The organism is Nitratireductor arenosus (genome assembly GCF_009742725.1).
Classification (GTDB): Bacteria; Pseudomonadota; Alphaproteobacteria; order Rhizobiales; family Rhizobiaceae; genus Mangrovimarina; species Mangrovimarina arenosa.
In genome coordinates this window covers 973,056-1,085,652 of sequence record NZ_WPHG01000001.1, presented here as the reverse complement: position 1 = coordinate 1,085,652, position 112,597 = coordinate 973,056, and the positions used below count along the sequence as shown (strand labels likewise).

Sequence of the window (112,597 nt, the reverse complement as noted above, 5' to 3'; positions counted from 1 at the left end):
GCCTTGACGGCCGAGCGCAGATTGCCGGAGCCGTAATCGATGATGGCGACGCGCATTGTCAGCCTCGCGCGGGATAGTCGAGCAGGCCGAGCGCGGGTTCGCCGGAAACGCCCGGCCTCACCGTGCGGGACGGCTCGGCGCGCTGGACGATCCGCTCGGGTTCCGCCGCGTCGCCACGTTCGGCGAAATAGCGCGCCTCGGCGTCCTCGAGCGTGTCGGCCTCCACGACGCCCCACGCGCGCCAGCCGCGGCGGGTCGCCGCCCACACCTGCAGCGTCGCGCCCTCGACGCCGACATAAAGCGCCAGAATGAGCGACAGGAACGGCGCGACGACGCCCAGACCGCCGAATTCGACCAGCATCGCCAGGCCGATCGAGGCGGCCAGGAAAAGCAACGCCTCGATCCACAGCCGGTGCCACAAAAGCCAGAAGAAGGGTAGCAGAAGACCGAGCCAGGCGAATCCGTCCCGGACGAAGGCGATGTCGGCGGCGGGACGGTCACCGGAAGGCTCCAGGACAACGAAACTGGCCATAAGCGGGTTCCTAGCCAAGCGTGCCTTTGGTCGAGGGCACGGCATCGCGTTGACGCGGATCGGCCTCGAGCGCGTCGCGCAGGACCCGCGCGACGGCCTTGAAGCAGGTCTCGGCGACATGATGGTTGTTGGCGCCGTAAAGCGTCGTCACATGCAGCGTGATGCCGGCATTCTGGGCGAGCGCCTGGAAGAACTCGCGCACCAGTTCGGTATCGAACGTGCCGATCTTCGGCGCCGAGAAAGACACGTTCCAGACCAGGAACGGCCGGCCGGATATGTCGATGGCGGCCCGTGTCAGCGTTTCGTCCATGGCGAGATCGAGCGAGGCGTAGCGGGTGATGCCGCGCCGCTCGCCGAGCGCGCGGGCGATCGCCTGCCCGATCGCTATCCCGGTATCCTCGACCGTGTGATGGTCGTCGATGTGCAGGTCGCCCTTTGTCCTGACCGTCATGTCGATCAGCGAATGGCGCGACAGCTGCTCAAGCATATGGTCGAAGAAACCGACGCCGGTTACGATGTCGTGTTTGCCGCCGCCGTCGAGATCGACCGTCACCTCGATGGCGGTCTCGTTGGTTTTGCGGCTGATCGTTGCGGTGCGACCGGTGCTGGCGTCCATCTCGCTTTTCCTGAAAGTAGCGTGGCGCTGCCTTCTAACAGCGGCGCGCGGGGAATGCCAGTTCGCCGGAGCATGCCGGCCATTGTCCGATGCAAATTTGCAATCCGGCCCGCGCTGCATAAATAAGGCGCTGTTGAAACGCCGCGCCTCGGTCACGTGTCATTGGAGCCTTTGATGTCAGAAACTCCCGCAATGCATGCGACAACCATCGTCACCGTGCGCAAAGGCGACACCGTGGTGATCGCCGGCGATGGCCAGGTTTCGATGGGGCAGACGGTGATGAAGGGCAATGCCCGCAAGGTCCGCCGTCTCGGCAAGGGCAATGTGATCGCCGGCTTCGCCGGCGCGACCGCCGACGCCTTTACCCTGCTTGAGCGGCTCGAGACCAAGCTCGAACAATATCCGGACCAGTTGACCCGTGCCTGCGTGGAACTTGCCAAGGACTGGCGCACCGACCGGTATCTGCGCCGGCTCGAGGCGATGATGCTGGTCGCCGACAAATCCGTCACGCTGGCCCTGACCGGCACCGGCGACGTGCTGGAACCCGAACACGGGGTGATGGCGATCGGCTCCGGCGGCAATTACGCCCTTGCCGCCGCGCGCGCTCTGATCGATACGGACAGGTCCGCCGAGGAGATCGCCCGCGCCGCGATGGGGATCGCGGCCGACATCTGCGTCTACACGAACCACAACATCGTGATCGAAACGCTCGATGCCGATTGAAAACCGGGACATCTCCTTCCGACCGGTCACGCCGGCCGATTACGCCATGCTGCGGGCTTGGTTCGAAAGCCCGCATATGCGCCGGTGGTGGGGTGAGCCGGAGGTGGAACTCGGCTACATCCGCGACATGGTGGAAGGCCGCGACACGACACACCCTTTCATCATCCTGCTCGATGGCGCGCCGGTCGGCTATATCCAGTATTGGCATATCGGCCACCACCAGAACGAGGGCTGGATCGCGGACCACCCCTGGCTGGCGGAATTCCTCCCCGAAACGGTCGGGGTGGATATTTCCATCGGCGAGGGAAACATGCTGTCAAAAGGGATCGGCTCGGCAGCGGTCGGCGCATTCACCAGGATGCTGCGCGAACAAGGCCACACCACGATCATCATCGATCCCGACCCGAATAATCGCCGCGCCATACGCGCCTATGAAAAAGCGGGCTATCGGCCGATCCCGCATCTTGCGGGGCGCACCGGCGACTGCCTTTTGATGCAGCACGGCCAAAACACAAACGAGACCCCGTCATGACCACATTTTCCCCCCGCGAGATCGTTTCCGAACTCGACCGCTACATCATCGGCCAGAAGGACGCCAAGCGTGCCGTGGCGATCGCGCTGCGCAACCGCTGGCGGCGCCAGCAACTCGATGGCCAGATGCGCGAGGAGGTGATGCCGAAAAACATCCTGATGATCGGCCCGACCGGCGTCGGCAAGACCGAGATATCGCGTCGGCTGGCGCGGCTCGCGGGCGCGCCCTTCATCAAGGTGGAAGCGACGAAATTCACCGAGGTCGGTTATGTCGGCCGCGACGTCGAACAGATCATCCGCGACCTGGTCGAAGTGGCGATGGGCCTGGTACGCGACAAGATGCGCGAGGACGTCAAGGCGCGCGCGCATATCAATGCCGAGGAGCGGGTGCTGGAGGCGCTGGTGGGCAAGAATGCCAGCCCGGCGACCCGCGACAGTTTTCGCAAGAAGCTGAGAAGCGGCGAGCTCGACGACAAGGAGATCGAGGTCGAGGTCGCCGACACGTCCGGCCCGTCCCTGGAGATCCCGGGCATGCCGGGCGCCAATATCGGCGTGCTCAACATCAACGACATGCTGTCGAAGGCGATGGGCGGACGCACCAAGACACGCAAGACGACGGTCAAGGATTCCTACGCCCACCTCATCAACGACGAATCCGACAAGCTGCTCGACCAGGACGAGGTGGTGAGCCGGGCACTGTCGATCACGGAGAATGACGGGATCGTCTTCCTCGACGAAATCGACAAGATCGCCACGCGCGACAGCGGTGTGGGGGCGGGGGTTTCGCGCGAGGGCGTGCAGCGTGACCTGCTGCCGCTGGTCGAGGGCACCACGGTCGCCACCAAATACGGTCCGGTCAAGACCGACCATATCCTGTTCATCGCCTCGGGCGCCTTCCACGTCTCGAAACCGTCCGATCTTTTGCCCGAACTCCAGGGCCGGCTGCCGATCCGGGTCGAACTGCGGGCGCTTGAGAAGGAGGATTTCCGGCGCATCCTGACAGAAACCGAGGCGAGCCTCATCAAGCAGTATGTCGCGCTCATGCTGACCGAGGGGGTGACGCTCGATTTCACCGACGACGCCATCGATTCGCTGGCCGGCATCGCCGTCGACCTCAACGCCTCGGTGGAAAATATCGGCGCGCGCCGGCTGCAAACGGTGATGGAACGGGTGCTCGACGACATCTCCTTCGAGGCGCCCGACCGTTCGGGATCGTCGCTGACGGTCGATGCCGATTATGTTGCCAAGAATGTCGGCGATCTGGCCAAAAACACAGATTTGTCCCGATTCATTCTTTAGGAAGTGGCAAGGATGTCGAAGCGGCATTTCCGTTTCGACGGTCCAAAGGGGACCAAGTCGCCATTGGCGCTATCGACTCGGGGCCGCGCTTTTCCTACCGTGCCGGTTCAAAAACGAACGGCTCCAGAGCCGTTCTTCTTTAAATGGGAGCGGTTTGATGGAATGGATTTTTCGGTCCGGCAAGGAGAAGCCCGCAGCGCGATATGACTATCGGGCAAGGGCTTCGACACCGGCCGGGGCGGGAAAGCCGTCCAAGCCGTTGGGCGTTACACTATTGATATCGCTCAAGAAACCGCAATCGCGCGATCTCGGTCTTTCGTGTGCTGGACGACGTCGCGCCCGGCTCACGGTGCCTGCACCGCATCGCCGTACGCTCCTGGCCAGACCGTGAAATCCCGGCGGTCAAACGATTCCATTTAAAGAAGAATGGCTCTAGGACATATGGCAAGGCAGTTTTTTTGGATCCTGATCCTGGCGGCGAGCCTGGTTGCGGCCCCCGCCCTGGCTGCCACGCCGGTGCCCGGCGGCAACCGACATGTCGAACAACCCGATATCCCGTTCGGCTCCGGATCGCGCGCGCGCGCGCTCAAGACCACCTTCGAGGCCAAATACCGCAAGGTCTACGCTTTGCTGAAACGCGACGACAAGCTGCGGGCCAAGATCGTCGAGGCTGCTTCCGCCTACCGCATCGACCCGATGCACATCGTCGGCGCCATCGTCGGCGAGCATACCTACAATGTCGATGCGTATGACCGGCTGCAGACCTATTACGTCAAGGCGGTATCCTACCTGACGACGCGGTTTTCCTTTGCCTATGACGGCGAGGATGTCGACGTCTTCATCAAGCGGCCGCAATTCGCCGCCTGCGATGCCGAAACCGGCAGTTACGCGGTGTGGACTTGTCGCGAAAGGGTCTGGAACACCCAGTTCCGCGGCCGCGTCGTCGACGGCAAGGGATTTCCGAACAACCGCTTCAGCGCGGTGTTCTTCCAGCCCTTCTATGCGGGCCAGACGTTCGGGATCGGCCAGCTCAACCCGCTGACCGCCCTTCAGATGAGCGAGACGGTGCACCGGGTCTCCGGGCTGCCCGTTCTCGATCACCGCTATCCGCAACAGGTCTACCGGACCATCATGGATCCGGACCTTACCCTGCCCTATGTCGCGGCGACGCTGAAAACCGCGATCGAGGCCTATGCGGAGATCGCCGGTTTCGACATTTCCAGCAATCCCGGCATCACCGCGACGCTTTACAATGTCGGCAATCCGCGCGAGCGGGCTCAGGCGCTGCGGCGTGAAAACGCCGAACGCGCGGCGAAGGGTGAAGAGCCGCGGCTGCCGGAGGAAAACTATTATGGCTGGCTGGTCAACGACAAGCTGACCGAACTCAAGGCACTGTTTGCGGCCAATTGATCGCGGCGCTGGCAAGAATCGCATTGCCGGGGTCGACGCAAGAAAATCCCGCCTGGCCCGTCAGTCGAAGCGCTTCGAACGCCGTCCCACCGTCCGGATCCGCCCAATCAACGCGGCGATGTCGTCCTCGTCGAGCAGGGCGATGTCGGTGGCGAGCAGATTGGCGAGATGGGTTGCGGCGGGCGAAAGCCCGGACGTGTCGATCACCACCCTGGGCCGCGATTGCTCGGCGATCCGGCGCAATTCCTCCGCGTCGTCCCAAATGATGTTGAAATAGCCGAGCACCTTTTGCAGAAACGTCCAGCTCGGCACGCCGCGATGGCCGCGCTCGAGCGCCGACAGATAGGCCGGGCTGACCCCGAGCGCTTGCGCCATCTCCTTCTGGGTCACGCCCTTGTCGCGGCGCATGGCGCGCATTTTTTCACCAAACGGCGTCATAAGCGCCTCGCATCGCCGGCCCGCCGCAGGCGGATATAAAGCGCGCCATTGCCGCCGTGGTGGCGCGCTGCGGCTTCGAACCCGCCGACAATGGCCCTAAAGGACGGGGTCGCCAGCCAGCCGGGAACCGCCTGGCGCAGCACACCCTCGCTGCCGAACGACACGCCCTTGCCGGTGATGACCAAAACATGGCGGAGACCGGCCGCGTGCGCGCGCATCAGAAAGGACAGAAGCAAGCCATGCGCCTGGCTCTGCGTCATACCGTGCAGATCGACGCTGGCTTCGAGCGCGACGCGGCCCTTGGCCAGTTTCTGCCGGGTCGGCCGGTCGATGCCACCGCCCGTCTCGCGCTTGCGCTCCGCGTGCGGCCGTGGCGCGGCGGCGACCGGCGCCGAGCGCGCATCCGCCCGGTCTTTTTGCGCCGCCGCGGAGGGCGGTGCGACTTCCCCCAGGGATTGCTCCCGCCGGCCCTTGAGCGGCGTTGTGGTGCGGGCCACCTGCTCCCACAAAATTCGGTCCTGCTCGGTCAGCCCCGATGTCGCCCGCTTTCTCATTTGCCGGCTCCGTCGGCCAGACCGCGCGGGACGAGGACGAAAAAATCGGCCTCGTGGCGGACCACCCCGGCGATTTCGCCGGCCGCGGCGCCGGAGCCGGCGAACAGATCGCCACGGGCGGAGCCGGTTATGGCGGAGCCGGTGTCCTGGGCGATCATCAGACGCGCAAACGGCGCCCCGCCGAACGTAGCAAGATCAGGCGCATGAACGAAGATCGGCGTGCCGAACGTGTGCAGCAGACGGTCGACCGCGATCGAGCGACCGGCCGTTAGCGGCACCTTCGCCGCCGCAACTGGACCGAGCGCGGGATCGTCGACCGGTGCTTCCTGAAAAAAGATAAATGAACGATTTTGCCACAATATCTCGTTTATGCGCCGCGAATTATCACGAAACCAGGCACGGATCGTTTGCATTGTGACGTTTTCGCGCGCCAATTCGCCGATTTCGGCCAGAATTCCGCCGGGGCCCGTGAACCGGTGCCCGCTCTTGGCGGCATAGGTCACACGCTTGACCGCGCCGTCGGGCATACGCAGCCGCGCCGCGCCCTGGACATGGACGAAAAAGACGTCGACCGGGTCGGCGAGCCAGGCAATCTCCAGCCCCCGGCCCGACAGCGCCCCGCTCTCGATCGCGGCACGGTCGAAATATTCGCCGATCCGACCATCCGGATATTGGCGGGCGAAGGCGAAATACGGATCGAGACCGGGGGGCCGGTTGCTGTCGTCGACCGCAACCAGATCGGCCGGGCGCGCCAAAAGCGGATATTTGAAAACGGGCGAGGCCTGCGGCGCGGCGTCGACTTCGGGTTCGTAGTACCCGGTGACGAAACCGCGCGCGCGGTCGTTTGGAACGACGTGGAAGGCAACAAAATGGGTTTCGAAGAAGGTTCGTGCCGCCCGACGGTCGTCTCGCCGCGCGGCACACGCGGCGGCATGGGCGGGCGCGAAGGCGGCTGCGCTTATATTGAGGCTGCCGGTCCGATAGGTCCGTGTTGCCGCCTTCTTAGCGCTGCGCCGATAAGCCGCGAAGGCAGCCCCGCTATCGTCCGCCTCCCAGCCGGGCAGTTCGCCGAAACCGACGCGCCGCAGAAGAGGAGACAAAGACACCGGGCGCCCACGCCGGGGATCAGTCTTCGGCTTCCGTCGCGACGAGCTTCCAGTTCGGGTCGCGCGACCGGGTGTCGCGGGCGAAGGTCCAAACATCCTTGACCTCGGCAACCGTCTCGGGATCGCCGTCGATTACCTCGCCGGCGCTGTCGCGCGTCGCCGAAATAAGCTCGCTGACGATACGCAGGGTGAGATGCGCCTCCGACCCTTTCATTTCGGCCGAAACGATATCGACCTTGTCGATGCCGACGAAGGAGGACTGGATTTTTTCCGACCGCTTCTCGCGCTCGGAAATCGCGGCGACAAAACCGTCATAGACTTCGCGCGACAGGAGGTTCTTCAAGGTTTTGCGATCGCCATCGGCATAAGCCATCACGATCATCTCGTAAGCAAGCTTGGCGCCCTCGGTGAAACCGCGCGGGTCGAAAGAGGGATCGTCGTCGCGGATGGCGCGCAACCCCTTGTTCAGCTCCGTACCCGGCGCGGCGTATTTGTCGATCGCCGCATAGGGCGATTCCTGCTCGCCGTCGCCGGCCGATTTGCGCCGCGGCAGCGACACGACATTGTCCTGCGGCTTGTCGTTATCGCCCTCGCGGGTGCGATTGGCCGTATAGGGATCGAAAGGCGGTTTTTCGCTGCCGGTCCGGCGCCCCAGAACATTTCGCAACTGGAGAAAAATCACCACCGCGGCGACAACGAAAAACAGTGTGCCGATATCCAGAAATTCCATCGTGTCCGCCGAACTGCCTCGAGAATCGTCGCCGTTGTTGTTAGCTATCGGTTCTGGCCCCGCGAAGCCAGGTTCTGACGATTGCATATAGAACGCGACGGTCAATCATTCAAATCCGACCGTAGCATGACTATGTTGGGATCGTGCAGTTTGCATCATCGGTTTGCGAACCATTTTTATCACAACCGTCCGATCTTCGGACAAGCGAAGTGCCAATCGTGAGATTTTCAGCCCTTTTTGCGGTGTTTCTGGTCGTTCCGCTGCTCGAAATCGCGGCTTTCGTCGCCATTGGCGGACGTATCGGCGTTTTCGCAACCCTGGCGATCGTCGTTCTGACCGCTTTGATCGGCTCCGTTCTGCTGCGCGTCCAGGGTTTTGGGCTGCTGCGCCGCATCCAGGCCGAAACCGATGCGGGGCGCGTGCCCAAGCGCGAACTGATCCACGGCGCGATGATCCTGTTCGCCGGACTGTTGCTGCTGCTGCCGGGTTTCGTCACCGACGCATGCGGCTTCGCGCTGTTCGTGCCGGCGTTGCGCGACGCCGTCTGGTCGCTGGTGAAGTCACGACTGAAAGTGCATTTCAATGTCGGAGGAAGGCCCGAACCGGACTTCACCCCCCGCGACGAAACGGTCATCGACCTCGACGAGAAGGATTTTTCCCGCTCGGGGCCGGCGGACTCGCCCTGGAAGGGGCCGAATCGCGACGAATGAGGCGATCGGCGACGCCGGAAACCGGCGATTGCGCTTGCGCGCTTGTCTCACACAGCCGCCCATGATAGCGAACGCGCAAATTTTCGGGCCGCGGCGCGGCCTCCACGCAAGGGCATGAACGAATGGCTGACGAGAAGACGAAGGAAAAGGAAGCGGCCGGCGCCGCCGCGACAACCGGCAACGGCAACGGCGCGCAGCCGTCGCTCAACGTTCTGGCACAATATGTCAAGGACCTGTCCTTCGAGAGCCCCGGCGCACCGAATTCGCTGCGCGGGCGCGACCAGGCCCCAAACATCAATATCAACGTCAATGTCAACGCCAACTCGATTTCGGAAAACGAGTACGACGTCAATTTGATGCTGACGGCCAAGGCCAGCCACCAGGACTCAGTGCTGTTTAACGTCGAACTCGCCTATGGCGGCGTGTTCCGGGTCGCCGGGTTCCCCAAGGAACACGTGCTGCCGGTGCTGTTCATCGAATGCCCGCGGCTGCTTTTCCCGTTCGCGCGCCAGATCATCGCGGACGCGACCCGCAATGGCGGCTTCCCGCCGCTGATGCTCGACCCGATCGATTTCGCGCAGATCTTCCAGAAGAAGGTCGCCGAAGATCAGGCCAAGGCCAAAGCCCAGGCGAGCTGACCGTCAAGTCCCGGGCGTCGGCGCAGCCTGGTTCAATCCATCCGCGAAGACCGAGCCGCTCAGTCGGACGTCTGTTTGTCTTGCGCGATGTCGATCCGGGGCCAGATTGCATTTTCGCCGAGCGTTTCGACCATTTTCGCATGGGCGGCGCGCGTCGACGCCGTCAGGCGCGACGGCAAGTGCCGCGCACGCGGCTTGATCGCGATCATGTCGATTTCGCGCCCGGTTTCCTCGGTGTCGGAGCCACGCATTTCCAGCCCGAGCGCCGCCTGCTTTCCGCCCACCAGCTCGATATAGACTTCGGCCAGCAATTCCGAATCGAGCAGGGCGCCGTGCTTGGTGCGGCGGCTGTTGTCGATACCGTAGCGCCGGCACAGCGCATCGAGCGAGTTCGGCCCCATGGGATGCTTGCGCCGCGCGATCGCCAGCGTATCGATCACCCGGTCCGGATCCACCGCATCGATTTTCAAGCGGGCCAGCTCGTGATTGATGAAGCCCATGTCGAAGCCGGCATTGTGGGCCACCAGCTTGCCGTCGCCCACAAAAGCCAGAAACTCCTCGGCGATCTCGGAGAAAACCGGCTTTCCCTCCAGATCGGCAAGGCTGATGCCGTGCACGGCCTGCGCTTCGGGATGAATGGCCCGGTTTTCGGGATGGATATAGACGTGAAAGACCCGGCCGGAGGGGAACCGGTTGACCAGCTCGACCGCTCCGATCTCGATCACCCGGTCCTCGCGGGCGTCAAGTCCGGTGGTTTCGGTATCAAAGATGATCTCGCGCATCGCCGCCTCAAATCCCGATTCGATGGCCAGACTAGACCATGATGGCCTGCGGCTGAATCACCTTTGCTCCACGGCGGCGGTTTCACCACAGGCTCCGACGCCATACCGGCACGCTGGCGGCGTCACTCTCGCCGTTCGTCCGGTTTGCCGGTCAGTTCATCGATGATCTCCGCGACCCGGCGCCGCGCGTGATCCATGCCGAGCCCGGTATCGAGCACGAAATCGGCGCGGCGGCGCTTTTCGGCATCCGGCACCTGCGTGTCGAGGATGTTTTGCAGGCGCTCAGGCGTCATGCCGGGCCGGGCGAGCACCCGCTCGCGCTGCACCTCTTCGGGCGCGGTTACGACCAGGACGCGATCGACCCGTTTTTCACCGCCGGTCTCGTAAAGAAGCGGAATGTCGAGCACGACCAGCGGCGTGCCCTTTTCCCGGTGCGCGGCGAGGAATTCGAGCTCGGCGGCGCGCACCAGCGGATGGACGATCGCCTCCAGCGCCTTGAGCGCCTCGGGCTTGCCCAGGACCTGCTCGGCCAGCCGCGCGCGATCGACCCTGCCGGCAACGATCGCGTCGGGAAACCGTTCGCCGACCAGCGGAACCGCCTTGCCTTCGTAAAGCGCGTGAACCGCGGCGTCTGCGTCGTGGACCGGCACGCCATAGTCTCTGAAGAACCGCGCCGTGGTTGATTTGCCCATGCCGATCGAGCCGGTGAGGCCGAGAACGATCATTTGTTTCGCTCCATATCGGCGATGACAAGCGCGCGCAGCGCGTCCGTCACCTGTGGCCGCACCCCGAACCAGGCCTCGAAGCCGGGCACGGCCTGATGCAAAAGCATGCCGAGCCCGTCGACCGTCACGCAGCCGCGTGCCGCAGCCTGCGCGAGCAACGGCGTGACCAACGGCACATAAACGATGTCGGTCACTATCGTGCGGTCGCCGAGCCCGGCAAGATCGAAGTCGTGGCCGGGCGCACCCTCCATGCCGAGCGAAGTCGTGTTGACCAGGAGGTCGCAATCCGCAAGCAGGCCGCCCAGGCCCTTCCAGGGCGCGGTGCCGACACCATCACCGAAACGCGCGGCGAGGGCTTGCGCCCTTTCAACCGTGCGGTTGACGATGGCGATTTGCCTATAGCCGGCGACCTGCAGAGCATGAATCACCGCCCGTGCCGCGCCGCCGGCGCCAAGCACGACCGCTCGCTCGCGGTCACGCCAGCCCGGTGCGCCCTGATCGAGATTGGCGGCAAACCCCGACCAGTCGGTGTTGGCCGCGTGCAGCCTGCCGTTTTCGAACCACAACGTGTTGGCAGCACCGATCCTCTCGGCGGCGGCCTCGCGACGCTCGGCCAGCGCGACGGCACGCTCCTTGTGCGGAATGGTCACGTTGCCGCCGGCCCATCCCGCCTCTCGCAGGCCACCGACGAAATCGTCGAAACCGGCCGGATCGACCGCCACGGCGTCATAGCTGCCATTTATCCTGTGTTCGGCCAGCCAGTAACGGTGGATCAGCGGCGAGCGCGAATGCGTGATCGGCCAGCCGCAGACAAAGGCGCGCGGCGCGTGCTCAGCCATCGAAGGCATCCAGATCGCGCAGCGCGGCCAGGAGCGGCAACAAGGGTAGGCCGATAATGGCGAAGAAATCGCCGTCGATGCGCTCGAAAAGCTGAATGCCTTCGCCCTCGACCTGATAGGCGCCGACGCTGGCCAGCACCTTGTCGCCGACACGGGCGAGATGCCGGCCGACAAAATCGGGCGTCAGCGTGCGCATCGTCATCTGCGCGACGGACACGTGACGCCACAGGGTTTCGCCGCCCCGTGCCAGAACGACGGCGCTGTTTAGTTGATGCGTCTTGCCCGACAGGAGCAGAAGCCGGCGCCGCGCCTCGGCCATGTCGGCCGGCTTGTGCAGCAACTCGCCGTCGAGCGCCAACGTCTGGTCGGCGCCGATGACCAGCGCCTCCGGTCTTTTTTCACTGACGGAACCGGCCTTGGCTTCGGCGAGCACCATGGCGACATCCTCGGCGCTGGCGCCGCTGCCGAGCAGGGGCGCCTCAGCGGCGCGTTCGTCGATCTCGGCGGCAAGCGCCTCGACCGCCACTCCGGCATCGGCGAGCATTTTGCGCCTGAACGGGCTGCGCGAGGCAAGGACGAGCGGCGGTCTTGTCTGGGTCATGGCCGGCTCGCTAGCGGCTTCTGCCGCGCAGCGCAAGGATGGCGGCGGCGGTCTCCTCGATCGAACGCCGGCTGACGTCGATCATCGGCCAGCCATTGCGGGTGCAGATCTGGCGGGCATAGGTCAGCTCCTGAACGATATGGGCACGGTCGGTGTATGCGCCGGCGTCAAAATCAGCCGTGGCTCCCAGGATACGATGGTGGCGGACCTGCGAGATGCGTTCGGCCGAGGCGACCAGCCCGACGATCAGCGGCTTTTTCGCCTGCGACAGGGCTTCGGGCACCGGCACGCCCGGCACGATCGGCACATTGGCGGTCTTGATGCCGCGATTGGCCAGATAGATGCTGGTCGGTGTCTTGGAGGTGCGCGAGATGCCGACCAGAACAATGTCGGCCTCCTCGATGTCGGCGGGAAGCTGTCCGTCGTCGTGATCCATGGTGAAATTCAGCGCGTCGATGCGCCGGAAATAGTCGGCGTCGAGCGCGTGCTGGGCGCCGACGCGCCGGCCGGCGGGGGCGCCGAGATAAGACTGGAACACGGTCAGGACCGGTTCGAGCACGGATACGCAAGGCAGGCCCATCGCCGCGCAGCGTTCGTCGAGCGTCCGCGCAAGCGTCTCGTCGACGACGGTATAGAGAACGATGCCCGGTTCGGCGTCGATCTCGTCCAACACCGCCTGCAACTGCCGCTCGGTGCGGATCAACGGATAGATGTGCTCGACGGCGCGCGCGTCCTTGTATTGCGCGGACGCAGCCCGGCCGGCCGCGAGCAGGGTTTCGCCGGTCGCGTCGGATATCAAATGGAGATGGAAGAAACTCTGAGGTCTGTTCACAGGGGCTCGGCGGTCCTGTTGGGAAATGTGGATAAGCCCGAGCCGGGGACCGGCCTGGCGAAGCCGACTGTATCAGATGCCGAGTCTTCCACAATCCAGGGCTGTCGGGACAAGATCGCAAGGGTGTTGAGAACTCGGTGGGCTGGCCGCAGCTTCCACTGTGCCCTGATTTCAGGAGGATTTTTTCTCTTTTTCAACATACTGAAAAACAAGCGATATTTTCGACATTCCCCATAATCACCAGACTGGAGCGTGCCGCCGTGTCGACACCGCGCGGCACCTGGGCGCCGCGACAATCTGGGGACTGGTGCCAATCCCCGTTTTCGACAGAGTCATAGAAGAACAAAAAGTTTCCTTCTCGAATCTCTTTCTTTAATTGAGTCCGTAACTGGAAGGATTTCGCATGGGCAATGACCGGCGGCTGATCCGCGTCTTAAAAGGCGAAAGCCTCAATCCGCCGCCGCTCTGGATGATGCGGCAGGCCGGACGCTACCTGCCGGAATACAGACAGGTGCGGAAAAAAGCCGGGAGCTTTCTCGATCTGTGCTACGATCCCGATCTGGCGGTCGAGGTGACGATGCAACCGATCCGTCGTTTCGGTTTTGACGCGTCGATCCTGTTTTCCGACATTCTGGTGGTTCCGCATGCGCTCGGCCGCGATTTGCGCTTCGAGGAAGGCAAGGGGCCACTGATGACGCCGATCAGAGCGGAGGAGATTGCAGAACTCGATTACTCCGAGTTTCACCAAAGGCTGGCGCCGGTCTATGAAACCGTGTCGCGATTGCGGCGAACCCTACCGTCTGAAACCACGCTGATCGGCTTTTGCGGCGCGCCGTGGACGGTCGCGACCTACATGATCGCGGGACACGGCACGCCCGACCAGGCGCCGGCCCGACTGTTTGCCTATAAAGAACCGGAGGCTATGGACCGGTTGATCGGGCTTTTGGCCGACATTTCGGCCGACTATCTGTCGCGCCAGATCGAGGCCGGCGCCGATACGGTGCAGATCTTCGATTCGTGGGCCGGGGTGCTTGGCGAGGAGGAATTCGAGCGGTTCTGCGTGAAACCGGTGGCGCGGATGGTGGCGACGATCAGGGAGCGGCATCCGGATATCGCGGTGATCGGTTTTCCGAAGGGTGCGGGAAGCCGTTTCGACGGTTATCGCGCGGCGACCGGCGTCGATGGGCTGGGACTGGACTGGACCGTGCCGCTGTCACAGGCGCGCCGCCTGCAAGGCGACGGTGCCGTGCAGGGTAATCTCGACCCGCTGCGGCTGGTCGCGGGCGGGGAGTCGCTTCGTACGGGGGTCGACCGCATTCTCGGGGAGCTGTCGGAAGGGCCGCTGATCTTCAACCTCGGACATGGGATCACGCCGCACACGCCGATCGCGCATGTCGAGGAGATGGTCGCGCTGGTTCGGGGCCGGGCATGAGCGAACCGACAAAATCGTCCGCAAAGGTGGCGCCGCTGAGCAGGGCCGTTGTCGCGCTGGTCGTTCTGGCTCTCGCGGTTCTGGCGCTTTTTTCGGTCGACCTGTCGGCCTACTATCTCTGGATCAAGGCCTTCCACGTCATTGCGGTGATATCCTGGATGGCTGGGATGCTCTATTTGCCGCGCCTGTTCGTCTACCATTGCGACGCGGCGCCGGGCTCGGCCCAATCGGAAACCTTCAAGGTGATGGAACGCCGGCTTTTGCGGGCGATCATCAACCCGGCAATGATGGCGAGCTGGGCGTTGGGCCTATGGCTCGCCTGGCAGGGATTCGGGTTTTCGGGAGGCTGGTTGCACGCAAAGATTGCGCTGGTTCTTGCGATGTCGGGCGCGCATGGCTATTTTTCGGCGGCCGTGCGCCGTTTCGCCGAAGATCGCAATCAGCGGCCGGCGCGGTTTTGGCGATTGATGAATGAAGTTCCCACGGTTCTGATGATCGCGATCGTCATCCTGGTCATCGTCAAGCCGTTCTGATCCAAAACCGTTCTTGCGCTTTCGATCGGGAAGGACTAAGGGTTTCTTCCCTCCCCTACAGCGCAGCCGCATAGCATTCGTACTCTGCCGCGGGCATTCGCCTTCCCAGCTGTTTTCCCCTCCGCCTTCGAGCACATCATGCAAGAAATGAAACTCCAAGACCTCAAGAGCAAGAAACCCACCGATCTGATCGCCTTCGCGGAGTCGCTCGAGGTCGAAAACGCCAGCGTCATGCGCAAACAGGAGCTGATGTTTGCGATCCTGAAGAAGCTGGCGGCGCAGGATATCGAGATCATCGGCGAAGGCGTGGTGGAGGTTCTGCAGGACGGGTTCGGCTTCCTGCGTTCGGCCAACGCCAATTACCTGCCCGGGCCGGACGATATCTATATCTCACCGTCGCAGATCCGGCGCTTTTCGCTGAAGACCGGGGATACGGTCGAGGGGCCGATCCGCAGCCCCAAGGAAGGCGAGCGGTATTTCGCGCTGCTCAAGGTCAGCACAATCAATTTCGAGGATCCGGAGAAGATCCGGCACAAGATTCATTTCGACAATCTGACGCCACTCTACCCCAATGAGCGGCTACGCATGGAAATCGACAATCCGACGACCAAGGATAGTTCGTCGCGGGTGATCGATCTGGTGGCACCGCTCGGCAAGGGGCAGCGCGGGCTGATCGTGGCCCAGCCGCGCACCGGCAAGACGGTGCTTTTGCAAAACATCGCCCATTCGATCACCACCAACCATCCCGAATGTTTCCTGATCGTGCTTCTGATCGACGAGCGGCCGGAAGAAGTGACCGACATGCAGCGCTCGGTGAAGGGCGAGGTGGTGTCCTCCACCTTCGACGAACCGGCGGTGCGCCATGTCCAGGTCGCCGAGATCGTGATCGAAAAGGCCAAGCGGCTGGTCGAACACGGCCGCGACGTGGTGATCCTGCTCGATTCGATCACCCGGCTCGGACGGGCCTACAACACCGTCGTGCCCTCCTCGGGCAAGGTCCTGACCGGTGGTGTCGACGCCAACGCCCTGCAGCGGCCGAAGCGGTTTTTCGGCGCGGCCCGCAATATCGAGGAAGGTGGTTCGCTGACCATCATCGCCACGGCGCTGATCGATACCGGCAGCCGCATGGACGAGGTCATCTTCGAGGAGTTCAAGGGTACGGGCAATTCCGAAATTGTGCTCGACCGCAAAGTGGCCGACAAACGCATCTTCCCGGCGATCGACATCTTGAAATCGGGGACGCGCAAGGAGGATCTGCTGATTCCGCGCCAAGATCTGCAGAAGATTTTCGTGCTGCGTCGCATCCTGTCGCCGATGGGGACCACGGATGCGATCGAATTCCTGATCGACAAGCTCAAACAGACCAAGAGCAATGCCGATTTCTTCGATTCGATGAATACGTGAGGGGCCTGCGCCGCCGCGAGCGATCGGACGCCGGATTTACCGCTAAATTATTGTTTTAAATAATTATTTTGCGACGCTGCCTCTCTCGGCGGACAGCCGGACAAATCACCGGCGAGCGGGGGCTCGAATTAGTGGATGGCTCGAACGGATGCCGGCCACGACGTCCTTGTCGCGATCGGGATTACGGTCAGTTATTCGGCGGCGCGCCGCACCGTTTCGGCAAGCCGGGCGGCGAGTTCGCCGGCGGCTTTGATTGGCGGCAAGCAGGTCTGTCCGTGACACAGATAGGCGGCCGGCCCGTCGGCGACGGCTGTGCCCGCCGGCAGAGCAAGGCCGAGGTCGGCGGAAGCGGGCGCGATCACGTCGACACGACGCGGATCCGGGTATCGATTCGTAGCCGAAAGGAATTCGGACGCCGATCCACCCTCGATAACCAGCTTTCGCGGATCAAACGCCGTGGCGGCAGCGACGATGATACCGGCCTGGCCAAAACGCTGCTGGGTGACGCGACCCAAGGCGGCCCGCGCCACGGCGATCGATTTCAGTGTCAAATCCATATCCGCGGTTGCCGCCGCAAGCCGCGACAGGGCCTCGATGATCTGCGACGTCGCGGAAGCGACGGCGTCGTCGGCATCACCCCGGATGCGAAAGGGTACGTCGCTGCTGTCGCTCGCCGTCAGGTAATGGCCGGAGGCGCCGTCGCCGTACCAGTCTTCAAGCCTGGCTGCCCAGTCGAGCGCCTGATCAATGGTTTGCCGCTCGCCGGAGGCTTCGGTAAGGGCGATCGCGGCATTGATCATCGCGGCATAGTCGCTCGACATGCCGGGGAATAGCCGGTCCGAGCCAAGAATACTGTGTGGCAGGCGATCGCCTTCGATCGATTCGACAACGAAACGATAGGCGCCAGCTGCCATCTCGACCCAGTTGGGTCGACCGAAATACCGACCGGCTTCGGCCAGCGCGCGGATCATGAGGCCGTTCCAGTCGACAAGAACCTTGTCGTCGCGTCCGGGCGGTGGACGTTCCGCACGCGTCGCGCGCAGCTTCGCCAGCAGCTCCGACAGCCGTTCGGGGTCGTCGTCCGCATCCGCTTCGGGAGGGGTCGGTGCGAACAGGACCGGATCGCCGTCCCAGTGTTGCGCAGTGCCGAGCTTGAGATGCCGGAAAAAGAAATCCGAATCGTTTCCGAGAACAGTTTCGATCCGATCCCGTGTCCATGTGTAGAACACTCCTTCTTCGCCGGCGCTGTCGGCGTCGAGGCTGGAGGCGAAGCCGCCGCTCTCGAGGCGCATCTCGCGCGCCAGCCATTCGACCGTGGTTTCGATTCGGTCCCGGAATATATCGTCCGCGGTTTCGGCATGCGCCCACAGGCAGTGGCGGATCATCTGGGCGTTGTCGTAAAGCATCTTTTCGAAATGCGGCACGAGCCAGTCGCCATCGGTCGAGTAGCGACACAGGCCGCCACCGACATGGTCGTAAATGCCGCCGTTCAGCATGCCGCGCAGGCTGGTGAGGAAGGCCTCGCGATAGCGGCTCTCGCCGTCGTCCAGCCAGCCGTGCCAGAGTGCGGTCATGAACGGGGCGTTGGGGAATTTCGGCGCCCCGCGCAGGCCGCCGCGTGCCGGATCGGTCATGTCGGCGATCGATGCGGCCAGGCTGGCAAGTGGGGCCGAATCGTCTTGGCTGGCGTCGACAACGGGTGCGAGGCCGCGCGCGACGTGAGCGTTGAGGGTTTCGGCGTTCTGTTCGATCGCCGCCTTGTTGTCGGTCCAGGCGGCATGCACCGCCTTCAGCACTGCGGTAAACCCCGGTCGGCCGTATTGGTTCTCTTTCGGAAAATAGGTTCCGCCCCAGAACGGCCGGGCGTCGGGTGTCAGAAACATGGTCAGCGGCCATCCGCCCTGCTCGCCGGTCGCAGTCAGCGCGGCCATGAAGATCTGGTCGATATCGGGCCGCTCCTCGCGATCGACCTTGATGTTTACGTAGAGCCGGTTCATGACGGCGGCGGTTTCGGCGTCTTCGAAGGATTCATGCGCCATGACGTGGCACCAATGGCAGGCCGCATAACCGATTGAGAGAAGGATCGGCCGGTTGAGCGCCCGTGCCTCGGCGAGAGCCGCGCTCGACCAGGCTCTCCAATGGACTGGATTGTCGGCGTGCTGGCGCAGATAGGGGCTGGTCTCCCTGGACAGAAGGTTTTCGGCCGGCAGTGTCATGTCGGATGTCCTCATTATACAGGCAAAGGGTAGGGCTGTCGGGTTGAAGGGGCAAACGCTTTTCCGGGATACGATCTTCGCATTGTCGAGCGGCGGATTGCCGAGCGGCGTTGCCGTGGTGCGGCTGTCGGGACCGCAGTCGCGCGACGCGGTGCACAGGCTGGCCGGCACGCTTCCACCCCCGCGCGAGTTGCGTCACGCACGCCTGCGCGACGCCGCCGGCGAGGCTGTTGATACCGGGCTTGTGGTGTTTTTTCCGGGGCCGGCAAGCTTCACCGGAGAGGATTGCGCGGAGTTTCATATCCATGGGGGCAGAGCGGTCGTCGGCAGGCTGCTTTCGGTGCTGTCCGCATCACCGGGCCTGAGGCAGGCCGAGGCGGGGGAATTCACCCGAAGGGCGCTTGCCTATGGCAAGATCGACCTGCCCGGCGCGGAAGCGCTCGCCGACCTGATTGAAGCCGATACGGAGGCGCAACGTCGTTTTGCGCTGGCGAATGCAAACGGCCGGCATCAGCACCTTTACGAAGGCTGGCGAGAGCGGATTCTGGCGGCGCGGGCGCTGATCGAAGCGGAACTCGATTTTGCCGACGAAGACGACGTGCCGGGTGCCATGTCGGATACGGTCTGGCCCGATATGACCGCGCTGGCGGAGGAGATCGAGGCACATGTGGCGGGTTATCGCCAGGCCGAGATCATTCGCGAGGGTTTTCGTGTCGCTATTATCGGAGCGCCGAATTCGGGTAAGTCGAGCCTGCTCAACGCTTTGGCGAGACGCGATGTGGCGATCGTGTCGGACGAGCCGGGCACAACGCGCGACCTCGTGACCGTCGAACTCGATCTCGACGGGATGAAAGTGATCGTGACCGACACGGCCGGCATCCGCGAGGGCGCGGGTGCGGTCGAGCGCGAGGGAATTAGACGCAGCCGCGCGGCGGCGCGCGACGCGGATTGCGTGATTGTGCTGGTCGAGGCTGGATCGACGATGTCGGTTCCCGCCGACGTGCCAGTCGACGCTTGGTGGATCGCGAGCAAGGCGGATCTGGTCGAACCCGGCGATCGCAAAAAGTCGGGCGCCGGCCTATGGCTTTCGGTGCGGTCGGGCGAGGGTGTCGCCTTGCTGCTCGACCGTTTGGGTGCGGCGGCGAGGGCAAGCGCGGGACCGCGCGGCGCGCTTGTACCGTTCACGGTTCGTCAGGTCGAGGAACTCGCACGCGGCGCGGCGGCGCTTCGTATGGCGGCGACCGGGACGGCCGGACTGGAAATCCGGGCGGAGGAATTGCGGGTCGCCGGGCACGCGCTCGGGCGAACGCTCGGGACGATGGATGTCGAGGAGATTTTGGGCGCGATTTTCTCGCGGTTTTGTATTGGGAAGTGATTCACGTGAAACATCGTAATTCCGAACCGCGGTGTCGGAGCGGGTGATTCACGTGAAACACCAGGTCGCTCCCGCCTCCGACCGTTTCACGTGAAACATCGTACGGGTGTTTTCTTGACAAGACGGGCGCCTCGGCGCATCTGTCGCCTCCGATTTCGGAGACAGTGATGGGATCGACATACGACGTAGTGGTGATCGGCGGCGGTCACGCCGGCTGCGAGGCCGCGGCGGCGGCGGCGCGCGCCGGCGCGCAGACAGCATTGTTGACGCTTGCCCGGGACAAAATCGGCGTAATGTCGTGCAACCCGGCAATCGGCGGGCTCGGAAAAGGCCATCTCGTGCGCGAAATCGATGCGTTGGACGGGCTCATGGGCCGCGTGGCGGACAAGGCCGGAATTCAGTTCCGCCTGCTCAACCGCCGCAAGGGGCCGGCTGTGCGCGGCCCGCGCGCGCAGGCAGACCGTAAGCTCTATCGTCTGGCGATGCAGAATGCGCTTGCGGTGCAGGCCGGGCTCGACATCGTGGAGGGCGAGGCGGTCGGATTTGACCGGGCGGACGACCGAATCAACGGTATCGTATTGGCCTCGGGTGAAAAACTCCTATGCCGGGCAGTGGTGCTGACCACAGGCACGTTTCTCGGCGGTCTGATCCATATCGGCGAGCGCCGCATACCGGCCGGGCGGATGAACGAGAAGGCCAGCTACGGTCTTTCGGAGGCCTTGCAACAGGCTGGGCTGCAACTCGGGCGGCTCAAGACCGGGACGCCGCCGCGCCTCGATGGCCGTACGATCGACTGGGCCCGGCTGGAAATGCAGCCAGGCGACGACGAGCCGGTGCCGTTTTCCTTCCTTACCGCGGCGATCGCGCAACCGCAGATCGAATGCGGGGTTACCCGCACGACGGACGAGACCCATGCCGTCATTCGCGCGAACCTGCATCGTTCGGCGATGTATTCCGGCCGGATCGATAGTGTCGGCCCGCGCTATTGTCCGTCGATCGAGGACAAAATCGTCAAATTCGGCGATCGCGACGGTCATCAGATTTTTCTCGAACCGGAAGGTCTTGACGATCCGACGGTCTATCCGAACGGGATTTCGACCTCGCTGCCGGAAGATGCGCAGCATGCCTTGGTGCGGACGATCCCCGGGCTGGAGCATGCCGCGATCGTGCAGCCGGGCTATGCGATCGAATACGACCATGTCGATCCGCGCGAATTGCGGGCGTCGTTGGAAACCCGCAAAATGCCGGGGCTTTTCCTCGCCGGCCAGATCAACGGAACGACGGGTTATGAGGAGGCGGCGGCTCAGGGCCTGGTTGCCGGGCTGAATGCCGCCCGTCTCGTTGCCGGCCTGCCGGCGGCCGAATTCGGCCGCGGCGAATGCTATATCGGCGTGATGATCGACGATCTGACGCTGCGCGGCGTGATGGAACCCTATCGTATGTTCACCTCGCGGGCGGAGTTCCGTCTGACGTTGAGGGCCGACAATGCCGATCAGCGTCTGACCCCGAAAGCAATCGCACTCGGCATTGCCGGGTCCGAGCGCGCGGCAGCGTTTACAGCCAAATCGGAAGCGCTCGATCGGGCACGGGCGGCGTGTCAGGGTGTTTCCCTGACGCCGCCGCAGGCTGCACGCGCCGGGATCGCCATCAATCAGGATGGGGTACGCCGTTCCGCTTACGATCTTCTCGCCTACCCGAACCAGTCCGTTCAGGCTTTGTCGCGGATCTGGCCCGAATTGGACAGCATCGGTACCGGGATTGCCGAGATCCTGGAAACCGAGGCCCGTTATGCCGTCTATCTCGAACGTCAATCCGCGGACATCGCATTGATGAAGCGCGAGTCGCAGCTCGCGATTCCGGAAGGGCTGGATTATGCGGGCATTGCGGGACTATCCAACGAATTGCGGCAGAAGCTGGAACGGAGCCGGCCCGAATCGGTGGCCGAGGCCTATCGGGTCGAGGGCATGACGCCGGCCGCGATCGCGCTGATCATCGCGCAGCTGCGGGCCAGCGCGCCGCGCCGGGGGCGTTCGGCGGCGTGAGCGAGGACGATTACCAGGCCTTGTGCCGCGTGGCCGGGCCCGTTTCACGTGAAACATTCGAACGGCTACGGCGGTTCGAAACGGTATTTTGCAAATGGGCGCGCCGGATCAATCTGGTTGCGCCATCGACCCTGGATAGGTTGTGGCGGCGGCACATACTCGACAGCGCGCAGCTCCTCAGCATCGCGCCCCAGGCCCGGCGATGGGCCGATCTCGGGTCCGGTGGCGGCTTTCCAGGCGCCGTGATTGCCATTCTTGCACACGACCGCGCCGACGTGGCGGTGAAACTGGTCGAAAGCAACCGGAAAAAGGCGGCTTTCCTGCAAAATGCCCTGTCGGACCTCGCGCCACGGGCGGACATCGTGGCACGTCGGATCGAAGACGTCGTCGAATCGTCGGTGTCTCCGGACATCGTCACCGCGCGCGCGTTGGCGCCGCTGCCGCGCCTTTTGACGCTCACCGAGCCGTGGCTTGTGGCCGGCACGCGGGCGCTGTTCCACAAAGGCCGCGATAGCGGTGAAGAAATCAAACTAGCGCATGACACTTGGAATCTCGATCTGATACAACATCGAAGCTCTGTCGATGACGACAGTGTGGTCCTCGAGATCATCAAAGCCACACGGAAATAGACCCATGTGGCACAGGGATTGCGGACAGGCATGAACAGCGCGACACGCATCATCACCATCGCCAACCAGAAGGGCGGCGTGGGCAAGACGACCACCGCGATCAATCTGGCGACTGCCCTGGCGGCGATCGGCGAGAGGGTGCTGATCATCGACCTGGATCCGCAAGGCAATGCCAGCACGGGCCTCGGCATCGATCGCCGCGACAGGACGTTGTCCTCCTATGACGTGCTCGTGGGTGAGGCGTCGATCGCGGAGGCGGCCATGCAGACCGCGGTGCCGCACCTGTCAATCGTTCCCTCGACGCTGGACCTGCTCGGTGTGGAGATGGAAATTTCCGGCTTACCGGATCGCGCCCTGCGTCTGCGCAACGCGCTGCGGACCGCCCCGGAGGGCGAGGGCCGGTTTTCCTACGTGCTGGTGGACTGTCCGCCGTCGCTCAATCTCTTGACGATCAATGCGATGGCGGCGGCCGATTCGGTGCTCGTGCCGCTTCAATGCGAGTTTTTCGCGCTCGAAGGATTGAGCCAGCTCTTGGAGACGGTCGAACAGGTGCGCGCCGGGATCAATCCGGGCCTGACGATTCAGGGGATCGTGCTGACGATGTTCGACGGACGCAACAATCTGGCCAATCAGGTGGTCGACGATGTGCGGGCGCATATGGGCGAGGCTGTCTACCAGACGGTCATTCCGCGCAATGTTCGGGTGTCGGAGGCGCCCTCGCACGGCAAGCCGGCGATTCTTTACGATCTCAAATGCACGGGCAGCCAGGCCTATCTGCAGCTTGCGTCGGAGGTGATCCGGCGTGAGCGGCGCCTACGGGCTGCGTAAACCGATTCACATGCGAAACGATGTCGGGACGAGACTGAGATGACCGAGGAACAATCGCGGCGCCGACTCGGGCGCGGCCTGGCGGCGCTGATCGGCGACATGGACAAGCCGACCGCGGCGCAGGACGCGCCGACGGCGGACCGCGAATTGCCGATCGAATTCCTGCTCGCCAATCCGCGCAATCCGCGCCGGCAATTCCTCGAAGAGGAGCTCGGCGATCTGTCGCAGTCGATCCGCGAACACGGCATTGTGCAGCCGATCGTCGTGCGTCCGGCCGCGGACGGCCGTTACGAAATCATCGCCGGCGAGCGTCGCTGGCGCGCGGCCCAGCGCGCCGGCCTGGCCAAGGTCCCGGTGATGATCCGCGACGTGGACGACCGGGTCGCGCTGGAACTCGCGATCATCGAGAATGTTCAGCGCGCCGATCTCAACCCGGTCGAGGAGGCGGCGGGTTACCAGCAACTGGTCGACGAGCATCAATACACGCAAGCCGATCTGGCGCGGATCATCGGCAAGAGCCGCAGCCATGTCGCCAACACGCTGCGGCTCTTGAAATTGCCGGAAGTGATTCGCGACATGCTGGTCGAGGGGTCGCTTTCGGCGGGACATGGCCGCACGCTCGTGACCGCCGATGATCCGACCGGACTGGCCAAGAAGATCGTCGAGGAAGGCCTGTCCGTGCGCCAGGCGGAACTGCTTGCCCAGGCGCCGCGGGCGCCGGAAACCAAGAGCGCCAAACCTTATCGCGCGGCACCGCAAAAGGACGCCGACACCGAGGCGCTCGAAAAGCTGTTGTCGGATGTAACCGGGCTTACGGTGTCGATCCACCATCGCGACAATGGCGGCCAGATCAAGATCGACTACAAGACGCTTGAACAGCTCGACGAGGTTTGCCGACGGCTGCAAAGCCATTAGCAGACAGCCCACCGGGATTTGGCGGTGTCAGGCAATAGGTTGTTTTCGCTTCATTCTTTCAGATGCTGGGCAGCCGTATGTCGGCGTATCGGACCCGTCCCTGATGCATTGAGCCGGGATTCATTAGCCGGCAACTTTTCCGCTCCGCAGCCTGTAAGTGGTCGACGCGCCCATCGTGACCGGTGTTAACGGCCGCGGATGCGCGCCTGGGCATAGACGCTGAGCGCCAGCAGCGCCTGGCTGGTCAGATCGTCGGCGAGCTCGGCGCGCCTACGGGTCTGGAGCACGGTTGCCTGCAGCCGATCGAGCGCCTGGCCGATAGCGGGCGAACTCCACTGTGCGAGCGCGTTTTCCACCAGCGCGCGGCGGGAAAAAAACACCGGCGGCCGAGCCCGCGCGACTGCGGCGGACGCACTCTGGCCATTAACGTCCATCTCGTGTTTGAGCACTGACAGGACCTGGAACTGGCGCATCGCGGACGACAGAAGGAGGAAGGGCGGAGAGCCGCCGGCAAGATAGCGGCGGATACGGGCGTCCAGCGCGGTCACCTTGCCTGAGATCGCGCAATCGACGATGTCGTCGGCAGAAAGCGCCGAGACGTCGCCGGTCGACGCCAGCACGTCGGCGAGCGTGACATTGACGGCACCCTGGCAATACAGGATCAGCTTTTCGAGCTCGCCGCGACTGGCCAACCGATCGCCTCCGAGCGCGGCCCGCAGAGCGGACTTGGCATCGGCATCGATCGCGAGACCGGCCCGGCTCAATTCGGCGTCGATCAGGACGTCGATCGAACGGCCCTCGTCGGGATAACATGGCAGTGCCATCGCCCGATCCGTCGTTTCGACCAATTTGCGCAGCGGCGCCGTCTTCTTCAACTCGCCGGCTTCGATCAGGATCGTCAAATCGTCGGGGGGTGCCGCCAGCACCTCCTTGAGCGCGTCGGAGACGAATTTCTGCGCTCCGGCATTGCGGATCCACAATAGCCTGTGGCCGCCGAACAGCGGCAGGGCCCCGAGCTCATCGAACAGGCGGCCGGAATCGGTGTCTTTGTCGGCGAGATCGAATTTGACCACCGCGAACGGGTCGGCCATCGGCAGTCCGGTCTTTTCGGCGAAGCCACGTGCCCGTTCCGAGACCATGCCCCGATCCGGTCCGTAAATCAGAACGACCCTTGTGAGCGGATCGGGCCTGGACAGCCAGCCGCCGACCTCATGTGCCTTCTTCTGCGCCATGGCTTGCGGCTAGCACAAAGCCGCCGGGCTCGCCATCGGCAAATCCGAGCCGCGCGGTGCCTCGATGGACTCCCGGCCGCAAGGATCACCAACGGCCCGAAGCGAACCGACCCATGAACTGAGTTCAGTTATGAACGAGGATGCTCGGGAAAACAGGGCGCTCGCGATCAGATCGAGTTGCCGGCCTAGGTAAAACTCCCCCGCGCGCTCCCCGGTGGCCAGACAGCAAAAAGGCCCGGATATACCGAGCCCCAAGCCATTCAGATCTTAGGAAATTGGAGCGGGTGAAGCGATTCGAACGCTCGACCCCAACCTTGGCAAGGTTGTGCTCTACCCCTGAGCTACACCCGCTCGCGCGGCATGGCGCCGCAAGCCGCGCCTATATGGCGGAAACGCCATGCGAATGCAACAGGGAAATTCGGGCCGTCGCGGATGTCGTTCGGGAGGCCTGCCGGGTACGGATCGGACGACGATGCTGGCGCGAATCCGACGGGTTTGGCGGTGTTTTGCGCGGCAGATCCGCAAAACCCGCCGATCGCCCTGTCGGAGCCGGCCTGCTGGATATGCCGGGGTCTATCCCGGCGGCGGGCTTGTCCCATCGGCCCGGTTTGTCCTAGTCATGGCCGCACACGACCGGAAGCGAAGTGAAATCATGGCCGCAAAAACCCGCGCCGAGCTGTTGGCGTTTCTCGACCAGCTCGCCCTTGAGGCGACGACCATCGACCACCCGCCACTCTATACGGTGGCGCAGTCGCAGGCGCTGCGCGGCACGATCGACGGCGGGCACACCAAGAACCTTTTTCTCAAGGACAAGAAGGGCAGTTATTTTCTGGTGACGGTCGAGGAGGACGCGACAGTCGATCTCAAATCGATCCACCGCACGATCGGGGCCTCGGGCCGGGTATCGTTCGGCAGCGCGGAGGCGCTGATGCGGCTCCTTGGTGTGGAACCCGGATCGGTGACGGTCTTCGGGCTGATCAACGATGTCGACAACCAGGTCACGCTGGTGCTCGACGCCGGGCTGATGCGTCACGAGCTTGTCAATTGTCACCCGCTGACCAATGATGCCACGACGCAGATCGCGAAAGAGGACCTTTTGCGCTTTCTCGATGCGATCGGCCATGAACCGGCGATCTTGAACGTGGCCGGCCAATAGCCACATGTCCGGCAACTGAAGCGAACCGAAAGACACGAGGATGAGCGTGAAGGACAACCCGTTTGCCGCATCGCAGGGCGACTACGCCCCCGAGATTTCGTTCGGCGCGCCGAATGCGGGCGCGAGCCCGGCCGGCGAGCTGATCCGCGATACGAGCACGGCCGAGTTCACGAAGGACGTCATCCAGGAATCGCGCAACCAGCCGGTGCTGGTGGATTTCTGGGCGCCCTGGTGCGGTCCGTGCAAGCAGTTGACGCCGATCCTGGAACAGGCGGTCCGCGCTGCCGGCGGCGCCGTGAAGCTGGTCAAGATGAATATTGACGAGCATCCGGCGATCGCCGGCCAGCTCGGCGTGCAGTCGATTCCGGCGGTGATCGCGTTTCGCGACGGCCAGCCGGTCGACGGTTTCATGGGTGCGGTGCCCGAGAGCCAGGTGCAGGACTTCATTCAGCGCCTGGGCGGCGATCCGAAACAGTCGGCGTTGGAGGCGGCGCTGGAGCAGGCCAGTGCCGCGAAAGAGGCGGGCGACCAGGAACTGGCGGCGCAAATCTACAGCGCCGTGCTGGCGCAGGAGGCCGGACATCCGACCGCGATCGCCGGCCTGGCCGGGCTCAGCCTCGATCGCGGCGATCTCGACGGGGCGCGGGCGCTGCTGGAACAGGTTTCCCGGGACACCGACAATGCCGAGATAGCTGGCGTGCGCGCGCGCCTTACGCTGGCGGAGGAAACCAGCCAGCTCGGCGACCCGCAGGAGCTGCAGCGCCGGCTCGAAGCCGATCCCGACGACCACGAGGCGCGTTTCGACCTTGCCCTTATCCAGAACGCATCCGGTGCGCGCGACGCGGCGGCCGACAGTCTGCTTCATATCGTGCGCCGCAATCGCGAATGGCGCGACGATGGCGCGCGCGCGCAATTGCTGACGTTTTTCGAGGCCTGGGGGCCGACGGACGAGGCGACCCTTTCGGCGCGCCGCAAGCTTTCCTCGCTGTTGTTTTCGTAAACGAACCCGTTCCGACCCGTGGCAAGACGCTCGGCCGGCGCCGGTGTCTGCGTCCCGGGTCGCCGAGGCAGAAGCGGCAGGCATTGCCCACCGTGAAGCGTCATGGCGCGTCGGGTCCCCTCCGAGGCATGGCGGCACGGGTTTTTTGCCCTATGTTAGATCGCGTCGGAATGTCAGGGAGAGGACGGATTGCAGGCGGGAAACGCGCATTATCTCAAACTTGAGGATCTGCCGACGACGGTGGCGGTGTTTCCGCTGACCGCCGCGCTGCTGCTGCCGGGCGGGCGGTTGCCGCTGAACATCTTCGAGCCGCGCTACCTGCAGATGGTGGACGATGTGCTGGCGGGCGGGCGCGTGATCGGGATGATCCAGCCACGGCTGGACGGGGCGGTGCGGCACGACGGCGAGCCCGAATTGTGCCAGGTGGGCTGTCTCGGTCGGATCACCTCGTTTGCGGAGACCGGCGACGGGCGCTATCTGGTGTCGCTGCAGGGCGTGGCGCGCTTTCGCGTCCTGCAGGAGGTTGCCGGCCATGCGCCGTTCCGCAAATGCCGTATCGCGCCCTTCGGCGGCGATCTCGACGAGGCTTCGGGAACCGAGGAGGTCGACCGCAAGGTGTTGCTGAAAACCTTCAAGGCCTATCTCGACGCCAACGGGCTGGAGGCGGACTGGGACAGCGTCAGCAGGGCCGAAAACGCGACGCTGGTGAATGCGCTGTCGATGATGTCGCCTTATGGCGCGAGCGAAAAACAGGCGCTTCTGGAAGCGCCCGACCTGAAGACGCGAGCGGAAACCCTGGTCGCAATCACCGAAATGCTTCTGGCCCGTAATGACGATGATGCCGGCACGGGACTGCAATGACGATGGCGGGCGAGGACGGAAAGCGGATCGAATCGCGGCAATCATCTGTGGCCATCGACCGCAAGCTTCTCGAACTCCTGGCCTGCCCCCTGACGAAGGGACCGCTGACCTTCGACGCGGAGCGGTGCGAACTGGTCTCCAAGGCGGCCGAACTCGCCTATCCGGTGCGTGACGGCATTCCGATCATGCTGCCGTCGGAAGCGCGCCGGATCGACGATGACGGCGCGCGGCCGATGCCGCCCTTGCGGCGAAAATAGGATACGGCGACGGTCGCGCGAAACCACCTGCGACGGTGCGGCTCAGGTTAAGTCATGAGCCAGCTCTAATGAAAATTGCGGCCCTTCGGCATCACTCTACCGGTCTGTTCGGCCAGCTCGCTGTCATCATGACCGGAGACGGGTCGGAATCGGGCACCATCGCTCCCTAGCGCCGTGGCGGTGATGGGACCGGTTTTGCCGGCCAGCGTCTCGTCCTCCATGAGCGCGCCCAGCCACGGCGTCAGGTCTTCCAGGGTTTCGGCCACGACGTGGATGACGCCTGATGCCGATTGCAGCCGTCCGCGCACCCGCATCAACCGGGCGCCGAGCACCACCGGGCGGTAGCGTTCGAAGACCTTTGGCCAGACGATGATATTGGCGATCGCGCCCTCGTCCTCCAGAGTGATGAAGATGACGTTGCCCTTGCCCGGGCGCTGGCGCACCAAGGCAAGGCCGGCCACATTCACCCGCCGTCCGTTCGCCACGGCGGAGAGGTGAATGGCGGGCAGGCCGCCCTCGGCTTCCAGGCGCGCGCGCAGGAACTGAACCGGATGCCCCTTCAGTGAAAGCGCCAGCGTGCGATAGTCGTGGACGATGTGCTGGCCGGGCGGCATCGGCGGCAGCGCGACATCGGGTTCCCGGTCGCGCAGCTGCGCATCGGGGCGCTCGAACAACGGCAGGCGCTCGGCCGCGCTCTTGTCGTCGAGCGCCTTGGCCGCCCATAGCGCGTCGCGGCGGTTAAGACCGAGCGAGCCGAAGGCGTCGGCCTCGGCCAGCCGGGCGACGACGCCGGCGGGCAGACCGGAGCGCAGCCAGAGATCGCGCACGGAATCGTAACCGGCGCCACGTCTTTCCACGAGCAGCTTGATCGCGTCCTGCGCCAATCCCTTGATGCGGCGAAAGCCGAGACGGACCGCATAACGACTCCTGATAATGTCGGCCATCTCCGCGTGCCGGTCGGCGAGGCGCGCGGGATCGAAGGGCGCTTCCTCCAGCGTGGAGTCCCAGTCGGAGGCGTTGATATCGACGGGCCGGACCTCGACGCCGTGCTCGCGCGCGTCGCGCACGAGTTGAGCCGGGGCGTAAAACCCCATCGGCTGCGAATTCAGGATCGCGGCGCAAAAGACGTCCGGGTAGAAGGTCTTGAACCAGCACGAGGCATAGACGAGCAGCGCGAAGGAGGCGGCGTGGCTTTCGGGAAAACCGTAATCGCCGAAGCCCTCGATCTGTTTGAAGCAACGTTCGGCAAAATCCTGCCGGTATCCCCGGCTGACCATGCCCGAAATCAGCTTGTCCCGGTAATCGTGGATGGTGCCGTTGCGCCGGAAGGTGGCCATGGCGCGGCGCAGCTGATCGGCCTCGCTGGGCGAAAAGCCGCCGGCGTCGATGGCGATCTTCATCGCCTGTTCCTGAAACAGCGGCACGCCGAGCGTTCTTTCCAGGATGCGGCGCATTTGCGGGCTCGGATAGTCGACCGGCTCCTTGCCTTCGCGGCGGCGCAGATAAGGATGCACCATGTCGCCCTGGATCGGGCCCGGACGCACGATCGCGACTTCGATCACCAGGTCGTAAAAACAACGCGGCTTGAGTCGCGGCAGCATCGACATCTGGGCGCGGCTTTCGATCTGGAAAACGCCGAGCGTGTCGGCCCGGCAGATCATGTCGTAGACGCGCGTATCCTCCTTTGGCAGCGTCGCCAGCGTCAGCCTGCGGCCGAACCGGTCGCGTTCGCGATAATGGTCTTCGAGCAGGTCGAAGGCGCGCCGCAGGCACGACAGCATGCCGAGCGCCAGAACGTCGACCTTGATCAATCCGACGGCGTCGAGGTCGTCCTTGTCCCATTCGACCATCTTGCGTTCCTCCATAGCCGTCTTGACGATCGGCACGATCTCGTCGAGCCGGTCGCGGGTGATGACGAACCCGCCGACATGCTGGGAGAGATGGCGCGGGAACCCGATGATCTCATTGGCGCGCTGCATGACGTGACTCGACACCGGATCGCTTTCGGCGAGCCCGCCCGCCCTGGCCTCCCGCACGCCGAGTTCGGATGACGACCAGCCCCAGATCGAGCCGGAAAGGGCTGACTGAACATCGTCGGAAAGGCCCATCGCCTTGGCTACTTCGCGCATCGCCGAACGGCCGCGATAGGTCACGACCGAGGCGGCGAGCGCGGTGCGCGTGTGGCTGTATTTCCGGTAGATATAGGCGATGACCTCGTCGCGGCGCTCATGCTCGAAATCGACGTCGATGTCGGGTGGCTCATCCCGCTCGGTGGAGATGAAACGCTCGAAAAGACCTTCCATCATCAAAACCGGGTCGACCTCGGTGATGCCCAGGCAGAAACAGATGACGGAATTGGCCGCCGAGCCCCGCCCCTGGCATAAAATACCCTTTTCGGCGCGGGCGTGCGCGACGATGTCGCGCACGGTGAGGAAGTAGCGCGCGTAATCCTTCTGCGCGACGATTTCCAATTCATGGCGGATCTTGTCCGCCACCCCGTCGGGAAGGCCCTGCGGGTAGCGGTCTCGCGCGCCCTGCCAGGTTAGGCTCGCCAGCTCGGCCTGGGGGTCGCGGCCGGGTGTGGTGGTCTCGTCGGGATAGTTGTGACTCAATTCGCCGAGCGAGAAGGCGAGGCTTTCGGCGAAATCGACGGTTTCGGCGAGCGCTTCGGGAAAATCGCGGAACAGCCGCGCCATTTCCGCCGCCGGCTTCAAATGGCGTTCGGCATGGGCGGCGAGCGCGAAGCCGGCTTCGGCGACGGTCGTGTTGAGGCGGATCGCCGTCAGCACGTCCTGGAGCGGCCGCCGGTCGGGGACATGATAAAGCACGTCATTGATCGCCATCAGTGGCACGCCGGCCGCGGCGGCTAGCGCCGCCGCCTGCTCGATGCGGAACCGGTCATTGCCGCCATAGGCCGGCGCGACCGCGAGCCGGACGGCGGTGCCGAACCGGTCGCGCAGACAGCGCAGCAGCTCCAACTCGTCCGTTTCGCCGCCGGCCAGCCGCGGTATCGGGGCGAGCGAGATCCGCTCGCCCCAGCCAAGCAAATCGTCGCGATAGATGCGCGGCGCACCCTTTTCGCTTTCGGCGCGCATGTTGGCCTCGCTCAGCAGGCGGCACAGATGGCCCCAGCCGCGGCGGTCCTGCGGATAGGCGAGCACGTCCGGCGTCGTGTCGGCGAACACCAGCCGGCACCCGGGATGATAGGCAAGCTTACCCGGCGCGGCCGTTTCCGACAGCCTGATATGTTTCGACTGGCTCCAGGCGCGCACGACGCCAGCCACGGTATTGCGGTCGGCAAGCCCGATGGCGGCATGGCCGAGATGCTTCGCCGTCACCACCAGCTCCTCCGGCTTCGAGGCGCCGCGCAGGAAGGAAAAATTCGACTGCACGGCGAATTCGACATAGGCGGGCGCGGTGGATTTCATGCGAAAACCCCGTGCATGAACCAGCGCGGCATGGTTTCGGCGGTGCCGTAAAAACCCTGTCGGAAAAGCCAGTAGCGGCGCCCGTCATCGTCCTCGACACGAAAATAGTCGCGCGTCGGCATATCTTGCGGGTCGCGCCACCATTCGGCGGCGATCCGCTCGGGCCCTTCGGCCCGGGCGACACGGTGGACGGCGCGGCGCCAGCGGAACCGCAGCGGCGGCCCTTCGGGCACCTCGGCGGCGACCACATCGACCGGCTCGGGGTGCGAAAAAAGGCGGATCGGCCGTTCCGTCATCCCGGCTGGACCGGGGCCGGGTTTGTCGGATCGTGGACGACCGATCGAACCGACGGGCACGCGCGCGGCAGGCGCGAATGTGGCGGCGCGTTCGGGACGGTGGCTTTCGACGAGAACCGGCCGCAACAATGCCGTTTCGCCGAGCCGGGCCCGGACCCGATCGGAAAAAAGCGCCAGATCTTCCTCGACAGCCATGCTCGAACCGGCAAGATCGGTCTGTTCGATCGCAAAAGGAGAGGCCTTGAGAACCGAAAGCCGGACGAGCTCGAAGCCGTAGCCGGCATCAATCCGGTCCTTGAACGCGGCGAGCCTTTCCTGAAACAGGCGTCCGATCAGCACGGGATCGCGCAGCGGCCGCGAGGCGCCGACGGCGAGACGCCGCATCGCGCCGTCGACCCGGAACAGGGCAAGCTGCAGGACATGCGCGCCCTCCCCGCGTCGTTCGAGCTCGGCGCGCAGCGACAGGGCGAGCATGCCGACGAGCCGCTGGATGTCGTCGGCCAGCATGACCGGTTCGGCCAGTTGCCGCTCGACCGACAGCGGCGGTACGGGCAGGCGCGGCGTGATCGCTTCCTCGACCCGACCCAGCGCCTGGTCGAGCCGGGTCAGAAGCGCGGCGCCGAAACGGCGCGTCAGCGGCGCGCGCGGCGCCGCCATGATCGCGCCCGCCGTCTTCAACCCGACGCTTTCCAGGCCGGCGCGGACGGCCGGCGCGATGCGCAGCGCGGCGAGCGGCAACGGCGCCAGGGTTTCGGCCTCCTCACCCGGCGGGACGATCGCCGGGCTCAGGAACCGCGCCGCCGCCCAGGCGATGCCGGGGCTCGGGCCGAGCCCGGCGCGGGCGTCGAAACCCTGATGGAAAAGCCGGGACAGGATATCGTCCATCATGCGCTTTTCATTGCCGAAAAGATGGGCGCAGCCGGTGATGTCGAGAAACAGCCCGTCGCTTCCCTCCAGGGCGACGAGCGGCGTGTAGCGGTCGCACCAGTCGGCAAGGCTTTCCAGCAGACGGCGGTCGGCTTGCGGCAGGGCGTCGACGATCTGGATACCGGGGTGCATGGCGCGCGCGTCGGCGATGCCGATGCCGGGTTTCAGGCCAAGCGCCTCAGCGCGCTCGTCGAGCGCGACGATGCGTTGGGTGTTGTTTTCGCGATGGCTGACCAGGAGCGGCGGCCGCCGTGCCGGCGGGCCGCAACGCCACGACCGTCCCTCCCGCTGCCGGAATATCCGGTCGGTGGCCAGATGCGGGAACCAGAGCGCCAGAATTCTCTGGCCGGATTTCGCGGAAGCTGGATTCATCGGGGTTCCACTCCAGAACGAGCCGCCCGGCCGGGGCGGCGCGGCTTTTGGTGATGGTGACGGCGAAGGCCGGATGTCCGATCGAAGCCGCCATAGGACCGGATACGGTCGAGCGCAGGGCGGCGGGGGCGGGCGAGACCGCGATCCTGACCGGGGCAGCCGTCGGCTCGGCGGTTCCGGCCTCGCGGATCAGGAAAACCGGACGCCCCGCCTCCTGCGCCCGGCGATGCAGGCGCCGGGTGGCGGTCAGGTCGAGGCGGGCCGGGTTGCCGCGCAGCTCCAGCACGATCGCGGCAAAGGCGTGCTGACGGGCGGCCTCCTCGGCAACCCACAACGCGTCCCTGGTCTCGTTCGGCGCGCACAGGAAGAGATCGCCGGCCGGCAGGCCGTAAAACCGGTGCAAGCCGGGCGCGTAGGGAAAGCCAGCCTCGCGGAAAATCTCCGCCGTGCCGATCCAGCACAAAGCGTTTTCCCGCTCCGCCAGCCCGGTCTTGCGCAACAGTCCGACAAGACACAGGGCAAATCCCGCCACCGCGCCGGCGTCACGGGTCTGACCGCCATGAATCTCAACCAGGGCGGCGCGCGGCAGGCCGCTGCCCAGGGCGGTATCGAAGCTTGAGGCGCCGGTCGGCAAAAAGGCGGACCCGAAACGGGTTTCCCGTCTGGCGGCGGGGCCGTGACGCAGCACGAGGCCATCGTCGTCGCCGGACCCTGCCAGCCTTTCGGGCAGGCCCCCTTCGATCCTCGCGATTTGCCGACGCAAAGCGACAACAGTCTCCCGCGCCACGGCGGGCTTGGCCATGACAGTCGCTCCAAAACCACCTTGTTCCTGTTATGTTCTTATGGATTCCAGAGCCCGCCCCAAGAGTCAAGCAGGGCCGATAAGAATTTATTCCGCCTCGGGACGCGCACCATGAAAATCCGCATCGGCGAATCCTTCACCACTGCGCCTCTCGCAAGGCCGGAAACAAAAGGCTATATGGCGGCCAAAGGACAAAAGCATGGCCCGCATCTACCAGACCCGCGCCTGGCACGATCAGCTCTCTCCGTCGGTCGACGAGATGGAGATCCTGGCGCTGGAAGCCTATGCGCATCTGCCGGAGGATTTCCGCACGCTGACTGGCGAGATCGTCATTCAGATCGCCGAGTTTCCGACCGAGGAGATCATGGACGATCTGTCGCTGGAAACCCCGTTCGATCTGCTCGGCCTGTTCGAGGGCCGCGGCATCGCCGAGCGCTGGAACCCGGCCACCGGCGAAGGCCCGAATCGCATCACGCTCTATCGGCGCGCCATTCTCGACTATTGGGCCGAGAACGAGGAAACGCTGGGCGATATCGTCACCCATGTGCTGATCCACGAGCTCGGCCATCATTTCGGCCTGTCCGACGAGGACATGGAAAAGATCGAGGAAAGCGTGGCGTGACGCGGTCTATGGCCCACGGGCGCCCGTTCAATACTCCCCGAGCTTGATGCCGGGCTCGTAGTCGAGGCCGTCGACCTCCTTCACCACCGCCTGGCCGCAGCGCATCGTTCCGCTGGCGGCGTCGAAGGCGTAAGCCGGCGAGCCGTGCAGCCGCCAGCCCTTGTTCAGCGCCGCCGTCACCTTGTGGCAGAAGGCGGCGTCGTCCGGCCCGGTGAGATAGCGATAGAGTTTCATGCGGTTTCCTCTCCGGTCCGCCGGCCCGCCTTGGCCAGCAGCCGATTGGCCTGGTCGAGATGCAGCCGCTCGGTCATGCGGCCGTCGACCGACAGCACGCCTTTGTTTTCGTTGCCAGGTGCGGCAAAGGCGGCGACGATCCGTTCGGCCTGGGCGACTTCTTCCGCCGAAGGCGAAAAGGCGAGATCGGCCGGTCCGATCTGGGCCGGATGGATCAGCGTCTTGCCATCGAAGCCCATCGCCGCGCCCTGACGGCATTCGCGCGCCAGGGCGTCGAGATCGCGAAAATCGTTGCTGACCCCGTCCAGCGCAACAAGACCGCCCGCGCGCGCGGCGAGCACGATCTGCTGCAGCCAGGCAAGCAGCCATTGCCGGTCGGCGGTCATGGCGACGCCGGTTTCCTTGACGAGGTCGTTGGTGCCGGCGACCAGACAGGCGAGCCGGGCGCCGCGGTTGCGGCCGAGTTCGGCGATGGGGCCGAGGTTGAGGATCGCGCGCGGCGTTTCCACCATCGCCCACAGCGCGAGGCCGGGCGCGGCCTCCGCCCCGTCGAGACGGTCATTGGCCTCCAGCACGTCGCGCGGCGTCTCGACCTTCGGCAGCAGGATCGCGTCCGGCCGGCAGGCGTGCGCCGCCTCCAGGTCGTCGGCGCCCCACTCGCTGGCGAGCGCGTTGATCCGCACCGCGACCGGGCGACCGTCGCGCTCGCGGTCGGCGAAAAACCGCACCATGCGTTCGCGCGCGGTCGTCTTTTCTTCCGGCGCGACGGCGTCTTCGAGGTCGACGATCACCGCGTCGCAGGCAAGCCCGGCGACCTTGGCGAGCGCCTTGTCGTTGGCGGCCGGCACGTAGAGGACGGAACGGAGGGGGTGTGGGCTGGTGGTCTGCATGGCTCCTTCATGACGCCGGGACGGCCGGCTTGCAAGTGGCGCGGGATCTGTCTGATGCGGGACGGCGCACCATCAGGCGGCGCACCGGGTGCAAGCCGGGGAGGACAGGGTAAAGACCTACGCATCGTCATCGTCGTCGTCGCGATCGTCGGCAGCTCGGTCGCCTGGTATCTGCGCGAGGAGGGGTTTTCGGGCTCGATCGCGCTTATCGAACGCGATCCGCAATTCGCCACCGCCGCGACCACGCTGTGCTGCGCCTCGATCCGCCAGCAATTCTCGAGCCCCGAAAACATCCGCCTGTCGCGCTTCACCCTCGACGTGGTCTGCCGGCTGACGGCGGTGTTCGGGCCGCAGGCCGATATCGGCCTGCGCGAAAAAGGCTATCTGATCCTGGCCTCGGAGGCCGGTCGGCCGATCCTTGCCGCCAAACCATGCGGTGCAGCGTGCCGAGGGCGGCGACATCCTGCTCGAGGACGCGGCCGCCCTGAAGGGGCGGTTCGCCTGGCTGTCGACCGAGGGCATCGCGGCTGGCGCCTACGGGCAAACGGGCGAGGGCTGGTTCGACGCGGGCGTCGCCATCAACGCGGCCGGGCCCAATGCCGGCGCGGTCGCGACCATGGCCGGTCTGGCCGATTTCGATCCCGACCGGGGCCTGTTCGCCAACAGCTTTTCCGGCCTTTCCCGGCTTGCGTCGCTACACATATTGACGTGGCAGGCCCGCATCCCTATCTGAGCGGATCACAAGGGCCGGAAGCCCCTGCCGCCCGCGGCGCAAGCCATGGTGAAGCTTCCGACGTTTCCATCGTTTCCCTGTCGACTTGGCGGCCGAAACGGCAATGCGGGCTCCCGTGAGCAAAATGCCGCTCGCAAAGCGATAGGAGCGAACGGTGATGACACCATCCACCGACTACAAGACGCATGCCAGGCGTTTGCGCGAGGCGCTGGCAGCGGACGGCATCGCCGTCTCGCACGGCAAGGCGCTCGAGCTCGTCGCCCGCCAGAACGGCGCGCGCGACTGGAACACGCTTGCCGCCGCCGCATCCACGCCGGCCAGCGCCGAAACCAAGGCTGGCGCGCCCTTTGCCGTTGGCGACCGGGTCGAAGGCCATTTCAATGGCAAGCCTGCGCAGGGGCGCGTCTTCGGACTTTCGGAAACCATCAAGCCGGACCTGTGGCGCGCCACCATCGCCTTCGACCCGCCGGTCGACGTGGTGACATCGGAGCTGTTCTCCTCGGAGCGGCGCCGCATCACCATGATCGTCGGCGAGGATGGACGCTCGCGCCGGCTGACCGGCACGGAGACCGGCGTCATGGCGCTGCAACGCGCGGCGCAGGCGTAACCAGCGGACGAACGGGGCGGCGGGACCGCGAAATCCGGCGATTTCGAACCCGCCGCTTTTCGAAGAGGTGAACTGGCCGGCGCTGGCGACGTGCATTCCCGCCTTTGAGGCGATCAAGATGACACGCGCTTGGGCCGGCCGCTACGACAACAACGTTCGATCAGAACGCTGTTGTCGGGTCGCATCCGGAGGTCGGCGGTTTTTCTTCGCAAACGGCTTTTCCGGCCACGGGCTGCAGCAGGCGCCGGCGCACCGTTCCGCGACCTCAGCGTCATCTGAGCTCGACGGCTCAGCCGACCGCCGACTCCGTGGCTGGGGCGCCGCCGCCTGATCGGCGCTGTCGGCGGTCCAGCCAGGTGCCGGAGACGATGGCGGCGACCAGCACCACGAACGTGCAGATCGCGGCTGCCATGTGGAAAGCGGCCACATAGGCGGCACGCGCCGCGGCGGTCAGTTCCGCCCGCATCGGCTCTGCCAGGTTTTCTGCGTGGGCCAACGCCGCTGCCAGCGTGTCGCCGGCAGACGCGAGCGTTGCGTCGGCCAAACCGCTGCCGCCCATCTGCGCACGATAAACCGCCGTGGCTACGGCGCCGAGAACGGCGATGCCCAGCGCGCCGCCGAATTCGCTCGATGTTTCCGACAGGCCCGAAGCAGCACCTGCCTTGGCCGGCGGCACGATGCCGAGGATCACGTCCGTGGCGAGCGTGAACACAGGCGCCAGACCAAGCGACATCAGGCATCCCGCTGTTACCAGGACCGGCAATGTCACCGGCATCATCACGCCGGACAGAATGACGAATGACGCGGCCGCGACCACGAGGCCGAGCGCCATGACCCGGCCGGGCCGGATACGCTCGGCGAGCGGTGGGGTGATCGTCGAGCCGACGATGAAGGCGGCGGCCTGTGGAACCGACCAAAGGCCAGCGGCCATCGGGCTCAGACCGAGCACAAGCTGCAGATATTGCGCGATCAGCAAGAATGAGCCGAAAGCGACAAAAAAGCCTAGAACGTTGACCGAAAGTGCGGCGCCGAAAGCTGACTGCCTGAACAGCGTGAGGTCGATCAGCGGGTTGGTGAGCCGGCGCTGCCGGACCAGGAATATGACGCCTATGACGATGCCGGCGGCGAGCGCCAGCACAGTCTCGGCCGAGATGCCGCTCTCGGCAAATTTCTTGAGGGCGAATATGGCGGACAGCACGGCAATAATGGACAGGGCCGCGCTCACGAGGTCGATGCGGCCCGCGTCCTCGTCGCGATATTCGGGCAGGAGAAGCGGCCCGAGCACGAGCAGAAGCACCATGACCGGCACCGCGACGAGAAAGACCGAACCCCACCAGAACCATGTCAGCAGCACGCCGCCGACCACGGGGCCGATGGCCGCGCCGGCCGAGAAGCTCGCGATCCAGACGCCAATCGCCACCCGCCGCTGCTTTTCATCACGGAACATGTTGCTGATCAAAGACAGGGTGGACGGCGCCAGGGTAGCGGCTGCCAGGCCGAGCAGCGCACGGGCGAAAATCAGCATAGCGGCCGTGGATGCGAATGCCGCCACGACCGACGCCAGGCCGAACGCCACGGCGCCGATCATCAACAATCGCCGCCGACCGATCCTGTCGCCAAGCGTGCCCATGGTAACGAGCGCGCCGGCGACCATGAAACCGTAGATGTCGACGATCCACAAAAGCTGCAGCGCGGATGGCTTGAGGTCGGCGGTGATATGCGGCACCGCGAGGTTGAGGACCGTGAGGTCCATGGAATAGAGCAGGCAGGGCAGGGCGATGACAGCCAGGCCGGCCCACTCGCGCCGCGTTGCCTTGCCGTGTTCCTTGACGTTGGGCATTGAACTCTCCAAAAATCCGAAGCGCGGTTCTACAACGGGTATGCTGACAGCCTTTTGTCAGCAGGGTGCACGCGCCTGCCGTATGACAGTCACCCATCTTATAGACGTGCGGGCGCAGCCATTTTCGACATCCGCCGGCCGATGCTTGAAATCCGGCCCTGTTGCTGTAAAGCGGGTGCAAATTCGACGCTTGAAGAAAAGGGACGTGCCTTGGACAAGTTCACGATACTCACCGGCGTTGCAGCCCCCCTGCCGATCATCAATGTCGATACCGACATGATCATCCCCAAGGACTATCTCAAGACGATCAAGCGCACCGGACTCGGCACCGGCCTGTTCGCGGAGATGCGCTACAATGAGGACGGGTCGGAAAATCCGGATTTCGTGCTCAACAAGCCGGCCTATCGCAAGGCGCAGATCCTCGTGGCGGGCGACAATTTCGGCTGCGGATCGAGCCGCGAGCACGCGCCCTGGGCGCTGCTGGATTTCGGCATTCGTTGCGTGATCTCGACCTCGTTCGCCGATATTTTCTACAATAACTGCTTCAAGAACGGCATCTTGCCGATCAAGGTCAGCCAGGACGATCTCGACAAGCTGATGGACGACGCCAGCCGTGGCGCCAACGCGACCGTCACCGTCGACCTCGAGGCCAGGGAGATCCGTGGCCCCGACGGCGGCGCGATCGCCTTCGACCTCGACGAATTCCGGCGACATTGCCTGCTCAACGGCCTCGACGATATCGGCCTGACCATGGAAAAGGCACCGGCGATCGCCACCTACGAGGAAAAAGCCGCCGCCGCCCGGCCCTGGGCCTGATCGGCGCTGCCGGGTTCGTCATGCGCCCCTTCGTGCCCCGGCGGCTGGAGCCGCTTGTCTTCGGCCTGCTGTTGTCGGGGTTGATGTCGTTCATCGTGTCGGGCCTGTCGACTGCGATCGCGCGCGGCGTCGACGCGTCGTTCCTGCTTTACTGGCTTTCGGCCTGGCTGCCGTCCTGGGCGCTGGCCTTTCCCGCGGTGCTGGTGGTGGCCCCGATCGTACGCCGCGTCGTCGGGCGCATCGTGATCTGACCGGTCGCGCCCGGCCGGCGCTGAAAAACGCTTGTTCCAGGCGTCCTTGTGGTTTTGCGCCATCCGGTTTTGCCGTTACTCTCCGTAGCAGTCTGGCCGACCGCGCTTTCCATCCGCGCTCCGGCCCAAGCGCTTCGGAGCAACCATGTCGATTTTTTCACGCATTCCGGTTTTCGTCCTCGTCGTCCTCCTCGCCGGCAGTGTGGCGCGGGCCGAGGACGAAGAGGTCCAGCGTTATTCCTTCCAGGACGGAGAGCTGACGATCACCCGCCAGGATTACGAGCGGGTGGCGGCCTATGACGGGCGCGAGCTGCATCGCGACTATTTCGTGGCTTTCGACCGTATCGTCACCGTGCGCGATGTCGAGATCGCGCTTTTATCGGCCGGCAATGGCGGCAATGCGTGCGGGCCCTACACAATCATGCTGTGGAAGCCTGAGAACGGCGACGTTAAGACCGAGATCGTCGGCGAGGAATGCGGCGCGCCGCCGCCGGCGGTGACGGACGAATATATCTATTTCGTCCCCTATCTGAGGCCCGGCGAACAGGCCGTGATCCGTTCATGGGCTCCCGACAGCGGGTTCGAAACAACGGGCGTGCTTTCCTACGCGCCACAGCAGGACACCGACTGGTCGAATTTCGATCCCGCGACGGTGAGCCATCCGATCGAGCTTTTCCGCAATGCCGGCCTCTACGACGCGGCGCTGGCCCTGCTCGGGGACGAGCTGTTTTCCGTGGCCGCGGGGCTTGGAACCTCGAGCGAACCCGAAATCACCGATGACGGTGTTTTGACGGCGCGCGGCTGTGTGCCGCATGCCTGCGGGGCCCAGGACACGTTCGTGGTCGTCGATGTCGAAAACCGCACCTTGTATTTCGCCCAGCAACAGGCTGGACCGGCGCCGCGCTTCTGGCCGGAACGCGACGAGTGGCCGGCCGCGATCGCCGGTCTGGTGCCGGACGATCTGTGAGTGTCTATTGCGCGTGATGCCCGGCGGGGCGGCATACGGCCGGTGGGGACGCGGCGGAGGAGCGCGTGACGGGCATGGACGATCATTTCTGTCCCGGTTGCGGGAAGGCCCAGCGGGCCTTCCCGCGTTATCCCTGGTATTTCTGCCGGGACTGCCTGACGACGGCCGAGGACGGAACCGGCCGGCGTCTCGTCTTCGGCAATGCATCTTTGTCCGGCGGCCTGGTCTGGGGATTCGCCGACGATCTGTCCCGTTACGACGACCGTGCGATCCTGGTGATCTGTCTTATCCGCAAACGTCGGGTCGTGGTGCACGAAGCGCGTTTCGGCGGCGTGGTGGCCGAACCCTTCAACAGCGCCGTGCTGCCGCCCCGCGATGAGAAATATCATGTCGATCTTTCCAGATCGCAGCCCGACCCGGCGGTGCTGGAGCGGCTGAAGGAAACAGGACGCAAGACATGACAAGACGTCTGATCTCCACCGGTTCTCCCTTCGAGAAAACCGCCGGCTATTCGCGGGCGGTCGTCCAGGGCGACTGGTGTTTCGTGTCCGGTACGACCGGTTACGATTACGCCACCATGACGATGCCGGAGCCGATCGAGGCGCAGACGCGCAACTGCCTCGCCACGATCGCCGCCGCACTCGCCGAAGCTGGCTTCGACCTCGCCGACGTGGTGCGGGCGCATTATTACGTCACCGACCGCGCGTTCGTGCCGACGGTGTTTCCGATCCTTGGGGAAATTTTCGGCGCAATAAGGCCGGCGGCGACCATGATCGTGTGTCAGCTCAACGAGCCGGAAATGAAAATCGAGATCGAGGTGACGGCCCTGCGGCGCGGTGCGGCGGGCTGACCCGCCGGCCGCTCAGGCTCGACCTCCAGCCTTGGCGGGCGCCCGCCCGGGTGCGACTTGCGCAAACGGCGTCTGGCGTCTAGCTAGTGTCCCGAATTCGAAATCGACCTCGTTTCCACCACACATGGCGGCGGATCTCCGCCTTTTCGAAAGGGCTTTCCATGGTGACGCGCACCCTCCTGCTTCTTCCCGGCGACGGTATCGGCCCCGAGGCGATGGCGGAGGTACGCAAGCTGATTGCGGTGCTGAACGACACGCAGTCGGCCGGTTTCACGGTCCAGGAGGGGCTGGTCGGCGGCGCGGCCTACGACGCACACGGCCAGGCGATCTCGGATGAGGACATGGAAAAGGCCCTGGCCGCCGATGCGGTGCTGTTCGGCGCGGTCGGCGGACCGAAATGGGACGGCGTGGCCTATGAGGTGCGGCCGGAGGCCGGCCTGCTGCGGCTCAGGAAGGAGATGGAGTTGTTTGCCAATCTGCGCCCGGCGATCTGCTATCCGGCGCTGGCGGCCTCGTCCTCGCTCAAGCAGGAGGTTGTCGAGGGGCTCGACATCCTGATCGTGCGCGAGCTGACCGGCGGCGTTTATTTCGGCGAACCCAAGGAGATCATCGATCTCGGCAACGGCCAGAAACGCGGTATCGACACCCAAGTCTACGACACGTTCGAGATCGAGCGCATTTCGGGCGTCGCCTTCGAACTGGCACGCACGCGCGCCAACAAGGTGTGTTCGATGGAAAAGCACAATGTGATGAAGTCAGGCGTGCTGTGGAAGGAGGTCGTGGCGGCAACCCACAAGGCGAATTACGCCGATGTCGAGCTGACCCATATGCTGGCCGATGCCGGCGGCATGCAACTGGTGCGCTGGCCCAAGCAGTTCGACGTGATCGTCACCGACAATCTGTTTGGCGACATGCTGTCCGACGTCGCGGCGATGTTGACGGGATCGCTCGGCATGCTGCCGTCGGCCTCGCTCGGCGCGCCCGATCCCATGTCCGGCGCCCGCAAGGCGCTGTACGAACCGGTGCACGGCTCCGCACCCGACATTGCCGGCAAGGGGCTCGCCAACCCGATCGCGATGATCGCCTCGTTCGCGATGTGCCTGCGCTATTCCTTCAACATGGTCGCGGAGGCGGACCGGCTCGAGGCGGCGATCGCCGGCGTGCTCGACGACGGGATGCGCACCGCCGACATCATGTCGGACGGCATGACCCAACTCTCGACTGCGGAGATGGGCGATGCGATCACGGCGAAATATCTCACTCTGTCGGCCTGATCTCTATCGGGGCGCCGGCCCCCATTTGTTTTCGGATTTCTGCGACGGGATCAGTGCGAAGACGAGGATGATCAGATTGCCCACCGTGGGCACGAAACCGAGCAGGATGAACCAGCCTGACAGGCCAATGTCGTGCAGCCGGCGGATCGTGACCGCGATCGAGGGCAGCGCCAGCGCCAGGACCAGAATGCCGGTCAGGCCGAGCGCGAGCACCGGTTCCTCGCGATCGAGATTGCCGACCATACCGTCGGCAATCAGGCCGGCAAAAAGCGCGGCGGCCATCACGATGAAAGCGAACAGGAAAAAGCCCCAGAATTCCCGGCGCGGGGCGCGGCCGCCCAGCTTGACGTAGGAGACCGTCACACAATCAAGGAAATGCCCGAAAAGAGAGCGCCGGCCCGTCGCCGCGATGTCGGCAAGCCGCGACGGTGACGTGGCGGGAGGTTCTTCCCCGGCCTGCCGCGTTTTTTCGGCCGGCCCGCCAAGAGCGGTCACGTCGCGGGCGCGGTTGCCTTCGGTCAGGAACTCGACCTTGGCGCCCTTGCCCGGCGCGGATATCGAGGCCAAGTCCGGGCTGGCGAAATGATAGCGGTTGCCGTCATCGCCGTTAATGAAACCGACGCCGCGTTCGCCATCGAAATAAAGAACTTCCCCGCGCATCCCGGCCCTTTCGGATTTGTCATCCACCGGGCAAGTTTCCGTGCCCGGCCCGAGAAGTCAACGGCGCAGCCTTTCACAGGAAGGCGATGAACCGGCCGCACAGCAGGACGGCCAGCCAAAGGAGCAGTGACGTTGCCGCCGTGCCGCGTACGAACCGGGGCGGATCGTGTCGCCAGGTTGCGGCTTCCCACCCGCGCGCCAGATGGCGGAACAGGAACATGTTGAGCACGGCAACCGGGATCAGCGCCATTTTCAGAAGAAAGGCGGGATTGGCCGCGTAATCGCCGGCCCGCACCGAAAACAGGGAGGCACCGGTGAGCACGGCGCCAGCAAAGGCAAACAGCGCCAGACGGCGCATGAGCGCGATGAAAGTCCGCCCGTCAATGGCGGACAAACCGCCGAGAATGCGCAAATCCATCAGGATGACGGTCGTGACCAGCACGCCGATCGACAGAATATGGGCGGCGTTGACTAGCGGATAGGCGAGGAAGGAACGCTTCAGCGCCACGACCGGCGCCAAGGCTTCGATCCAAGCAAATAGGTCGGCCGCCATCCGGCCCGGCTCAGGACGGAGCGCGTCGCGGATAGACGTCGTAGGTCTTGCCGTTGACGACGATGCGCACCGCCTTCATGCGCCGTTCGGCCGGATCGAGCGACCGGTTGCCAATAGCGGTGATCTCGTCGCCGATCGCGGCCGCCTCTTCGGTAAAGCCGGCGGCGACGGTGCGCGATGGCGGGGCGAGCTCCACGCGCCAGAGTTCGCCCTCGACATCGATGTCGAGCGTCGCGTGGGGATTGCCGATATAGATCGCGGCGACAATGCCCTCAAGCTGGAAAAACCCGTCTTCGGTCCAGGACCAGCCGTGATGGGCGTAAGCGGGCATGCCGGCCGCGAATCCGAACCCGCCAAGGGCGAATATTCCGAGCGCGTGCCGTCTGGAGATGCGGTCCATCAAGCGTCTCCCTGCTTATGTTCTCACACAAGGGTAGATCGTGGCCGCGAGGCGTCAAATGAAATGCGGGTGATCGGCCCGGCCGGGGCAATTGACTCTTTACACAGAACCGCTAGAAGCGTTGCGTTTCGTGGAGCAGGCCATGCGCGCCGGTGTTTTCGCAGTTTCTCGTCGTCATCCGTCCGGATATCTTTCCGGCGGCGGCATGCGCGCGTTTTGCACCACCCGTAAAACCCGAGCCAAAACGACCGCCAAAACGGTCTGATTTTCTCGGCCTTACTCCCCCTCTCCCCGGGTCCGGCCGGGGAAAGCCGCCCGCGGTCGCCGGCGGACCTTCCAGCAAAAGGGGAGTGACAGGAGATGACCGAAATGGGTTTCAAGATTGCAGTCGCCGGCGCCACCGGCAATGTCGGCCGCGAAATGCTCAACATTCTCGAAGAGCGCGGCTTTCCGGCCGATGAGGTCGTGCCGCTCGCCTCGCGGCGCTCGCTCGGCACGGAGGTCTCTTACGGCGACCGTACGCTGAAGGTGAAGGTGCTCGACACCTATGATTTTTCCGGCACCGATATCTGCCTGATGTCGGCCGGCGGCGCCGTGTCGAAGGAATGGTCGCCGCGTATCGGCAAGCAGGGTTGCGTGGTGATCGACAATTCCTCGGCCTGGCGCTACGACGCCGATGTGCCGCTGATCGTGCCTGAGGTGAATGCCGATGCGATCGACGGCTTCACCAAGAAGAACATCATCGCCAATCCCAATTGTTCGACCGCCCAGCTCGTCGTCGCGCTGAAGCCGCTGCACGACGCGGCCACCATCCGCCGCGTGGTCGTGTCCACCTACCAGTCCGTTTCGGGCGCGGGCAAGGAAGGCATGGACGAGCTTTTCGAACAGACCCGCGCCGTCTTCGTCGCGGATCCGATCGAGGCGAAGACGTTCACCAAGCGCATCGCCTTCAACGTCATCCCGCATATCGACCTCTTCATGGAGGACGGCTCCACCAAGGAAGAATGGAAGATGGTGGCCGAAACCAAGAAGATGCTCGATCCGAAGATCAAGCTGACGGCCACCTGCGTGCGCGTGCCGGTCTTCATCGGCCATTCCGAGGCGGTCAATATCGAGTTCGAGAAGCCGATCACCGCCGACGAGGCGCGCGAGATCCTGCGCGAGGCGCCGGGCTGCCTGATCGTCGACAAGCGCGAGGACGGCGGCTACGTCACGCCGCTGGAATCGGCCGGCGAGGATGCCACCTATATTTCGCGTATCCGCGAGGATTCGACCTTGGACAACGGCCTCAATTTGTGGGTCGTCTCCGACAATCTGCGCAAGGGCGCGGCACTCAACACGGTCCAGATCGCCGAGATCCTGGTCGCGCGCGGCCTGATCACCCCCAAGAAGCAGGCGGCGTAGACCTCTTCATCGCGCGGGCGCCGTTCGCGGCGCTTGCGATCCGGCTGCGGAGCAAAATTTGTTTGTCGGCAAATATTGGACAGAAAGCCGTGCGGCCCCGTGCTTGCCGCCCGCGTCTACGCCTGCCCGCGATTCCAGTTCCGGCCGCGATCCCCGATCAGTTCGTGGCCGTTACCGGTAACGGCGACGGTGTCTTCCAGCTTGATGAAACCGCGACGCGGATGAAGCATGGTGGTCTCGACCGAGATCACCATGCCGGCTTCCAGCGGCCTGTCGGCGTCGACGCCGTCATAGGCGACGGGATGGTTGGTCATCAGGAACGGCGCCTCGTGGCTGATCAGGCCCATGCCGTGGGCGAAGAAGTCGTTGCAGGTTGCGTTTGGCAGCGATTTCCGCGTCTTTTCGGCATGGGCGATCACCTGTGTCCCGGTCGCGCCCGCCCTGATCTTCGAAAACGCGGCCTGCTGCACGGCGTCGACCTCGGCGAGCAGATCCTCAAGTTCGGAATCCGGCTCGCCGAGAACGCCCATGCGGCACAGATCGCCGATATAGCCGCGATAATTGCCGCCCGAATCGAGCGACAGCACCTCGCCCCTTTGCCAGCTTTGTGGCGAGACGGCGCGGTTGTGGCTCGACCCGATGGTGATCAGGCAGTATTCGAACTGGAGGCCGCGCCCGGTCTCCTCGCGGCGCAACGCATCGACAAGTTCGGCCTTGCCGGCGCCTTCGCCATGGCCGGAAAACACCGCCAGCATGGAGTCCGTGATCAGTTCGGACGCCCTGCGCAGCAGGTCGAGTTCCGCCGCGGTCTTCACCGAACGCAGGCGCTCAAGAATCCCCGTGGCGTCGACGAAGCTCGCATCATCGAGCCCGGTGGTCAGGGCCAGCCATGCATCTGAGGGCAGGAAGGACGGCTCGATCCCGATCCGCGCGCCGTGACGGCCGAGCGCCTTGATATGTGCGATCGCCTCCTGGGCGGCATCGACGCTGCCCCAGCACGTGGTCTTGACCGCGGGCGTCCAGAACGGGTTCACCTGCTGTTCCATGCCCTCCATCTTGTTGCCGATATAGGCGGCGCGGTCAGGTCGGCCCTTTTCGTAGACGAGGACGGGCAGGTAGCGGCTGTGGCCGATCGCGTCCATGGCGTGGAAGAAGATGTAGCGATAGCCGCCGAGCAGATATTGGACATTGTGCTTCGACGTGGCCAGCAGCAGGTCGATGCCGGCTTCCTCCATCAGGCGATCGAGCCGCTGGCGATCGAATGGCGTCTCGGCGTCCTTGGCCGCGGTTGACTGGATATTCACCGTGCGCTCCTCCGCCTACGGGTCTAGCTCAGTGCCTAGGGCAATCTGGTCCGACCAGATTGCCCTATCGGGCCGGTCGCGGTCCAGCGGAAAATTGCCGCACCCCGGTTTTGTCGCGGCCAATATGCCCGGCCGGACTCTTTTGGCCTGGCCAGAAAGGTGGATGATATGGTCCGGCGCCATGAGCCGCGCGGGGTTTTCTGGGCTGAGCGGCTTTGATGCCGCAAAAGAAAACGGCGGACCGAGGCCCGCCGTCGACGATTTCGTTTCGCTCCAGAAACGATCAGGAAGATGCCTCCTCGGCCGGTGCTTCCTCCGCAGGTGCTTCCGTGGCCGAGGCCACGGCGGCCTTTTCTTCCTCGAGCTTGGCGGCGAGTTCTTCCTCGGCCTGCTTGATCAGGGCCAGGCGCTCCTGGGCCTTTTTGCCCGGCTCGGCCTTTTTCGGGTTCGAGCGCTCCGGGCGCTTGGCAAGACCAGCCTGGTCGAGGAAGCGCAGCACGCGATCGGTCGGCTTGGCGCCCTGGGCGATCCAATGCTTGACGCGTTCTTCATCGATCGAAACGCGTTCGGCATCCTTGGGGAGCGTCGGGTTCCACGAACCGATCGCCTCGATGAAGCGGCCGTCGCGCGGGCTGCGCACGTCGGCGACGACGACGTGGTAGTAGGGGCGTTTTTTCGAGCCCGCCCGGGCCAGTCTGATCTTCAGTGCCATTTTTGTCTCCTAGGGTCTCACTGATCGGGATTGTTGGTTTCAGCCGTCCGTTCCGGCACGGGGACGGGTTCCCCGGCGCCGTTTTCACGGGCGATCATTTCGTGGTGTCGGATCACCTCGCGGATGATGAAGTTGAGGAATTTCTCCGCGAAATCCGGGTCGAGATGGGCGTCGACGGCGAGCTGGCGCAGTCGCGCGATCTGGCGCTCCTCGCGGACGGGATCGGCTGGCGGCAAATCGTGTGTCGCCTTCAAATGGCCGACGGCCTTGGTGCACCTGAAACGCTCGGCCAGCATATGCACGAGCGCGGCGTCGATATTGTCGATCGAAGCCCGGTAGCCGGCTAGGATCTCGCGTGCCTTTTCGGTGTCGGACTTGTCCGCCAAAACCGTTCCTCCGTTCATTTCTTCTTCGGCAGGCCGGGCAGGCCTCCGCTCAGTCCGGGCAATTTCCGGCCGCCGGGCAGTCCCGGCAGGCCACCGCCGCCCGGAAGGCCGGGCATGCCGCCGCCGAGACCGGCCGCTTCGGCCTGTTTTTGCAATTGCTCGAGCTGCTTGGGGTCCATTTTCGACAGGTCCGGCATGCCGCCCATGCCACCACCCATGCCGCCAAGGCCCATCTTTTGCGCCATGCCGCCCATCAGGCCGCGCATGGCGCCGCCGCCCTTGCCCTTGCCGCCCATGGCTTTCATCATGTCTGCCATCTGGCGGTGCATCTTCAATAGCTTGTTGATCTCGGCGGCATTGGTTCCCGATCCGGCCGCGATGCGCTTCTTGCGGCTGTGTTTGAGGATGTCGGGATTGGCGCGTTCCTTCTTCGTCATCGAGGAGATGATGGCGAGTTGGCGTCCGAACATCTTGTCGTCGAGGCCGGCGGCCGCGATCTGGTCCTTCATCTTGCCCATGCCGGGCATCAGGCCCATGATGCCGCCCATGCCGCCCATCTTCTGCATCTGGCGAAGCTGATCGGAAAGGTCGTTCAGGTCGAACTTGCCGGACTGCATCTTCTTGGCCATCGCCGCGGCCTTTTCCGCGTCGATGGTTTCGGCCGCCTTCTCGACGAGGGAGACGATGTCGCCCATGCCGAGGATGCGGTCGGCGATGCGCTTGGGATGAAACTCCTCCAGCGCGTCCATCTTCTCGCCGGTGCCGATCAGCTTGACCGGCTTGCCGGTGACGGCGCGCATCGACAGCGCGGCGCCGCCGCGGCCGTCGCCGTCCATGCGGGTGAGCACCAGGCCGGTGACGCCGACCCGCTCGTCGAAGGAGCGCGCGAGGTTGACGGCGTCCTGACCGGTCAGCGAATCGGCGACGAGCAGGATTTCGTGCGGGTCCGACACTTTGCGGATGTCGGCCATCTCGATCATCAGCGGCTCATCGATATGGGTGCGGCCGGCCGTATCGAGGATCACCACGTCGTGGCCGCCGAGCCTGCCGGCCTGGACGGCGCGCTTGGCGATCTCGACCGGCGACTGGCCGGCCACGACGGGCAGGGTCGCGATGCCGGTCTGCTCGCCGATCTGGCGCAATTGCTCCTGCGCGGCCGGGCGGCGGGTATCGAGCGAGGCCATCAGGACCTTCTTGCCCTGGCGCTCGGAAAGCCGCTTGGCGATCTTGCCGGAGGTCGTCGTCTTGCCCGAGCCCTGCAGGCCGACCATCATGATGACGACCGGCGCCGGCGCGTTGAGGTCGATCACCTCGCCGTCCGAGCCGAGCATGGCGACCAGTTCGTCATGGACGATCTTGACGACCATCTGGCCGGGCTTGATCGATTTCAAGACCTCAGCGCCGACGGCCTTTTCGCGCACCCGGTCGGTGAAGGAGCGCACCACCTCGAGCGCAACATCGGCTTCGATCAGGGCTCGGCGCACTTCGCGCAGCGCTGCGGATACGTCGGCTTCCGACAGCGCGCCGCGCCCGGTCAGCCCGTTCAGGATCGATCCAAGGCGTTCCTGCAGCGATTCAAACATCGTCCGTCCTTTATCTCCAACCGTTCTCGGGCAGAGGTAATGCGTCCGCCGCGATTGACCAACAGCCAAAGCCAAAACGCACCCGGGGGCGCATCGCGCTGCCGGGTGTTGACCTCCGGGATCGCATAATACCTGCGAAAAAAGTCCCGGTCGGCTGCTCGGAGTGGTCACTCGTCGCGGAATTCGAGCCGGATAGACAGGATTTGGCCGCCGGAGTCAAGCAAAAGCGCGGCAAATGAGCCTTTGGGCGACGTTCAACCTCGTCGCGCGGACGCCGTTCCCCGCCCGATGAGGCAAGACGCGTGCCGCACGCGATCAGGCGCGGTTGAGGGCGGCCACGATATCGCGCGCGACCGCCTCGCCGGACAGGCGCGCACCGCCGCACGTTTGGATCAACGGTCCGGCGAGATGTTCGCCGGCGAAATAAATCCGCTCCGCGATCGGCGTGGCCAGAATAGCGCGCGCCTTTACCTTGCCGGGCCGCGCCGCTGCGTAGGCGCCACGGACATACCGTTCCGCTCCCCAATTGGTCATCATGGCGCGACCGATATTCTTGCGCAGATCGTTGCCGAAGATGTCGCACAGACGGTCGGACACAAAATCGATGCCCGCCGCCTCGCCGGCGACAGATAATTCCCAAGCGAAATCGCCGCCGACGAAACCGACCATCAGGTCAGTGTCGAAAGGAAAACACAGGAAGTAGATGTCGTGCCGTGCGTGGCGCTCGATCAACAGATCGTCGAACGCGGCCAGGCCGAGCCGGGTTTCGCGAATCTCGATCGGGATCTTGGTCAGCATGCCCATCGGCAGGTCGAAAAGAGCTTCGTCATGGGCGGCGGGCAGGTCCGGCGTGAACGCGATCTCGCCGAAAGCGAGCACGGCCGGCGCGCAGGTCACAAGCACGGCCCGGGCGCGAATCGTGCCGCGATCGGTTTCAACCGCCACGCCAGGTCCGCCCCAGGCAATTCGGCGAACGGGCGTCGAGAGTTCCACCGGCACGTCGCGGCCGTAATGCGCGACCAGCGCGCCGAACCCTTCCCGGGTGAAATAGTTGGGATCGAGGTCGGCGGCGGCCTTGAAATCAGCGATCGATATCTCGTCGTCGTCCTTGCCGAAATCCATCGGGCCGGAAAAGGTCGCGGAGGCCCGCACAGCGTGGCCGCGGGAGAGCAGCGAGGACAGCCGGTCGTCGTGGGATGTGTGGCTCTCCAGCAGCGCGGCCAAAGCGGCGTCGGCGGCCTTCATCCCGGTTTGCTCGGCCTCGCTTGCCTTGCGCTTGCCGTAGTAGAGGTGATCGACGTTCATGTCGTGGTGATAGAGCGTCCAGTTCGCCGCCCGGGCCTCCGGGTAGAACGGATTGCGGTCCGCGGCATGCAGCCAGGCGCAGCCGATATCGAAGGGAACGCCGAGATCCGCGTCGCGGGTCCAGGCGCGGCCGCCGATCCGGTCCATCGCCTCGACGAGGCGGAACGTCTTGCCGGCGGCGCGCAGGGCCTTGGCGGCGCCGAGGCCGGCCGCACCCGCGCCGACGACTACCACATCGACGTCCGGCATATCCGCAACCCCCCGTTAACCGGCCCAAGAATAGACTTGTTTGGAAACTAGCTCCATACTTTCGAACGACCTGCGTGCCGGGCCAAGCTTGGTTTTCCTGGTGGCCGTGGCGGGCATGTCGTGACCGGTCCAGGCAGCGGGAGAACAGAATGCAATTCAGGTCCAAGAGCGTGGTGATGGCGGCGGCATTCGCCGTCGCGACATTAGCGGCGAGCGGTGCGGGCTGGGCAGCCCAGTGCGGCAACAATGCGGGCGGGTTCGAGACCTGGAAACAGCAGATGACGGCCGAAGCCCGCGCCAAGGGTATCGGCCAGCGCGGCATCAAGGCGCTGCAGCAGACCCGCTACGCGACGGCAACCATCCGCGCCGATCGCGGACAGAAGAGCTTTAAATATTCGCTGAAGAAATTCATGCAGGTTCGCGGCGCCAGCACGATCGCGAGCCAGGGCAAGCGACTGAAGAAACAACACGCCAAGTTATTCGCCAATCTGGAACGGCGCTACGGCGTTCCACCCGGTCCGCTGATCGCGATCTGGGGCATGGAGACCGGTTTTGGCAGGTTCATGGGCAATTCGAACCTTTTGTCGGCGACGGCCACGCTCGCCTATGATTGCCGACGCTCGGAATTCTTCACAGGCCATCTGATCGCCGCGCTGACCCTGGTCGATCGCGGCGTGGTTTCCAGCTCCAGCGTGGGCGCCAAGCACGGCGAACTCGGCCAGACGCAGTTCCTGCCGGGCAGCATCCTGCGCTACGGGGCCGACGGCGACGGCAATGGCCGCCTCGATCTCGTGCGCTCGCGCGCCGACGCGCTGGCCTCGACGGCCAATTTCCTGCGCGCGCATGGCTGGCGTCCCGGCGCGGGCTACCAGCAAGGCCAGGCCAATTACCGCGCCATCAAGGGGTGGAACGCGGCCAGCGTTTATCAGCAGGCGATCGCGATCATCGCCGCGCAGATCGACGGCTGAGCGATGTCCGGTCGACGACAACGCCGCGTCGCTCCAAAGTTTTGACCGGGCGACGGGCGGGGCCTCTGGACCGCGCCCGTCGGGCGAAGCCTATTGCTCGTCATAAGTGACGAGCAGGTCCTTGGCGTCGATCTGGTCGCCGGCGGCGACCAGCACCTCGGCGATCACGCCGTCGCGCTCGGCATGCAGCGCGGTTTCCATCTTCATTGCCTCGATCGACAACAACACGTCGCCGGCCTTGATCGATTGTCCGGCCGAAACCGCCAGCGTCGAGACGACACCCGGCATCGGCGCGGCGACATGGCTGTCATTGCCGGGCTCGGCCTTGCGCCGCGTCTTGCCGTTGGAGGCGCCATGCGCGCGGTCCGGTACCTTGACCCGGCGCGGCTGGCCGTTGAGCTCGAAGAAGACGGTGACCATGCCCTTTTCGTTGGTCTCGCCGACCGCCAGGCAGCGCACAACCAGCGTCTTGCCGCGTTCGATCTCGACGAAGATCTCGTCCTCGGGCTGCATGCCGTAAAAATAAGTCGGCGTCGGCAAGACGCTGACCGGCCCGTAATCGTCCTCGACGGCGGCGAAGTCGGTAAACACTTTCGGATACATCAGCCATGAGGCGAATTCGAATTCGCTGGCTTCGCGACCGAGCTGTTCTTCCAACTCCCGGCGTCGTGCGGGCAGGTCCGCATCCTCAAGCAGCGCGCCCGGCCGTGCGGTGACCGGTTTTTCCCCTTTCAATACCTTTGCCTGCAGGGCGGCGGGCCAGCCGCGGGGCGGCTGGCCGAGATCGCCGCGCAGCATGGAGACGACCGAGTCGGGAAAGGCGATGTCGCGCGCGGGATCCTCCACCTCGGCGACCGTCATGTCCTGGCTGACCATCATCAGCGCCATGTCGCCGACCACTTTCGACGACGGCGTCACCTTGACGATGTCGCCGAACATCAAATTGACGTCGTGATAGGCTTGCGCGACCTCGTGCCAACGCGTCTCCAGCCCCAGCGAGCGGGCCTGCTCCTTCAAATTGGTGAACTGGCCGCCGGGCATTTCGTGCAGATAGACCTCGGAAGCGGGCCCTTTCAGATCGCTTTCGAAGGCCGCGTACTGGTTACGAACGGCTTCCCAGTAGAAAGAAATGCGCCGGATCCATTCGGGATCTAGGCCGGGGTCGCGCTCCGAACCCTTGAGCGCCTCGACGATAGAGCCGAGGCAGGGTTGCGAGGTGTTGCCCGACAATGCGTCCATCGCCGCATCGACCGCGTCGACGCCGCTCTCCACGGCGGCGAGCACGGTGGCCGCGGCGATGCCGGACGTGTCGTGAGTGTGGAAATGGATCGGCAGGTCCGTCGCCTCGCGCAGCGCCTTGAACAGGACCCGGGCCGCGTTCGGCTTCAATAGGCCGGCCATATCCTTGACGGCAATGATGTGCGCGCCCGCGGCCTCCAGTTCCCGGGCCAGCCCGACATAATATTTCAGGTCGTACTTGGCGCGGTCGGGATCGAGGATGTCGCCCGTATAGCAGATCGCCGCTTCGCAAAGTTTGCCCTCGGCGCCGACCGCGTCCATGGCGACACGCATGTTCTCGACCCAGTTCAGGCAGTCGAAAACGCGGAACAGGTCGATCCCGCCGGCAGCGGCCTGCTTGACGAAATGCCTGACGACATTGTCGGGATAATTGGTGTAGCCGACGCCGTTGGCGCCCCTGAGCAGCATCTGCAAGAGCAGGTTGGGCGCGCCTTTGCGCACCAGGTCAAGCCGCTCCCACGGGTCCTCGGTCAGAAAGCGCATGGCGACGTCGAACGTGGCGCCGCCCCAGCATTCGAGCGACAGCAATTGCGGCAGGGCGCGGGCATAGGCGCCGGCCACACGGGCGATGTCGTGGGTGCGCATGCGGGTCGCCAGCAGCGATTGATGGCCGTCGCGCATGGTCGTGTCGGTGACCAGCACGCGGGTCTGGTCGCGCATCCAGCGGGCGAATTTCTCCGGTCCTAGACGATCGAAGCGCTGTTTAGCGCCGTCGGGCACATCGCCGCCGACAAACGGCAGAACCGGTGCGGCGGCTTCCGCCGACGGTCGCGGCCTGCCGCGTGTTTCGGGATGGCCGTTGACCGATACGTCGGCGATGTAGTTGAGCAGCTTGGTCGCCCGATCACGCCGCTTGACCTGGGCGAAAAGCTCGGGCGTGGTGTCGATGAACCGGGTCGTGTAGGAATTTTCGCGAAAGCTCGGATGGCCGATGATCGCCTCGAGGAAGGTGAGGTTGGTCGCCACGCCGCGAATGCGGAATTCGCGCAGCGCCCGGTCCATGCGCGCGATCGCCTCCTGCGGCGTCGGCGCCCAGGCGGTCACCTTTTCGAGCAGCGGATCATAAAAGCGCGTGATCACGGCGCCGGAATAGGCCGTGCCGCCGTCGAGCCGGATGCCGAAGCCGGTCGCGCCGCGATAGGCGGTGATGCGGCCATAGTCGGGAATGAAGTTCTGCTCGGGATCCTCGGTGGTGATCCGGCATTGCAGGGCGTGGCCGTTAAGGCGGATCTGGTCCTGCGGGGGAACGCCGGATGCCGGCTTGCCGATCGCGGCGCCATCGAGAATGTGGACCTGCGCCTTGACGATGTCGATGCCCGTCACTTCCTCGGTGACGGTGTGCTCGACCTGGATACGCGGGTTGACCTCGATGAAATAAAACGCGCCGGTATCGGCATCCATCAGGAATTCGACGGTTCCGGCGCCGACATAATCGGTGGCCCGCGCGATCCCGAGTGCGTGGTCCGCCAGTTCCTGGCGCTGCGCGGCGTCGAGATAGGGCGCGGGCGCGCGCTCCACGACCTTCTGGTTGCGGCGCTGGATCGAGCAATCGCGCTCGAACAGATGTACGACATTGCCATGCGTGTCGCCCAGCACCTGGACCTCGACATGGCGGGCGCGCTCGACCAGCTTTTCCAGATAGACCTCGTCCTTGCCGAAGGCGGCGCGGGCCTCGCGCTTGGCCTCCGTCACCTCGCGGGCGAGATCCTCCGCCGCGCGGATGGCGCGCATGCCGCGTCCGCCGCCGCCCCACGAAGCCTTGAGCATGACCGGATAGCCGATCGCCTCGGCCATCCTGGCGACCTCGTCCATGTCGTCGGGCAAGGGGTCGGTGGCGGGGACGACAGGCACGCCGACTTCGACGGCCAGATTGCGCGCGGCGACCTTGTTGCCGAGCCGGCGCATGGTTTCCGGCTTCGGTCCGATGAAGACGATGCCGTTTGCGGCGCAGGCCTCGGCGAATTCCGGACTTTCCGACAGCAGGCCGTAACCGGGATGGATGGCGTCCGCTCCGGACAACCTGGCCACGCGAATGACCTCGTCGATCGACAGATAGCTTTCGATCGGACCGAGATCCTTGGCCAGATGGGGGCCGCGGCCGACCTGGTAGGATTCATCGGCCTTGAAGCGGTGCAGGGAATATTTGTCCTCCTCGGCCCAAATCGCGACAGTTCGCAGACCGAGTTCGTTGGCGGCGCGAAAGACGCGGATGGCGATTTCGGACCGGTTGGCGACGAGGATCTTGGATATCGGCAATGCGGGAGCCCCCATATTCGAAGCGGCGGAAAGTCGCGCTATCAATAACGGGAAAATGCTGCAGTGCAAATAACCGGTTTGGCGGTGGTCGCGACGAAAAAAAGCCCGGCGCGCAAAACGCCGGGCCTCTCGATGGCGATGGGATCCTGGCCGAAGGCCGTGGATCAGAGATAGTCGTAATTGCCGTCTTTCCACTCGTAGAAGACGTAGCCGGGCAGCGTCACGTCGCCCGTCTCGTTGAATTCAAGTTCGCCCAGCACGGTGTTGAACTTGCCGTCGTTGAGTGCCTTGACCACCGGTTCGAAATCGGTCGAGCCGCCGGTCTTGACCGCGTCGGCCCAAGCCTGAATCGCGGCGTAGGTATAAAGCACGTAGCCTTCCGGCTCGACGCCCTTGGCGCGGAACTTCTCAACCAGCGGAGCCGCGTCGGGGTTCTTGCGCGGATCGGGCGAGAACGTCATCAGCGTGCCCTGACCGGCATCACCGGTGATCGCCCAATATTCGTCGGTGACGAGCGCGTCGCCGGAAACCAGGATGGTGTCCATGCCCTGCTCGCGCATCTGACGCGCCATCAGGCCGGCCTCGGTATGATAACCGCCGACATAAAGAACGCCGACGCCTTCCTGCTTCAGCTTCGACACGAGCGCGGTGTAGTCCTTTTCACCGGCGGTGTAGGCTTCGTAGAGGGCCGGCTTGCCGCCCGCCTTCTCGTAGGCCGACATCGTCGCGTCCGCGAGGCCTTTGCCGTAGGCGGTCTTGTCGTGAACGAAGGCGACCTTCTTGTCGGCGAAGTTCTCGGCCAGATAAGCGCCGGCGACATCGCCCTGCTGATCGTCGCGGCCGCAGACGCGGAACACGCCTTCGCCCGGACGCTCGTCGGTGAACTTCGGGTTGGTCGACGCCGGCGAAATCTGCACGATGCCCTCATCGGCATAGACCGAGGAGGCCGGGATCGACGAGCCGGAGCAGAAGTGCCCGGCCACGAAAACAACGCCCGAGCCGGCGAACTGGTTGGCCACCGCCACAGCCTGCTTGGGATCGCATGCGTCGTCGCCGATTTCCAGCTTCAGCATTTCGCCATTGACGCCACCGGCGGCGTTGATGTCTTCCACGGCCTGCTCGGCGCCAGCCTTCATCTGTGCACCGAAGGACGCATACTGTCCGGTCATCGGGCCGGCTGTCGCGATTATGATGTCCGCATACGCTGCGGTCGACATTGCGAAGGTCAGCGCAACGCTCGCCAATAGTGCCTTTTTCATGGTGACTCCCTTAAACACCTGACTAATTCGGAAAACCGGCGGCGATGGTGTTTCTGTCTCCGGTCCGGTTGCATGCGGGGTTCCCTTCCCGCCTGTCGACATAAAAGCCCAATTTCGCGGGGAAATAAAGGCTTTCTGCCGCGCTTGGTCGGCGGCCGCAACCACCAATTCTCGGCCTTACCGCCGCTTCCACCCAAACGGGCCGGAACGCAGGAAGGCGAAGCTGTATTGCGTCGACATCTGATAGGCGCGGGTGATGCGCATGCCCGCGAAGGCGATCGCCAAGAGCACGATCAGGTCGACGATGAAATAATGCAGAGACAGCAAAGTGCCGTTGAACAGAGCGAAATGGATGAAGCGCGTCGCCGCCGTCAAAAGCAGGATATAAAAAGCAAGCTGGCCCTTCGGCAGCCAGCCGCGCGCGGCCGCCCTGCCCGTCAGATAGGCCGCGGCGCCGGCCAACACGACGGTGACGAAGAGGAACTCCCAAAAGGTCACTTCCCAAAGCAGGGAATTCTGGTTTTCCATATCGCGCTCCAAGCCTCCGCGGCGATCGGTGATAGAACGGTTTCGTTCCACGGAATCGGGAAATCCGCTCTACCGCCTGGTTTCGTCGCGGTTTCGGGCAAAGAAGCGGTCTCCGCTTGCTCCGAAACCGCCTTGGGCCGCGGCGCCGTTTCGTTGAAACGGCATCACGACCCGCGATCTTGCCACTGCCCTGATCGAATCCGAAATCCGTACGGCGCACCCCGGAGAACGCGGCGGATTTCGGCTTCGGGACACTAGTGCCGTCCGCCCTCGAGATAGGCGGCGCGAACCTCCTCGCGCTTGAGCAGGTCGGCGCCCGTTCCGCTCATGGTGATCTTGCCGTTGACCATCACATAGCCGCGATGCGCCAGCTTGAGCGCGTGAAAAGCGTTCTGCTCGACCAGGAAGACGGTGAGACCGTCGCGCTTGTTGAGTTCGCCGATCACCTCGAAGATCTGCTTGACGATCAGCGGCGCGAGGCCGAGCGAGGGCTCGTCCAGCAAAAGCAGTTTCGGCCGGCCCATCAGCGCCCGGGCGATCGCCAGCATCTGCTGTTCGCCGCCCGACAAGGTGCCGCCGCGCTGCGAGGCGCGTTCCTTGAGGCGCGGGAACAAAGTGAAGATGCGCTCCAGATCGCCGTCGAAATGCTCATCGTCGACAAGCAGCGCCCCCATCTGGAGGTTTTCCAACACGGTCATGCGCGGGAAGATGCGCCGGCCCTCGGGCGACTGGGCGATGCCGCGGCGCATGATCTCGTGGGTGGGGGCGAGGGTGATGTCGTTGCCGTCATAGACGATCTCGCCGGCGCGCGCCTGCGGACTGCCGCAGATCGTCATCATCAGGGTCGATTTGCCGGCTCCGTTGGCGCCGATCAGGGTGACGATCTCGCCGGGAAAGACATCGACGTCGACACCGCGCAAGGCGATGATCTTGCCGTAATAGGTCTCGACATTGCGAATACGCAGCAGGGGCTGCCCGGCCTCGCTCATGGCTTGCCTCCCTTGCCGCCCGAGCGGGGTTTTCGCGCCTTGCTGGTCGGGACGTCACCCTTGTCGACCCGTTTCGAAAAGGCGGTCGCGCCGCCCTTGGCCAGCGTCTTGGCCTGTTTAACCCATTCCTCGCGCTGGATCCGGCCGGGAAAGGCCAGCCAGGCCCCGACCCAGTCGACCTCCGGGGCCTTCCAAACCGCGATCTGGCCGAACCGCCAGATGCCGAGCGCGTTGAGCTTCTTTTCGTTGGCCGGTCCGATACCCTTGATGCGGGTGAGATTGTCGGCGCCGGGCGGACCGGGTTTTTTGGTGCCATGCGGCTGGCGGCCGGGAAAATCGGCGGCGTTCTTGATCTTGATCTCGCTCGGCGCCGGGACGACGGCCTTGGCGCGAGCCGGCGAGCCGGCGTTCCTGGCGGCCGGTTTGGCGCCTGACGCCTTGGCGGCCGGCCGTGGCTTCTTCGGCTTCGGCTTCGGCTTGGACTTGTCGGCCGCAGCCAATTCCTGGGCCTCTTCAACGACTTCTTCCAGATCGTGCTTGATTTCCGGCACGTCGATCTCGGCTTCATCGTCGACGCCGAGATAGGCGGCGATGACGCGCGGGTCGCTTTTGACGTGCAGCGCGTCGCCATCCGAGATCTTCACGCCATAGTCGAGAACGATGACGTGGTCGGAAATCTCCATCACCACGCCCATGTCGTGCTCGATCAGCAGGATCGAGGTGCCGTGCGTCTCGCGGATGAATTTGAGAAGTTCGTTGAGTTCATGCGATTCACGCGGATTGAGGCCGGCGGCGGGCTCGTCGAGGCACAAGAGCAGCGGGTCGGTGCACATCGCCCGGGCGATCTCCAGCCGGCGCTGGGCGCCATAGGGCAGGTCGGCGGCCGGGTCGTCGGCGCGCTCGGTCAGATGCACCTGTTCCAGCCAGTACCTGGCCTTTTCGATCGCCTGCTTTTCCGCTTTCTTGTAGCCGGGAACGCCCAAAATGCCGCCGATGGTGAACAGCGAGGCGATCATCAGCGGGTTGTGCTGAGCCACGAGCAGGTTTTCCAGCGCGGTCATGCCGCCGAAGAGGCGGATGTTCTGGAATGTGCGCGCGACCTTGGCGCGTTGCGAAATCTCGAAGTCGGGCATGCGCTCGAGCAGATAGACGCTGCCTTGCGGCGATTCCTTGTAACGCCGGTCGGAGCGCGTGACCTCCTCGATCGCGCTGGCCTGCAGTCCGGCGCCGTGCCGCATCGCGGTGCGGCCCTCGGTCGGCTTGTAGAAACCGGTGACGCAGTTGAACACAGTCGTCTTGCCGGCGCCGTTGGGGCCGATCAGCGCCGTGATATCGCCGCGGCCGACATTGAAGGACAGGTCGTTGACCGCGACCAGACCGCCGAAGCGCATGGTCAGGTGCTCGACCGACAGGATCGGGGTTTCGTCCCAGCGCGCCGGGGCGGCGCCGTCGACCTCGTTTTGCAACACGGAGCCCATCAGTGACCTTCACCCTGTGCGACCATGTCGGCGCCGATGCGTTTCTTTTCCTTCAGCACCGCTGTCGGCTCGCGGGTCGTTATCAGGCCGCGCGGCCGCCACACCATGATCAACACCATGGCGAGGCCGAAGATCAGCATGCGATACTGGGTCGGGTCGAACCCGTCGCCGAAGACATGTTGCAGGAAGCCGAGATTGCGCAGCATCTCGATGCCGCCGATCATGACGACCGAGGCAATCACGACGCCGATCTGGGATCCGAGGCCGCCAAGCACGACGATGGCGAGGATGATCGCCGATTCCAGGAAGGTGAAGCTTTCCGGGGAAATGAAACCCTGGCGGGTGGCGAAAAAGGAGCCGGCGAAGCCGCCGAACATGGCTCCGATCGAGAAAGCCGTCAGCTTGGTGTTGGTGGTGTTTATGCCGAGCGAGCGACAGGCGATCTCGTCCTCGCGCAGGGCTTCCCAGGCGCGTCCGACCGGCAGTCTGCGCAGCCGGATGGTGACCAAGTTGGTAATGATCGCCAGCACGAAGATGATGTAATAGAGATAGATGAAGCGGTGGATGCTGTCGTAGGGAATGCCGAAGAAATCGGCGAACCCGCCCTCGCCGCGCGAAAATTCGAGACCGAACAGCGTCGGCCGCGGAATGCCGGAAATGCCGTCCGGGCCGTTGGTGAAATCATACCAGTTGAGCAGCACGATCCGGATGATCTCGCCGAAGGCGAGCGTGACGATGGCGAGATAGTCGCCGCGCAACCGCAGCACCGGAAAGCCCAGGATCACACCCCAGAAGGCGGCAAGCAGACCGGCCAGCGGCAAAGCCATCCAGAAGCCGAAGCCGAAATTCTGGGCCAGCAGGGCGAAGGAATAGGCGCCGACCGCGTAAAAGGCCACGTAACCCAGATCCAGCAGTCCGGCGAGGCCGACGACGATGTTCAGCCCCCAGCCGAGCATGATGTAGGTCATGATCAGAATGGCGAGATCGATATATTGCCGGTCCTTGTTGGGGAAGAAATAGGTAAAGAAGAACGGCAGCACGATCGCGAAAGCCAGAAGCGCCCGGGCGAGCCATTTCCCCAAGCCGGCGAAGCTGCTTCCCGTTCCCGAAAACATTCCGGAAAACTGGGCGGTAATCGGCGCCGACGTCTTGAACACGAAGAGGTTGAGCAGCAGACGGCCGGCAAACACGATCGCGACGGCCGAAAACAGCAGGCCCCAGCGAAAGCTCAGCGCCAGTCCGCCGGGGGCGATGTCGGTGCGCACGCCGAGGAAGAAGAAACCGAGCGCGAAGACCATGAGAGCGGCGATCGCGGCATCGCGCAGCGAATTGGCGAGGCGGTTGTCGTCCCTGGCGGACGACAAGGGCACGGATCGGGCCGCCATCAGACTTTCTCCACTTCCGGCTTGCCGAGCAGGCCCGAAGGCATGAAGATCAGCACGATGGCGAGGATCGAGAAAGCGGCGACATCCTTGTATTCGACCGTGAAGTAACCGGACCAGAACACTTCGATCAGGCCGATCGCCAGCCCGCCGAGCATGGCGCCGGGCAGGGAGCCGATGCCACCGAGCACGGCCGCGGTGAACGCCTTAACCCCGGCCAGAAAGCCGATATAGAAATCGATCACGCCGTAAAGCAGCAGGAACATCAACCCGGCGACGGCAGCCAGCGCGGCACCCATGACGAAGGTCAGCGAGATGGTGCGGTCGACATTGACGCCGAGCAGCGCCGCCATCTTGCGGTCCTGCTCGCAGGCCCGCTGCGCGCGTCCCAGCGAGGTGCGCGAGATCAACAGCGTGAAACCGATCATCAGAAACAATGTCGTGAAGATGATGATCATCTGCATGTAGGAGAGCTGGACGAGGATCGTGCCGTTCTCGGTCGACCCCTCCATCAGCGTAACGCCGCCCTGGATCTGCGGCGGTAGCGGCTTGACGCGCGCCCCCTGGGTGACCTGGACGAAATTCTGCAGCACGATCGACATGCCGATGGCGGTGATCAGCGGGGCGAGACGAAATGATCCGCGCAGTGGTCTGTAAGCGAAACGCTCGACCGTCCAGCCCCAGGCGGAGGTGAACAGCATGGCGATAATCAGCACGATCAGCAGAACCACCGGCAAAAAAACGAAGCCGAACACCGATGTCAGGATCAAAAACGTCGCCAGGGCGATGAACGACCCGACCATGAAGATGTCGCCATGTGCGAAATTGATCATGCCGATGATGCCGTAGACCATCGTATAGCCGATCGCGATTAGGCCGTAGATCGATCCGAGAGTCAGCCCGTTAATGAGCTGCTGGACGAAATATTCGAGCATGCTTGCGGCTCCCCCGCCGAATGTCGCCTTGACCGGCGCATCCCTTATTGTATTTCCCCTAGTCGTAGTGCTTCAAAACGGGATTGCAACGACAAAATTGCGCGCTGCGGCCGCATCGAAGACCCCGCCCTTCCCTTTGTCTTCGAGGGATTCGAGCACTTGGACCAGCGCGGAAGCTAGCACTGGGCCAGCGCAATGTCCTTGCCTTGTTTGCCCGTTATACGAGAAATTTTGGCTGAATATTGCACAGTAATCAGAATATTCGCGATTTTCTTGCATCTCGCGCCTGCGGTTCATTCGACTGAAAAGGCTGGCGCAGGCGTGTCAGCGCACCACGAATCCATGTGCGAACGGGTCGCGATCGTCGATAAAGATGGTGTTGTAGCCGGTCATGCGCGCCCAACCGCCGACCGAGGGAATGATGGCGGTCTGATCGGCGACCACGGTTTCTTGCTCCACGCGGCCGCGGAACAGCGAGCCGATGATCGATTGATGCACGAAGTCGTCGCCGGACCGCAATTTGCCCCGGGCGTGGAGCTGCGCCATGCGCGCCGAGGTTCCGGTTCCGCAAGGAGAGCGGTCGATGGCCTTGTCGCCGTAAAAGACGGCATTGCGGGCATGGGCGCCGTCGACGGTCGGCGCGCCGGTCCACAAAATATGCGACAGGCCGTCGATCGCTGGGTTTTGCGGATGTACGAACCGGTGCGCCTGGTTCAGCCGCTCGCGCAGCACGGGGCTCCAGGCGATCAACTGGTTGGCGGAAAAATCGGCCATGTCGCGATAGTTTCGCTGCGGCTCGACGATGGCGTAGAAATTGCCGCCATAGGCGACGTCGACGGTCAGCGGCCCCAGCTCCGGGCAGTCGACCGCAAGATCGCGCGCATGCAGATACGAGGCGACGTTGGTGATGCGCACTTCCTCGACGCGGCCGTCCTTTTCCTCATAGGTGGCGACAACGCGTCCCGCCGGCGTGTCGAGACGCAGCACGCCCGGCGTCTTTGGGCGCACCAGCCCGTTTTCAAGCGCGAAGGTGACGGTTCCGATGGTGCCGTGGCCGCACATGGGCAGGCAGCCGGAGGTTTCGATGAAAAGGATACCGATATCGCAATCCTCGCGCGTCGGCGGGTAGAGGATCGAGCCCGACATCATGTCGTGACCGCGCGGTTCGAACATCAGCCCGGTCCGGATCCAGTCGAATTCGGCCAGGAAATGGGCCCGCCGTTCCATCATGGTTGCGCCGTGGAGAAGCGGACCGCCGCCGGCGACGAGCCGTACCGGGTTGCCGCATGTATGTCCGTCGATGCAGTGGAAGGAATGGCGGGCCATGGTCGAGTTTCCGGTTAGAACCGCTGCGGGCTGAAGGGGGCAAGATCGATGGTTGGGGTCGCTCCGGAAACCAGATCGCGGATCAGGCGCCCGGTCACCGCGGCCTGGGTAAGGCCGAGATGGCCGTGGCCGAAGGCATAATAGACGTTTTCGGCGTTGCGCGCCCGTCCGATTACCGGCAGCGAGTCGGGCAGGGAAGGGCGGTAGCCCATCCATTCGCGGCCGCCACCGGTTTGAAGTGCGGGCATGAAACGACGGGCTTTTTCGAGCATCGCCCTGGCGCGGCGGTAGTCGGGCGGACGTTTCAGTCCGCCGAGCTCGACCGCGCCCCCGACACGGATGCCGGTTTCAAGCGGGGTGACGACAAAACCGTGCGCGGAGAAGATGAGCTGGCGCCTGAGATCGAAGGCGTCGGCCGGCAGGGTGGTGTTGTAGCCGCGTTCGGTTTCGAGCGGCACGACGTCGCCGAAGGCGCGGGTGAGGCGGTGCGACCAGGCGCCGGCGGCGACGACCAGGTTGCGCGCCAGGATAGTGCGCCCGTCGCGCAGCTGGATCGCGACGCGCCCGTCGGCCGGGGTTACGACCACCGCCTCGCCCCGGATCCAGGCTGCGCCATCGGCTTCGGCCTTGCGCCAGATCGCCTTGCCGAGATGCTGGGGATCGGAAACCGTCTTCCAGCCCGGCACGAAGGTTGCGCGAGAGAATTGCGGCGCCAGGCCGGGCTGCAGTGCCTCGATGCCGGCGCGATCGAGATGACGGAACGCGATGCCGAAGCGCGCGCGCGCCGCCCAACCGCCGAGCGAAGCCTCGAATTCGGCCTCGGTTTGATAAAGCTCCAGTGAGCCATCCTCGCGCAGCATCGATTCGGTAGCGGTACGAGCCATGAGCGCGGCCCATTCCGCCTCGGCGAGCCGCATCATCGCCGCCTGCGCGGCAAGCGCGTTTTCGTACCGCGCGGGGCGCGAGGCGGCCAGAAACCGCACAAGCCACGGCAGCAGCCACGGCGCGTAGGCAGGTGGGACCGAAAGCGGGCCGAGCGGGTCGGCGAGCCATCCGGGCAGGTTGCGGATCATACCCTTCTGGGCGAGCGGCAAGACGTCGGAAAAGGCAAGCGCACCGGCATTGCCGGCGCTGGTTTCCTCGCAAATGCCGCTTCGGTCGATGACCAGCGTCCTGCGGCCGACAGCCGCAAGTGCCGCGGCGGTGCAAATGCCGATAATGCCGCCACCGACAATGGCGACATCGACCGGGTTTTCCGACGGAGCGGCCATCGAGGCGGACGCCGGGCCGGTCAGAAGGCCGGGATGTCTGGACGGACGGCGATCGCGTCCCTGACGATCTTTTCGACCTCGGCTCGGCGGGCACCGGCGAGAGGCTGACGCGGCATGCGCACGCGGTCGTTGGAGTCGATCGCCAGCGCCTCGGCCAATTTGAGGTTCTGGACCAGATAGGTCGAGACGTCGAGGTCGGCCAGCGGGCGCAGCCAGCGATAGATCGCCAGCGCCTCGTCGCGGCGGCCCTGCCTCATCAGCTGGTAGATCGCCACCGATTCACGCGGGAAGGCGACGACGATGCCGGCCACCCAGCCGACGGCGCCGACGGCGAGCGCCTCGAAGACAAGATTGTCGACGCCGGTGAAAAGGTCGAACCGGTCGCCAAAGGCGTTGATGATTTCGGTCGAACGACGGATGTCGTCGGAGGATTCCTTGACGGCGACGAAACGCTGATCGGCCGCCAGTTCCCGCATCACCGACACCGTCACGTCGACGCGATAGGCGACCCGGTTGGAATAGATCATGACCGGCAGATCGCCGGCGGCCGCGACCGCCTTGAGCGCGTCGGCGGTCTCGCGCGGGTCGGTATGGTAGATCGGGCTCGGCACCACCATCAGGCCGTCGGCGCCCGCCTTGGCGGCGGCCTTCGCCGTCGCGCAGGCCTCGCGGGTGCCGGGTTCGTTGACCGTCATCAAGACCGGCTTGCCGGCGGCGGCCATGCGCGCGGTCGCCAACACGTCGAGTTTTTCCGCCGTCGACAGCATCGAACCTTCGCCCAGCGATCCGGCAACGATCAGCCCGTCGCAACCGGCGTCCATCTGCAGGCCGAAGCAGCGCTCCATCTCGGCATGATCGAGGCTGTCATCCTCGGTGAATTTGGTGGTGACCGCGGGAAAGACGCCTGCCCACATTTCGCATACTCCCAATCTGATATATCAATGATATATCTGAAGACGTCTCCATTTGTCAAGCGATCTCCCGGCGTGATATATCAAAAATATATCAAGGAGAGCCCGGGTGACGGACACAAAACCTGCCGAACCGGCCGCGGTGCGCGCCTATCACGCGCTTGAGCGGATGATCGTGACCCTGGAGCTGGCGCCGGCCAGCGTGACCACCGAAGGCGGGCTGATCGAACAGGTCGGCCTCGGGCGCACGCCGGTGCGCGAGGCGATCCAGCGGCTGGCCTGGGAGGGCCTGGTCGAGATCCGTCCGAGGGCCGGCATCGCAATCGCCGCGCTTCATGCCGGCGACTGGCGCAAGGTGATCGACGCGCGGCGCGGCGTCGAGATCGTGCTCGCCCGCGAGGCGGCCCGCAACGTCGCGCACGCGGCGAGCGAACAGTTCCGCGAGGCCGCCATGACAATGCAGCGGGCGGTGATCACCGGCAATGTGATCTTCTTTCTCGAGGCGGACAAGGCGCTCGACGAGGCGATGGCGCGCGCGGCCGAGAACCCGTTCGCCTCGCGCCTGGCGGCGCCGCTGCAGACGCATAGCCGCCGGTTCTGGTTCCGCTACAAGAGCGATACCGGCCTGACCGAGGCGGCCGAGCACCATGTCGGCCTGATCCGCGCCATCCTCGATCGCGACGAGGCGGGCGCGGCGGCGGAGGCCGGGCGCCTGATGGATCTTTTGCGAGCGCATGCCGATGCGGCGGCGCGGCGTTAGTCGGAGTGCCTTGGCGACAGCGAACGCCAACCGGCGGCAGTTCGAAAATTCCACCCGTCAACCAAAACCCCGCCAAATATTGACGGGGTTCGTCAGCGAACGGGAGGCGCGGCCAATGGGCCGCGCCTTCGCGATCGAAGCGGCCTGAGACGATCAGTTCATCGTCGGGATGACGAATTCCGCGCCGTCCTTGACGCCGGACGGCCAGCGCGAGGTGACCGTCTTGGTCTTGGTGTAGAAGCGGAACGCGTCCGGGCCGTGCTGGTTCAGGTCGCCGAAGGCCGAGCCCTTCCAGCCGCCGAATGTGTAATAGGCGATCGGCACCGGGATCGGCACGTTGACGCCGACCATGCCGACTTCGACGCGGGCGGCGAAATCGCGCGCCGCGTCGCCGTCCCGGGTGAAGATGGCGACGCCGTTGCCATATTCATGCTCGTTGGGCAGCTTCAGCGCCTCCTCGTAGGTGTTGGCGCGGATCACGGACAGCACCGGACCAAAGATCTCCTCCTTGTAGATGCGCATGTCGGAGGTGACGTTGTCGAACAGGCAGCCGCCCATGTAGTAGCCGTCCTCGTAACCCTGCATGGTGAAGCCGCGGCCGTCGACGACGAGCTTGGCGCCTTCCTTGATGCCGAGATCGACATAACCCTTGACGCGCTCCAGCGCTTGCTTGGTGACCAGCGGGCCGAAATCGGCCGAGGCGTCGGTCGACGGGCCGACCTTGAGCCCCTCGACACGCGGGATGAGCCGTTCCACCAGGCGGTCGGCGGTCTCCTTGCCGACGGGCACGGCGACCGAGACCGCCATGCAGCGTTCGCCGGCCGAGCCATAGCCGGCGCCAATCAGCGCGTCGACGGTCTGGTCCATGTCGGCGTCCGGCATGATGATCATGTGGTTCTTGGCGCCGCCGAAGCACTGGGCGCGTTTGCCGTTGGCGGTGGCGCGGCTATAGATGTACTGCGCGATCGGCGTCGAGCCGACGAAACCGATGGCCTTGATGTCGGGGTCGTCCAGAATCGCGTCGACCACTTCCTTATCGCCGTTGACGACGTTCAAGATACCCTTCGGCAGGCCGGCCTCGACGAACAGTTCGGCGATGCGCATCGGTACGCCGGGGTCGCGCTCGGACGGCTTGAGGATGAAGGCGTTGCCGGCCGCGATCGCCGGGCCGATTTTCCAAAGCGGAATCATGGCCGGGAAGTTGAAAGGCGTGATGCCGGCAACGACGCCGAGCGGCTGGCGCATGGAATAGACGTCGATGCCGGGCCCGGCGCCGTCGGTGAATTCGCCCTTCATCATATGCGGCGCGCCGATGGAGACTTCCACGACCTCGAGGCCACGCTGAATGTCGCCCTTGGCGTCGGGAATCGTCTTGCCGTGCTCGCGGGCAAGCAATTCGGCCAGCGAATCCATTTCCTGCTGGACCAGATCGAGGAATTTCATCAGCACGCGCACGCGCCGCTGCGGGTTGGTCGCGGCCCAGGCCGGCTGCGCCGCTTTGGCGTTTTCGACCGCTTTGCGCAGATCATCCTTGGAGCCGAGCGCGACCTTACCGCGCACGGTGCCGTCCATGGGCTGCATCACGTCCTGGCTGCGTCCGCCAGTGGCGGCGACGTGCTCTCCACCGATAAAATGTCCGAGTTCCTGCATTGGTTCGCTCCTTTGGATCGGATGTTGGGTGCATTGTCCCGCTTCGCCCCGCGGAATGCAACGCGAGCGGCGCCGCAACGGTTGTGCGTAGTTTGACGAACGACCTCGACCAGTTCATTATTCTCTGCAAACAATGCGACTTCGCGGGTATGGTGATGAACTGGGACGATGTTCGGATATTCCTGGCGGTCGCACGCGCCGGCCAGATCCTCGGCGCGGCGCGGCGGCTTGGCCTCAACCATGCCACCGTCTCCCGTCGCATCGCCGCGCTCGAGGCGAGCCTGAAGGCGCGATTGTTTCGTCGCACCACCTCCGGCAGCGACATGACGGAAGCCGGGGAGCGGTTCCTCGTTGTCGCCGAGCGCATCGAGGCCGACATGATCGCGGCGCGGGCCGAGATCGCCGGCGAGGGTGACGAAATCGCCGGCACAGTCAGGATCGGCACACCGGACGGTTTCGGCGTCGCGTTTCTGGCGCCGCGGCTCGGCGCGCTGACGGCGCGTCATGCCGAGTTGTCGGTGCAGCTGGTGCCGGTACCGCGCTCCTTCTCACTGTCCAGGCGCGAGGCCGACATCGCGATCACCGTAGAGCGCCCGACCGAGGGGCGGCTGGTCGCGGCCAAGCTGGTCGATTACACGCTCGGCCTCTACGCCTCGCGCGCCTATGTCGAGCAATACGGCCTGCCGCAGACACCGCAGCAATTGGTGGCGCACAGGCTGGTCGGGTATGTCGCCGACCTCGCCATCAGTCCGAGCCTCGACTACGCGGCGGAGTTCTCGCCGGGCTGGCAGGCGCGGTTTCAGATCTCCTCGACGCTCGGTCAGGCGGAGGCGGTGCGCGCCGGCGCCGGCATCGGCATTCTGCACACCTTCATCGCCCGTAGCCACGCCGAACTGGTACCGGTGCCGGCGGTTCCGCCGATCCGCCGCGCCTACTGGCTGGTCTATCACGAGACCGTCCGGCCGCTGAAACGCGTGCAGACGGTTTCGGCCTTCATCGGCGCCGAGGTCGAGAAGGCGCGGGCGCTGTTCGTGTGACGGTTGTCAGGCCGCCCCGGCCGTCTTCTGCTTCTCGAAGCGCTTGCGCTCGTGCGGGTCGAGATAGAGTTTTCTCAACCGGATCGATTTCGGCGTCACCTCGACCAGCTCGTCGTTTTCGATCCAGGCCAGGGCGCGTTCCAGCGTCATGCGCACCGGCGGCGTCAGCTTGACGGCGTCGTCCTTGCCGGCGGCGCGCACATTGGTGAGCTTCTTTCCCTTCAGAACGTTGACCTCGAGGTCGTTGTCTCGGGAATGGATGCCGATGATCATGCCCTGATAGACCTTGACGCCCGGGTCGATGACCATCGGGCCGCGATCCTCAAGGTTCCACAGCGCATAGGCGACCGCCTCGCCGGGCTCGTTGGCGATCAGTACGCCGTTGGTGCGGCCCGGCAGTTCGCCCTTGTAGGGCTGATATTCGTGGAACAGCCGGTTCATTACCGCGGTGCCGCGCGTGTCGGTCAACAGTTCCGACTGATAGCCGATCAGGCCGCGCGTCGGCGCATGGAAAACCAGCCGTTGGCGGTCGCCGCCGGAAGGCTTGAGCTCGACCATCTCGGCCTTGCGCTCCGACATCTTCTGCACGACGACGCCGGAATGTTCCTCGTCGACATCGATCACGACCTCCTCGATCGGCTCGAGCAGTTGGCCGCTCTCGTCCTTCTGCATGACCACGCGTGGGCGCGAGACGGCGAGCTCGAAACCTTCGCGACGCATGGTTTCGATCAGCACCGCGAGCTGCAACTCGCCGCGGCCGGACACGTAGAAGGAATCCTTGTCGGTCGACTCCTCGATCTTCAGCGCGACATTTCCCTCCGCCTCGCGCAAAAGCCGGTCACGGATGACGCGGCTTGTCACCTTGTCGCCCTCGGTGCCGGCGAGCGGGGAATCGTTGACGATGAAGGACATGGTCACGGTCGGCGGGTCAATCGGCTGGGCCGGCATCGCCGCGGTGACCGACGGATCGCAGAACGTGTCGGCGACGGTGCCCTTCGACAAGCCGGCGATGGCGACGATGTCACCGGCCTGGGCGTCCTCGATCGGCTGGCGCTCGAGGCCGCGGAAGGCGAGTATCTTCGACACGCGGCCGGTCTCCATCAGGGCGCCGTCATGATGCAGAACCTTGACTGCCTGGTTCGGCTTCAGCGAACCGGCCTCGATACGTCCGGTGATGATGCGACCGAGAAACGGATTGGCTTCCAGAATGGTGCCGATCATGCGGAACGGCCCCTCGGCAACCGTCGGTTCGGGGACGTGGCTCAGCACCAGATCGAACAGCGGGGCGAGCCCGTCCTGTTTTGGCCCCTCGGGTTGTTCGGCCATCCAGCCGTCGCGGCCGGAGCCATAGAGGATCGGGAAGTCGAGCTGCTCGTCGTTGGCGTCGAGCGCGGCGAACAGATCGAACACCTCGTTGATCACCTCGTCGGCGCGCGCGTCGGGCCGGTCGATCTTGTTGACGGCGACGATCGGACGAAGACCGACCTTGAGCGCCTTGCCGACCACGAATTTGGTCTGCGGCATCGGCCCTTCGGCCGCGTCCACAAGCACGATGGCGCCGTCGACCATCGACAGGATGCGCTCGACCTCACCGCCGAAATCGGCATGGCCGGGTGTGTCGACGATGTTGATGCGTGTCTCCTTCCACTCCACCGAGGTCGCCTTGGCGAGGATGGTGATGCCGCGTTCCTTCTCCAGGTCGTTGGAGTCCATTGCGCGTTCGGCCACGCGCTGGTGTTCGCGCAAGGCGCCGGATTGTTTCAGCAGCGCGTCGACCAGCGTGGTCTTGCCATGGTCGACGTGCGCGATAATCGCGATATTGCGGATGTTCATGTGTCTCTCGGGAGCTTCGGGGACGCTTCCTTTTGCCGCGCCCGTTTCGGTGCGGCGCTCTTACAGGCTTTTTCGCATCTGCGAAAGGGGGCAGCCGGCCTTGTTCGTCCGGCTTGGCGACCAATCGGCGGTCTTGCCAGACAAACCGAAAAATTTACGGAACATTTACGAATTTCGCGCGTCATGCGTTCATGAACCATAAACCAACCGCGCAAACCCACGCCAAGAGGCGGACCGTGGCCATGATGACGGCGCTGGCCGTCGCGCTGGGCGTTCCGGGCATGCTGGCGGCCAGCCCGCCGTCGCTGCACGAAAGGGGAGGCGTGATCGGGTTGGAGCGCGCCGATGGCGCCCACGAGGCGGCAGAGGCGTCGGTGGCCTGGGTCGATCCGATCGTCACCGGGCCGGTTTCGGACGATTTCAAGCGCCGCCGCGCGGCGTTGGGCTGCGACGATGCGGTCTGGCCCGATATTCCGAAGGCGTGTTTCGCCGACTGAGCCGGGCCAGTGTCGGCCAAACCGGTGATCTGGCGTTGCGCGGCCACGACCGGCCCTTGTTGGCCGCGATCCTATCCGATGGGAACTTCCGCGCCGCTCTCGAACCAAGCTCACACTGTGGTCGCCGCCGCGCGCAGCATCATCAGTTCGCCGATGTTTTCCATGGTGACATAGCCGAGGAAACGATCGTCGTCGTCGATGATCGCGACCGCCGGCGCGCCGCTTTTTTGCAAGGCCTCGAGCGCCGCATCGAGCCTGCCGTCGCCGCGCAGCGAGGGAATATCGCGCACCATCGCCTCGATCACCGGGGCGTCCGCGCCGGTGTCGCGCATACCCTCGACCAGCCCGGCGCGGGTGAGTACGCCGCGCAGCCGGCCGCTGCCGTCCAGAACCGGAAATTCGTGCTGGGTCGTGCGCAACAACAGTTCGGCGGCATGCGACAGCGTCGACGTCGGGGCGAGCGCCTCGTAGGAGGTGATCATGGCGTCGCGGATCGCCACCGAGCGCGCGGCGTCCTGCAACCCGACCACCCGGGTTTCCGCGGTCGCGGCGAGATAGACAAAGATCGCGACGAAGATCAAAAGCGGGTTGCCGCCGACAAGGCCGAGAAAACCGAAGGCGAAGGCCGCGAATTGGCCAACCGTGCCGGCGATCTGGGTTGCGCGTACGCGTGGATAGCGCGTGGCGAGCAGCGCGCGCAGGACCCGGCCGCCATCCATCGGGAAGGCGGGAATCAGGTTGAACAGCACAAGGACAATATTGACCGCCGCCAGCCGGGCCACAAATCCGCCGGCGGGGTCCTCCATCGCCGCCAGCGTGCCGGCATCGACGCGGGCGCCGAGAACGAGGAACAGAACCGCCGCGATCACGACATTAACCAACGGCCCGGCGAGCGCCACGACGATCTCTTCAGACGGCTTTTCCGGCATGCGCTCCAGTTCGGCCACGCCGCCGATCGGCAACAGCGTGATGCGCGGCGTTGCGATGCCATAGCGCCCGGCCGCCACCGCGTGGCCGAGTTCGTGCAGGACCACGCAGGCGAAAATCGCGACCACGAAGGCGATGCCCTCCACCGCGGCGGCTGCGCCTCCGAGCTGGAAATGCGCAATCCCGATCCACAAAAGAAGCAGGAAGAAGGTAAGATGGATACGGATCTCGCTGCCGGCCAGGCGGCCGATCGGAAATGACCATTGCATGGCGGTGCTCCTGCGGTGGCTGCGGCCTGACGGGGTCGCGTGCTCGATATAGACCTGTTTATATAGATGTGTTTTGGCATCCTTCGAGACAGTCCGGAGTGTTTGGTCGTTTTGTACCCGGGATGCGGCGAGAAGCGGCCGGCGGGGCGATTGCACAGCGAGGTCGGCCGCCGGCGATGATCGGAAAGGGAGGCGCGGATGCATAAACTCCAGTCGCAAGGCGTGCACCACATCACGCTGGTGGGGGCGGACCGACAGACCTCGATCGACTTCTGGGAAGGCGTGCTCGGCATGCCGTTCGTCTTCGAGCAGCCCAATCTCGACCGGGCGAGCGAGAGCCATCTCTATTTCGATCCGGGTGACGGCCGGCTGATCACCATCTTCACCGAGGAGAGCCGCAAGCCCGATCCCGAACGCACGCCGACCGGGATCGGCTGTGTGCACCACATCGCCTTTTCGGTCTCGCGCGTCACCTTCCTGCAGGCGGTGGCGCGGCTCGACGAGAGGAAGATCGACCATAGCGGGGTCAAGGATCGCGGCTTCATGGATTCGATCTATTTCAAAGACCCGCTCGGCCTGTTGATCGAGCTGGCGTCCTACCGTTTCGACCCGCCGGCGGGCTTCAGCCATGCCGACGTGCTGATGACGGCGCACGAGATTCGCGTGGCGCGCGGCGACTACAACATCGCCGAGGTGCACCTCGCCGACGCGATCGAGGCGCTAGTCGCGCGCGCGCGGCCGTCGCTGTCGGACGAACGTGGGCCCAAGGCCCCCTCTTCATAAGCGAGCAGGGAGATCGGGGCGGGAGCGGGTCAGGCGAGGCCGCGCTTCTTCATCATCGCCTCGGGCGAGGGCATCTGGCCGCGGAAGGCCCGGTAAAGCGCCTCCGGGTCGGCAGAGCCGCCGGCCGCGTAGATGTGGCGGCGCAGCTTTTCGGCCAGCGCCGGCTCGAACGGGTCGCCGGTTTCCTCGAAGGCGCCGAACGCGTCGGCGTCGAGCACTTCCGACCACATGTAGGAATAGTAACCGGCCGAGTAGCCGTCTCCGGAAAACACATGCAGGAAATGGGGTGTGCGGTGGCGCATGGCGATCGCATCCGGCATGCCGAGCCCGGAAAGCGTTTCGGCTTCGAAACGAACTGGATCGTCGGGCGCTTCCTGGCGGGCGTGAAAGGCCATGTCGACGAGCGCGGAGGCGGCGAATTCGACGGTCGCGAAACCGGCGTCGAAATTGCGCGCCGCCTCCATGCGCTCCGCCAGCTTCGCCGGCATCGACTCGCCGGTCTCGTAATGGCGGGCGTGTTTTTCCAGGATTTCCGGCACGGTCAGCCAGTGTTCGTAAAGCTGCGAGGGCAGTTCGACGAAATCGCGCGAGACCGAGGTGCCGGACACGGACGGCCAGGTGACCTCGCTCAGCATGCCGTGCAGGGCATGGCCGAATTCATGAAACAGCGTGCGCGCCTCATCGAGCGACAAAAGCGCCGGCTTGCCGGCCGGCGGCTTGGCGAAATTCATTACGTTGAAGACGATCGGCGTCGCGCCGTCGCCAAGCGACCTGGCCGATTGCAGCCGGCTCATCCAGGCACCCGATCGTTTCGACGGGCGGTTGAAATAGTCGGCCAAAAACATTGCCCGATGCGAACCGTCGGCGTTCTTGACCTCGAACACGCGCACGTCTTGATGCCAGGTGGCAACGCCCTTCCTCTCTTCGAAAGTCAGGCCGAACAAGCGGCCGGCGACATCGAAACAGGCGGCGATGACGTTCTCCAGCCGGAAATAGGGTTTGAGCGCGCCGTCGTCGAAGGCAAACTTTTCCTGCCGCAGCTTTTCCTGAAAGTAGCGCCAGTCCCAGGCCGCGATCGGCGCGTTCAACCCCTCGGCTACGGCAAGACGCTGCAGTTCGGCCTGATCCTCGGCGGCCTTGCGTTTGGCCTCCCGCCAGACCGGATCGAGAAGGTCGAGAACGGCTTCCGGCGTTTTCGCCATCGTGTCGTCGAGTTTGAGCGCGGCGTAGGAGGCATAGCCCAAAAGCCGGGCCTTTTCGGCCCGCAAGGCGAGCATGCGCGCTACGATCGGGCCGTTGTCGGTCTTGCCGCCATTGTCGCCGCGGTTGACGAACGCCTTGAATGCCGTTTCGCGCAGGTCGCGGCGCTCGGCATGGGCAAGGAACGGTTCGATGATCGAGCGCGACAGGGTCACGGCGAAACGCCCCTTTCGGCCGCGCCCGCCTGCCGCTTCGGCCATCGCGGCACGCAGCGGTTCCGGCAGACCGTCGAGATCGGCCTGGTCGAGAAACAGCGCCCAGTCGCTTTCGTCGGCGAGCACGTTCTGGCCGAACTGCGCCCCAAGTCCGGCCAATTCCTCGTTGATTTCGGCAAGGCGTGCTTTGTCGGCCTCGCCGAGCCGCGCTCCCGAGCGGACGAAACCTTTCCAGGTCTTTTCCAACACATGGGCTGTCTCGGGATCGAGGCCGAGTTCGTCGCGGCGCCGATATAGATCGTCAATGCGGGCAAATAGCATCGCGTTCATTGAGACCGCGGACATATGGCGCGCCAAGGCGGGTGCGATCTCGCGTTCCAGCGCCTGGAGCACGTCGTTGGTGTGGGAGCCGGCCTTGCACCAGAAGATTGCCGCGATACGCGACAGCGGCTGGCCGGCGAGTTCGAGCGCGGCGAGCGTGTTGTCGATCGTGGCCGTCTGCCGATTGCCGGCGATCTCGTCGGTCTCGCGTCGATGCGCGGCAAGGGCGGCTGTGAAGGCGGGCGCGATATCCTCGTCGCGAATGCGCGCGAAGTCCGGCAGGTCGAGCGGTCCGGTCCAATCGACCAGCGGATGGGTTTCGAGCGCGAAGGGGGCGTTTGTGTCGGGCATGGTTTTTCCGATTGCTTGGCCGAATCGATTTAGGTGCGCCGGGGCCGGCTTGCAACGGCTTGACGCGTGACGAGCATAATAATAAGTAAGCCTTACTATAAGGAGTACTTAGTAAATTGCCGCATGATTTGGATCCCGACACGTTCGGTTTTGTCATCGGCGACCTGTCACGGTTGATGCGCGCGGAGATGGAGCGCCGCATCGCGCAGGCCGGGTTGTCGGTCACGCCGGGAGAAGGCCGAACGCTCGCCAACATCGCCCGGATCGGCTGCGTGCGCCAGAACATGCTTGCCGAACGAATGGGGCTCGAGGCTATGACCCTGTCGACCTATCTCGACCGGCTGGAGGCGCGTGGGCTGGTCAGCCGCGCCCCCGACCCGGCGGATCGCCGCGCCAAGCTGGTCAACCTGACGCCTGCCGCCGACGAGGTCCTTGGTCACGTCAAGCGTGTCAGCGAACAGCTGCGCGCAGACTTGTCGCGCGGCATGCCGCGGGCCGGGTGGAGCGATCTGCTCGATGAACTGAAGCGGATCCGTGCCGATCTGGCCGCAATGCGTAGCCAGGCCGGCGACAAGACGGCGCGTCCGGCATGAACGTCGCCGCGCCCGGCCCGATCGCCACCGCGCATATGTCGGAGCGGCGGGTCGGGTTTATCGGCGCATTGCTGGCGGCGGTGGGGCCGATCTCGCTGGCGCTGTTCACGCCGGCGATGCCGGAACTGGTTCGGGTCTACGACACCACCGAAGCGGCGGTAAAACTCACGCTTTCGCTCTATTTCGCGGGCTTCGCCCTGGCGCAGCTCGTCTGCGGCCCACTGTCGGACGGCTTCGGTCGCAAGCCGGTCACCATCGCGTTCATGGGTATTTTTTTCGTCGCGAGCGTTTTGGCCATGTTCGCCCCGACGATCGAGGTGCTGATCGCGGCGCGACTGCTGCAGGGGATCGGGGCCGCCGTTGGTATCGCCATCGCGCGCGCGGTCGTGAGGGATCTGTTCAACGACGAACGGGCCGTGCGTATCACAAATCTGATCGGCATCATCCTCGCCCTTGGACCGGCGATCTCTCCGACTGTCGGCGGGATCGCGATCGAGCTCGCCGGCTGGCATTCGGTCTTCGTTCTGATGGCATTGATGAGCGTCTTCGTCGCCCTCGTAACGATCTTCTGTCTGCGCGAGACCGTGACGCGGGATCTGTCGCGCATCCGGCCGGCCGCGCTCATCCGCGCCTACGCGACCTTGCTCGGCAATGGCTATTTCATGCTGTCGAGCCTGGTGATCGCCGGCACGATGGGCGCCATCTACGCCCAGGCCACCGTACTACCCTTCATCCTGATGGACCGGGTCGGGCTGACACCGACGCAATTCGGCGTCGGCATGCTGATGCAGTCGGGCCTGTTCTTCACCGGATCGCTCGCCGCGCGCTGGACGATGCGCACGCTGCCGCCGCCGCGCCTGGTGCCGATCGGTCTCGCCTTCGTTGCGGCCGGAAGCCTGGCGATGGCGGTTTTCCTGCGCGTGTGGGAGCCGACCTTTCTCAGCGTGATGGCGCCGGTCAGCCTTTACGCATTCGGTATCGCCTTCGTCATGCCGGCGATGTCGGTCGCCGCCATGGCGCCTTTCCCGCGCATCGCCGGTTCGGCTTCGTCGATGACCGGCTTTCTGCAGATGGGAACCGGCCTGGTCGGCGGCCTCGTGGCCGCGCTGATCGGCGAGCCGGTAACGGCGCTGGCGATCGTGGTGCCCTCGCTCGGTATGGCCGCCATCGTGAGTTGGGCGATCTGGCGGTTGCTGCCGGAGCCGGCGCCGATGACGGCAACGCCGCCGCGCCACGGTGGCCCGGTCAGTTAAGGCCGCGAGCCCGTGCCGGCCAAGCCGTTCAGGCAGCGTCGGGTCTGAAAAAATCGCCGGTCTTGCGGTTCATCACCCAAAGCTCTCCTGAGCCGATGTCGAACCAGGCGCCGTGCAGGGAAAGGCGACCCTTGTCCTCGAGAATCTTGACGCAGGGAAACGAGCGCAGATTGGCGATCGAATAGCGGATCGAGATGCGCTCGAGCGCGGTCTGGCGCTCGCCGGTAGTCATCAGGCTGTTTCCGCTCACGGCTTGGGCGGCCGGCGCGACCAGCCCCATCCAGCGTCCGATGAAATCGCCCGGGGACAAAGGTTCGGCGGACGGGTCGAGGGCGGCGCGGATGCCGCCGCAGCGGCCGTGGCCGAGCACCACGATGTGCTTGACCTTGAGGCTCTGCACCGCGAATTCGAGCGCTGCCGAAGTCGAGTGGTGACGGTCGTCGGGTTCGTAGGGAGGCACCAAATTGGCGACGTTGCGGACGACAAAAAGCTCGCCCGGACCCGAATCGAAAATAGTTTCGGGCGCGGCGCGCGAATCGCAGCAGGCGATCACCATCGTCTCCGGCGACTGGCCCTTGGCGGCGAGATCGCGATAGCGTGCGGTTTCGGCGGCGTAGCGGCCGCCCATGAATTGCCGGTATCCGGCGAGAAGGCGCTCGGGCAGATCGGTCATGGAGGTTCGATAGCCCCAGTCATTCGCTCGCGTCAATTATAAAGCGACGCTCAGGTCCAGATGGCGATCGGCAGGCCATGCCGGTCGCGGGACGGCGGATCGGGAAACGGCACCGCCTCGCCGCGGGCGAAACGCGCCGCCACGATCATGACCGCGGCGGCGTCGAGCAGGTCGTCCTCGCCCGCGCCCGCCGGCGGGTCCGCTTCCAGTACGCTGTCCGGCAGGCCGTGGGCGGCGAGAAGGGCCCTGCGTTCGGCCATCCCGGCCGGATTGACGCGGCCCTTGATCTTTTTCGGCAGGCGCATCGGCGTCCGTCCGGCGAGCCGCCAGAACGCCGCTTCTGGATGGGATTCGATCACCCGGACTGCAAGGTCGGGATCACCTCGCAATACCGTATCCAGCTCGCGGATTTTGGCGAACAGCGCGAAAGCCTGGATTGAGACGGCGCGTGGCGGATCGGAGGTCGCCCGCGCCACCGCGCTGGCGCGGCGATGGGCGGCATACCAGGCTTGAAGCGTGGTGAAGGGTTCGGTTTCGGCGTAGATTGCGGTGCGCGCCGGGATCGAGAATACCGCCGACTGGCGCTCGCCGAGCTCGGCGCGCACCAGCCTTTCCGGCCCGCGCCCACCCAGGGCGGTGCGTTCCGGCAGGCCTATCGGCATATCCACGGCGACCACCGCATCGGCGGGCAGGCTCCCCACCAGCGTCGCGAAACTTGAAAACACGGCGACGGTCGGCCGCTCCGGCACGGACTGGACGATCGCGATCCAGCCGCCCTTGCAGCCGTCCACCCCGACGACTGTGCGCCCGGCGGGCAGGACCAGGCTCATCGCGCGCCGTCGGTCTCGTCAGTGCTCACGGCGCGCACGCGCACCGGCAATGCCGGATCGACGAGATGGTGCGCATCGGTCTCGATCTCGAGTTCGTCGCCGCCGCGCGCGGCCGTGCCGGCAAGTATCGCGTAGACGGATGCGGTGGTGCTTTCAAGCGCGTTCGCGTCGGTCGCGCCGCCGAGCACGCGGGCGAGAAAAACCGCCGCCGTCAGGTCGCCCAGCCCGTTGGGCGGATTGTCGATCAGCCTGTGCTCGGCAAGCAGCGCCGCGCCGCCGCGCACCAGGAGATTGGCCGTCGCTCCAGGCATCCGCACCGGCGCCGAGGTCACGAGCATCGCCTCGGGTCCGAGCGCACGGGCCGCGTCCGCCACCGCCGCGAGACCGGAGAGCCGCGTTCCCGCCATCCATTCGAGTTCGTAGCGGTTGGGCGTGGCGATGTCGGCGAGCGGGATCAGGCGGTCGCGAATGGCGGCAGCCAGTGCATCGGCGACATAAAGGCCGCCGAGATCGCCGATCACCGGATCGCAGACATATAGCAGGCCCGGATTGCGCGCCTTGGCGGCCTCGACCAGCGCGGCCACAGCCTGCGCCTGGGCCGGACTGCCGAGATAGCCGGACAGGACCGCGCCCACCTCGCCGAGCCACGGCGAACCGGCAAGGTCGCGCAACAACGCCGCGAAGGCGCTGTCGTCGGGTACGATGCGTGTCGCCGGGCCGTGACCGGGATGCCAGGGCAAGATGACGGTCGGTACCGCCCAGACTCGATAGCCCAGACTTTCCAGCGCGAAGACTGCGGCGCGATTGCCGACCGAGCCGCGGGCGACATGGCTGGAAATGACGATCACCGCCGGCTTGGCGGAAGGATTGGCAGGCGCCACGATCATGTGCCGATAAAAAGTCGCGCCAGCGAAACCAGCAGGATGACCAGCAAACCCAGCCCCAGAACACGGCCGATTCGTGTCCCCCACAGCTCGATCCAGTCGCCCTGGTCGGCATCCCCGGCAGCGACGTGATCGCGGACCCGGCGCGTGGCGCGCGTGGCAAGCGAGCCGGACGGGTCCGATTCCTGCTGGACCCGGTTCAGGATCCGCTGCGCTTCGCGGTCGCCGTGATTGTTGGGCTCGGTCATGATTTCCGTCTCCAGGCCTGGGATGCTAGCGGATTTGCCCGGCGCATCACAGGGGGCTCGTATGGCATCGACATGCTTGCAAGCCTGTGGCGGGTGGCTAGTGTAGGGACGATCGGCAGTGGAGAGGGTTGATGGCGGCTTTGGGTCTTGCACCGTCCAACGGGATGCGGCGTGCGCGTGTTCTCGCGGTCATTTTTTTGCTGGCGCCGCTTCTGTCCGCCTGCGGGTTCAACACCATACCGACCGCCGAGGAGCAGGCCAAGGCAGCCTGGAGCGAGGTTTTGAACCAGTATCAACGCCGCGCCGACCTGATCCCCAATCTCGTCGAAACGGTGAAGGCCTATGCCGCGCATGAGCGCGAGGTGCTGGAAGCGGTGGTGGAGGCGCGCGCCAAGGCCACCCAGGTCACCGTGTCGGCGGACGCGCTGACCGACCCCGAGGCGTTCAAGGCTTTCCAGGAAGGCCAGTCCGCGTTGACCGGCGCGCTGTCGCGCCTGCTGGCCGTGGTGGAAAACTATCCCGACCTGAAAGCCAGCCAGAATTTCCTCGCCCTGCAGGCGCAGCTCGAGGGCACGGAAAACCGGATCGCGGTGGCGCGGCGCGACTATATCGAGGCGGTGCGCGTCTACAACACATCGCTCAAGACCCTGCCCTCGATGATCTGGGCCTGGCTGTGGTTCACAGGCAACGAACCCTACGAGAATTTCTCTGTGGCCGAAGACAAGATCGACGTGCCGAAGGTCGATTTCGGAGCCGGGCAAGCCGGCTGACCGTGACGGGGAGGAGGCGGTGAACGTCCTGCGGCATATATATGGTCCAGTCGCGCCGATAGTGCGCCTTACAGCCGCCCTGGCTTTCTGGAGCCTAGCCGCGCTTTGCCTGTTGCCGGCGGCCGGGGCGGCCGAACTGCCCGCACTCACCGGCCGTGTCGTCGACAATGCCGGCCTGCTCGATGCCGAGACCGAAGCCGAACTCGTCGCCCGGCTTGCCGCCTTCGAACAAAAATCGTCGGACCAGATCGTGGTCGCGACCATCGACAGCCTCGATGGCGAGGCGATCGAACCGTTCGCCAACCGGCTGTTCCGAGCCTGGGGTCTGGGGCAGGCGGGTGAGGACAACGGCATCCTGTTGCTGGTGGCCAAGGCCGACCGGCGTATGCGCATCGAGGTCGGTTACGGCCTGGAAGGCACGCTGACCGACCTGCACGCCAAGCTGATCATCGAAAACACCATGGTGCCGGCGTTCCGGGCCGGGGATTTTTCCGGCGGCATCAGCCGTGCCGTCGACGACATCATCCTGGTACTGGAGGGCAATGGGGCGGAATTGGAGGCGCGGGCGGAGCGCAACCAGCCGTCGGGCTCGGAACTCGGCTTCGAGGAGCTCTTCGTCCTGTTGTGGTTCGCACTGTTCTTCGGCGCTTTCGGGTTCGCGCTTTTTGCGCGGCTTTTCGGCAAGAAGATCGGCCCGGGCCGGTATCGTTGGCTGGGCATGGACATCACCTATGGCTCGTCGGGCGGCTCCGGCTCCGGCTCGTCCGGTTCGGGCTGGTCGTCGGGAAGCAGCGGCGGATTTTCCGGCGGCGGCGGTTCGTCCGGCGGCGGCGGTGCCTCGGGGAGCTGGTAGGAGACGATGATGGAAACACCCGTTCTCTCGCCCGCCGAGCGCCAGCGCGTCCACGAGGCGATCGCGGCCGCGGAGGCGCGCACTGCAGGCGAAATATTCTGCGTGCTCGCGCGCCGCAGCGACGACTATTTCTTCCCCGCCGCCTTCATGCTGGCGGCGGGTATCCTGATCACCGGCACGGTCGCGGCCATGGCAATGGAACGGCTGTGGGCCGATATCGGCCTCGTAGCCTTCGCGCTGTCGCAAGCAACGGCGTTTTCGGCCGCGCTCGCGGTGATCCGGCTGTTCCCGGCGTTGCGTCTGCATCTGGTGCCGCGGCGCCTGCGCTATCGGCGCGCGCATGACAACGCCGTCAAGCAGTTCCTGGCCCACAACGTCCATCGCACCGAAGGTCGGACGGGTGTGCTGGTGTTCTTGTCGCTTGCCGAGCGCTACGGCGAGATCGTCGCCGATGCCGGCATCGACGCCAAGGTGACGCAGAAGAACTGGGACGATGCCGTTGCCAGGCTGACGGCGCGCGCGGCCGAGACACGAATCGCCGACGGCTTCGTGGAAACGGTCGGGTTGGCCGCCGATCTTTTAGCCCGCCACTTTCCCAAAGACGCCGAAAACGCCAACGAGCTCGACGACCATCTGGTCGAACTCTGATTTCCCGACCTGATCGTCCTGCGGACAAGTTCGACGGCGTCTTGCCCGAGACCCGGCCGTGGCGTTAAGGTTAACAAATCATGAAGACTGCGCTTACCATCGATGTCCGCCATGCCCAGGAAAACGATGCCCTGGCGATCGCCGCCGTGCACATGGAAGCCTGGCAGGGCGCCTATGCCGGCATCATTCCCCATCGGGCCTTGGCGAAGATGATCAATCGGCGCGATTGCCGGTGGTGGGGAAGCGCGATACGCCGCTCGGCTTGCGTCCTGGTTGTGGAATGCGGCGACGAGATCGCCGGCTATGCCACGATGGGGCGCAACCGGGCGCAGGAATTGCCCCAGCAGGGCGAAATCTACGAACTCTATCTGAGGCCGCAATATCAGGGCATCGGCCTGGGCTCGCGGCTGTTTAGGGCCGCTCGCGAAAAGCTGGCCGATCACGGTCTCGACGGACTTGTGGTGTGGGCCCTTGAAGAAAACCACAACGCCATGTCCTTCTATCATGGCGCCGGCGGACGCGATGTCGCCGAAGGCGTCGAGGTGTTCGATCAGAAGGCGATTCGCAAGATCGCCTTCGTGTGGGGGTGAAGGTTCCGGCGCTGCGTTTCGTCGCGGATGCCGGCTACCGGTCGCATCGTCGGCCGGGGCGGCTTGTGTTGCAGTGCACAAGTGTTTATGCGCATCGGCGACCTGAAGGAGCCGTCCCATGCGTATCGATGCCATTTCGATTGGAAACAACCCGCCCGACGACGTGAACGTCGTGATCGAGGTTCCCGTCGGCGGTCAGCCGATCAAATATGAGCTCGACAAGGAAGCCGGCACGCTCGTTGTCGACCGGTTTCTCTACACGCCGATGACCTATCCGGGTAATTACGGTTTCGTGCCGCATACGTTGTCGGGCGACGGCGATCCGATCGACGTCCTGGTGTGCAACACGCGCCAGTTGATCCCCGGCTGCGTGATCAATGTGCGTCCGATCGGCGTTCTGATCATGGAAGACAATGCCGGCCTCGACGAAAAGGTGATCGCCGTGCCTTCACCGCATCTCACGCGCCGTTACGAAGACGTTGCAGACTATACCGATCTGCCGGCGATCACGCTCGAGCAGGTCGAGCATTTCTTCGAACACTACAAGGACCTGGAACCTGGCAAATGGGTCAAGATCGGCGGCTGGCATGATGCCGGTTTCGCCAAGAAGATGATCGTCGAGGCGATCGAGCGGGCGCGCGGCTGATTTTCGGGATCATGTCCTGAAACCGTTCAGTTTTCCGCCCGGTGGAAGGGCGGGACCGGAACGCTGCCCTGATCGATGACCGGCTGGTCCGCGCCGCAAGCGAAGTCTTTCGCCTGCATGTCGGCGATGGTGCGTGCCTTGTCGTTGGCATTCGGATTGCCGCTGGCTACGACATAACCCACGGCGCAGCCGTCGCGCTCATGCGGCTGGCCGACCTTCTCGACCACCAGCACCTCGATGTTCTGGGTCTCGTCATAGGGATCGCTGACAAACCAGCGATGGATGGTGGCGAAAGGCACGGCGCGGTCGCCTTTGCGTTCCAGCCGCCATTCGATCTTCGGGCCTGTGGAATTGAACGGACCGAAGCTTTCCCAGACCGGCGCAAGGTCGCCAGCCGGCGGAAAGCCGTAAAACAGCGATTCGCGCGCGTCGCCGTAGGAGAGGAAGACCGGGTAGCCGCGATAACCGTCGCAGACCAGATTGGCCCAGTCGCCGCCTTCGTTCGGGTCGGCGGCGGCGTAGGTCGTGCAGGTCTTGTCGGCGGCAAGGTCGGTATAGGCGCTGGTTACGTCCTGCGCGCCGGCCTGCGAGGCGATCATCAAGGCCGCGCTAGCGACCATCGGCAACAATAAGGGGCTTGCGGGTAGGCGCATTCTTGGTTCCTCCGCTTGTGTCGGAGCAGTCTAAACATGTTGCCGCGGCTGCAAAACCGGCTTTCGCCAAGCCGTGCCCCGACGCTCAGCCGAGAGCGCGCAGCGCGTCAAGCAGGTCGGTGCCAGCTCCGGCGATACGCACGGTCTTCAGCCGCGCGATCGCGCCCGACACGATGTCGACGCGGCTGGGCGCGATGTCGAGGCGTTTGGCGAGTAGCTTTTCCAGCGCTGCGTTGGCGGCACCCTTTTCCGGCACGGCGCGCACGCGCGCTTTCAGAAAGGCGCGGCCGGCCGCGTCGCAGTCGATACCGTCGAGTGCATCCATGCCGCCGCGCGGCGTCAGCCGGACAAAAAGCTCGATCGTTTCGCCGTTTACGCGGAAAAACTCCGGCGCCACCGGGTCAGATCAGCGCCGGCGCGACAGTGGTGAGGATGAACTGGCGCAGGAAAAACAGCGCCAGAAGCAGGATGATCGGCGAGATGTCGATGCCGCCGAGGTCGGGCATGACACGCCGGATCGGCCGCAGCGCCGGATCGGTGACCCGGTAGAGGAAATCGCCGATGGTCGCGACGAACTGGTTGCGCCCGTTGATCACGTTGAAGGCGAACAACCACGAAAAGATCGCCGACGCGATGATAAGCCACCAATAGATGTCGATGGCGAGCACGATGGTCTGGATAAGCGCGAGCATGCCGGTCTCCAATCGGTTTCGCGAGATGTAGCCATTGACCCGCCCGGCGGCAAGTCCGCTAATGCCATGGCAGGCGCCGAAACCTTTCCCCGACCCGCGGGCGCGTGTCGTCGTCATCCGTGCTGCTTGACAGCGCCGGCCCATGGTCAGTAAATGCCGCAATCCGCTGGACGGGGCTGTAGCTCAGATGGGAGAGCGCGTCGTTCGCAATGACGAGGTCAGGGGTTCGATTCCCCTCAGCTCCACCAGCGGCGGATGGTTCATTCCGGAGACATGGGTGACAACCTTGTGCGCGATGAGGGTTGTCGATGGTCTGCCAGGTTCTCCGTTCCAAGTCGAGATGTCCCAGATGGTAGCGCGCGAGCCAAATGCCGTAGTCCGCTCCTTCAGTCCAAACCTTTGAGCGGATGGCGCCGCGCGACCGGGTCCTCACAGAACATCGATGGCCTCGAAGCGTCCGAACCGGGTCTTGATGGAATGGAGCAGGGAGGCGAACATCTCCGTGCCCGAGACGCCGACCACGGGCTGGCGCTTCTCGGTGCGCACGATCGATCCGTCCCGACCGACCGCCTCCACTTCGGCGATGGCGCAGTCCATATCCGGGTCGGCAATCAGCCGGCCGATGCAGCGGTCTAGCCCGACGGTCGCAAGTGCGCAGGTCACCATCGTGTTGACATTACGCGGAAATAGGCCAGCGATTTCGCGAACTGGGCCTTCGAAGACCGTCTGCGCCCGCTCGAGCGGCCCGAGCGTTATCCCGCTTTCGGAAAAGTCGATATTACCGGGGTTCTTGCGGAAGGTTATGGTCACGTCGCGCCACATCGATCGCGACGCGACGAGACTTGCCGCGCCGACGAGGGCGCCGGCGGGCAGGAGCAGCCGGGTGCCGTTGCACCGCGCGGCCTCGACCAGCGCTTCGTGGACCTCCGCATCGGCGAGCGCCGAAACCGAAAGCGGCATGTAGTCGGAGGAGGCTAGAAAGTCTGCGCCATGTCTGCGGGTGATATCGGGGTGAGCGGCCTCGACGATCAGAGACGGCCGATGCATGGCGAAGTCGGAAAGGTCGTGCAGGCGATGCGAGGCGTCGATGCCGGCCAGAAGTTCTGCGCGGCGTGCCCAGACGAAGGCCGGTTCGAGTCCAAGCGTTCGTCCATCTGCGCCGGTCAGCGCTTCGTGGAGCTGCTTTCCGACATAACCGAAGCCGGCTATGCCGATGCGAGGGGCGTCGTGGATGTGCTGCAAGGGAGCCTCCCGTGTGTTTTCTTGGCATATCGCCAGGCCCGGTCGTTCCTGCGGGTCAGGCCGACCGCCGCTGGTTTGCGTAGCCCGCAAGGCGGCCGATCGTTGCGGTGGAAGCGACGACCCCCTGCTTTCGGTACCGTTGCCGGTTGGTTTCGAGCTCGCTTGGTTCGTAACGGTAGCTGACCATCAGCCCAAAGCTGCGCGACCAGCCCTTCTGCGAGCGGTCGGCCGGCCAGTGAAGCTGTTCGATCCGCGCACCGTTGCCAAGGTGGAAGCGCGCGACGCTGTCGACGGGCTGGCCGTCACCGCGCCGCGCTTCCAGCAGGTAGCGCGCGCCGCAACACAGGACCGCGTTCCTGATCCCGTCGCGATCGTCAGTTGAGAGACTGCGCTCGGTAGCGGTCTCGAGCGCTCCGACGACCGCCGAGGCCGCTCGGTCGTTCGCTTCGGCCTGCGCACTCAGCCATCTGCGAAAACCCGGCATCGGCGACAGTGTGACGAACGTGTCGATATGCGGTGCGCTGCTGGCGATTTCGGTGATCACGCGTTTGATGAGCGTGTCGCCGAACGAGATGCCACGCAGGCCCGGTTGGCAGTTGGAAATCGAATAAAACACCGCGCAGTTGGCGTTTTCACGGTCAAGAACGGTGCGCGACTCGTCCAGTAGATCGTTGACGGCGGTCGGAATGTCTCGCGTGAGCGCGACTTCGACGAAGATCAACGGATCGTCGGCGAGCAGCGGATGAAAGAAGGCGAAACAGGCCCGGTCCGGTGGGTCGATCCGCCGGCGCAAATCGTCCCAGTCCTTGATTTCGTGCACGGCCTCGTAATTGATGATGTGCATCAGCACGTTGGCCGGGCTTGACCAGTCGATGCGTTGTAGAACGAGAAAGGCGCGGTTGAACCAGCCTGAGAGCAGGTACCGCAAATCGGCCTCCAGCGGCGCCAGCGCCGTGTGTTCGTCGAGCGACGATAGGATGGTGGCGCGCATTGCGGCCAGTTCGGCGGTTCCGTCCTCCGCCTCGTTCAGGCGGCTGAAAAGCAGATGACGCGGCGGCGTCGCTGCCGCGTGCACGGCGCGTGCCGCCTCCGGTCCGGGTTGGCGCAGGAACAGCGCAATGGTCTCCTCGAGCTGCGGCAGGGCGGGTTCCAGAACGGTCGCGAGGCGGCACAGGAAATCGAACTTTGCCGCCTCATCGAGACTGCGATAACCGGCAAGAATGTCTTCGGCTTCCACGACGCGCGTCCCGTCGTGCTGGCCGGATGCGAGCGTGAGGCAACGCGCGACCAGGGCTTGCGCGCTCCCGACCGTCACGCGGCGCCTGCGGCTGGCGGTGCGGGCGCTGATGATGGTGGCGAGAAGATAGCGCAGATTATGCAGGTTCATCGCTGGAATCCGTAACGGGCGGCCGGCGCGAGGGGGCGGGATGACGCAGGCAATCGTGATTGAAGTTCGCTCAAAATTCAATACTATATCGTATATTATTGAATGGAACCGCCCGAGGCGGGGGTTGCAAGGAAGGAGAGCTTTCTTTTGCTGATACCGAAAATGATGAAAGTGGTCGAGATCGCGGGGTTCGGCGGTCCGGACCGGTTACACCCAGCCGAACGGCGGGTTCCCGTGCCCGGTCCTGGAGAACTTCTCGTCCGGGTCGTCGGTGCGGGCGTCAACCGGCCCGATGTCGCCCAGCGTCAAGGTGTCTATCCACCGCCTCCGGGCGCGACGGACCTGCCAGGCCTTGAAGTGGCCGGACATGTGGCCGCCGTCGGTCCGGGCACGTCCCGTTATGCCATTGGCGACGCCGTCACCGCCCTCACCAATGGCGGCGGCTACGCCGAATATTGCGTTGTGTCGGAACGCGCCGCCTTGCCCGTACCCGGTGCCGTCGATCTGCTGACGGCCGCCGCGATCCCGGAAACCATGTTCACCGTCTGGCACAACGCGTTCGAGCGCGGCCGTTTGCGAGCCGGAGAGAGCCTGTTGGTGCACGGCGGCGCGAGCGGTATCGGCACGATGGCGATCATGATGGCCAAATGTCTCGGCGCGTGCGTGATCGTCACCGCGGGCTCGGATGAAAAATGTGGCAAGTGCCTCGCACTGGGGGCCGATCACGCCATCAACTACAAGGCGGACGACTTCGTCGGGGCGGTAGGCCGCATCACCGGCGGGCGCGGTGCCGACGTGATCCTCGACATGGTGGGCGGCGGCTATCTCGAACGCAACCTCGCCGCCATCGCGGTCGATGGGCGGATCGTACAGATCTCCTTCCTGGAAGGAATGAAACCTGTAGTCGATCTGGGGTTGCTGATGCGCAAGCGCGCCAGCCTCACCGGATCGATGCTGCGCTCCCGCTCCGACGACGACAAGGCCATGATCGCGCAGGCGGTCGAGGCCTGGGCGTGGCCGCATGTCGAGCACGGAACAATCCGCCCGGTCATCGACACGGTGTTTCCGCTGGAGGCGGCATCCGAGGCCCATGCCCGAATGGAAAGCGGCGCCCATTTCGGCAAGGTCGTGCTCGAGGTCGCCTGAGCGGCAGCGCGTCGCGAAGCCGTCCTTTGGCCTACCGGTCGCTGCCGGCGGCGCTCATCCGCATGACCGCATGGAAGGCGGCGTCCTGGCGCTGCCGGCGGCGGCCGCGTTCCTCGCGCCGGTAAATCATGGCCTCGCCAAAGATCAGGGAATAAAGCAGCGTGGCTTGCGTCTCCACGATCACGGAGTCCGCCGTCAAGGCGGCGAACTGCCGGCGCAGATATTCGATCCGCTCGTGGTCGACCTTGTGCAACATGTCGCGAATCGCCGGCTCGCTGTGTCCCCAGTGACGGATCGCTTGTTCGGTGCGAAAGTTCACTCGGCCCGAATTCGCCTCCGTAAACAGTTTGCGCAACTTTTCCGCTGGGGTGCCGCCGAGCATTTCGACATGCTCGATCAACGCCAGCGTCTCGCGCTCCTCCCAGGTTCGCAGCAGTTTGCTCATGAAATCCGCGCGCCCGGAGAAATACCAGTAGAAGCTGCCCTTGGTGATGCCGAGCTTCTTGCACAACGCGTCAAGCCGGAGCGAACCGGGGCCCTTGCGACCGAGCTCCCTGAGCCCGATTTCCAGCCAGTTTTCGGGTGTGACGTCGGGTTTGCGGCCGGCGTTGCTCTTGCGCCGGCGAGGCTGGAGGCCGCCTGGACCTGTCTGTACGACCGTTGCTATGCGCTTGTCCTTCACGGCTATCTCAACCTCCATGCGCGGTTCGTGCGCATCCGTGGTCCTGGATGGCGGCGGGCCGCAGCCTGCCATCCGACGTCGTGAAACTTGTTCCATCAAAACCCACCGCTTCGCAAGGGCAAATTCAATACTATACTAAATGGTATTGACAATACGACGCGCCGACGTCATTCATACGCCGACAAAGAGGCATAGAGGCACGGCCCCGGCATGAACTTCGGAATTCCAAGAACGCTGTACGACGACGTTCACGAGCAGTTCCGCGATACGGTTGTCCGCTTTATCCAGTCGGAGGTGCTTGCGCACTACGAAGCGTGGGAGGATGCGGGCCGCACGCCGCGCGAGATTTGGAAGCGCGCCGGCGAGATTGGAATCCTGGGAACGAGTGTCCCCGAAGCCTATGGAGGCATGGGCGGAGACTTCCTGTTCGACGCAATCGTGCTGGAGGAACTAGGCCGTTTCGGCGTTGCGGCGCCGGCCTGGGATATGCACGCCTACATCATCGCGCCTTTCATCACGCATTTCGGAACCGAAGCCCAGAAATGCGAATGGCTGCCAAAAATGGCCGACGGTACGTTGATCGCCTCGATCGGCCTGACCGAGCCGGGCGGGGGCAGCGACCTGAAGGAATTGCGCACCTCCGCGGTACGACGCGGCGACAGCTATGTCGTCAACGGCGCCAAGACCTTCATCACCAACGGGCACATCGCCGACCGGGTGCTGCTCGCCACCAAAACCGCGCCCGAGGCAGGCGCCAAGGGCGTGACGATGCTGTGGGTCGACCTTCACAGTCCCGGCATCACCCGCGGCAAGAATTTGAAGAAGATCGGCAACAAGGCGCAAGACACCGCGGAGCTGTTTTTCGACAATGTCGAGGTGCCGGCCGACTGCGTCATCGGCAGCGAAAACGAGGGCTGGCGCGTGCTGATGCACGGTCTCGTTCAGGAGCGCCTTGTCGTGGCGGTTCGTTCGGCAGTGATCGCGGAGGCCGCCGTCGACCAGACGATCGAGCATGTGAAACAGCGTAAGGCGTTCGGCAACACGGTTTTCGACTTCCAGAACACGCAGTTCAAGCTGGCCGAAATGGCATCGGATGTGGAAGTGGCGCGCCCCTTCGTCGATCGCTGCATCGAGCTTCACGCGCGCGGCGAACTCGACATGGTGACCGCGGCAAAGGCGAAACTGTGGACAACCGAACTCGCCGACCGCGTGCTCGACGATTGCCTGCAGCTACACGGCGGCTACGGCTATGTATGGGAATTCCCCATCGCGCGGGCTTGGGCCGACGCCCGCGTCCACCGTATCTACGCAGGAACGAACGAGATCATGAAATACATAATCGGCCGTCAGCTCTAGGGTCGAAGCCCGTCGATCTGGCCGCCTTGCGCCGGGAGGAGTTTGGCGTGGAGGAGACAAGAACGGTCGGTTCGCTGTTCGAGCGGGCCTGCCGATTGAACAGCGAGCGGGCGTTCCTGCTCGAAAACGGTTTGCGGCTGAGCGGACACGAGGCAGCGCGCGCCTGCGCGGCCGCGGCCGCGACCCTGTCAGCATACGCCGTCAAACCCGACGATACCGTCGCTTTTATGTGTGGACCGTCCGTCGCGCATACGGTGTCGTTTTTCGCCGCGCAACGTCTTGGCGCCGTATGCTGCTGTCTTCACGTCAAGGAGAGCGATCAGCGCGCGGTTCGAACGCTACGCGTGGTTGGCCCGCGACTGGTGGTGTGCGATGCCGATCAGGCCGAGCGCGTGCGGGCATTGCTGGCGGCAGCGGATGCGAGCGCGGCGGTGCTCGTTGCAGACGATCTGCTGTCGACGGCCGACGAGCATACGCAGGCGGATGCCGTAGCGCGCAACGGTGACGACCCGGCCGTCATACTGTTGTCCTCCGGTACGACCGGCGCGCCGAAGCAGGTGCTGCATACACAGCGAACCGTGCTCGCCACGGCCGCGATGGCGACGCCGATCTATGGCGCGGAGGGTCCCGAAGACGGGGTTGTCATCCCTATGGCTCCTTCCTTCGCCGCTTGGCTGCACACGGTCCTGCCGTTCCTGGCAATCGGTGCGAAACTCTATTTCGAAAAGGCCTTCGACGCCGAGCGTTATGTCGAGACCATGGATAGGGAAGGACTTACCGTTGCGGCCATGGTGCCGACATTGTGGCGCGCCGCTCTACCCGCGTTCAACGCCCGGACACCGCGCTCGCTCAAGGTGGCGATGTTTTCCGGTGAGCCCGGCACACCGGACCTCGTCGCGGCATTGAAACGGCTCGCGCCCCGGTTGCGCAGCGTCTACCTCTCCTCCGAGGGCGGTTGCGCCTGCGGTATCGTGGCCGACGAATCCCTCCTGGGCCAGCCGGGGATGGCGGGGGCGGCGGGTCGCGTCGTTGAAGGCGGGGCGCTGCGTGTCGTTGATCCGGTTTCCCACGACATGGAGCCGCTGCCGGCCGGTGCCACCGGCGAGGTCGCCATTCGCGGCCCGTCCCTGTCGCCCGGCTATGTCGGGGAGAAGAATCGGACGGCGCGCGCATTCCTGACGGGATGGTGGCGCTCGGGCGATCTGGGCTTCCTTGATGACACCGGCCTACTCCACCTCAAGGGGCGACTGGACAACAGGATCAACAGCGGCGGCATCAAGGTTCACGCCGAGGAGGTGGAGGCCGCGCTCCTGCATCTGGCCGAAGTGCGGGCGGTCGCCGTCGTCGGCGTGCCGGACGAAAAATGGGGCGAGCGCATCGAGGCCCATATTGTGCCGGCGGCTCCCGGCGCGACGGCGGCGCAACTATCGGATGCCATCGCGCACGCGAACCTGCTGCCCAAGGCGATGCGGCCCAAGACGATTCACATCCGCGACGCGCTGCCGACGGGGCCGACCGGCAAGCTTTATCGCAAGGCTCTGCGCGAGACCTCGGGCGCACGGACGACCGATCTTCCTTCCGCGGGAACCGATAAGAAAGGTGTCGCCTGAATGCTGGCCGATCGTATCGAGGAAAAGTGGATCGACGTGTTCGTCACGTTGTTCGGCATGTGTGGCATCAAGCCAGGCGAGGATGTCGTTATCCTGTCCGAAACCCAGTCGCGCCAGCTTAATGTCCAGCTCGCCGAACTCGCGCTGTTGCGTTTGAAGGCGCGCGCCTTCCATCTGGTGATGCCGACACCGCCGCTGCCGGTCAAATTACCGATCCGTTCCACCGGCGCCTCGTTCGCCTTGCAGAAAAACATGGTGGCCGTTGGTGCGCTTGCGCGGGCGGGGGCCGTGGTCGACCTGACGGTGGAAGGCCTGATGCATGCCCCTGAAACGCCGGAGATCCTCAAGGGCGGGGCGCGCATCATCAATATCTCCAACGAGCATCCCGACGCGCTGGAACGGCTGCTTCCCGACGAAGCGCTGAAGCAAAAGACCCAGAGCGCCCGACGCCTGATGAAGGCGGCGCGGGAAATGCGGATAACCTCGGATGCCGGCACGGACATGACCGCCGACCTCGATGGCGCTGCCACGGTCGGCATCCATGGCTTCACCGACAGGCCGGGTACGCTGGCGCACTTTCCGGGTGGCATCGCGCTCGCCTTTCCGAAAGCAGGCGCGGTCAACGGGCGTCTCGTGCTCGATGCGGGCGACATTAATCTCACCTTCAAGCGCTATATCGAAAGCCGCGTGGTGCTGGACATTGAGGGCGACTACGTCACCGCCATCGAGGGCCGGGGCACCGATGCGGAGTTGACCCGCCGTTATATCGCGGCTTGGGGCGACCGCGAGGCCTATGCGACGTCCCATGTCGGCTTCGGCCTCAACAAGACGGCGCGCTACGAGGCGCTTGCGATGTACGACCAGCGGGATTTCAACGGTACCGAAGTACGCGCCTATGCCGGCAATTTCCTGTTTTCGACTGGCGCGAACGAGTTCGCGGGCCGTTACACGCTCGGCCATTTCGACATTCCCGTCGGCCGCTGCACGATTGCGCTCGACGGCACCGTGGTGGTCGAAGACGGAGAATTGACGGGAGAATTCGCATGAATTCGGGGATCAGCTACAAATGCAGAGGCGTTGGCCCGGCACTGGTCTTTTTGCACGGGGTCGGGGGCGGCGCGGAGAGCTGGGACACACAGCTTGCCTTCTTCGGCGACCGGTTCCGCGCGCTGGCATGGGACATGCCGGGTTATGGCGGCTCCGCGGCCGTGGCGCCCGCGGACTTTCCGCAATGGGCGGACGCGTTGGCTGCCTGGCTCGACGAGATCGATGTCGAGCGTTGCGTTCTGGTAGGCCATTCCATCGGCGGCATGATCGCCCAGCAATTCATGACGCGCCATGCCGTGCGCGTCACGCGGCTGGTCCTGTCGGCGACAAGCCCGGCCTTCGGCCGACCCGACGGCGATTTCCAGCGCGACTTCATCCGCAGCCGGATCGGGCCGCTCGACGACGGCAAGACGATGAGCGAGCTGGCCGCCCTTTTCATCCCCGGCCTCGTGGGTCCCGGTGCGGACCCCGACGGCATCCGAAACGCGGTCTCGACCATGTCGCGAGTAGCCCCGCAAACCTATCGCGACGCCATGCAGGCGCTGGTCCGCTTCGACCTGCGCGATCAGCTTGCGGCCATCTCCGTTCCGACCTTGCTGGTCGCAGGCGAACACGACAAGGCGGCACCAGCCAAGGTGATGGAGCGCATGGCGGAGAAGATTCCGAACGCCGACTATCGCTGCGTGGCCGGAGGCGGGCATCTGGCCAACATGGAGCGGGCCGAAACGTTCAACACCATCCTTTCGGACTATCTGGACGCGTGAGAGGTATCATTCAATACCATACCAGATGGTATTGACCGGTCTACGGTTCCATGGTCCTATCGCGCCGGGAACCAAGAATGAAGGCCCGATGCGGCCACGATTATGGAGGGGTACTCATGCGCATTTTCTCTCGACGGACGCTCCTTGGAGCAGCGGCATTGCTGGTTTCAGCCTATGCCGGGCCGCTTGCGGCGCCTTCGGCCGCGGCCGACGAAGCCAAGAAGATCGCGATCGCTAATTTCGGGCCGCACGGCACGCTTGAACAGGTCGTTGACGGCTTCAAGCAGGCGCTGACGGACAAGGGGTACAAGGAGGGCGAGGGCGTTGTTTACGAATACAGTCACGGCAATTTCGACCCATCGCTGATCCCTCAGGTTCTTCGCAGCCTGGAAGCGACCTCGCCGGATCTCCTGATGACAATCACAACGCCCGTGACGCTGGCCTCCATAAACCTGATCAGCGACAAGTCGCTTCCGATCGTGTTCGGCGTCGTCACCCAGCCGGTAGCTGCCGGTGTCGTCCCGTCGTGGGACAAGGGCTCGGAGCGGTATGTCGGCGCCTCCAACCTACCGTCCATCAAGGCGGTGATCGGTTTTGCCCGCGAGCTGCTCGGCGACATCAAATCCTTCGGCATGCTCTACAATTCCGGCGACGTGAACGATGTGATCCTGCGCGATTACGCGGCATCGGTCGCCGAGGAACTGGGATTGGAATTCCGTTCCGAAAGCGTCGAATCGCCGAACGACATCCAGCAGCGCACGATGGCGCTCGACGGTGTGGACTTCATCTACGTCATCCCTTCCAGCATGTTGCAGCCGACGGTTCCGGCGCTCGCTTCGGCCGCCGATCGCATGGAAATTCCGGTCATCAGCGCCACGCCGGACGGCGTGCTGGAGCACGTCATCCTCGGCGCGTTTTCGATCTCCTGGGAAAAAGTGGGGTATAATGCCGGCCTGAGGGCCGTCCAGATCCTGGAAGGCGCCAAGCCGTCCGAATTGTCGAACTACCGCCCGACTGTGGAAGATCATACGCCCTTCATCAGCGCCCGCAGGCTCAAGGAAGCGGGGCTCGATCTGCCCGCCGCGCTCAAGGATTGCGACTGCGTGGTGGATTGAGTGGTATCTGACAGGATCGACGGACACATGCTGACTGCTACAGGTCTCAGGAAGACCTTCAATGCGGGCACGACCAATGCCCGCATTGCTCTCGACGGCGTTTCGCTGTCGCTCGACGAAGGCGATTTCGCCGTCATCATCGGCGGCAACGGCGCCGGCAAAAGCACCTTCCTCAATTCCGTTGCCGGTGAGGTCACCGTCGACGAGGGCACGCTGGCGATCGCAGGGCGCGATGTCACCGCCTTGCCGACACATCGCCGCGCCGGCCTGGTGTCGCGCGTCTTCCAGGATCCACTCGCCGGCAGCGCCGGCCCGATGACGATCGAGGAGAACATGGCGCTCGCGTCGCGTCGCGGGTTGCCCTCGCGGCTGCGCTTTGCGCTTGGTGGCAAGCGGCGCGAGACCTATCGTCAAATGCTGAGGGTCTTCGGGCTCGGTCTGGAGAACCGGCTGACCCACAAGGTCGAGCTCCTGTCGGGCGGTCAGCGGCAATCGCTCGCGCTGGCCATGGCCATTCTTACCACGCCCAAGTTGCTGCTGCTCGACGAACATTGCGCGGCGCTCGATCCGAAGACCGCGGAGACCGTGATGCAGGCGACGCTCGCGGCGGTAGAAAACCAGCGGCTGACCGCGTTGATGGTTACCCACAACATGCAGCACGCCATCGATTACGGCAATCGTCTCGTCATGATGATGGACGGTCGCGTCGTGTTCGAGGCGCGTGGTGACGACAAGAAGAACCTGACGATAGAACAGCTCGTCGAGCGGTTCCATCTCGTCGACGACAAGATGCTGCTCGCCTGATCCCCCGAACTCCAGTTGCGATCCCGCCAATGGACATCCTCAATATCTTCATCAATCTGGTCCCGATCACGCTTCTCCAAGGCGTGATCTATGGCTTCGTCGCGCTCGGGATCATGATTCCGTTTCGAATCCTGTCCTTTCCCGATCTGACCGCCGAGGGCTCCTTCCCGCTCGGCGGCAGCGTCGCGGCGGCGGCGATCGCCGCCGGGATGCATTCGGTAACGGCCACGCTGCTCGCGCTGTTGGCCGGCTTTCTCGCCGGTTGCGCAACCGCGCTGATTCATCTGAAGCTGCGGCTCAACACGCTCTTGTGCGGTATTATCGTCCTGACGATGCTGTTCAGCGTGAACATTCGCATCATGGGCAAGCCCAACCAGCCGATCTTCGCGCAGGACAACCTGTTCGATATTTTGCTCGGCGACTATGCCCGCGTGCTCCCGCTCCAGATCGCTCTGATCGCCGGCCTGCTGGCCGCGACCGCCATCCTGCTGCTGCTATTCTTCAAAACCGAGTTTGGCACGGCCATGCGCGCGGTTGGCGCCAATCCGCTGATGGCGCGCGCCCAGGGCATCTCGATCTGGCGCCATACCATCCTCGGCATCGGCCTGGCCGGCAGTCTGTGCGCGGTCGGCGGCGCGCTTCTGGCGCAGAACCAGAGCTTCGCCGACGTCAATATGGGCTTTGGCGTCCTGCTCAACGGATTAGCCGCCGTCATTGTCGGCGAGACGCTGGTCGGGCGCGACACGCTCCCACGACAACTGCTCGCGCCGGCGGTCGGAGCGATCGCCTATTATCAGGCCATCAGCCTCGCGCTCGCACTCGGGCTTGAGCCAAGCGACCTCAAGTTTCTGACCGGCGCCTTCGTCCTTCTCATGCTGGCCATTCCCAGCATGAAAGGACAGCGCCAACCGGTGAAAATGCGCGCGTAGCCGACGGAACAGTCCGCACACGGGTTACGGCGGGCTCTCCCCGAACGAATTGGCAACCTGATCCCTCAAGGAGCACGACATGAGCAGGATCGACTCATAGAGGCGGACAAAACGAGGAGAACGTCAGGAGCAGGTTAGCCGTCGTCTTCCGTTCCGGCCGGTTTTGCAGCGCGTCTTTCCGCGTCTTCGATGCGAAATACGACCCGACCGGCCGAGCATCTGACGATATGCAGGAGCCCGTCCTCGACTTTCCGCCGATCAACGACGTTTCCACCTTCGTCCGCATGGAGCGATGCCTCCCTTCGTGTCCTCACGTAGAAGAGGCCGCCGACATTGCTTCGAATTTCCACGGTTCCGTCGGAGGAGACAACCTCCACCTGGTTTTCGACGTGGTTGCGATATCTGCTTTCTGCTTCTGATGTCGTGACGAACTCGAGCCAGGGATAGGCGGATCTTACCTGTGCTATCCAGTCGTCCAGCTGTGCGAAAAGGCTCGGCCGGCCATCCTTCCCCGCAGCGCGCCACATCAGCGTTTGGGGATTGCGGTGGTAACCGGTTCCGTTGTCGGAACTCGGGATGTCGTAGACGTCGTCGGGATGCACGAAATGGGTCCAAACGCCCATGCAGGCAATCTGGGACAGCATCATCATCCTGAGTTCCGGCTTGAGCACATATCCGTAGGTTTCGCGCGGTAGACAAAGCAGCGAGTTCTCCCATGGCTCGGGGCCGAACTCCCTGTATTCCCCGAGTTCGGCTTCGCCGCTGGAAAAGAGGCCGCAGACGCTGGACAACTCCGGAAAGACGTCCCTGAGCACCCGTACATGCTCGGCATGATACCAGTTGTTCGCCGGTACCCAGGACGTGGGCATTGGCGCCGGGACCGTACTTTCCCATAGCTTTCGCGCTTGCTGGAGCTTAGATCTGAGCGTCGTCAGGTCGGGCCATGAACCGACAGTCATCGGTTCATGATTGTAACCGTGGAAACCGTATTCGTCTCCGGCTGCGGTTTGCCTGATGTGGCCAAAGCGAGCTTCCAGGATATCCCGTCCGTCCGCCTGCGGCGCCGAGGGATCGGCGCCCGGGGCGGTGTCCACGTCATGGTAGTTCATGATCGTGTACCAGGTGTAGTTGAGGTTATGTTTCGCTCTCAGGGCCATCATGTCGTCGTGCCAGACGCCGAAGAAAAAGCCATCCCAATCAAGCTCCGGGAACTCTGAAGCGACGGGTTCGAGCCTCGCACTGGACAGGGATGTCGGGAAGTCGTCGACGTGGAACATGGCGAAGCCGGCGATCGCGCCGACACCGATCTGCATCGCGTCGAGTATCGACTGAACGATGAAACCGCGGAGCGCGCGGCAGAACAGGACCCCGGTGTTCCAGTAGACAAGCCTGCCCTTGCCGAGGAGGCGAACCCACAGGATTGGGCGACCGTCCAGGTCCGACGCTAAGATCGTGCTGCCGGGGGACAGTTCGCCGGCCTCGATATCGAAGCGGCTGTGTTCGAAAAGCCAATCGGAATCGTCGATTTCAAGACCTGACGAACCGGGAAAGAGGTCCTTGTCGAAGCGCAGGCCGCTCGTCAGGTGCATATCCGGCTCGAAGCCGTTGCGGCCGGCGCCGAACATTTCCGACAGATGCTCGTTCCAGCACCGGTACGCGATGAGCAATCCGCCGCCGGCGTAAACGTAATCCTCCAGCCTCGCCGCCTTGTCCGCCGGCAGTTCCCAGATCATCTCGGTGCATATGATGACCGACTTGTAAGCATCGAGGGCCGGCCAGGCGGTCCGCCGCCGCAGGTCTAGGATCGAGAAGCGGATCTTGGTGAAATCGAGGCCCGTGCAAATGTTCTCCATGACGGCGAGGCCGTGGACGTCGGCGGAGTGACAGACGAGCAGCACCTCTTGAGGGAAAACGGAGGCTGGGACCGCCGGTTGTCCGGACCTGTGGCCGTGGCGTGAAGTCCGACCTTGCATCTCCTCGGCCCCCTTGGTTGTTGCCAATACGAATCCGATCGGCCTTTAATGAAAGCCGCCGCGAAAAGGCAGAATGCGGCGCGGGATCAGAGCGGGAGCAATGCATTTCAAAGTGCCGCGACGTGAAGAACGCCGGAACGACAGCCAGTCATTGCATGTACTCCTGTGTCCGGATCAGCCATCCTGGGCATTCGACAACATCGCAAACAATATTGCCCGTTATGCCGGCCGCAACAAGATTTCCAAAATGTACATGCGGGACGTAATCGGCAATGAGAACTTGTTTTTTGAAGCCATTCTCCTGAAACGTATCGACCTCTGTCACATATTCTGGCGCGAGGATTTCTTCTACCTGTTGCATCCGAGTACGATTCACAAGGCCGCGCGGCACCTGGGGTTCGAGTACGAGATGATGGTTCGCGCCATCAATAGCTGCGCCTTCACCACATCCGTATATGATCACCTGTTCAGCAGCAGCGCGGAAATCCAGGAGAGGCGATCAGGCTTCGCGCTGGTCGACGGATACACCGTCTGTTCGGACAAACTCAGATCGATCTACGCTTCCGAACCCGATCTGGCGATTCCAGACCGTGTCATCCCCGATGGTGTGGATGTGAGCCGTTTCTTCCCTTCCAGAGGTGGGCGAAGTGCAGGCGATGGCGACTTTGCTCTCGGATGGGTGGGCAACAGCGCCTGGGGCAAGCGATCCCAAGGCATGGACGTCAAGGGTTATCACCGGCTCTTCGAGCCGATGGTGAAGGAATTGTCAGTGCGTGGCTATGCGATCGCGCCGAAGGTGGCCGATCCGCAGGTCAATCGAATCCGCTTCGAGGACATGCCGGATTTCTATCGCCAGATGGACGTTTTCGTTTGCACGTCCGCGATGGAAGGCACACCCAACCCCGTGCTCGAAGCTATGGCGTGCGGCATACCGGTCGTGTCTACGGATGTAGGTATCGTGCCGGAGGCCTTCGGAGAGCGGCAGAAGCGTTTCATCATCTCAGAACCTGCCGTCGAGAGGTTCGCCGATGCCGTGGCCGAACTTCTCGAAGACCAGCCGCTTCGGCAGGCAATTGCCGAAGAAAACAGAAACCGCGCGCTCGACTGGTCTTGGGAAATCAAGACCGAGGGCTGGTGGCCATTCTGGCAAGCCATCGTCAAACGGACAATGGAGCCACGCAATGCGACCCGCAGGGAGATCTATCTTCTTTCGTGCGCGACAAACCTGTGAATTCTGACAAGCATGAACGGCCGGCGAGCATTAGAAAGAGACCTCATTACCCAATTGGGTAATGAAGTTCGGCGCGTTCTAGTTTGTGTTGACACAGGGCGTTTGGGAAAGGGGGACTGTTTTGAATTTCAGTCAGATTTCGGAAACCCTGATCGATGAACGATGCGGCCTGTTTTTTCTTGCGGGGCTGGATACAAGGAGGCCGCTGAAGCGTGCGGTGCTCACCGTCCACGCGGCTCAGGGCACGCTTACGTTCGAACATACCCGATTCATCGAGACGGCCGTGGCGACGCTCGATCCCGGCATTGAGGTACGTATCCGGCTTCATTCGACGCAAGATCTGTATGTTCCAGACTGTCTGGAAAGTTTCGCGGAACGTTTCCGACACGACCACATCGTGTCGGATCCGACCGGTGCCTTCGTCAGGGTATCGAATCTGCTCCAGCTTTCCCGGGAAATCAGGGCCGAAGTCGGAAAGTCGGTCGCTCGGCTTCTCTGGCGAGCCGATACATCAGCGCTCATCATTGTGAAGGCTCCCCTCGCTTCCGGTAGGAGCTCGCCGACGAGACCTGACGACGTAGATATTCTCTCAGGGCGTGTGAAATCACTGGTGGAGAATCGTGGCTGTCCGGATCTAAAAAGGGCGATCAAGTCGGTGCAGGTGACCAACAGCGCCCCTTCCAGCCGCTACACCCCCATCGATGCCTCCTCCACCGCTCCTTCCGGGGAACGCAGCCTCACCGCAGTCCTGGCCCGGATATCGGGGATTGTGGCTCTGATCGGTCTGGGCGCGCTGTCCGCCGCGCATGCAAGAACGCCTGCCAATATCGACGACGCTCAATTTCTAATGCCCGGTATCACCGGTCTCGTCGGTTTGACGACGCTCGGCGAAAACTCTTACGGGTTGCGCAACCGCTTTCAGGCGGTCGGTGGCTTGCGCTTGTATTTCGGTCCATCCGAGATCCTGATGGCATCCATCTTCGCGCCTACCGCGATATGCGCTGACGATTGTCTGGTCCAGGAGGAACCGCAGGAAGAGCAAGCCCCCGAAAGCAGCGAACCGGTGTGGCCCATGCCCAGCCGTGTCCAGTACGGTACCTGAGGTGTGTAATACGGGGCGGCCGATACGATGAAGATCCTTCTCACTGGCGGTGCCGGGTATGTCGGGTCCCACGTGGCCAAGGTTCTTCTGGAGTTTGGCCACGGCGTGGCGGTCCTCGACAATTTGGCGACCGGCCATATGCGGACGATCTCGAAACTCGCGGAACTGGGCAAGCGGAACTTCAGTTTCTTCGAAGCCGATATCTGCGCAACGGACCATCTGGAACAGATATTCCGGCAGTATGAACCGGATGCGATCGTGCATATGGCCGGCCTGAAACTTGTTGAGGAGTCCTTTGAGCGCCCGGAAGCCTATTTTCGATGCAATGTTGTGGGAACGGCAAGTCTTCTCAGCGCTGCATCGGCGTGTCGATGCAAAAGAGTGATCTACTCCTCGACGGCAGCCGTTTATGGAGCCTCGGAGCGCTGTCCTTTTCGCGAGGATTTGCCGCCCAGTCCCAGCTCTCCCTACGGATGGACAAAAGCGCTGGCCGAGCGGCTTGTACGTAAGTGGGGCGAAACCGGCTACCAGGCCAGGACGGCGATCGTGCTTCGATACTTCAATCCGTGCGGTCATGACCGGTTTTTCGACAATCCGCTCCAGATCGAGGACAGCGGAGGAAATTCCCTTGCCGATGCCATGGTCCGGGTTGCCACGGGGCTGGAATCTCACCTCGAAATCTACGGCAATACATATCCGACCGCGGACGGCACGTGCCGACGGGATTTCGTTCACATCCGGGACATTGCGGAGGCGCATCTGCGTGCGGTGGCGTTCACCGAAACGGCGGCACCTTCCTTCGACATTTTCAATCTCGGCAGCGGCAAGGATACGTCGGTCCTCGAGTTCCTCGAAGCCTTCCACGAAGCCACCGGATTGCGGGTTCCATTCTCCTTCGTCCCCCCTCGGAAGGGCGATTTGGCTGTTTCCCGGGCCGACGTCGAAAGAGCGGCCATGCGGATGAAATGGGTACCGCGGTACGACATCCACGGAATCTGCCAGGCAATCAGACCGAGAGGGCATTCCGTTCGCCCGGCCCCGTTCGCTACCCCGCCGCGAACGCTTGTCCGCCGAAACCATCGGGAGCGGGTGAAGGGATGAGAAAAGAGACGCTCGATGCTGTCTTCTCGCTTCTGCCGAAGCGAAACGCCGAATTCGCTATCCGGCGGCTATATGAGCGCATGAAGCAACAAGTCAAGCCTGACGCATTCCAGGTGCGTTGGGCAGAGTTCGAATTCTCAGGCCGTTTTCTGCGGGGCGGCATCAGCGACATTTCCGATCTTGCGACGGTGATTATTTCGAACAACCAGTCCGACTTCGGCATCAGTCTGCTCGCCGCCCGCGCCAGTTCCGGCGACCTCAGCGCGGGCCTCATGGAATGGAATCGCGAGTACGAGTCGTTCCTGTGGTTCCTTCCCTACCGTTTCTCCGACGCGCAGGGTAAGGCCGGCATGCGGCTTCGCGGACTGCTGATCACCAGCGACCTTTTCGGTGAAATCATGGAGCTTTTCAACAGTAGCGCAAACCTGACGAGATCCGAGAAACGGACGGTGTTTCAGCTGGTGGGAGGCTTGGAACTGCGAGAGGCGGCCGAGATGGACGAGGTCACCTACGAAACCAAGCGCGCCCAGACGAAAGTCGCTTGCGGGAAGCTCCGTTGCACCGGTCAGAAGGATCTTGTCCGGAAGGCTATGGGGCAACTGGTTCACGTGATGTCCGTCAGCGATTCCGAACTGAAGCACAGCGAACCCGCCGTTGCCTTTGCCGACAGTTACCTACATGACGACATGCAACTCGTTGTCAGGCATCACAGCTCGGGCGCGATTCTTCGCTACCTCGTCGGGGGACCTATCGAAGGCACCCCTGTCGTCATGGTGCATGGCATGATGTTTCCGGTGATTCTCAGAGGAATCGCTCGTTTCCTCGAGCGCTACAATATCCGGCTGTTTGTGCCAATTCGCAGCGGCTATCTGGAATCGCGGCCGCTGGGCGCACTGTTTGAACGGGGCGATCTCGTCGAACTTGGCCTTCGCGAAATCGCCTATATGGTCGAGGAGGAAGGGCTGGCTCCGCTTCCGCTGATCGGGAATTCGCTCGGTGGAGCCTTGGCTTTGAGGATGGCGCTTGAATATCCTCACCTGTTCTCCAGCGTGATCCTCTTATCGACCAATCTGGCCCGCCCTGCCGACAATCCCTGGCACGAAGGCAGTTCGTTCTACAAAGGCATGCACGATCTCAAATCCGATATGCTCCTCTTCAAGCTCGTCAACCTCGAATACCGGAAATTCTATTCCAAAAGCGAAACCTGCCGGCACATTCTCAGTACGCATTTCGCCAAGAGCAAGGTCGATCTCTCTGTCCTGGACGGACGGTATACGGGTTATGCCGTCTACGACATGTTTGCATCCACCTACGTGTCCTCGATCGTCGGAATAGCCGAGGATTTCAGATGCGTTATGACGGCTGAACAGATCAGCGCGGAGGAACTGACTGTGCCGCTTTCGATCATTCATGGAGAGGACGATCCGCTTACGTCGGCGGAGAAGGTCATCGATATGTTCAAGGCGCCGCTGCGGGGCGTTCAACGCATCGTCAAAGGTGCGGGGCATTTCGCATCGATTTCCCACGGGAAAGAGGTGTGGGGCGCTGTCGCGGAGGCCTGTGACGGGCAAGGCTGGATCGTTCGGCGCGGTGGAGCGCAGGCCGTCTCTCACAGCCAATGAGGAAAGACGTGGAACAGGCGCTGGCAATCCGCGCGGCCGGACAGGACGACAACCGACAGGTTTTTCCCGCTGGCGTTGGGAGCGGAGCCCGTCACGAGGTTCCGAATTGTCGGGATCGCATCGCGTATGTGCCAGTGTTTGGTGAAACAGTCGCCGAGCAATCGGGTCTGTTTAGGAAAACAGGTATTCATGGACCCGGGGGCAGCATGAAAATATTTGCAGAAGCCAAGCCGATTATCGGACTCAGTTCAGGGTTGGTGGCCGCAATCCTGCTTTCCGCCACAAGCTATGCCGCCGATACGACGCCTGACGATAGAATGGCCGATACTCCCGTGTTTGATACGGTCATCTATTGGGGCGCCGATCTCGGCCTCAGCCGCTCTGGCAAGGATGGATATGGCATCGATGCGGGGTTCGTCACCGCCCTGAATGGGGATATCGCTACGTCGGGATGGACGCTGACGAGCGGTCTCGGTTTCTCAAGGACCGATGATGTACTGTCTGATTCGAAATCCTTCTACGGATCACTGCTTCTCGGTTACCAATGGCATGCGCCAGGGTACTATTTCACCGTGGCTGGCGGCGCCAACTACGTCCGCAACGACGAGACTCCGCCGGGCAGCGTAACCGATGGCGATGAGCTGGGCGCTATCGTCCAATATGGGTTTGAGACCAAGCGCGTGAATGCGCTTTATGTTCAATCCTACGGCTCGTTCTCGACGGCCCACAACCAGATCTATGGCCACGCCAAAGTTGGCTACAAGACACCGGTCTTGCGTTTCGGGCCCGAGTTTACCGTTTTCGACGACGAAGGGAGTCAGGCGACTTTGCGCTACGGGGCTTTCGTCGGCGACATCCCGGTTTTCGGATCGTTGAGCATGGTGGTCTCCGCTGGGTACCAGGACGAACTGGAACCGGGCCAATCGGATGGCTTCTATGCAACGATCGGGTTTTCGGTACCGCTCTCGATCCGATAGCTGACGGCAAGATCGATAGCGTGCGACCTCGTGCAGCCCGGGCGGATGGTACCGGGCCGGTTGCCGCCGCTTTTCCGCTGACGTTGTCCTTTCTGGGTTTGAACTGGAACGAAATCGTTGTGGCGAACCGGAGGAGCAGAACGTGAAACGCGGCCGCTTCGCCGACGAGTAGGTCGTCGGATTGTTGAGGGAGCATCGGGCGGACGCGGCGGTTCCCGTCCCGCCGCCGTGGACGCCGCGGCCGCGATCGACGTGCCGCGCTTCAGCCGGCCCGGTCGTCGCGATGAAGCCGCGGGCTGTGAAAGATCAGGTCGAGAAACTCGACCAGCCAGCGCTTCAGATGCATGTCCCAGATCAGCCGGCCGCCGAGATGGTCGCGGCCCTGCTGGGCGCCGGGCAGGGAGAAGCGGTGCGCGCCCCGTACCACCCAGCGCTGCATCATCACGCGGGTCAGTTCGGCGTGGAACTGGACGCCCCAGGCGTTCTCGCCGTAGCGGAACGCCTGGTTGGCGTAGGCTTGCGCGGTTGCGAGCAAGGTCGCGTCGCGCGGCAGCGAAAAGCCCTCGCGGTGGAACTGATAGACCATCTCGGGCCAGGCCATCAGCTCGCGGCCGGCCTCCGTCGGCTGCAACGGATACCAGCCGATCTCGACCAGTCCCGTCTGATGGCCTTCCACCTTGCCGCCGAGATGGTTGACCAGCATCTGCGCCCCGAGACAAATGCCGAGAAAAGGCTTGTTTTCCGATAGCGGCACTTTTAGCCATTCGGTTTCGCGCAGCACGAATTCGTCGGGGTCGTTGGCGCTCATCGGTCCGCCGAACATGACCACGCCGGCATGATCGGCGAGCGTTTCGGGCAGCGGATCGCCAAGCGGGGGACGGCGCTCGTCGAGCTCGAAGCCGGCCTCCAGAAGCAGGTGGCCGACACGACCCGGGCTCGACATTTCCTGATGCATCACGATCAGGATCCTGGACTTTTGTCCGTCTACGCGCCGGCGGCGCGTCGCACCGTCATTCATCGTCGGCGTCACCCATCGTCTTTTGCGGGTCGACGCGCTGGCGCATCGCGATCCGGTCACGGCGCTCGACGCCGATCAGCTCGGCGACGCGCCAGACGATATTGTCCTCCAGCTCGCTGAGTTCGCCATCGGCGAACACCATCTCCCACATGATGCCGATGAATTCGATGCGGGCCTGTTCGTCCAGATTGCGTTTCAAAACGCTGGTGAAAGCGTAGAGGTCGACCGATTCGCGCTCGACCTTTTCCGCGCGGGCGATGAAGGCGTCGCGGTCGCGTCCGGCGAGGCCATAGGCCCGGTTCAGCGCTTCGGAGAGTTTGGCGCGTTCGGTGTCGAGACGCACCCCGTCGGCATCCATCAAGTGAATGAGGAGCGCGGCCGCGGCGATACGCGGATCGTCGCGATCGGCTTCTGCCTCGGCCTTATCGGCTGTGTCGCCGGGCAGTTGCTGCAGGAATGAAATCAGCCGGTCGAACATCCAAATCTCCGGTTCGCGAACACGTCATGCCAATCAGGGTCATCGTCGGGAGGCCCCCTCATCCTGCCCTCTTCGCGACAGCAGGCGGAAGAACCCGCAAGCTGCGGCGGGGGACGAGGCGCACTCACACCATCATCCTTGTCACGGCCCGCAAGTCGCGTCGATCAGGGTCGCTCAAAACAGTTTGAACCGCTTCGAGCGTGCATCCCCTTCAGCGTCCTCGGGGTCGACGCCGGGGTCGTCGGGTTGCGGCATGGCGGCGCCGTCGGGTTCCTTGGGCCAGGCGTCGTCATTGGCGGCCGCGTGCGTCGGCGGCGGCGGTTGCGGCGCCTCCTCGGGCGGGTCGGCCTTCGCGCTGTCGGTGGTTTCCTCGCCAGACTTCTCCGTAGGCGGCGGCGTTTCGCTTACCGGTGTCGCGGCCACCAGCTCGGCCTCTTCGATCGCCTCGCCATTCCCGGCGGCGTCCGGTTCGGGGGCCGCGACGGGCACCGGCGCGACGGGGGCGGCCAGCAAGGGCTTGCGCAGCTCGTCCTCTTCCTGTCTTTCCTGCTCAAGGAGGCCGGCGGTCTTTTCCACCGGCGGTCGCCATTCGAACATGTCGAGCTTGCCGGTCACCGGGGAAACCGGCGCCCAGCGTTCCGAGACCACGCCATCGGCGACCCAGGCCGGGTCGCGCGGCGCGCGAACCGCGCGCGCCAGCCATTGCCGGATGCGGCCCTCGTCGCCGGTCAGGGCTTCCTCGATATCGGCCAGAAGCAGGAACACGGCCTCGCGGGGCTCGATGCGCATGGCTTCCTCGGCCGTCTCGCGGGCGAGGTCGAGTTCGCCCGCCTCGAGGGCGGCACGGGCGACAGTCAGGGCGGATTCGGCATTGTTCTGGCGCTGCGAACGCAGTTTCTTGGCGCGCGCGAGCCGGTCCATGACCGAATCGCCGTGCCGGGCGTAGACATAGGTCGCGGCGATATCGGGGTGGGCGGTCTTGCGCCATGCGGTTTCCAGCACCTTGGACCCCTTGCGCAGATCGTCCTGGCGAAACAGCGCCTTGGCGGCGATGACTGCCGCCGGCACTAGGTCCGGCGCAAGCCGGTTGGCCTCCAGGGCGGCGTTCTTGGCCGCGAGCGGATCGCGGTCGAGCACGTCCATCGCCTTGGCGGTCAAAAGCACGGCGCGCTTGCGTTTGGCCTCGTCGGGCTCGATTTGCTTCGTCGACCGGCGCGCCTCCAGGATCCCCAGCGCGCCGTCCCAGTCGCCGGCCGCCGTGCGCGCCTCGAGCGCGGCATTGGACGCCCAGCCGAGCTGCGGAGCGATCTCGGCCGCCCGGCCGGCATAATGTTGCGCGGCCTCCCGGTCGCCGAGCCGCTGCGCCTCCAGATAAAGCCCGCGCAGGCCGAGTATGCGCATCTCGGGATCGTCCAGCATGGCCTCGAACTTGCGCCGCGCGTCCTCGTGATTGCCTTCCAGCAGCGAGGCCTGGGCGTCGAGCAGGTGTATCAGCGGCTCCTGGTCGGCGCTGATCAGTTTCATCGCCTCGCGCTTCTTGGTGCGCGCCAGCCCGGCATCGCCCGCGCCGGCCGCGATCATGCCGGTCGACAGGGCCTGATAGCCGCGGTCGCGGCGCCGGACGCGAAAATAGCGCGCCACCGTCTGCGGGCTGGTCCAGATCGCCTTCAGGAGCCACCACAGGATCATCACCGCCGCCACCAGCGCGGTGACGATGATCGCGGCGACCATCAGCGAGACTTCATATTGATAACCGGCGAATGTCACCACAAGCTCGCCGGGACGCTCGGCCAGCCACGAGAAGCCGAGGCCGAGCGCGAAGACGACGAGCAGGAAGAGGAGAATACGGATCATCGACTATGCCTCCGCTCAGGCCCTGAGCGCGCCCGACAGCGCCTTTTCGACCAAGGTGTCGGCGGTGTGCCGCGCTTCCACCTTGGCGATGAAATCCGCGCCCGCGGCCTTGACCGGATCGGGCAAGGTGGCGAATTCGGCGAGCGCTTTTTCATAATCGCCGGCACGGATCGCGCTTTCCAGGCGCGCGACCGTCGGGCCGGCGCCCTCGCCTTCAACCTCGCCGATCGGCCGTACCTTGACCAGCGATTGCAGGCTCGCCAGAAGCCGCTCGAAAAACCCCGCATCGGCATCGGCCGGCGCGGCGGCCGCGACCATGCGATTGGCGGCGTCACCCAGTTCCCGCTCGATCTGGGCGCGCGTCGGTACGCCGGTGGCGGCCAGCGCGCGCAGCGCGGCGATTTCGGGCGTGTCGGGGGCGATGGCCGCATAGGTCTCCAGTTCGGTCATGAACGGCACGCCACGGTCGATCGCCGATTTGAGCCCGGCCGCGGCGATCGCCAGCGCGATCTTCGGATTGGCCGCCTGCGCGTCGACCCGTTCCGTTAGCGCCGCGATCTCGGTTTCGATGGCGGCGAGCTTTTCGGCGTTGGAGACCCCGCTCGCCTCGGCGCGCGCGACCGCCTCGTTCGCTTTCGCCAATGCGGCATCGAGGGCCGCAAGTCTCTCGTTCAGGGCGTCGAGGGGTGGCGGCTGGCCCATGCCGGATCCGTCTGCGAGGCCGGCCACCGTTTCCTCCAGCGCTTTCAGCCGCGCGTCGAGCGTTTGCAGGGCGGCTTCCTCGCCGGCGCCGCCAGAGGCGATCGAGGACTGGATGGTGGCGACCTGCTCGCTGAGCGTCTGCAACCGTCCGGAAAGCTCTTCGATTTGCGCCTCGGCCGCCGCGAGCGCTTCGGCCGCCGCGCCCTGGCCCTGCCCGGCGCCGGCCTCGACCTCTTGCCGCAAGGCGGCGAGCTCGGCCCGGATCGTGTCGAGAGCGCCGTCTTCGGGCTGGGCGGCACCCGGTGCCGGCAGAAGGCCTGCATATTGCAGACCGCCGGCGCCAGCGAGCACGACAATGCCGCCGATCAGCCCGGCGCCGACCAGAGATAGGCTGCCGCGCCGTTTCGGTTTTTCGTCGGACTTCGCCGGCGGGGGCGTGCCGCCTCCCGGCGCCGGTTTCACCGTGGCGGTGCCGTCGCGGCCGAAAGCGCGCGCCTCGCCGGTCTTGCCGGCGGGCGCGGCACCGGTCGTGCCGTGTTCGGGCGTGGCGGATTTGGGGCCGCCCTTGCCGCCCTCGTCGCTTTTGGCGGCCGTCTTGTCCCGTGCGCCGGTCTTGCCGGCGTCGTCGGTCTTGACACTGGCGGTCTTGTCGTCGGCGGCTTTGGCGCTTGCGGTGCGGCCGCTGTCGACGGGCGTCGCGGCGCCCGTCGATGCGTCGTCCTTGCCGGGTTTGTCGGCGGCGGTTTTTCCGGCTGACGCCGATGCACCGGCTTTGGTGTCCTTGGCCGCGCCCTGGCCGTCGCGTTTCACGTCGTCCGGCTCGAGGTCGATGGTCATGGGATCGCGACGCCCTTTCGAATGCCGGATTTTGGGCGGTTTCACCATTCCTTGCTCCGCAAGCTTTGCGTTTCCGGTCGGGATCGACCGTCGTTGCATGCTACATTCGCACGTGCAGCATGACCTTGTGTAGCCCTTTTGCGTCGATCGGACCTAGGGCAAGCTGTCCAGCAGGTCCAGCAGGTCCAGCAAGGCTGCCTCGTCGGGCGTGGAGCTGACGAGGATCGGCCAGGCGCCTTTGCCGGACAGCCGCTCGGCCACGGCCGGCGACAGGCACAACACCCGCATAGCCGCGAATAAAGGCGCGATCTCGGCCCGTTCTGCCAAGGCGGCGAGCGCGTCGGCACCGCGTGTCGAATAGGCGAGGGCGACGTCGGGCGGGCCGCCAGCGCATAGTTCTTGCACGGTGGTCGTGTGGGGCGCGGGAAAAACGGTTTCGTAGGTCTCCACGGGCGTGCATTCCAGGCCGGCGGCGGCGAGCTCTTCTTCGAAGGCGCCATGGCGGACCCGGCCGCACAGATAAAGCACTCGCGTGCCGGATACGTATCGCGCAGCCATGCGCCGGGCCATATCTTGCCCGTAGCCGTTGGCGGTGTCGACATGCGAAAATCCGGCCTGGCGCGCGACCGCGGCCGTGCGTTCGCCGACGCAATGGCAGGGCAGGCCGATCAGCGGCTCAAGCCGGGCTGTGGGTGCGTGGCGCAGCGCGTTGGCGCTGGTCACCGCGACCACGTCGACAGTGTCGGCCTGGGGCCAGTCGGCCTCGATCCCGCCGACCGCGCTCAGCGGCAGAACGAGCGGCACATGGCCGCGCCGACGAAGGGTGGCGGCCGTCATGCTTGCGTCCGGTTCGGGTCGCGTCACCAGCACGCGGGCCACCGGGTCAGCTCCAGCTTTCGAAAAAGCGCGTTCCGGCGCGGGCGCGCACGCGTTCGCCGGCGTCGCGGCCGATATTGGCGGCCCGCGCCACAGAGCCTGCGCCGGAAACCTCGTGCGCTTCGGTGCCGTCCGGCGTCAGAATGAGCCCGTGAAACCGCACCGCGTCAGCCTCGATCACGGCATGACCGGCGATCGGCGTGCGGCAGGATCCGTCCAGCGCGGCAAGAAAGGCGCGTTCGCAGGCGAGGGCCTGGCCGGTTTCCAGATGGTGGATCGGTTGCAGCAGAGCCTCCACGCGCCGGTCGTCCTGACGGTGTTCTATGCAGATTGCGCCCTGACCCGGTGCGGGCGGAAAGCTGTCGACCGGCAACAGCTCGGTGACGATGTCGGCCATGCCGAGCCGGCGCAGGCCGGCGTAAGCGAGTAGGGTGGCGTCGACCTGGCCGTCCGCGAGTTTCTTCAGTCGGGTCTGGACGTTGCCGCGGAACATCACGACGGAAATGTCGGGCCGCAGCCTGCGGATCAGCGCCTGGCGCCGCAGCGAGGACGAGC

Annotated in this window: 111 protein-coding genes, 2 tRNA genes and 2 pseudogenes (2 of these 115 only partly in view); 55 read left to right on the top strand and 60 right to left on the bottom strand. The window is 64.4% G+C overall.

Going from position 1 to position 112,597, the window contains the following annotated elements:
* The 3 genes in view from hisH to hisB are tightly spaced (at most 10 nt apart) and all read right to left on the bottom strand, a layout consistent with a single transcriptional unit that may run on beyond the window.
* Positions 1-56, bottom strand: partial view of an imidazole glycerol phosphate synthase subunit HisH gene (hisH, locus tag GN330_RS05270; RefSeq protein WP_156711574.1) — the 5' end (the start) only. It extends 595 nt beyond the left edge of the window; only the first 56 of its 651 coding nucleotides appear in the window; its start codon is at positions 54-56; its stop codon lies beyond the left edge, outside the window.
* 2 nt (positions 57-58) lie between these two features.
* Entirely contained in the window at positions 59-532 is a 474-nt protein-coding gene (locus tag GN330_RS05265) for a DUF2628 domain-containing protein (RefSeq protein WP_156711573.1), read from the bottom strand.
* 10 nt (positions 533-542) lie between these two features.
* Positions 543-1,148, bottom strand: coding sequence for an imidazoleglycerol-phosphate dehydratase HisB (hisB, locus tag GN330_RS05260; RefSeq protein WP_156711572.1), 606 nt, complete (start codon positions 1,146-1,148; stop codon positions 543-545).
* A 174-nt stretch (positions 1,149-1,322) separates the two neighbouring features.
* On the opposite strand from hisB, the gene hslV reads away from it, so the two are divergent.
* From hslV to GN330_RS05240, 4 genes are all read left to right on the top strand, one after another.
* A complete protein-coding gene (gene hslV, locus GN330_RS05255) occupies positions 1,323-1,871 on the top strand; it encodes an ATP-dependent protease subunit HslV (RefSeq protein WP_156711571.1) in 549 nt (182 codons plus the stop codon).
* Positions 1,861-2,403 carry a GNAT family N-acetyltransferase gene (locus GN330_RS05250; protein ID WP_156711570.1) on the top strand — a complete coding sequence of 181 codons (543 nt, stop codon included), beginning with the start codon at positions 1,861-1,863 and terminating at the stop codon, positions 2,401-2,403. The genes hslV and GN330_RS05250 overlap by 11 nt, the downstream gene beginning before the upstream one ends.
* Entirely contained in the window at positions 2,400-3,701 is a 1,302-nt protein-coding gene (gene hslU, locus GN330_RS05245; protein WP_156711569.1) for an ATP-dependent protease ATPase subunit HslU, read from the top strand. Before GN330_RS05250 ends, hslU begins: the two co-directional genes overlap by 4 nt.
* A gap of 441 nt (positions 3,702-4,142) precedes the next feature.
* Entirely contained in the window at positions 4,143-5,111 is a 969-nt protein-coding gene (locus GN330_RS05240; RefSeq protein WP_156711568.1) for a DUF1402 family protein, read from the top strand.
* 60 nt (positions 5,112-5,171) lie between these two features.
* Here GN330_RS05240 and GN330_RS05235 read toward each other — a convergent pair whose 3' ends face one another.
* Genes GN330_RS05235 through GN330_RS05220 form a run of 4 tightly spaced genes read right to left on the bottom strand, consistent with a single transcriptional unit; the run spans position 5,172 to position 7,939 of the window.
* On the bottom strand, positions 5,172-5,549 hold the full coding sequence (locus GN330_RS05235) for a helix-turn-helix domain-containing protein (RefSeq protein WP_156711567.1): 378 nt from the start codon (positions 5,547-5,549) through the stop codon (positions 5,172-5,174).
* Entirely contained in the window at positions 5,546-6,103 is a 558-nt protein-coding gene (locus GN330_RS05230; RefSeq protein ID WP_156711566.1) for a Smr/MutS family protein, read from the bottom strand. Before GN330_RS05230 ends, GN330_RS05235 begins: the two co-directional genes overlap by 4 nt.
* On the bottom strand, positions 6,100-7,209 hold the full coding sequence (mltA, locus tag GN330_RS05225) for a murein transglycosylase A (RefSeq protein ID WP_343040288.1): 1,110 nt from the start codon (positions 7,207-7,209) through the stop codon (positions 6,100-6,102). Before mltA ends, GN330_RS05230 begins: the two co-directional genes overlap by 4 nt.
* A gap of 19 nt (positions 7,210-7,228) precedes the next feature.
* Positions 7,229-7,939 carry a Tim44/TimA family putative adaptor protein gene (locus tag GN330_RS05220; RefSeq protein ID WP_156711564.1) on the bottom strand — a complete coding sequence of 237 codons (711 nt, stop codon included), beginning with the start codon at positions 7,937-7,939 and terminating at the stop codon, positions 7,229-7,231.
* A gap of 218 nt (positions 7,940-8,157) precedes the next feature.
* Between GN330_RS05220 and GN330_RS05215 the strand changes: the two genes are divergently transcribed.
* Together GN330_RS05215 and secB are read left to right on the top strand one after the other, a co-directional pair.
* Positions 8,158-8,649 (top strand): FxsA family protein, encoded by a 492-nt coding sequence (locus GN330_RS05215; protein WP_343040287.1) that lies wholly within the window; start codon positions 8,158-8,160, stop codon positions 8,647-8,649.
* A 122-nt stretch (positions 8,650-8,771) separates the two neighbouring features.
* The gene (gene secB, locus GN330_RS05210; RefSeq protein WP_156711563.1) at positions 8,772-9,287 is read left to right on the top strand and encodes a protein-export chaperone SecB; all 516 of its coding nucleotides are present in this window, start codon (positions 8,772-8,774) and stop codon (positions 9,285-9,287) included.
* 59 nt (positions 9,288-9,346) lie between these two features.
* Here the strand turns inward: secB and dnaQ are convergent, their stop codons facing one another.
* The 5 genes from dnaQ to GN330_RS05185 all read right to left on the bottom strand — a co-directional run bounded on the left by dnaQ (position 9,347) and on the right by GN330_RS05185 (position 13,066).
* Complete coding sequence (dnaQ, locus tag GN330_RS05205) at positions 9,347-10,069, bottom strand: DNA polymerase III subunit epsilon (RefSeq protein ID WP_156711562.1); 723 nt, start codon at positions 10,067-10,069, stop codon at positions 9,347-9,349.
* 122 nt (positions 10,070-10,191) lie between these two features.
* Complete coding sequence (gene coaE, locus GN330_RS05200; RefSeq protein ID WP_156711561.1) at positions 10,192-10,794, bottom strand: dephospho-CoA kinase; 603 nt, start codon at positions 10,792-10,794, stop codon at positions 10,192-10,194.
* The gene (locus GN330_RS05195; RefSeq protein WP_156711560.1) at positions 10,791-11,633 is read right to left on the bottom strand and encodes a shikimate dehydrogenase; all 843 of its coding nucleotides are present in this window, start codon (positions 11,631-11,633) and stop codon (positions 10,791-10,793) included. Before GN330_RS05195 ends, coaE begins: the two co-directional genes overlap by 4 nt.
* Complete coding sequence (locus tag GN330_RS05190) at positions 11,626-12,234, bottom strand: Maf-like protein (protein ID WP_156711559.1); 609 nt, start codon at positions 12,232-12,234, stop codon at positions 11,626-11,628. Before GN330_RS05190 ends, GN330_RS05195 begins: the two co-directional genes overlap by 8 nt.
* Before the next feature lie 10 nt (positions 12,235-12,244).
* Positions 12,245-13,066, bottom strand: a complete 822-nt coding sequence (locus tag GN330_RS05185) for a pyruvate, water dikinase regulatory protein (protein WP_343040286.1) — start codon at positions 13,064-13,066, stop codon at positions 12,245-12,247.
* A 403-nt stretch (positions 13,067-13,469) separates the two neighbouring features.
* On the opposite strand from GN330_RS05185, the gene hemE reads away from it, so the two are divergent.
* The 3 genes from hemE (at position 13,470) to rho (ending at position 16,435) form a co-directional block, all read left to right on the top strand.
* On the top strand, positions 13,470-14,498 hold the full coding sequence (gene hemE / locus GN330_RS05180) for a uroporphyrinogen decarboxylase (protein ID WP_156711558.1): 1,029 nt from the start codon (positions 13,470-13,472) through the stop codon (positions 14,496-14,498).
* Positions 14,495-15,031, top strand: a complete 537-nt coding sequence (gene hemJ / locus GN330_RS05175) for a protoporphyrinogen oxidase HemJ (RefSeq protein ID WP_156711557.1) — start codon at positions 14,495-14,497, stop codon at positions 15,029-15,031. Before hemE ends, hemJ begins: the two co-directional genes overlap by 4 nt.
* A 138-nt stretch (positions 15,032-15,169) precedes the next feature.
* A complete protein-coding gene (rho, locus tag GN330_RS05170) occupies positions 15,170-16,435 on the top strand; it encodes a transcription termination factor Rho (protein WP_156711556.1) in 1,266 nt (421 codons plus the stop codon).
* 191 nt (positions 16,436-16,626) lie between these two features.
* Here the strand turns inward: rho and GN330_RS05165 are convergent, their stop codons facing one another.
* Entirely contained in the window at positions 16,627-18,651 is a 2,025-nt protein-coding gene (locus tag GN330_RS05165) for a thioredoxin domain-containing protein (RefSeq protein WP_156711555.1), read from the bottom strand.
* A 43-nt stretch (positions 18,652-18,694) separates the two neighbouring features.
* On the opposite strand from GN330_RS05165, the gene mnmE reads away from it, so the two are divergent.
* The 5 genes from mnmE to GN330_RS05140 all read left to right on the top strand — a co-directional run bounded on the left by mnmE (position 18,695) and on the right by GN330_RS05140 (position 24,440).
* Positions 18,695-20,026, top strand: coding sequence for a tRNA uridine-5-carboxymethylaminomethyl(34) synthesis GTPase MnmE (gene mnmE, locus GN330_RS05160; RefSeq protein ID WP_246188499.1), 1,332 nt, complete (start codon positions 18,695-18,697; stop codon positions 20,024-20,026).
* A 167-nt stretch (positions 20,027-20,193) separates the two neighbouring features.
* Positions 20,194-22,068 (top strand): tRNA uridine-5-carboxymethylaminomethyl(34) synthesis enzyme MnmG, encoded by a 1,875-nt coding sequence (gene mnmG, locus GN330_RS05155; RefSeq protein WP_156711553.1) that lies wholly within the window; start codon positions 20,194-20,196, stop codon positions 22,066-22,068.
* On the top strand, positions 22,065-22,697 hold the full coding sequence (gene rsmG / locus GN330_RS05150) for a 16S rRNA (guanine(527)-N(7))-methyltransferase RsmG (protein WP_343040283.1): 633 nt from the start codon (positions 22,065-22,067) through the stop codon (positions 22,695-22,697). The genes mnmG and rsmG overlap by 4 nt, the downstream gene beginning before the upstream one ends.
* Positions 22,698-22,727: 30 nt before the next feature.
* Positions 22,728-23,525 carry a ParA family protein gene (locus GN330_RS05145; RefSeq protein ID WP_156711552.1) on the top strand — a complete coding sequence of 266 codons (798 nt, stop codon included), beginning with the start codon at positions 22,728-22,730 and terminating at the stop codon, positions 23,523-23,525.
* 39 nt (positions 23,526-23,564) lie between these two features.
* Positions 23,565-24,440, top strand: coding sequence for a ParB/RepB/Spo0J family partition protein (locus GN330_RS05140; protein WP_156711551.1), 876 nt, complete (start codon positions 23,565-23,567; stop codon positions 24,438-24,440).
* Positions 24,441-24,625: 185 nt separating this feature from the next.
* On the opposite strand, the gene holA is transcribed toward GN330_RS05140, so the two are convergent.
* On the bottom strand, positions 24,626-25,672 hold the full coding sequence (gene holA / locus GN330_RS05135; protein WP_156711550.1) for a DNA polymerase III subunit delta: 1,047 nt from the start codon (positions 25,670-25,672) through the stop codon (positions 24,626-24,628).
* 276 nt (positions 25,673-25,948) lie between these two features.
* Positions 25,949-26,023: transfer RNA gene (locus tag GN330_RS05130), tRNA-Gly, on the bottom strand.
* Between the two features lie 301 nt (positions 26,024-26,324).
* On the opposite strand from GN330_RS05130, the gene GN330_RS05125 reads away from it, so the two are divergent.
* From GN330_RS05125 to GN330_RS05110, 4 genes are all read left to right on the top strand, one after another.
* Complete coding sequence (locus GN330_RS05125) at positions 26,325-26,828, top strand: prolyl-tRNA synthetase associated domain-containing protein (protein ID WP_246188498.1); 504 nt, start codon at positions 26,325-26,327, stop codon at positions 26,826-26,828.
* Positions 26,829-26,868: 40 nt separating this feature from the next.
* The gene (gene trxA, locus GN330_RS05120) at positions 26,869-27,828 is read left to right on the top strand and encodes a thioredoxin (RefSeq protein ID WP_156711548.1); all 960 of its coding nucleotides are present in this window, start codon (positions 26,869-26,871) and stop codon (positions 27,826-27,828) included.
* A 189-nt stretch (positions 27,829-28,017) separates the two neighbouring features.
* Positions 28,018-28,689, top strand: coding sequence for an LON peptidase substrate-binding domain-containing protein (locus GN330_RS05115; protein WP_156711547.1), 672 nt, complete (start codon positions 28,018-28,020; stop codon positions 28,687-28,689).
* Positions 28,686-28,946: a Trm112 family protein gene (locus GN330_RS05110; protein WP_156711546.1), complete on the top strand. Its 261-nt coding sequence runs from the start codon at positions 28,686-28,688 to the stop codon at positions 28,944-28,946. The genes GN330_RS05115 and GN330_RS05110 overlap by 4 nt, the downstream gene beginning before the upstream one ends.
* Before the next feature lie 65 nt (positions 28,947-29,011).
* Here GN330_RS05110 and GN330_RS05105 read toward each other — a convergent pair whose 3' ends face one another.
* Genes GN330_RS05105 through GN330_RS23700 form a run of 3 tightly spaced genes read right to left on the bottom strand, consistent with a single transcriptional unit; the run spans position 29,012 to position 34,771 of the window.
* Positions 29,012-32,374 carry an error-prone DNA polymerase gene (locus tag GN330_RS05105; protein WP_156711545.1) on the bottom strand — a complete coding sequence of 1,121 codons (3,363 nt, stop codon included), beginning with the start codon at positions 32,372-32,374 and terminating at the stop codon, positions 29,012-29,014.
* Positions 32,371-33,834 carry a DNA polymerase Y family protein gene (locus tag GN330_RS05100; RefSeq protein WP_246188560.1) on the bottom strand — a complete coding sequence of 488 codons (1,464 nt, stop codon included), beginning with the start codon at positions 33,832-33,834 and terminating at the stop codon, positions 32,371-32,373. Before GN330_RS05100 ends, GN330_RS05105 begins: the two co-directional genes overlap by 4 nt.
* Positions 33,776-34,771, bottom strand: coding sequence for an ImuA family protein (locus tag GN330_RS23700; RefSeq protein ID WP_246188497.1), 996 nt, complete (start codon positions 34,769-34,771; stop codon positions 33,776-33,778). Before GN330_RS23700 ends, GN330_RS05100 begins: the two co-directional genes overlap by 59 nt.
* A 199-nt stretch (positions 34,772-34,970) precedes the next feature.
* Here GN330_RS23700 and GN330_RS05095 point away from each other — a divergent pair, with 199 nt between their 5' ends.
* A complete protein-coding gene (locus tag GN330_RS05095) occupies positions 34,971-35,393 on the top strand; it encodes a metallopeptidase family protein (RefSeq protein ID WP_156711543.1) in 423 nt (140 codons plus the stop codon).
* A gap of 27 nt (positions 35,394-35,420) precedes the next feature.
* Here GN330_RS05095 and GN330_RS05090 read toward each other — a convergent pair whose 3' ends face one another.
* Both GN330_RS05090 and GN330_RS05085 read right to left on the bottom strand, forming a co-directional pair.
* Positions 35,421-35,627, bottom strand: a complete 207-nt coding sequence (locus GN330_RS05090; protein WP_106570303.1) for a DUF1737 domain-containing protein — start codon at positions 35,625-35,627, stop codon at positions 35,421-35,423.
* Positions 35,624-36,517 (bottom strand): HpcH/HpaI aldolase/citrate lyase family protein, encoded by an 894-nt coding sequence (locus GN330_RS05085; RefSeq protein WP_156711542.1) that lies wholly within the window; start codon positions 36,515-36,517, stop codon positions 35,624-35,626. Before GN330_RS05085 ends, GN330_RS05090 begins: the two co-directional genes overlap by 4 nt.
* Positions 36,518-36,571: 54 nt before the next feature.
* Here GN330_RS05085 and GN330_RS24080 point away from each other — a divergent pair.
* From GN330_RS24080 to GN330_RS23690, 3 genes and pseudogenes are all read left to right on the top strand, one after another.
* Positions 36,572-37,148, top strand: a pseudogene (locus tag GN330_RS24080) (FAD-dependent oxidoreductase); the annotation flags it as partial.
* 259 nt (positions 37,149-37,407) lie between these two features.
* On the top strand, positions 37,408-37,857 hold the full coding sequence (locus GN330_RS05075) for a glyoxalase superfamily protein (protein ID WP_156711541.1): 450 nt from the start codon (positions 37,408-37,410) through the stop codon (positions 37,855-37,857).
* Positions 37,858-37,909: 52 nt separating this feature from the next.
* Positions 37,910-38,107 (top strand): annotated as a pseudogene (locus tag GN330_RS23690) (FAD-dependent oxidoreductase); the annotation flags it as partial.
* Between the two features lie 39 nt (positions 38,108-38,146).
* On the opposite strand, the gene GN330_RS05065 reads toward GN330_RS23690, so the two are convergent.
* Positions 38,147-39,697, bottom strand: a complete 1,551-nt coding sequence (locus tag GN330_RS05065) for an MFS transporter (protein ID WP_156711540.1) — start codon at positions 39,695-39,697, stop codon at positions 38,147-38,149.
* Between the two features lie 210 nt (positions 39,698-39,907).
* Between GN330_RS05065 and leuD the strand changes: the two genes are divergently transcribed.
* From leuD to leuB, 6 genes are all read left to right on the top strand, one after another.
* Positions 39,908-40,513: a 3-isopropylmalate dehydratase small subunit gene (gene leuD / locus GN330_RS05060; RefSeq protein WP_156711539.1), complete on the top strand. Its 606-nt coding sequence runs from the start codon at positions 39,908-39,910 to the stop codon at positions 40,511-40,513.
* Positions 40,514-40,533: 20 nt separating this feature from the next.
* Positions 40,534-40,764, top strand: coding sequence for a DUF2798 domain-containing protein (locus tag GN330_RS05055; RefSeq protein ID WP_156711538.1), 231 nt, complete (start codon positions 40,534-40,536; stop codon positions 40,762-40,764).
* Positions 40,765-40,909: 145 nt separating this feature from the next.
* Complete coding sequence (locus GN330_RS05050) at positions 40,910-41,731, top strand: hypothetical protein (RefSeq protein WP_156711537.1); 822 nt, start codon at positions 40,910-40,912, stop codon at positions 41,729-41,731.
* Positions 41,732-41,796: 65 nt separating this feature from the next.
* Entirely contained in the window at positions 41,797-42,192 is a 396-nt protein-coding gene (locus tag GN330_RS05045) for a hypothetical protein (RefSeq protein ID WP_197435038.1), read from the top strand.
* Positions 42,189-42,581, top strand: a complete 393-nt coding sequence (locus GN330_RS05040; protein WP_156711536.1) for a RidA family protein — start codon at positions 42,189-42,191, stop codon at positions 42,579-42,581. Before GN330_RS05045 ends, GN330_RS05040 begins: the two co-directional genes overlap by 4 nt.
* Positions 42,582-42,742: 161 nt before the next feature.
* Positions 42,743-43,855 (top strand): 3-isopropylmalate dehydrogenase, encoded by a 1,113-nt coding sequence (gene leuB / locus GN330_RS05035; protein WP_156711535.1) that lies wholly within the window; start codon positions 42,743-42,745, stop codon positions 43,853-43,855.
* Positions 43,856-43,858: 3 nt separating this feature from the next.
* Here leuB and GN330_RS05030 read toward each other — a convergent pair whose 3' ends face one another.
* The 3 genes from GN330_RS05030 to GN330_RS05020 are packed head-to-tail and all read right to left on the bottom strand — an operon-like array spanning position 43,859 to position 45,468.
* Positions 43,859-44,542 (bottom strand): DUF805 domain-containing protein, encoded by a 684-nt coding sequence (locus tag GN330_RS05030; protein WP_156711534.1) that lies wholly within the window; start codon positions 44,540-44,542, stop codon positions 43,859-43,861.
* A 46-nt stretch (positions 44,543-44,588) separates the two neighbouring features.
* Positions 44,589-45,035 carry a hypothetical protein gene (locus GN330_RS05025; RefSeq protein ID WP_246188495.1) on the bottom strand — a complete coding sequence of 149 codons (447 nt, stop codon included), beginning with the start codon at positions 45,033-45,035 and terminating at the stop codon, positions 44,589-44,591.
* 43 nt (positions 45,036-45,078) lie between these two features.
* Complete coding sequence (locus GN330_RS05020) at positions 45,079-45,468, bottom strand: DUF6152 family protein (protein WP_156711532.1); 390 nt, start codon at positions 45,466-45,468, stop codon at positions 45,079-45,081.
* Positions 45,469-45,837: 369 nt separating this feature from the next.
* Between GN330_RS05020 and GN330_RS05015 the strand changes: the two genes are divergently transcribed.
* Positions 45,838-46,872 (top strand): aspartate-semialdehyde dehydrogenase, encoded by a 1,035-nt coding sequence (locus GN330_RS05015; protein ID WP_156711531.1) that lies wholly within the window; start codon positions 45,838-45,840, stop codon positions 46,870-46,872.
* Between the two features lie 116 nt (positions 46,873-46,988).
* Here GN330_RS05015 and GN330_RS05010 read toward each other — a convergent pair whose 3' ends face one another.
* From GN330_RS05010 to GN330_RS04990, 5 genes are all read right to left on the bottom strand, one after another.
* Positions 46,989-48,176: a M24 family metallopeptidase gene (locus GN330_RS05010; RefSeq protein WP_343040274.1), complete on the bottom strand. Its 1,188-nt coding sequence runs from the start codon at positions 48,174-48,176 to the stop codon at positions 46,989-46,991.
* 283 nt (positions 48,177-48,459) lie between these two features.
* On the bottom strand, positions 48,460-48,888 hold the full coding sequence (rpsP, locus tag GN330_RS05005) for a 30S ribosomal protein S16 (protein ID WP_156711530.1): 429 nt from the start codon (positions 48,886-48,888) through the stop codon (positions 48,460-48,462).
* A gap of 17 nt (positions 48,889-48,905) precedes the next feature.
* The gene (locus GN330_RS05000) at positions 48,906-49,274 is read right to left on the bottom strand and encodes a chorismate mutase (protein WP_246188494.1); all 369 of its coding nucleotides are present in this window, start codon (positions 49,272-49,274) and stop codon (positions 48,906-48,908) included.
* A 14-nt stretch (positions 49,275-49,288) separates the two neighbouring features.
* Positions 49,289-50,857: a signal recognition particle protein gene (gene ffh / locus GN330_RS04995; RefSeq protein WP_156711528.1), complete on the bottom strand. Its 1,569-nt coding sequence runs from the start codon at positions 50,855-50,857 to the stop codon at positions 49,289-49,291.
* Positions 50,858-51,172: 315 nt separating this feature from the next.
* Positions 51,173-52,411 carry a flavin monoamine oxidase family protein gene (locus tag GN330_RS04990; protein ID WP_156711527.1) on the bottom strand — a complete coding sequence of 413 codons (1,239 nt, stop codon included), beginning with the start codon at positions 52,409-52,411 and terminating at the stop codon, positions 51,173-51,175.
* A gap of 149 nt (positions 52,412-52,560) precedes the next feature.
* Here GN330_RS04990 and GN330_RS04985 point away from each other — a divergent pair, with 149 nt between their 5' ends.
* A complete protein-coding gene (locus GN330_RS04985) occupies positions 52,561-53,379 on the top strand; it encodes a lytic murein transglycosylase (RefSeq protein WP_156711526.1) in 819 nt (272 codons plus the stop codon).
* 90 nt (positions 53,380-53,469) lie between these two features.
* Here GN330_RS04985 and pyc read toward each other — a convergent pair whose 3' ends face one another.
* From pyc to GN330_RS04935, 10 genes are all read right to left on the bottom strand, one after another.
* On the bottom strand, positions 53,470-56,934 hold the full coding sequence (gene pyc, locus GN330_RS04980; protein WP_156711525.1) for a pyruvate carboxylase: 3,465 nt from the start codon (positions 56,932-56,934) through the stop codon (positions 53,470-53,472).
* Between the two features lie 164 nt (positions 56,935-57,098).
* The gene (locus GN330_RS04975; protein ID WP_156711524.1) at positions 57,099-58,193 is read right to left on the bottom strand and encodes a branched-chain amino acid ABC transporter substrate-binding protein; all 1,095 of its coding nucleotides are present in this window, start codon (positions 58,191-58,193) and stop codon (positions 57,099-57,101) included.
* Between the two features lie 177 nt (positions 58,194-58,370).
* The gene (locus GN330_RS04970; protein ID WP_156711523.1) at positions 58,371-58,721 is read right to left on the bottom strand and encodes a DUF6867 family protein; all 351 of its coding nucleotides are present in this window, start codon (positions 58,719-58,721) and stop codon (positions 58,371-58,373) included.
* Positions 58,722-58,975: 254 nt separating this feature from the next.
* Positions 58,976-59,710 carry an ABC transporter ATP-binding protein gene (locus GN330_RS04965; RefSeq protein WP_156711522.1) on the bottom strand — a complete coding sequence of 245 codons (735 nt, stop codon included), beginning with the start codon at positions 59,708-59,710 and terminating at the stop codon, positions 58,976-58,978.
* A complete protein-coding gene (locus tag GN330_RS04960) occupies positions 59,707-61,101 on the bottom strand; it encodes an ATP-binding cassette domain-containing protein (protein WP_197435075.1) in 1,395 nt (464 codons plus the stop codon). Before GN330_RS04960 ends, GN330_RS04965 begins: the two co-directional genes overlap by 4 nt.
* Positions 61,102-61,187: 86 nt before the next feature.
* Positions 61,188-62,573, bottom strand: a complete 1,386-nt coding sequence (gene livM / locus GN330_RS04955; protein WP_197435037.1) for a high-affinity branched-chain amino acid ABC transporter permease LivM — start codon at positions 62,571-62,573, stop codon at positions 61,188-61,190.
* Positions 62,573-63,505 carry an ABC transporter permease subunit gene (locus tag GN330_RS04950; protein ID WP_156711520.1) on the bottom strand — a complete coding sequence of 311 codons (933 nt, stop codon included), beginning with the start codon at positions 63,503-63,505 and terminating at the stop codon, positions 62,573-62,575. Before GN330_RS04950 ends, livM begins: the two co-directional genes overlap by 1 nt.
* A 324-nt stretch (positions 63,506-63,829) precedes the next feature.
* A complete protein-coding gene (locus tag GN330_RS04945; protein WP_156711519.1) occupies positions 63,830-64,831 on the bottom strand; it encodes a 4-hydroxyproline epimerase in 1,002 nt (333 codons plus the stop codon).
* Positions 64,832-64,845: 14 nt separating this feature from the next.
* Positions 64,846-66,102, bottom strand: coding sequence for an NAD(P)/FAD-dependent oxidoreductase (locus GN330_RS04940; RefSeq protein WP_156711518.1), 1,257 nt, complete (start codon positions 66,100-66,102; stop codon positions 64,846-64,848).
* 20 nt (positions 66,103-66,122) lie between these two features.
* The gene (locus GN330_RS04935; RefSeq protein ID WP_156711517.1) at positions 66,123-67,016 is read right to left on the bottom strand and encodes a dihydrodipicolinate synthase family protein; all 894 of its coding nucleotides are present in this window, start codon (positions 67,014-67,016) and stop codon (positions 66,123-66,125) included.
* A gap of 166 nt (positions 67,017-67,182) precedes the next feature.
* On the opposite strand from GN330_RS04935, the gene GN330_RS04930 reads away from it, so the two are divergent.
* Positions 67,183-67,773 (top strand): GntR family transcriptional regulator, encoded by a 591-nt coding sequence (locus GN330_RS04930; RefSeq protein WP_156711953.1) that lies wholly within the window; start codon positions 67,183-67,185, stop codon positions 67,771-67,773.
* A 153-nt stretch (positions 67,774-67,926) separates the two neighbouring features.
* Here GN330_RS04930 and GN330_RS04925 read toward each other — a convergent pair whose 3' ends face one another.
* Positions 67,927-69,423: a CoA-acylating methylmalonate-semialdehyde dehydrogenase gene (locus tag GN330_RS04925; RefSeq protein WP_156711516.1), complete on the bottom strand. Its 1,497-nt coding sequence runs from the start codon at positions 69,421-69,423 to the stop codon at positions 67,927-67,929.
* Between the two features lie 155 nt (positions 69,424-69,578).
* Here GN330_RS04925 and GN330_RS04920 point away from each other — a divergent pair, with 155 nt between their 5' ends.
* A complete protein-coding gene (locus tag GN330_RS04920) occupies positions 69,579-70,460 on the top strand; it encodes a LysR family transcriptional regulator (protein WP_156711515.1) in 882 nt (293 codons plus the stop codon).
* Positions 70,461-70,466: 6 nt separating this feature from the next.
* Here GN330_RS04920 and typA read toward each other — a convergent pair whose 3' ends face one another.
* A complete protein-coding gene (typA, locus tag GN330_RS04915) occupies positions 70,467-72,293 on the bottom strand; it encodes a translational GTPase TypA (RefSeq protein WP_156711514.1) in 1,827 nt (608 codons plus the stop codon).
* 242 nt (positions 72,294-72,535) lie between these two features.
* On the opposite strand from typA, the gene GN330_RS04910 reads away from it, so the two are divergent.
* Entirely contained in the window at positions 72,536-72,790 is a 255-nt protein-coding gene (locus tag GN330_RS04910) for a hypothetical protein (protein ID WP_156711513.1), read from the top strand.
* 110 nt (positions 72,791-72,900) lie between these two features.
* Here the strand turns inward: GN330_RS04910 and GN330_RS04905 are convergent, their stop codons facing one another.
* Positions 72,901-73,986, bottom strand: a complete 1,086-nt coding sequence (locus GN330_RS04905; protein ID WP_156711512.1) for a site-2 protease family protein — start codon at positions 73,984-73,986, stop codon at positions 72,901-72,903.
* A gap of 198 nt (positions 73,987-74,184) precedes the next feature.
* Between GN330_RS04905 and GN330_RS04900 the strand changes: the two genes are divergently transcribed.
* Complete coding sequence (locus GN330_RS04900) at positions 74,185-74,769, top strand: VOC family protein (RefSeq protein ID WP_156711511.1); 585 nt, start codon at positions 74,185-74,187, stop codon at positions 74,767-74,769.
* A gap of 29 nt (positions 74,770-74,798) precedes the next feature.
* On the opposite strand, the gene GN330_RS04895 is transcribed toward GN330_RS04900, so the two are convergent.
* A complete protein-coding gene (locus GN330_RS04895; RefSeq protein WP_156711510.1) occupies positions 74,799-76,856 on the bottom strand; it encodes a M3 family metallopeptidase in 2,058 nt (685 codons plus the stop codon).
* A 116-nt stretch (positions 76,857-76,972) separates the two neighbouring features.
* On the opposite strand from GN330_RS04895, the gene GN330_RS04890 reads away from it, so the two are divergent.
* Both GN330_RS04890 and GN330_RS04885 read left to right on the top strand, forming a co-directional pair.
* Positions 76,973-77,449 (top strand): MarR family winged helix-turn-helix transcriptional regulator, encoded by a 477-nt coding sequence (locus GN330_RS04890; protein WP_156711509.1) that lies wholly within the window; start codon positions 76,973-76,975, stop codon positions 77,447-77,449.
* Positions 77,446-78,702 carry a multidrug effflux MFS transporter gene (locus GN330_RS04885; RefSeq protein WP_156711508.1) on the top strand — a complete coding sequence of 419 codons (1,257 nt, stop codon included), beginning with the start codon at positions 77,446-77,448 and terminating at the stop codon, positions 78,700-78,702. The genes GN330_RS04890 and GN330_RS04885 overlap by 4 nt, the downstream gene beginning before the upstream one ends.
* Before the next feature lie 28 nt (positions 78,703-78,730).
* Here the strand turns inward: GN330_RS04885 and GN330_RS04880 are convergent, their stop codons facing one another.
* Genes GN330_RS04880 through GN330_RS04865 form a run of 4 tightly spaced genes read right to left on the bottom strand, consistent with a single transcriptional unit; the run spans position 78,731 to position 81,337 of the window.
* The gene (locus GN330_RS04880; RefSeq protein WP_156711507.1) at positions 78,731-79,375 is read right to left on the bottom strand and encodes a carbonic anhydrase; all 645 of its coding nucleotides are present in this window, start codon (positions 79,373-79,375) and stop codon (positions 78,731-78,733) included.
* 50 nt (positions 79,376-79,425) lie between these two features.
* Entirely contained in the window at positions 79,426-80,205 is a 780-nt protein-coding gene (locus tag GN330_RS04875; RefSeq protein ID WP_156711506.1) for a DUF429 domain-containing protein, read from the bottom strand.
* Positions 80,202-81,092: a pyridoxal kinase PdxY gene (gene pdxY / locus GN330_RS04870; RefSeq protein ID WP_156711505.1), complete on the bottom strand. Its 891-nt coding sequence runs from the start codon at positions 81,090-81,092 to the stop codon at positions 80,202-80,204. Before pdxY ends, GN330_RS04875 begins: the two co-directional genes overlap by 4 nt.
* A complete protein-coding gene (locus GN330_RS04865) occupies positions 81,089-81,337 on the bottom strand; it encodes a hypothetical protein (RefSeq protein WP_156711504.1) in 249 nt (82 codons plus the stop codon). Before GN330_RS04865 ends, pdxY begins: the two co-directional genes overlap by 4 nt.
* A 164-nt stretch (positions 81,338-81,501) precedes the next feature.
* On the opposite strand from GN330_RS04865, the gene GN330_RS04860 reads away from it, so the two are divergent.
* The 5 genes from GN330_RS04860 to ppa all read left to right on the top strand — a co-directional run bounded on the left by GN330_RS04860 (position 81,502) and on the right by ppa (position 84,844).
* Positions 81,502-82,107 carry a LemA family protein gene (locus GN330_RS04860; RefSeq protein ID WP_156711952.1) on the top strand — a complete coding sequence of 202 codons (606 nt, stop codon included), beginning with the start codon at positions 81,502-81,504 and terminating at the stop codon, positions 82,105-82,107.
* Between the two features lie 61 nt (positions 82,108-82,168).
* Complete coding sequence (locus GN330_RS04855) at positions 82,169-82,960, top strand: TPM domain-containing protein (protein WP_343040270.1); 792 nt, start codon at positions 82,169-82,171, stop codon at positions 82,958-82,960.
* A gap of 9 nt (positions 82,961-82,969) precedes the next feature.
* Positions 82,970-83,608, top strand: a complete 639-nt coding sequence (locus GN330_RS04850) for a TPM domain-containing protein (protein ID WP_156711503.1) — start codon at positions 82,970-82,972, stop codon at positions 83,606-83,608.
* A gap of 80 nt (positions 83,609-83,688) precedes the next feature.
* Positions 83,689-84,198 (top strand): GNAT family N-acetyltransferase, encoded by a 510-nt coding sequence (locus tag GN330_RS04845; RefSeq protein ID WP_156711502.1) that lies wholly within the window; start codon positions 83,689-83,691, stop codon positions 84,196-84,198.
* A 118-nt stretch (positions 84,199-84,316) separates the two neighbouring features.
* The gene (ppa, locus tag GN330_RS04840; protein WP_156711501.1) at positions 84,317-84,844 is read left to right on the top strand and encodes an inorganic diphosphatase; all 528 of its coding nucleotides are present in this window, start codon (positions 84,317-84,319) and stop codon (positions 84,842-84,844) included.
* 26 nt (positions 84,845-84,870) lie between these two features.
* Here ppa and GN330_RS04835 read toward each other — a convergent pair whose 3' ends face one another.
* The 3 genes from GN330_RS04835 to GN330_RS04825 form a co-directional block, all read right to left on the bottom strand.
* Complete coding sequence (locus GN330_RS04835) at positions 84,871-85,497, bottom strand: hypothetical protein (protein ID WP_425487152.1); 627 nt, start codon at positions 85,495-85,497, stop codon at positions 84,871-84,873.
* An 85-nt stretch (positions 85,498-85,582) separates the two neighbouring features.
* Positions 85,583-85,894, bottom strand: a complete 312-nt coding sequence (locus tag GN330_RS04830; protein WP_343040267.1) for a DUF167 family protein — start codon at positions 85,892-85,894, stop codon at positions 85,583-85,585.
* A gap of 4 nt (positions 85,895-85,898) precedes the next feature.
* Positions 85,899-86,189, bottom strand: coding sequence for a YggT family protein (locus GN330_RS04825; protein ID WP_156711500.1), 291 nt, complete (start codon positions 86,187-86,189; stop codon positions 85,899-85,901).
* A gap of 172 nt (positions 86,190-86,361) precedes the next feature.
* On the opposite strand from GN330_RS04825, the gene GN330_RS04820 reads away from it, so the two are divergent.
* Positions 86,362-86,437, top strand: a tRNA-Ala gene (locus tag GN330_RS04820).
* Between the two features lie 181 nt (positions 86,438-86,618).
* Here GN330_RS04820 and GN330_RS04815 read toward each other — a convergent pair.
* Both GN330_RS04815 and GN330_RS04810 read right to left on the bottom strand, forming a co-directional pair.
* On the bottom strand, positions 86,619-87,431 hold the full coding sequence (locus GN330_RS04815; protein ID WP_197435036.1) for an aspartate dehydrogenase domain-containing protein: 813 nt from the start codon (positions 87,429-87,431) through the stop codon (positions 86,619-86,621).
* 55 nt (positions 87,432-87,486) lie between these two features.
* Positions 87,487-88,818, bottom strand: a complete 1,332-nt coding sequence (locus GN330_RS04810; protein WP_156711498.1) for a malonyl-CoA decarboxylase domain-containing protein — start codon at positions 88,816-88,818, stop codon at positions 87,487-87,489.
* 165 nt (positions 88,819-88,983) lie between these two features.
* Between GN330_RS04810 and GN330_RS04805 the strand changes: the two genes are divergently transcribed.
* The gene (locus GN330_RS04805) at positions 88,984-89,964 is read left to right on the top strand and encodes an NAD(P)H-quinone oxidoreductase (protein WP_156711948.1); all 981 of its coding nucleotides are present in this window, start codon (positions 88,984-88,986) and stop codon (positions 89,962-89,964) included.
* A gap of 31 nt (positions 89,965-89,995) precedes the next feature.
* Here the strand turns inward: GN330_RS04805 and GN330_RS04800 are convergent, their stop codons facing one another.
* The gene (locus tag GN330_RS04800) at positions 89,996-90,664 is read right to left on the bottom strand and encodes a TetR/AcrR family transcriptional regulator (protein ID WP_197435035.1); all 669 of its coding nucleotides are present in this window, start codon (positions 90,662-90,664) and stop codon (positions 89,996-89,998) included.
* A 192-nt stretch (positions 90,665-90,856) separates the two neighbouring features.
* Here GN330_RS04800 and GN330_RS04795 point away from each other — a divergent pair, with 192 nt between their 5' ends.
* The 7 genes from GN330_RS04795 (at position 90,857) to GN330_RS04765 (ending at position 98,271) form a co-directional block, all read left to right on the top strand.
* Positions 90,857-92,002: an acyl-CoA dehydrogenase family protein gene (locus GN330_RS04795; RefSeq protein ID WP_156711496.1), complete on the top strand. Its 1,146-nt coding sequence runs from the start codon at positions 90,857-90,859 to the stop codon at positions 92,000-92,002.
* Between the two features lie 47 nt (positions 92,003-92,049).
* A complete protein-coding gene (locus tag GN330_RS04790) occupies positions 92,050-93,612 on the top strand; it encodes a class I adenylate-forming enzyme family protein (RefSeq protein WP_210252314.1) in 1,563 nt (520 codons plus the stop codon).
* Entirely contained in the window at positions 93,613-94,659 is a 1,047-nt protein-coding gene (locus GN330_RS04785; protein ID WP_156711494.1) for a 2,5-dihydroxypyridine 5,6-dioxygenase NicX family protein, read from the top strand.
* Entirely contained in the window at positions 94,656-95,423 is a 768-nt protein-coding gene (locus tag GN330_RS04780) for an alpha/beta fold hydrolase (protein ID WP_156711493.1), read from the top strand. Before GN330_RS04785 ends, GN330_RS04780 begins: the two co-directional genes overlap by 4 nt.
* Positions 95,424-95,581: 158 nt before the next feature.
* Positions 95,582-96,538: an ABC transporter substrate-binding protein gene (locus tag GN330_RS04775; protein ID WP_210252313.1), complete on the top strand. Its 957-nt coding sequence runs from the start codon at positions 95,582-95,584 to the stop codon at positions 96,536-96,538.
* 27 nt (positions 96,539-96,565) lie between these two features.
* Positions 96,566-97,342 carry an ABC transporter ATP-binding protein gene (locus GN330_RS04770; RefSeq protein ID WP_156711491.1) on the top strand — a complete coding sequence of 259 codons (777 nt, stop codon included), beginning with the start codon at positions 96,566-96,568 and terminating at the stop codon, positions 97,340-97,342.
* 29 nt (positions 97,343-97,371) lie between these two features.
* The gene (locus GN330_RS04765; RefSeq protein ID WP_156711490.1) at positions 97,372-98,271 is read left to right on the top strand and encodes an ABC transporter permease; all 900 of its coding nucleotides are present in this window, start codon (positions 97,372-97,374) and stop codon (positions 98,269-98,271) included.
* A 134-nt stretch (positions 98,272-98,405) separates the two neighbouring features.
* Here the strand turns inward: GN330_RS04765 and GN330_RS04760 are convergent, their stop codons facing one another.
* The gene (locus tag GN330_RS04760) at positions 98,406-100,271 is read right to left on the bottom strand and encodes a DUF2194 domain-containing protein (RefSeq protein WP_156711489.1); all 1,866 of its coding nucleotides are present in this window, start codon (positions 100,269-100,271) and stop codon (positions 98,406-98,408) included.
* A 73-nt stretch (positions 100,272-100,344) separates the two neighbouring features.
* On the opposite strand from GN330_RS04760, the gene GN330_RS04755 reads away from it, so the two are divergent.
* From GN330_RS04755 to bcsS, 5 genes are all read left to right on the top strand, one after another.
* A complete protein-coding gene (locus GN330_RS04755) occupies positions 100,345-101,475 on the top strand; it encodes a glycosyltransferase family 4 protein (protein WP_197435032.1) in 1,131 nt (376 codons plus the stop codon).
* 121 nt (positions 101,476-101,596) lie between these two features.
* Positions 101,597-102,577, top strand: coding sequence for a hypothetical protein (locus GN330_RS04750; protein ID WP_156711487.1), 981 nt, complete (start codon positions 101,597-101,599; stop codon positions 102,575-102,577).
* Positions 102,578-102,604: 27 nt separating this feature from the next.
* On the top strand, positions 102,605-103,678 hold the full coding sequence (galE, locus tag GN330_RS04745) for a UDP-glucose 4-epimerase GalE (protein WP_156711486.1): 1,074 nt from the start codon (positions 102,605-102,607) through the stop codon (positions 103,676-103,678).
* A complete protein-coding gene (locus GN330_RS04740) occupies positions 103,675-105,300 on the top strand; it encodes a bifunctional helix-turn-helix transcriptional regulator/alpha/beta hydrolase (protein ID WP_197435031.1) in 1,626 nt (541 codons plus the stop codon). Before galE ends, GN330_RS04740 begins: the two co-directional genes overlap by 4 nt.
* 8 nt (positions 105,301-105,308) lie before the next feature.
* Complete coding sequence (gene bcsS / locus GN330_RS04735; RefSeq protein ID WP_197435030.1) at positions 105,309-106,277, top strand: cellulose biosynthesis protein BcsS; 969 nt, start codon at positions 105,309-105,311, stop codon at positions 106,275-106,277.
* Between the two features lie 262 nt (positions 106,278-106,539).
* Here bcsS and GN330_RS04730 read toward each other — a convergent pair whose 3' ends face one another.
* From GN330_RS04730 to hemC, 6 genes are all read right to left on the bottom strand, one after another.
* A complete protein-coding gene (locus GN330_RS04730) occupies positions 106,540-107,295 on the bottom strand; it encodes a glutamine amidotransferase (protein ID WP_156711483.1) in 756 nt (251 codons plus the stop codon).
* Entirely contained in the window at positions 107,288-107,773 is a 486-nt protein-coding gene (locus GN330_RS04725) for a tellurite resistance TerB family protein (RefSeq protein ID WP_156711482.1), read from the bottom strand. Before GN330_RS04725 ends, GN330_RS04730 begins: the two co-directional genes overlap by 8 nt.
* A gap of 174 nt (positions 107,774-107,947) precedes the next feature.
* Positions 107,948-109,627: a heme biosynthesis protein HemY gene (locus GN330_RS04720; RefSeq protein WP_156711481.1), complete on the bottom strand. Its 1,680-nt coding sequence runs from the start codon at positions 109,625-109,627 to the stop codon at positions 107,948-107,950.
* 15 nt (positions 109,628-109,642) lie between these two features.
* Positions 109,643-111,166 carry a COG4223 family protein gene (locus tag GN330_RS04715; RefSeq protein ID WP_156711480.1) on the bottom strand — a complete coding sequence of 508 codons (1,524 nt, stop codon included), beginning with the start codon at positions 111,164-111,166 and terminating at the stop codon, positions 109,643-109,645.
* A 153-nt stretch (positions 111,167-111,319) separates the two neighbouring features.
* Complete coding sequence (locus GN330_RS04710; protein WP_156711479.1) at positions 111,320-112,003, bottom strand: uroporphyrinogen-III synthase; 684 nt, start codon at positions 112,001-112,003, stop codon at positions 111,320-111,322.
* Between the two features lie 46 nt (positions 112,004-112,049).
* Positions 112,050-112,597: the 3' portion of a hydroxymethylbilane synthase gene (gene hemC, locus GN330_RS04705; protein WP_156711478.1), read on the bottom strand. 382 nt of this gene lie beyond the right edge of the window; only the last 548 of its 930 coding nucleotides appear in the window; its start codon lies off the right edge, out of view — the gene reads right to left on this strand; it ends in the stop codon at positions 112,050-112,052.

Bases quoted from the DNA above. Each gene is read 5' to 3' on its own strand.
- GN330_RS05145 (WP_156711552.1), top strand. From the start codon at position 22,728: ATGAACAGCGCGACACGCATCATCACCATCGCCAACCAGAAGGGCGGC.
- GN330_RS04960 (WP_197435075.1), bottom strand. From the start codon at position 61,101: ATGCGCTTCGGCGGTCTGGTCGCGGTCAACGACCTGTCCTTCAATGTC.
- GN330_RS05240 (WP_156711568.1), top strand. From the start codon at position 4,143: ATGGCAAGGCAGTTTTTTTGGATCCTGATCCTGGCGGCGAGCCTGGTT.
- GN330_RS04835 (WP_425487152.1), bottom strand. From the start codon at position 85,497: ATGCGCCTACCCGCAAGCCCCTTATTGTTGCCGATGGTCGCTAGCGCG.
- GN330_RS04990 (WP_156711527.1), bottom strand. From the start codon at position 52,411: ATGCCGGACGTCGATGTGGTAGTCGTCGGCGCGGGTGCGGCCGGCCTC.
- GN330_RS04845 (WP_156711502.1), top strand. From the start codon at position 83,689: ATGAAGACTGCGCTTACCATCGATGTCCGCCATGCCCAGGAAAACGAT.
- GN330_RS04780 (WP_156711493.1), top strand. From the start codon at position 94,656: ATGAATTCGGGGATCAGCTACAAATGCAGAGGCGTTGGCCCGGCACTG.
- GN330_RS04975 (WP_156711524.1), bottom strand. From the start codon at position 58,193: ATGAAAAAGGCACTATTGGCGAGCGTTGCGCTGACCTTCGCAATGTCG.
- GN330_RS04800 (WP_197435035.1), bottom strand. From the start codon at position 90,664: ATGGAGGTTGAGATAGCCGTGAAGGACAAGCGCATAGCAACGGTCGTA.
- hemJ (WP_156711557.1), top strand. From the start codon at position 14,495: ATGAGCGAACCGACAAAATCGTCCGCAAAGGTGGCGCCGCTGAGCAGG.
- GN330_RS05220 (WP_156711564.1), bottom strand. From the start codon at position 7,939: ATGGAATTTCTGGATATCGGCACACTGTTTTTCGTTGTCGCCGCGGTG.
- coaE (WP_156711561.1), bottom strand. From the start codon at position 10,794: ATGATCGTTCTCGGCCTCACCGGCTCGATCGGCATGGGCAAATCAACC.
- mnmG (WP_156711553.1), top strand. From the start codon at position 20,194: ATGGGATCGACATACGACGTAGTGGTGATCGGCGGCGGTCACGCCGGC.
- secB (WP_156711563.1), top strand. From the start codon at position 8,772: ATGGCTGACGAGAAGACGAAGGAAAAGGAAGCGGCCGGCGCCGCCGCG.
- typA (WP_156711514.1), bottom strand. From the start codon at position 72,293: ATGAACATCCGCAATATCGCGATTATCGCGCACGTCGACCATGGCAAG.
- GN330_RS04900 (WP_156711511.1), top strand. From the start codon at position 74,185: ATGCATAAACTCCAGTCGCAAGGCGTGCACCACATCACGCTGGTGGGG.
- GN330_RS04810 (WP_156711498.1), bottom strand. From the start codon at position 88,818: ATGAACCTGCATAATCTGCGCTATCTTCTCGCCACCATCATCAGCGCC.
- GN330_RS04880 (WP_156711507.1), bottom strand. From the start codon at position 79,375: ATGACCGATCTGCCCGAGCGCCTTCTCGCCGGATACCGGCAATTCATG.
- GN330_RS04905 (WP_156711512.1), bottom strand. From the start codon at position 73,986: ATGCAATGGTCATTTCCGATCGGCCGCCTGGCCGGCAGCGAGATCCGT.
- GN330_RS04765 (WP_156711490.1), top strand. From the start codon at position 97,372: ATGGACATCCTCAATATCTTCATCAATCTGGTCCCGATCACGCTTCTC.
- hslV (WP_156711571.1), top strand. From the start codon at position 1,323: ATGTCAGAAACTCCCGCAATGCATGCGACAACCATCGTCACCGTGCGC.
- hisB (WP_156711572.1), bottom strand. From the start codon at position 1,148: ATGGACGCCAGCACCGGTCGCACCGCAACGATCAGCCGCAAAACCAAC.
- GN330_RS04985 (WP_156711526.1), top strand. From the start codon at position 52,561: ATGCAATTCAGGTCCAAGAGCGTGGTGATGGCGGCGGCATTCGCCGTC.
- rpsP (WP_156711530.1), bottom strand. From the start codon at position 48,888: ATGGCACTGAAGATCAGACTGGCCCGGGCGGGCTCGAAAAAACGCCCC.
- GN330_RS04895 (WP_156711510.1), bottom strand. From the start codon at position 76,856: ATGCCCGACACAAACGCCCCCTTCGCGCTCGAAACCCATCCGCTGGTC.
- GN330_RS05105 (WP_156711545.1), bottom strand. From the start codon at position 32,374: ATGAAATCCACCGCGCCCGCCTATGTCGAATTCGCCGTGCAGTCGAAT.
- GN330_RS05050 (WP_156711537.1), top strand. From the start codon at position 40,910: ATGTCGATTTTTTCACGCATTCCGGTTTTCGTCCTCGTCGTCCTCCTC.
- GN330_RS04805 (WP_156711948.1), top strand. From the start codon at position 88,984: ATGAAAGTGGTCGAGATCGCGGGGTTCGGCGGTCCGGACCGGTTACAC.
- GN330_RS05065 (WP_156711540.1), bottom strand. From the start codon at position 39,697: ATGCCCAACGTCAAGGAACACGGCAAGGCAACGCGGCGCGAGTGGGCC.
- GN330_RS05085 (WP_156711542.1), bottom strand. From the start codon at position 36,517: ATGCAGACCACCAGCCCACACCCCCTCCGTTCCGTCCTCTACGTGCCG.
- hemE (WP_156711558.1), top strand. From the start codon at position 13,470: ATGGGCAATGACCGGCGGCTGATCCGCGTCTTAAAAGGCGAAAGCCTC.
- GN330_RS04970 (WP_156711523.1), bottom strand. From the start codon at position 58,721: ATGGAAAACCAGAATTCCCTGCTTTGGGAAGTGACCTTTTGGGAGTTC.
- holA (WP_156711550.1), bottom strand. From the start codon at position 25,672: ATGGCGCAGAAGAAGGCACATGAGGTCGGCGGCTGGCTGTCCAGGCCC.
- GN330_RS04785 (WP_156711494.1), top strand. From the start codon at position 93,613: ATGCTGGCCGATCGTATCGAGGAAAAGTGGATCGACGTGTTCGTCACG.
- GN330_RS04930 (WP_156711953.1), top strand. From the start codon at position 67,183: ATGATCGTGACCCTGGAGCTGGCGCCGGCCAGCGTGACCACCGAAGGC.
- GN330_RS04935 (WP_156711517.1), bottom strand. From the start codon at position 67,016: ATGTGGGCAGGCGTCTTTCCCGCGGTCACCACCAAATTCACCGAGGAT.
- GN330_RS04720 (WP_156711481.1), bottom strand. From the start codon at position 109,627: ATGATCCGTATTCTCCTCTTCCTGCTCGTCGTCTTCGCGCTCGGCCTC.
- GN330_RS05125 (WP_246188498.1), top strand. From the start codon at position 26,325: ATGGCCGCAAAAACCCGCGCCGAGCTGTTGGCGTTTCTCGACCAGCTC.
- GN330_RS05265 (WP_156711573.1), bottom strand. From the start codon at position 532: ATGGCCAGTTTCGTTGTCCTGGAGCCTTCCGGTGACCGTCCCGCCGCC.
- GN330_RS04715 (WP_156711480.1), bottom strand. From the start codon at position 111,166: ATGACCATCGACCTCGAGCCGGACGACGTGAAACGCGACGGCCAGGGC.
- GN330_RS05190 (WP_156711559.1), bottom strand. From the start codon at position 12,234: ATGACCCAGACAAGACCGCCGCTCGTCCTTGCCTCGCGCAGCCCGTTC.
- GN330_RS04860 (WP_156711952.1), top strand. From the start codon at position 81,502: ATGCGGCGTGCGCGTGTTCTCGCGGTCATTTTTTTGCTGGCGCCGCTT.
- GN330_RS05095 (WP_156711543.1), top strand. From the start codon at position 34,971: ATGGCCCGCATCTACCAGACCCGCGCCTGGCACGATCAGCTCTCTCCG.
- GN330_RS05075 (WP_156711541.1), top strand. From the start codon at position 37,408: ATGACACCATCCACCGACTACAAGACGCATGCCAGGCGTTTGCGCGAG.
- ffh (WP_156711528.1), bottom strand. From the start codon at position 50,857: ATGTTTGAATCGCTGCAGGAACGCCTTGGATCGATCCTGAACGGGCTG.
- GN330_RS05090 (WP_106570303.1), bottom strand. From the start codon at position 35,627: ATGAAACTCTATCGCTATCTCACCGGGCCGGACGACGCCGCCTTCTGC.
- GN330_RS04710 (WP_156711479.1), bottom strand. From the start codon at position 112,003: ATGACGGCCGCCACCCTTCGTCGGCGCGGCCATGTGCCGCTCGTTCTG.
- GN330_RS05110 (WP_156711546.1), top strand. From the start codon at position 28,686: ATGACGATGGCGGGCGAGGACGGAAAGCGGATCGAATCGCGGCAATCA.
- livM (WP_197435037.1), bottom strand. From the start codon at position 62,573: ATGGCGGCCCGATCCGTGCCCTTGTCGTCCGCCAGGGACGACAACCGC.
- hslU (WP_156711569.1), top strand. From the start codon at position 2,400: ATGACCACATTTTCCCCCCGCGAGATCGTTTCCGAACTCGACCGCTAC.
- GN330_RS04755 (WP_197435032.1), top strand. From the start codon at position 100,345: ATGCATTTCAAAGTGCCGCGACGTGAAGAACGCCGGAACGACAGCCAG.
- GN330_RS04740 (WP_197435031.1), top strand. From the start codon at position 103,675: ATGAGAAAAGAGACGCTCGATGCTGTCTTCTCGCTTCTGCCGAAGCGA.
- ppa (WP_156711501.1), top strand. From the start codon at position 84,317: ATGCGTATCGATGCCATTTCGATTGGAAACAACCCGCCCGACGACGTG.
- GN330_RS04950 (WP_156711520.1), bottom strand. From the start codon at position 63,505: ATGCTCGAATATTTCGTCCAGCAGCTCATTAACGGGCTGACTCTCGGA.
- GN330_RS05015 (WP_156711531.1), top strand. From the start codon at position 45,838: ATGGGTTTCAAGATTGCAGTCGCCGGCGCCACCGGCAATGTCGGCCGC.
- GN330_RS04825 (WP_156711500.1), bottom strand. From the start codon at position 86,189: ATGCTCGCGCTTATCCAGACCATCGTGCTCGCCATCGACATCTATTGG.
- GN330_RS04925 (WP_156711516.1), bottom strand. From the start codon at position 69,423: ATGCAGGAACTCGGACATTTTATCGGTGGAGAGCACGTCGCCGCCACT.
- dnaQ (WP_156711562.1), bottom strand. From the start codon at position 10,069: ATGCGCGAGATCATCTTTGATACCGAAACCACCGGACTTGACGCCCGC.
- GN330_RS04850 (WP_156711503.1), top strand. From the start codon at position 82,970: ATGGAAACACCCGTTCTCTCGCCCGCCGAGCGCCAGCGCGTCCACGAG.
- GN330_RS04885 (WP_156711508.1), top strand. From the start codon at position 77,446: ATGAACGTCGCCGCGCCCGGCCCGATCGCCACCGCGCATATGTCGGAG.
- rho (WP_156711556.1), top strand. From the start codon at position 15,170: ATGCAAGAAATGAAACTCCAAGACCTCAAGAGCAAGAAACCCACCGAT.
- galE (WP_156711486.1), top strand. From the start codon at position 102,605: ATGAAGATCCTTCTCACTGGCGGTGCCGGGTATGTCGGGTCCCACGTG.
- GN330_RS04920 (WP_156711515.1), top strand. From the start codon at position 69,579: ATGAACTGGGACGATGTTCGGATATTCCTGGCGGTCGCACGCGCCGGC.
- pdxY (WP_156711505.1), bottom strand. From the start codon at position 81,092: ATGATCGTGGCGCCTGCCAATCCTTCCGCCAAGCCGGCGGTGATCGTC.
- GN330_RS04910 (WP_156711513.1), top strand. From the start codon at position 72,536: ATGATGACGGCGCTGGCCGTCGCGCTGGGCGTTCCGGGCATGCTGGCG.
- GN330_RS04965 (WP_156711522.1), bottom strand. From the start codon at position 59,710: ATGAGCGAGGCCGGGCAGCCCCTGCTGCGTATTCGCAATGTCGAGACC.
- GN330_RS05235 (WP_156711567.1), bottom strand. From the start codon at position 5,549: ATGACGCCGTTTGGTGAAAAAATGCGCGCCATGCGCCGCGACAAGGGC.
- GN330_RS05055 (WP_156711538.1), top strand. From the start codon at position 40,534: ATGCGCCCCTTCGTGCCCCGGCGGCTGGAGCCGCTTGTCTTCGGCCTG.
- GN330_RS05230 (WP_156711566.1), bottom strand. From the start codon at position 6,103: ATGAGAAAGCGGGCGACATCGGGGCTGACCGAGCAGGACCGAATTTTG.
- GN330_RS05020 (WP_156711532.1), bottom strand. From the start codon at position 45,468: ATGGACCGCATCTCCAGACGGCACGCGCTCGGAATATTCGCCCTTGGC.
- GN330_RS04940 (WP_156711518.1), bottom strand. From the start codon at position 66,102: ATGGCCGCTCCGTCGGAAAACCCGGTCGATGTCGCCATTGTCGGTGGC.
- GN330_RS04875 (WP_156711506.1), bottom strand. From the start codon at position 80,205: ATGAGCCTGGTCCTGCCCGCCGGGCGCACAGTCGTCGGGGTGGACGGC.
- GN330_RS05195 (WP_156711560.1), bottom strand. From the start codon at position 11,633: ATGGCTGAGCACGCGCCGCGCGCCTTTGTCTGCGGCTGGCCGATCACG.
- GN330_RS04795 (WP_156711496.1), top strand. From the start codon at position 90,857: ATGAACTTCGGAATTCCAAGAACGCTGTACGACGACGTTCACGAGCAG.
- GN330_RS05140 (WP_156711551.1), top strand. From the start codon at position 23,565: ATGACCGAGGAACAATCGCGGCGCCGACTCGGGCGCGGCCTGGCGGCG.
- GN330_RS04865 (WP_156711504.1), bottom strand. From the start codon at position 81,337: ATGACCGAGCCCAACAATCACGGCGACCGCGAAGCGCAGCGGATCCTG.
- GN330_RS04770 (WP_156711491.1), top strand. From the start codon at position 96,566: ATGCTGACTGCTACAGGTCTCAGGAAGACCTTCAATGCGGGCACGACC.
- GN330_RS04945 (WP_156711519.1), bottom strand. From the start codon at position 64,831: ATGGCCCGCCATTCCTTCCACTGCATCGACGGACATACATGCGGCAAC.
- GN330_RS05040 (WP_156711536.1), top strand. From the start codon at position 42,189: ATGACAAGACGTCTGATCTCCACCGGTTCTCCCTTCGAGAAAACCGCC.
- GN330_RS23700 (WP_246188497.1), bottom strand. From the start codon at position 34,771: ATGGCCAAGCCCGCCGTGGCGCGGGAGACTGTTGTCGCTTTGCGTCGG.
- GN330_RS05165 (WP_156711555.1), bottom strand. From the start codon at position 18,651: ATGACACTGCCGGCCGAAAACCTTCTGTCCAGGGAGACCAGCCCCTAT.
- leuB (WP_156711535.1), top strand. From the start codon at position 42,743: ATGGTGACGCGCACCCTCCTGCTTCTTCCCGGCGACGGTATCGGCCCC.
- GN330_RS04730 (WP_156711483.1), bottom strand. From the start codon at position 107,295: ATGAATGACGGTGCGACGCGCCGCCGGCGCGTAGACGGACAAAAGTCC.
- GN330_RS04725 (WP_156711482.1), bottom strand. From the start codon at position 107,773: ATGTTCGACCGGCTGATTTCATTCCTGCAGCAACTGCCCGGCGACACA.
- trxA (WP_156711548.1), top strand. From the start codon at position 26,869: ATGAGCGTGAAGGACAACCCGTTTGCCGCATCGCAGGGCGACTACGCC.
- GN330_RS05250 (WP_156711570.1), top strand. From the start codon at position 1,861: ATGCCGATTGAAAACCGGGACATCTCCTTCCGACCGGTCACGCCGGCC.